General features: G+C 40.4%; 130 protein-coding genes and 4 tRNA genes (2 of these 134 only partly in view). 23 read left to right on the top strand and 111 right to left on the bottom strand.

Going from position 1 to position 115343, the window contains the following annotated elements; genetic code table 11:
- The 3 genes in view from NYR63_RS09845 to NYR63_RS09835 are tightly spaced (at most 15 nt apart) and all read right to left on the bottom strand, a layout consistent with a single transcriptional unit that may run on beyond the window.
- Window positions 1-719 carry the 5' portion of an ABC transporter ATP-binding protein gene (locus NYR63_RS09845; protein ID WP_279457345.1) on the bottom strand. Its footprint begins 49 nt before the window's first position, so 719 of the gene's 768 nt are visible here — the first part of the coding sequence; it begins with the start codon at window positions 717-719; the stop codon falls past the left edge of the window.
- Between the two features lie 15 nt (window positions 720-734).
- On the bottom strand, window positions 735-1772 hold the full coding sequence (locus NYR63_RS09840; RefSeq protein WP_279457344.1) for a FecCD family ABC transporter permease: 1038 nt from the start codon (window positions 1770-1772) through the stop codon (window positions 735-737).
- A 2-nt stretch (window positions 1773-1774) separates the two neighbouring features.
- Window positions 1775-2890, bottom strand: coding sequence for an ABC transporter substrate-binding protein (locus NYR63_RS09835; RefSeq protein WP_279457343.1), 1116 nt, complete (start codon window positions 2888-2890; stop codon window positions 1775-1777).
- Window positions 2891-3108: 218 nt separating this feature from the next.
- Here NYR63_RS09835 and NYR63_RS09830 point away from each other — a divergent pair, with 218 nt between their 5' ends.
- Entirely contained in the window at window positions 3109-4302 is a 1194-nt protein-coding gene (locus tag NYR63_RS09830; protein WP_279457342.1) for a cupin domain-containing protein, read from the top strand.
- Window positions 4303-4479: 177 nt separating this feature from the next.
- Here the strand turns inward: NYR63_RS09830 and rplS are convergent, their stop codons facing one another.
- The 32 genes from rplS to rpsJ all read right to left on the bottom strand — a co-directional run bounded on the left by rplS (window position 4480) and on the right by rpsJ (window position 20462).
- A complete protein-coding gene (rplS, locus tag NYR63_RS09825) occupies window positions 4480-4830 on the bottom strand; it encodes a 50S ribosomal protein L19 (protein ID WP_005599346.1) in 351 nt (116 codons plus the stop codon).
- Between the two features lie 25 nt (window positions 4831-4855).
- Window positions 4856-5611, bottom strand: a complete 756-nt coding sequence (gene trmD, locus NYR63_RS09820; RefSeq protein ID WP_279457340.1) for a tRNA (guanosine(37)-N1)-methyltransferase TrmD — start codon at window positions 5609-5611, stop codon at window positions 4856-4858.
- 56 nt (window positions 5612-5667) lie between these two features.
- Window positions 5668-6195 (bottom strand): ribosome maturation factor RimM, encoded by a 528-nt coding sequence (gene rimM / locus NYR63_RS09815; RefSeq protein ID WP_279457338.1) that lies wholly within the window; start codon window positions 6193-6195, stop codon window positions 5668-5670.
- Between the two features lie 29 nt (window positions 6196-6224).
- On the bottom strand, window positions 6225-6473 hold the full coding sequence (gene rpsP, locus NYR63_RS09810; protein WP_005625134.1) for a 30S ribosomal protein S16: 249 nt from the start codon (window positions 6471-6473) through the stop codon (window positions 6225-6227).
- 236 nt (window positions 6474-6709) lie between these two features.
- The gene (gene rplQ, locus NYR63_RS09805) at window positions 6710-7093 is read right to left on the bottom strand and encodes a 50S ribosomal protein L17 (protein ID WP_115587763.1); all 384 of its coding nucleotides are present in this window, start codon (window positions 7091-7093) and stop codon (window positions 6710-6712) included.
- Between the two features lie 35 nt (window positions 7094-7128).
- A complete protein-coding gene (locus NYR63_RS09800; protein WP_279457336.1) occupies window positions 7129-8118 on the bottom strand; it encodes a DNA-directed RNA polymerase subunit alpha in 990 nt (329 codons plus the stop codon).
- A gap of 64 nt (window positions 8119-8182) precedes the next feature.
- Complete coding sequence (gene rpsD / locus NYR63_RS09795; RefSeq protein WP_279457335.1) at window positions 8183-8809, bottom strand: 30S ribosomal protein S4; 627 nt, start codon at window positions 8807-8809, stop codon at window positions 8183-8185.
- Between the two features lie 28 nt (window positions 8810-8837).
- The gene (gene rpsK / locus NYR63_RS09790; RefSeq protein ID WP_005599323.1) at window positions 8838-9227 is read right to left on the bottom strand and encodes a 30S ribosomal protein S11; all 390 of its coding nucleotides are present in this window, start codon (window positions 9225-9227) and stop codon (window positions 8838-8840) included.
- Between the two features lie 16 nt (window positions 9228-9243).
- A complete protein-coding gene (rpsM, locus tag NYR63_RS09785; protein WP_005599322.1) occupies window positions 9244-9600 on the bottom strand; it encodes a 30S ribosomal protein S13 in 357 nt (118 codons plus the stop codon).
- A 136-nt stretch (window positions 9601-9736) separates the two neighbouring features.
- A complete protein-coding gene (rpmJ, locus tag NYR63_RS09780; protein WP_005599318.1) occupies window positions 9737-9850 on the bottom strand; it encodes a 50S ribosomal protein L36 in 114 nt (37 codons plus the stop codon).
- A gap of 25 nt (window positions 9851-9875) precedes the next feature.
- Window positions 9876-11198, bottom strand: coding sequence for a preprotein translocase subunit SecY (secY, locus tag NYR63_RS09775; RefSeq protein ID WP_279457334.1), 1323 nt, complete (start codon window positions 11196-11198; stop codon window positions 9876-9878).
- 3 nt (window positions 11199-11201) lie between these two features.
- A complete protein-coding gene (gene rplO / locus NYR63_RS09770; protein ID WP_279457333.1) occupies window positions 11202-11636 on the bottom strand; it encodes a 50S ribosomal protein L15 in 435 nt (144 codons plus the stop codon).
- Between the two features lie 4 nt (window positions 11637-11640).
- Window positions 11641-11820, bottom strand: coding sequence for a 50S ribosomal protein L30 (gene rpmD / locus NYR63_RS09765; RefSeq protein WP_005599315.1), 180 nt, complete (start codon window positions 11818-11820; stop codon window positions 11641-11643).
- Between the two features lie 6 nt (window positions 11821-11826).
- The gene (gene rpsE, locus NYR63_RS09760; RefSeq protein WP_005625147.1) at window positions 11827-12327 is read right to left on the bottom strand and encodes a 30S ribosomal protein S5; all 501 of its coding nucleotides are present in this window, start codon (window positions 12325-12327) and stop codon (window positions 11827-11829) included.
- A gap of 14 nt (window positions 12328-12341) precedes the next feature.
- Window positions 12342-12695, bottom strand: a complete 354-nt coding sequence (gene rplR, locus NYR63_RS09755) for a 50S ribosomal protein L18 (protein ID WP_005625149.1) — start codon at window positions 12693-12695, stop codon at window positions 12342-12344.
- Between the two features lie 9 nt (window positions 12696-12704).
- Window positions 12705-13244, bottom strand: a complete 540-nt coding sequence (gene rplF / locus NYR63_RS09750; RefSeq protein WP_279457332.1) for a 50S ribosomal protein L6 — start codon at window positions 13242-13244, stop codon at window positions 12705-12707.
- Between the two features lie 15 nt (window positions 13245-13259).
- Window positions 13260-13652: a 30S ribosomal protein S8 gene (gene rpsH, locus NYR63_RS09745; protein ID WP_005619408.1), complete on the bottom strand. Its 393-nt coding sequence runs from the start codon at window positions 13650-13652 to the stop codon at window positions 13260-13262.
- A gap of 35 nt (window positions 13653-13687) precedes the next feature.
- Window positions 13688-13993, bottom strand: coding sequence for a 30S ribosomal protein S14 (rpsN, locus tag NYR63_RS09740; RefSeq protein ID WP_005602614.1), 306 nt, complete (start codon window positions 13991-13993; stop codon window positions 13688-13690).
- A gap of 11 nt (window positions 13994-14004) precedes the next feature.
- A complete protein-coding gene (rplE, locus tag NYR63_RS09735) occupies window positions 14005-14544 on the bottom strand; it encodes a 50S ribosomal protein L5 (protein WP_279457331.1) in 540 nt (179 codons plus the stop codon).
- Window positions 14545-14561: 17 nt separating this feature from the next.
- Window positions 14562-14873, bottom strand: a complete 312-nt coding sequence (rplX, locus tag NYR63_RS09730; RefSeq protein ID WP_279457330.1) for a 50S ribosomal protein L24 — start codon at window positions 14871-14873, stop codon at window positions 14562-14564.
- Window positions 14874-14883: 10 nt separating this feature from the next.
- Window positions 14884-15255 carry a 50S ribosomal protein L14 gene (gene rplN / locus NYR63_RS09725; RefSeq protein ID WP_005619403.1) on the bottom strand — a complete coding sequence of 124 codons (372 nt, stop codon included), beginning with the start codon at window positions 15253-15255 and terminating at the stop codon, window positions 14884-14886.
- Window positions 15256-15495: 240 nt separating this feature from the next.
- Window positions 15496-15750: a 30S ribosomal protein S17 gene (rpsQ, locus tag NYR63_RS09720; protein WP_010945713.1), complete on the bottom strand. Its 255-nt coding sequence runs from the start codon at window positions 15748-15750 to the stop codon at window positions 15496-15498.
- Window positions 15750-15941, bottom strand: a complete 192-nt coding sequence (gene rpmC, locus NYR63_RS09715; RefSeq protein WP_005599295.1) for a 50S ribosomal protein L29 — start codon at window positions 15939-15941, stop codon at window positions 15750-15752. The genes rpsQ and rpmC overlap by 1 nt, the downstream gene beginning before the upstream one ends.
- Complete coding sequence (gene rplP / locus NYR63_RS09710; RefSeq protein WP_005599294.1) at window positions 15941-16351, bottom strand: 50S ribosomal protein L16; 411 nt, start codon at window positions 16349-16351, stop codon at window positions 15941-15943. Before rplP ends, rpmC begins: the two co-directional genes overlap by 1 nt.
- Window positions 16352-16364: 13 nt before the next feature.
- Window positions 16365-17072, bottom strand: coding sequence for a 30S ribosomal protein S3 (gene rpsC, locus NYR63_RS09705; protein ID WP_005599293.1), 708 nt, complete (start codon window positions 17070-17072; stop codon window positions 16365-16367).
- An 18-nt stretch (window positions 17073-17090) separates the two neighbouring features.
- A complete protein-coding gene (gene rplV, locus NYR63_RS09700; protein ID WP_010945717.1) occupies window positions 17091-17423 on the bottom strand; it encodes a 50S ribosomal protein L22 in 333 nt (110 codons plus the stop codon).
- Between the two features lie 10 nt (window positions 17424-17433).
- Window positions 17434-17709: a 30S ribosomal protein S19 gene (gene rpsS, locus NYR63_RS09695; RefSeq protein WP_005539416.1), complete on the bottom strand. Its 276-nt coding sequence runs from the start codon at window positions 17707-17709 to the stop codon at window positions 17434-17436.
- Between the two features lie 27 nt (window positions 17710-17736).
- Window positions 17737-18558, bottom strand: coding sequence for a 50S ribosomal protein L2 (gene rplB, locus NYR63_RS09690; RefSeq protein ID WP_014992368.1), 822 nt, complete (start codon window positions 18556-18558; stop codon window positions 17737-17739).
- Window positions 18559-18578: 20 nt separating this feature from the next.
- Complete coding sequence (gene rplW / locus NYR63_RS09685; RefSeq protein ID WP_005599290.1) at window positions 18579-18884, bottom strand: 50S ribosomal protein L23; 306 nt, start codon at window positions 18882-18884, stop codon at window positions 18579-18581.
- Entirely contained in the window at window positions 18881-19483 is a 603-nt protein-coding gene (rplD, locus tag NYR63_RS09680) for a 50S ribosomal protein L4 (RefSeq protein WP_005599282.1), read from the bottom strand. The genes rplW and rplD overlap by 4 nt, the downstream gene beginning before the upstream one ends.
- A 15-nt stretch (window positions 19484-19498) precedes the next feature.
- Window positions 19499-20125, bottom strand: a complete 627-nt coding sequence (gene rplC / locus NYR63_RS09675) for a 50S ribosomal protein L3 (protein ID WP_005599280.1) — start codon at window positions 20123-20125, stop codon at window positions 19499-19501.
- 25 nt (window positions 20126-20150) lie between these two features.
- Complete coding sequence (gene rpsJ, locus NYR63_RS09670; protein WP_001181005.1) at window positions 20151-20462, bottom strand: 30S ribosomal protein S10; 312 nt, start codon at window positions 20460-20462, stop codon at window positions 20151-20153.
- Window positions 20463-20874: 412 nt separating this feature from the next.
- Here rpsJ and NYR63_RS09665 point away from each other — a divergent pair, with 412 nt between their 5' ends.
- Together NYR63_RS09665 and fumC are read left to right on the top strand one after the other, a co-directional pair.
- Window positions 20875-21531 carry a TfoX/Sxy family DNA transformation protein gene (locus tag NYR63_RS09665; protein WP_279457328.1) on the top strand — a complete coding sequence of 219 codons (657 nt, stop codon included), beginning with the start codon at window positions 20875-20877 and terminating at the stop codon, window positions 21529-21531.
- A 155-nt stretch (window positions 21532-21686) separates the two neighbouring features.
- Window positions 21687-23081 (top strand): class II fumarate hydratase, encoded by a 1395-nt coding sequence (gene fumC / locus NYR63_RS09660; protein WP_012263385.1) that lies wholly within the window; start codon window positions 21687-21689, stop codon window positions 23079-23081.
- A gap of 128 nt (window positions 23082-23209) precedes the next feature.
- Here fumC and nagA read toward each other — a convergent pair whose 3' ends face one another.
- From nagA to NYR63_RS09630, 6 genes are read right to left on the bottom strand one after another with little or no spacing between them, the layout of a single operon-like run.
- Entirely contained in the window at window positions 23210-24361 is a 1152-nt protein-coding gene (nagA, locus tag NYR63_RS09655) for an N-acetylglucosamine-6-phosphate deacetylase (protein WP_279457327.1), read from the bottom strand.
- A gap of 51 nt (window positions 24362-24412) precedes the next feature.
- Entirely contained in the window at window positions 24413-25216 is an 804-nt protein-coding gene (nagB, locus tag NYR63_RS09650) for a glucosamine-6-phosphate deaminase (protein WP_279457326.1), read from the bottom strand.
- Window positions 25217-25261: 45 nt separating this feature from the next.
- Entirely contained in the window at window positions 25262-26140 is an 879-nt protein-coding gene (gene nanA / locus NYR63_RS09645; RefSeq protein ID WP_039198256.1) for an N-acetylneuraminate lyase, read from the bottom strand.
- 20 nt (window positions 26141-26160) lie between these two features.
- Window positions 26161-27033 carry an N-acetylmannosamine kinase gene (locus tag NYR63_RS09640; protein ID WP_279457325.1) on the bottom strand — a complete coding sequence of 291 codons (873 nt, stop codon included), beginning with the start codon at window positions 27031-27033 and terminating at the stop codon, window positions 26161-26163.
- A gap of 9 nt (window positions 27034-27042) precedes the next feature.
- Window positions 27043-27732 carry an N-acetylmannosamine-6-phosphate 2-epimerase gene (locus tag NYR63_RS09635; protein WP_279457324.1) on the bottom strand — a complete coding sequence of 230 codons (690 nt, stop codon included), beginning with the start codon at window positions 27730-27732 and terminating at the stop codon, window positions 27043-27045.
- A gap of 37 nt (window positions 27733-27769) precedes the next feature.
- Window positions 27770-28363, bottom strand: a complete 594-nt coding sequence (locus NYR63_RS09630; RefSeq protein ID WP_279457323.1) for an SGNH/GDSL hydrolase family protein — start codon at window positions 28361-28363, stop codon at window positions 27770-27772.
- Between the two features lie 252 nt (window positions 28364-28615).
- On the opposite strand from NYR63_RS09630, the gene menD reads away from it, so the two are divergent.
- Window positions 28616-30322: a 2-succinyl-5-enolpyruvyl-6-hydroxy-3-cyclohexene-1-carboxylic-acid synthase gene (menD, locus tag NYR63_RS09625; RefSeq protein ID WP_279457322.1), complete on the top strand. Its 1707-nt coding sequence runs from the start codon at window positions 28616-28618 to the stop codon at window positions 30320-30322.
- Window positions 30322-31086, top strand: a complete 765-nt coding sequence (gene menH, locus NYR63_RS09620; protein ID WP_279457321.1) for a 2-succinyl-6-hydroxy-2,4-cyclohexadiene-1-carboxylate synthase — start codon at window positions 30322-30324, stop codon at window positions 31084-31086. The genes menD and menH overlap by 1 nt, the downstream gene beginning before the upstream one ends.
- 45 nt (window positions 31087-31131) lie before the next feature.
- Here menH and NYR63_RS09615 read toward each other — a convergent pair whose 3' ends face one another.
- Together NYR63_RS09615 and NYR63_RS09610 are read right to left on the bottom strand one after the other, a co-directional pair.
- On the bottom strand, window positions 31132-32220 hold the full coding sequence (locus tag NYR63_RS09615) for a transferrin-binding protein-like solute binding protein (protein ID WP_279457320.1): 1089 nt from the start codon (window positions 32218-32220) through the stop codon (window positions 31132-31134).
- A 124-nt stretch (window positions 32221-32344) separates the two neighbouring features.
- Window positions 32345-33871: a YifB family Mg chelatase-like AAA ATPase gene (locus tag NYR63_RS09610; RefSeq protein ID WP_279457319.1), complete on the bottom strand. Its 1527-nt coding sequence runs from the start codon at window positions 33869-33871 to the stop codon at window positions 32345-32347.
- A 205-nt stretch (window positions 33872-34076) separates the two neighbouring features.
- On the opposite strand from NYR63_RS09610, the gene NYR63_RS09605 reads away from it, so the two are divergent.
- Both NYR63_RS09605 and NYR63_RS09600 read left to right on the top strand, forming a co-directional pair.
- Window positions 34077-35243: an FAD-dependent oxidoreductase gene (locus tag NYR63_RS09605; protein WP_279457318.1), complete on the top strand. Its 1167-nt coding sequence runs from the start codon at window positions 34077-34079 to the stop codon at window positions 35241-35243.
- Between the two features lie 192 nt (window positions 35244-35435).
- Window positions 35436-37100, top strand: a complete 1665-nt coding sequence (locus NYR63_RS09600) for a bifunctional metallophosphatase/5'-nucleotidase (protein WP_279457317.1) — start codon at window positions 35436-35438, stop codon at window positions 37098-37100.
- A gap of 77 nt (window positions 37101-37177) precedes the next feature.
- Here the strand turns inward: NYR63_RS09600 and brnA are convergent, their stop codons facing one another.
- From brnA to mutY, 10 genes are all read right to left on the bottom strand, one after another.
- A complete protein-coding gene (gene brnA / locus NYR63_RS09595) occupies window positions 37178-37420 on the bottom strand; it encodes a type II toxin-antitoxin system BrnA family antitoxin (RefSeq protein WP_279457316.1) in 243 nt (80 codons plus the stop codon).
- Window positions 37407-37667, bottom strand: a complete 261-nt coding sequence (locus NYR63_RS09590) for a BrnT family toxin (RefSeq protein ID WP_279457315.1) — start codon at window positions 37665-37667, stop codon at window positions 37407-37409. Before NYR63_RS09590 ends, brnA begins: the two co-directional genes overlap by 14 nt.
- Window positions 37668-37907: 240 nt before the next feature.
- Window positions 37908-39299, bottom strand: coding sequence for a signal recognition particle protein (gene ffh, locus NYR63_RS09585; RefSeq protein ID WP_005609177.1), 1392 nt, complete (start codon window positions 39297-39299; stop codon window positions 37908-37910).
- A 424-nt stretch (window positions 39300-39723) separates the two neighbouring features.
- A tRNA-Asn gene (locus tag NYR63_RS09580) sits at window positions 39724-39799 on the bottom strand.
- 5 nt (window positions 39800-39804) lie between these two features.
- Window positions 39805-39880: transfer RNA gene (locus NYR63_RS09575), tRNA-Phe, on the bottom strand.
- 137 nt (window positions 39881-40017) lie between these two features.
- Window positions 40018-40093: transfer RNA gene (locus NYR63_RS09570), tRNA-Asn, on the bottom strand.
- 5 nt (window positions 40094-40098) lie between these two features.
- Window positions 40099-40174, bottom strand: a tRNA-Phe gene (locus NYR63_RS09565).
- Between the two features lie 124 nt (window positions 40175-40298).
- The gene (gene mltC, locus NYR63_RS09560; RefSeq protein ID WP_279457314.1) at window positions 40299-41396 is read right to left on the bottom strand and encodes a membrane-bound lytic murein transglycosylase MltC; all 1098 of its coding nucleotides are present in this window, start codon (window positions 41394-41396) and stop codon (window positions 40299-40301) included.
- A 17-nt stretch (window positions 41397-41413) separates the two neighbouring features.
- On the bottom strand, window positions 41414-41689 hold the full coding sequence (locus NYR63_RS09555; protein WP_005599252.1) for an oxidative damage protection protein: 276 nt from the start codon (window positions 41687-41689) through the stop codon (window positions 41414-41416).
- A gap of 3 nt (window positions 41690-41692) precedes the next feature.
- A complete protein-coding gene (gene mutY / locus NYR63_RS09550) occupies window positions 41693-42838 on the bottom strand; it encodes an A/G-specific adenine glycosylase (RefSeq protein ID WP_279457313.1) in 1146 nt (381 codons plus the stop codon).
- Window positions 42839-42937: 99 nt separating this feature from the next.
- Here mutY and gloA2 point away from each other — a divergent pair, with 99 nt between their 5' ends.
- From gloA2 to NYR63_RS09525, 5 genes are all read left to right on the top strand, one after another.
- Window positions 42938-43330, top strand: coding sequence for an SMU1112c/YaeR family gloxylase I-like metalloprotein (gloA2, locus tag NYR63_RS09545; RefSeq protein WP_279457312.1), 393 nt, complete (start codon window positions 42938-42940; stop codon window positions 43328-43330).
- Window positions 43331-43633: 303 nt separating this feature from the next.
- Window positions 43634-44347, top strand: a complete 714-nt coding sequence (gene sfsA / locus NYR63_RS09540) for a DNA/RNA nuclease SfsA (protein WP_279457311.1) — start codon at window positions 43634-43636, stop codon at window positions 44345-44347.
- A 78-nt stretch (window positions 44348-44425) separates the two neighbouring features.
- Window positions 44426-44947, top strand: a complete 522-nt coding sequence (gene hslV, locus NYR63_RS09535; RefSeq protein WP_005618211.1) for an ATP-dependent protease subunit HslV — start codon at window positions 44426-44428, stop codon at window positions 44945-44947.
- A gap of 145 nt (window positions 44948-45092) precedes the next feature.
- Window positions 45093-46415 carry an HslU--HslV peptidase ATPase subunit gene (hslU, locus tag NYR63_RS09530; protein ID WP_018652450.1) on the top strand — a complete coding sequence of 441 codons (1323 nt, stop codon included), beginning with the start codon at window positions 45093-45095 and terminating at the stop codon, window positions 46413-46415.
- A 72-nt stretch (window positions 46416-46487) separates the two neighbouring features.
- Entirely contained in the window at window positions 46488-47267 is a 780-nt protein-coding gene (locus tag NYR63_RS09525) for a hypothetical protein (RefSeq protein WP_115587743.1), read from the top strand.
- A gap of 179 nt (window positions 47268-47446) precedes the next feature.
- Here the strand turns inward: NYR63_RS09525 and NYR63_RS09520 are convergent, their stop codons facing one another.
- Window positions 47447-48097, bottom strand: a complete 651-nt coding sequence (locus NYR63_RS09520) for a DUF2202 domain-containing protein (RefSeq protein WP_279457310.1) — start codon at window positions 48095-48097, stop codon at window positions 47447-47449.
- 245 nt (window positions 48098-48342) lie between these two features.
- On the opposite strand from NYR63_RS09520, the gene NYR63_RS09515 reads away from it, so the two are divergent.
- Both NYR63_RS09515 and NYR63_RS09510 read left to right on the top strand, forming a co-directional pair.
- The gene (locus tag NYR63_RS09515; protein ID WP_279457309.1) at window positions 48343-48759 is read left to right on the top strand and encodes a DUF417 family protein; all 417 of its coding nucleotides are present in this window, start codon (window positions 48343-48345) and stop codon (window positions 48757-48759) included.
- A gap of 281 nt (window positions 48760-49040) precedes the next feature.
- On the top strand, window positions 49041-50036 hold the full coding sequence (locus NYR63_RS09510) for a hypothetical protein (RefSeq protein ID WP_279457308.1): 996 nt from the start codon (window positions 49041-49043) through the stop codon (window positions 50034-50036).
- 81 nt (window positions 50037-50117) lie between these two features.
- Here the strand turns inward: NYR63_RS09510 and rpoC are convergent, their stop codons facing one another.
- The 51 genes from rpoC to secE all read right to left on the bottom strand — a co-directional run bounded on the left by rpoC (window position 50118) and on the right by secE (window position 99617).
- Window positions 50118-54389 carry a DNA-directed RNA polymerase subunit beta' gene (gene rpoC, locus NYR63_RS09505; RefSeq protein WP_279457307.1) on the bottom strand — a complete coding sequence of 1424 codons (4272 nt, stop codon included), beginning with the start codon at window positions 54387-54389 and terminating at the stop codon, window positions 50118-50120.
- 127 nt (window positions 54390-54516) lie between these two features.
- Window positions 54517-58545 (bottom strand): DNA-directed RNA polymerase subunit beta, encoded by a 4029-nt coding sequence (rpoB, locus tag NYR63_RS09500; protein WP_279457306.1) that lies wholly within the window; start codon window positions 58543-58545, stop codon window positions 54517-54519.
- Between the two features lie 300 nt (window positions 58546-58845).
- Window positions 58846-59178 (bottom strand): hypothetical protein, encoded by a 333-nt coding sequence (locus tag NYR63_RS09495; protein WP_279457305.1) that lies wholly within the window; start codon window positions 59176-59178, stop codon window positions 58846-58848.
- A gap of 111 nt (window positions 59179-59289) precedes the next feature.
- A complete protein-coding gene (locus tag NYR63_RS09490) occupies window positions 59290-59631 on the bottom strand; it encodes a hypothetical protein (RefSeq protein ID WP_279457304.1) in 342 nt (113 codons plus the stop codon).
- Between the two features lie 96 nt (window positions 59632-59727).
- Complete coding sequence (locus NYR63_RS09485) at window positions 59728-60042, bottom strand: hypothetical protein (RefSeq protein ID WP_279457303.1); 315 nt, start codon at window positions 60040-60042, stop codon at window positions 59728-59730.
- Between the two features lie 74 nt (window positions 60043-60116).
- On the bottom strand, window positions 60117-60608 hold the full coding sequence (locus tag NYR63_RS09480) for a hypothetical protein (protein ID WP_347710371.1): 492 nt from the start codon (window positions 60606-60608) through the stop codon (window positions 60117-60119).
- Window positions 60609-60666: 58 nt separating this feature from the next.
- Complete coding sequence (locus NYR63_RS09475; RefSeq protein WP_005599219.1) at window positions 60667-60885, bottom strand: hypothetical protein; 219 nt, start codon at window positions 60883-60885, stop codon at window positions 60667-60669.
- A gap of 158 nt (window positions 60886-61043) precedes the next feature.
- Window positions 61044-62300, bottom strand: a complete 1257-nt coding sequence (locus NYR63_RS09470) for a type II toxin-antitoxin system HipA family toxin (RefSeq protein ID WP_279457301.1) — start codon at window positions 62298-62300, stop codon at window positions 61044-61046.
- 4 nt (window positions 62301-62304) lie between these two features.
- Window positions 62305-62577, bottom strand: coding sequence for a helix-turn-helix domain-containing protein (locus NYR63_RS09465; protein WP_279457300.1), 273 nt, complete (start codon window positions 62575-62577; stop codon window positions 62305-62307).
- Between the two features lie 163 nt (window positions 62578-62740).
- A complete protein-coding gene (gene rplL / locus NYR63_RS09460) occupies window positions 62741-63106 on the bottom strand; it encodes a 50S ribosomal protein L7/L12 (RefSeq protein WP_279457299.1) in 366 nt (121 codons plus the stop codon).
- Window positions 63107-63166: 60 nt separating this feature from the next.
- Window positions 63167-63658, bottom strand: coding sequence for a 50S ribosomal protein L10 (gene rplJ, locus NYR63_RS09455; RefSeq protein ID WP_279457298.1), 492 nt, complete (start codon window positions 63656-63658; stop codon window positions 63167-63169).
- A gap of 303 nt (window positions 63659-63961) precedes the next feature.
- A complete protein-coding gene (locus NYR63_RS09450; protein ID WP_279457297.1) occupies window positions 63962-66226 on the bottom strand; it encodes an MMPL family transporter in 2265 nt (754 codons plus the stop codon).
- A 9-nt stretch (window positions 66227-66235) separates the two neighbouring features.
- On the bottom strand, window positions 66236-66820 hold the full coding sequence (locus NYR63_RS09445; protein WP_279457296.1) for a LolA family protein: 585 nt from the start codon (window positions 66818-66820) through the stop codon (window positions 66236-66238).
- The gene (locus NYR63_RS09440) at window positions 66820-67269 is read right to left on the bottom strand and encodes an acyl-CoA thioesterase (RefSeq protein ID WP_279458553.1); all 450 of its coding nucleotides are present in this window, start codon (window positions 67267-67269) and stop codon (window positions 66820-66822) included. Before NYR63_RS09440 ends, NYR63_RS09445 begins: the two co-directional genes overlap by 1 nt.
- A 48-nt stretch (window positions 67270-67317) precedes the next feature.
- Complete coding sequence (locus tag NYR63_RS09435; protein WP_279457295.1) at window positions 67318-67743, bottom strand: excinuclease ABC subunit A; 426 nt, start codon at window positions 67741-67743, stop codon at window positions 67318-67320.
- Window positions 67744-67776: 33 nt separating this feature from the next.
- A complete protein-coding gene (locus NYR63_RS09430; protein WP_279457294.1) occupies window positions 67777-68712 on the bottom strand; it encodes a glycosyl transferase family 2 in 936 nt (311 codons plus the stop codon).
- The gene (locus NYR63_RS09425) at window positions 68712-69440 is read right to left on the bottom strand and encodes a glycosyltransferase family 2 protein (RefSeq protein WP_279457293.1); all 729 of its coding nucleotides are present in this window, start codon (window positions 69438-69440) and stop codon (window positions 68712-68714) included. Before NYR63_RS09425 ends, NYR63_RS09430 begins: the two co-directional genes overlap by 1 nt.
- Window positions 69441-69442: 2 nt before the next feature.
- A complete protein-coding gene (locus NYR63_RS09420) occupies window positions 69443-71083 on the bottom strand; it encodes an AMP-binding protein (RefSeq protein WP_279457291.1) in 1641 nt (546 codons plus the stop codon).
- A gap of 4 nt (window positions 71084-71087) precedes the next feature.
- On the bottom strand, window positions 71088-71552 hold the full coding sequence (locus NYR63_RS09415; RefSeq protein WP_279457290.1) for a hypothetical protein: 465 nt from the start codon (window positions 71550-71552) through the stop codon (window positions 71088-71090).
- A 74-nt stretch (window positions 71553-71626) separates the two neighbouring features.
- Window positions 71627-72970, bottom strand: coding sequence for a class I adenylate-forming enzyme family protein (locus NYR63_RS09410; RefSeq protein WP_279457289.1), 1344 nt, complete (start codon window positions 72968-72970; stop codon window positions 71627-71629).
- A gap of 17 nt (window positions 72971-72987) precedes the next feature.
- Window positions 72988-73242, bottom strand: coding sequence for an acyl carrier protein (locus NYR63_RS09405; protein ID WP_015674240.1), 255 nt, complete (start codon window positions 73240-73242; stop codon window positions 72988-72990).
- Window positions 73243-73245: 3 nt separating this feature from the next.
- Window positions 73246-73503 carry a phosphopantetheine-binding protein gene (locus NYR63_RS09400; protein WP_015674239.1) on the bottom strand — a complete coding sequence of 86 codons (258 nt, stop codon included), beginning with the start codon at window positions 73501-73503 and terminating at the stop codon, window positions 73246-73248.
- Between the two features lie 9 nt (window positions 73504-73512).
- Window positions 73513-74277 carry a lysophospholipid acyltransferase family protein gene (locus NYR63_RS09395; RefSeq protein WP_279457288.1) on the bottom strand — a complete coding sequence of 255 codons (765 nt, stop codon included), beginning with the start codon at window positions 74275-74277 and terminating at the stop codon, window positions 73513-73515.
- Window positions 74262-75014, bottom strand: coding sequence for a beta-ketoacyl synthase chain length factor (locus NYR63_RS09390; RefSeq protein WP_279457286.1), 753 nt, complete (start codon window positions 75012-75014; stop codon window positions 74262-74264). Before NYR63_RS09390 ends, NYR63_RS09395 begins: the two co-directional genes overlap by 16 nt.
- Before the next feature lie 6 nt (window positions 75015-75020).
- Window positions 75021-75458, bottom strand: a complete 438-nt coding sequence (locus NYR63_RS09385; RefSeq protein WP_279457285.1) for a hypothetical protein — start codon at window positions 75456-75458, stop codon at window positions 75021-75023.
- 78 nt (window positions 75459-75536) lie between these two features.
- Complete coding sequence (locus NYR63_RS09380) at window positions 75537-76019, bottom strand: hypothetical protein (protein WP_279457284.1); 483 nt, start codon at window positions 76017-76019, stop codon at window positions 75537-75539.
- Entirely contained in the window at window positions 76010-76969 is a 960-nt protein-coding gene (locus NYR63_RS09375) for a beta-ketoacyl synthase N-terminal-like domain-containing protein (RefSeq protein ID WP_279457283.1), read from the bottom strand. Before NYR63_RS09375 ends, NYR63_RS09380 begins: the two co-directional genes overlap by 10 nt.
- Complete coding sequence (locus NYR63_RS09370) at window positions 76969-77253, bottom strand: acyl carrier protein (RefSeq protein ID WP_279457282.1); 285 nt, start codon at window positions 77251-77253, stop codon at window positions 76969-76971. The genes NYR63_RS09375 and NYR63_RS09370 overlap by 1 nt, the downstream gene beginning before the upstream one ends.
- Window positions 77254-77263: 10 nt before the next feature.
- Window positions 77264-78871 carry a type I restriction-modification system subunit M gene (locus NYR63_RS09365; protein ID WP_279457281.1) on the bottom strand — a complete coding sequence of 536 codons (1608 nt, stop codon included), beginning with the start codon at window positions 78869-78871 and terminating at the stop codon, window positions 77264-77266.
- A 160-nt stretch (window positions 78872-79031) separates the two neighbouring features.
- Window positions 79032-80159 (bottom strand): AAA family ATPase, encoded by a 1128-nt coding sequence (locus tag NYR63_RS09360; protein ID WP_279457280.1) that lies wholly within the window; start codon window positions 80157-80159, stop codon window positions 79032-79034.
- The gene (locus NYR63_RS09355) at window positions 80160-81422 is read right to left on the bottom strand and encodes a restriction endonuclease subunit S (protein WP_279457279.1); all 1263 of its coding nucleotides are present in this window, start codon (window positions 81420-81422) and stop codon (window positions 80160-80162) included.
- Between the two features lies 1 nt (window position 81423).
- Complete coding sequence (locus tag NYR63_RS09350) at window positions 81424-82191, bottom strand: DUF1829 domain-containing protein (RefSeq protein ID WP_279457278.1); 768 nt, start codon at window positions 82189-82191, stop codon at window positions 81424-81426.
- Window positions 82188-82628, bottom strand: coding sequence for a DUF6978 family protein (locus NYR63_RS09345; RefSeq protein ID WP_279457277.1), 441 nt, complete (start codon window positions 82626-82628; stop codon window positions 82188-82190). Before NYR63_RS09345 ends, NYR63_RS09350 begins: the two co-directional genes overlap by 4 nt.
- Before the next feature lie 18 nt (window positions 82629-82646).
- Window positions 82647-85631, bottom strand: coding sequence for a type I restriction endonuclease subunit R (locus tag NYR63_RS09340; protein WP_279457275.1), 2985 nt, complete (start codon window positions 85629-85631; stop codon window positions 82647-82649).
- 52 nt (window positions 85632-85683) lie between these two features.
- Window positions 85684-86928 (bottom strand): ABC transporter permease, encoded by a 1245-nt coding sequence (locus NYR63_RS09335; RefSeq protein ID WP_279457274.1) that lies wholly within the window; start codon window positions 86926-86928, stop codon window positions 85684-85686.
- Window positions 86922-87644 (bottom strand): ABC transporter ATP-binding protein, encoded by a 723-nt coding sequence (locus NYR63_RS09330; protein WP_279457273.1) that lies wholly within the window; start codon window positions 87642-87644, stop codon window positions 86922-86924. The genes NYR63_RS09335 and NYR63_RS09330 overlap by 7 nt, the downstream gene beginning before the upstream one ends.
- A 38-nt stretch (window positions 87645-87682) precedes the next feature.
- Window positions 87683-88189, bottom strand: coding sequence for a transposase (locus tag NYR63_RS09325; RefSeq protein WP_279457272.1), 507 nt, complete (start codon window positions 88187-88189; stop codon window positions 87683-87685).
- A 48-nt stretch (window positions 88190-88237) separates the two neighbouring features.
- Entirely contained in the window at window positions 88238-89224 is a 987-nt protein-coding gene (locus NYR63_RS09320; RefSeq protein ID WP_279457271.1) for a BtrH N-terminal domain-containing protein, read from the bottom strand.
- Complete coding sequence (locus tag NYR63_RS09315; protein WP_279457270.1) at window positions 89221-90282, bottom strand: ankyrin repeat domain-containing protein; 1062 nt, start codon at window positions 90280-90282, stop codon at window positions 89221-89223. Before NYR63_RS09315 ends, NYR63_RS09320 begins: the two co-directional genes overlap by 4 nt.
- Window positions 90283-90299: 17 nt before the next feature.
- Entirely contained in the window at window positions 90300-90677 is a 378-nt protein-coding gene (locus tag NYR63_RS09310) for a hypothetical protein (RefSeq protein WP_279457266.1), read from the bottom strand.
- An 86-nt stretch (window positions 90678-90763) separates the two neighbouring features.
- Window positions 90764-91918, bottom strand: a complete 1155-nt coding sequence (locus NYR63_RS09305; protein ID WP_279457264.1) for a beta-ketoacyl-ACP synthase III — start codon at window positions 91916-91918, stop codon at window positions 90764-90766.
- Between the two features lie 72 nt (window positions 91919-91990).
- The gene (locus NYR63_RS09300; RefSeq protein ID WP_279457263.1) at window positions 91991-92902 is read right to left on the bottom strand and encodes a dialkylrecorsinol condensing enzyme; all 912 of its coding nucleotides are present in this window, start codon (window positions 92900-92902) and stop codon (window positions 91991-91993) included.
- Complete coding sequence (locus NYR63_RS09295; RefSeq protein WP_279457260.1) at window positions 92902-94152, bottom strand: beta-ketoacyl-ACP synthase; 1251 nt, start codon at window positions 94150-94152, stop codon at window positions 92902-92904. Before NYR63_RS09295 ends, NYR63_RS09300 begins: the two co-directional genes overlap by 1 nt.
- Window positions 94153-94212: 60 nt before the next feature.
- A complete protein-coding gene (fabG, locus tag NYR63_RS09290; RefSeq protein WP_279457258.1) occupies window positions 94213-94944 on the bottom strand; it encodes a 3-oxoacyl-ACP reductase FabG in 732 nt (243 codons plus the stop codon).
- A 101-nt stretch (window positions 94945-95045) separates the two neighbouring features.
- Window positions 95046-95504: a dehydratase gene (locus NYR63_RS09285; RefSeq protein WP_279458552.1), complete on the bottom strand. Its 459-nt coding sequence runs from the start codon at window positions 95502-95504 to the stop codon at window positions 95046-95048.
- Window positions 95501-96721 carry a beta-ketoacyl-ACP synthase gene (locus tag NYR63_RS09280; protein WP_279457257.1) on the bottom strand — a complete coding sequence of 407 codons (1221 nt, stop codon included), beginning with the start codon at window positions 96719-96721 and terminating at the stop codon, window positions 95501-95503. The genes NYR63_RS09285 and NYR63_RS09280 overlap by 4 nt, the downstream gene beginning before the upstream one ends.
- 27 nt (window positions 96722-96748) lie before the next feature.
- Entirely contained in the window at window positions 96749-97162 is a 414-nt protein-coding gene (locus tag NYR63_RS09275) for a hypothetical protein (protein ID WP_279457256.1), read from the bottom strand.
- 68 nt (window positions 97163-97230) lie between these two features.
- On the bottom strand, window positions 97231-97920 hold the full coding sequence (rplA, locus tag NYR63_RS09270) for a 50S ribosomal protein L1 (RefSeq protein ID WP_005599212.1): 690 nt from the start codon (window positions 97918-97920) through the stop codon (window positions 97231-97233).
- A 4-nt stretch (window positions 97921-97924) separates the two neighbouring features.
- A complete protein-coding gene (rplK, locus tag NYR63_RS09265; RefSeq protein WP_005599211.1) occupies window positions 97925-98353 on the bottom strand; it encodes a 50S ribosomal protein L11 in 429 nt (142 codons plus the stop codon).
- 285 nt (window positions 98354-98638) lie between these two features.
- A complete protein-coding gene (gene nusG / locus NYR63_RS09260; protein ID WP_005599210.1) occupies window positions 98639-99202 on the bottom strand; it encodes a transcription termination/antitermination protein NusG in 564 nt (187 codons plus the stop codon).
- A 1-nt stretch (window position 99203) separates the two neighbouring features.
- A complete protein-coding gene (secE, locus tag NYR63_RS09255) occupies window positions 99204-99617 on the bottom strand; it encodes a preprotein translocase subunit SecE (protein ID WP_279457255.1) in 414 nt (137 codons plus the stop codon).
- Window positions 99618-99924: 307 nt separating this feature from the next.
- On the opposite strand from secE, the gene NYR63_RS09250 reads away from it, so the two are divergent.
- From NYR63_RS09250 to NYR63_RS09240, 3 genes are all read left to right on the top strand, one after another.
- Window positions 99925-100197 (top strand): PTS sugar transporter subunit IIB, encoded by a 273-nt coding sequence (locus NYR63_RS09250; RefSeq protein ID WP_279457254.1) that lies wholly within the window; start codon window positions 99925-99927, stop codon window positions 100195-100197.
- Between the two features lie 8 nt (window positions 100198-100205).
- A complete protein-coding gene (locus tag NYR63_RS09245; RefSeq protein ID WP_279457253.1) occupies window positions 100206-101561 on the top strand; it encodes a PTS ascorbate transporter subunit IIC in 1356 nt (451 codons plus the stop codon).
- Between the two features lie 219 nt (window positions 101562-101780).
- The gene (locus NYR63_RS09240; RefSeq protein ID WP_279457252.1) at window positions 101781-103787 is read left to right on the top strand and encodes an OPT family oligopeptide transporter; all 2007 of its coding nucleotides are present in this window, start codon (window positions 101781-101783) and stop codon (window positions 103785-103787) included.
- 44 nt (window positions 103788-103831) lie between these two features.
- On the opposite strand, the gene dprA is transcribed toward NYR63_RS09240, so the two are convergent.
- Window positions 103832-104986, bottom strand: coding sequence for a DNA-processing protein DprA (gene dprA / locus NYR63_RS09235; RefSeq protein ID WP_279457251.1), 1155 nt, complete (start codon window positions 104984-104986; stop codon window positions 103832-103834).
- A 185-nt stretch (window positions 104987-105171) separates the two neighbouring features.
- Between dprA and def the strand changes: the two genes are divergently transcribed.
- Window positions 105172-105684 carry a peptide deformylase gene (gene def, locus NYR63_RS09230; protein ID WP_039195517.1) on the top strand — a complete coding sequence of 171 codons (513 nt, stop codon included), beginning with the start codon at window positions 105172-105174 and terminating at the stop codon, window positions 105682-105684.
- Window positions 105685-105823: 139 nt separating this feature from the next.
- Entirely contained in the window at window positions 105824-106750 is a 927-nt protein-coding gene (gene rfaD, locus NYR63_RS09225; RefSeq protein ID WP_279457250.1) for an ADP-glyceromanno-heptose 6-epimerase, read from the top strand.
- A gap of 167 nt (window positions 106751-106917) precedes the next feature.
- Here the strand turns inward: rfaD and NYR63_RS09220 are convergent, their stop codons facing one another.
- Window positions 106918-107655 carry a hypothetical protein gene (locus NYR63_RS09220; protein ID WP_279457249.1) on the bottom strand — a complete coding sequence of 246 codons (738 nt, stop codon included), beginning with the start codon at window positions 107653-107655 and terminating at the stop codon, window positions 106918-106920.
- A gap of 326 nt (window positions 107656-107981) precedes the next feature.
- Here NYR63_RS09220 and NYR63_RS09215 point away from each other — a divergent pair, with 326 nt between their 5' ends.
- A complete protein-coding gene (locus NYR63_RS09215; protein ID WP_279457248.1) occupies window positions 107982-108611 on the top strand; it encodes an FKBP-type peptidyl-prolyl cis-trans isomerase in 630 nt (209 codons plus the stop codon).
- Between the two features lie 163 nt (window positions 108612-108774).
- Here NYR63_RS09215 and NYR63_RS09210 read toward each other — a convergent pair whose 3' ends face one another.
- The 4 genes from NYR63_RS09210 to ulaG form a co-directional block, all read right to left on the bottom strand.
- The gene (locus tag NYR63_RS09210; RefSeq protein WP_279457247.1) at window positions 108775-109488 is read right to left on the bottom strand and encodes an L-ribulose-5-phosphate 4-epimerase; all 714 of its coding nucleotides are present in this window, start codon (window positions 109486-109488) and stop codon (window positions 108775-108777) included.
- Window positions 109482-110342, bottom strand: a complete 861-nt coding sequence (locus NYR63_RS09205) for an L-ribulose-5-phosphate 3-epimerase (protein ID WP_279457246.1) — start codon at window positions 110340-110342, stop codon at window positions 109482-109484. The genes NYR63_RS09210 and NYR63_RS09205 overlap by 7 nt, the downstream gene beginning before the upstream one ends.
- A gap of 85 nt (window positions 110343-110427) precedes the next feature.
- Window positions 110428-111174, bottom strand: a complete 747-nt coding sequence (gene ulaR / locus NYR63_RS09200) for an HTH-type transcriptional regulator UlaR (protein ID WP_279457245.1) — start codon at window positions 111172-111174, stop codon at window positions 110428-110430.
- A 101-nt stretch (window positions 111175-111275) separates the two neighbouring features.
- Window positions 111276-112367 (bottom strand): L-ascorbate 6-phosphate lactonase, encoded by a 1092-nt coding sequence (ulaG, locus tag NYR63_RS09195; RefSeq protein ID WP_005599176.1) that lies wholly within the window; start codon window positions 112365-112367, stop codon window positions 111276-111278.
- Between the two features lie 473 nt (window positions 112368-112840).
- On the opposite strand from ulaG, the gene NYR63_RS09190 reads away from it, so the two are divergent.
- From NYR63_RS09190 to NYR63_RS09180, 3 genes are all read left to right on the top strand, one after another.
- On the top strand, window positions 112841-114649 hold the full coding sequence (locus NYR63_RS09190) for a PTS ascorbate-specific subunit IIBC (protein ID WP_279457244.1): 1809 nt from the start codon (window positions 112841-112843) through the stop codon (window positions 114647-114649).
- A gap of 77 nt (window positions 114650-114726) precedes the next feature.
- Window positions 114727-115194, top strand: coding sequence for a PTS sugar transporter subunit IIA (locus NYR63_RS09185; protein ID WP_279457243.1), 468 nt, complete (start codon window positions 114727-114729; stop codon window positions 115192-115194).
- 72 nt (window positions 115195-115266) lie between these two features.
- Window positions 115267-115343 carry the start of a 3-keto-L-gulonate-6-phosphate decarboxylase UlaD gene (locus NYR63_RS09180; protein WP_018651504.1) on the top strand. The gene runs 604 nt beyond the window's last position, so 77 of the gene's 681 nt are visible here — the first part of the coding sequence; its start codon is at window positions 115267-115269; its stop codon lies off the right edge, out of view.

The following is a 115343-nucleotide window of genomic DNA, read 5'->3' as shown; positions in this document are numbered from 1 at the left end:
TATAAAATTTCAATTTCAACGTTATAGAGTTGGCGAATAAGATCCGCTTGTAACACTTGTTTCGCATCTCCAAACGCTTGTAATTTACCGTCTCCTAATAAAATGACCTGATCGGAAAACTGGGCGGCAAGACTCAAATCGTGTAACACCATAATCGTAATCAGATTATTTTGTTGCGTATATTGGCAAACGTGTTCCAATAAATTGATTTGGTGGTGCATATCCAACGCACTAACCGGTTCGTCTAATAATAAGATTTCCGGCTGACGTAATAATACTTGGGCAAACATCACCATTTGTCGCTGTCCGCCACTGAGCTGCATTACGTCTTGGTGAGCCAAATGCGCAATACCCAATTTCTGCATAATCGTAGCGACCTCGGTTAATAATTCGTCGCTGACATGCATATTTAATGCTTCCATTCTACCAAGCAAAATCACTTCCAAAGCAGTCAGCGATGCATCGACTTGCGTATCTTGCGGCATATAACCGATACGTTTACGCCATGCTGAAATCGCCTGTTTATTCAGTGCCTGATCCGCATAATGAATTTGTCCTTTACAACCGATTTCACCGAAAATCGTTTTCAATAGTGAGGATTTGCCCGCACCGTTCGGTCCTAATACCGTATAAACTTTCCCTTTTTCTAATGACAAATCCAGTTGATCGGCAATCACTAGCGAACCGCGTTTAATATGAACATCTGCAAGTTTTAACATAAATCCTACCGCTTATTATTTCTTGGTCAGTACAATCCAAAAGAAGAAAGGTACGCCGACAAATGAAGTAATGATACCTACTGGGAACAATGCACCGGGAACAATCACTTTTGATAATACCGAAGCAACCGATAAAAATGCCGCACCGATTAACATTGCACCGGGCAGAAAAAAGCGTTGGTCTTCGCCCAATAACATCCGCGCCACGTGCGGTGCGACCAAACCGATAAAGCCGATAATGCCGACAAAGCTAATCGCGGTTGCAGTCATAATCGCCACTAAGACTAACGTTTTTAAACGTAAGCGTTGCAAGTTGATCCCTAGACTGAGCGCACGTGCTTCACCTAAGCGCAAAGCGGTCAATTTCCATAAATCTTTTGCAAGTAAGCTAACGCACACAATGATCACTACCGTTGCAATCGAGAGATTTTCCCAGGTCGCTTTGGTTAAACTGCCGAATAACCAAAACAGAATTTGTTGCGAAATTTCCGGTGCGGCAATAAATTGAATCAACGATAGCAGTGATTGGAATAAAAACAATAACGCAATACCGACTAACACCAACATCGCCGAACTAAAACGACGCATTGAGGCAAACACAAACAAAATACCGGATGCCAACATCGTCATCACAAAAGCACCTAACGGCACGGCAAACGCCGAAGGCAAACCAAAACCGCCAAATGCAATCACCGTTGAAGCACCTAACCCTGCCGCTGCGGCTAAACCTAAGGTATAAGGGCTTGCCATCGGGTTATTCAGTAAGGTTTGAATCTCCGCACCGCCAACACCTAATGCCGCCCCGACTACCAACGCCATTAATGCCATGGGTAAACGTAAGTCATAAACGATAACGTTGGTGGTGGTTTCCACATCTTCAAAACGTAATAACGCTTTGACCACTTCATCTAGCGGTAACATAGAAGGACCGGTGACAATATCGAATACCAAACCGATTAAACTAATCGCAAGGAAAATAAGAACGATAAACCAACGCTTGCGTTCCAGCTTGCGTTGGTTTTGAACGATCTTTTCAATCGTTAAATGACCCATGACTATTTACTCTCTGGATAGAGGTAGAAAGTCCCTTGCGGTACGAGAGGTAAGTTTTTACGGTAAAACTCTTGATAAGTTTTAGTCGGATCTAAATCTTTAAAGAGTTCCGGATAAACCGCTTTTGCCACAAATTGAATTGAAGCACTATCGGAAAGCGTACGAGAGTTGGCATGATATACACCGTATAAGCGATGATTTTTAATTGCCGGTAATTCAGACCAACCCGGGCGTTTCGCAAAGCCGGCTAAGCGTTTTTGCGCTTCTTGTTTATCAATATTAAAGCCCGCTACCATTGCTTCCGGATTTTTCTTCAGTTCGGTTTCGCGTCCGGAAATAATCACCACATCCGGTTTAGCCGCTACCACTAATTCAGGGTTAATCGGGCTATAAAATTCCACCGCATTTTTAGCAATATTTTCCGCACCGACCAAATCAATCATTGCGCCCCACATACTTTTACCGAACGTAAAACTATGCTCTGCCGGCCCTTTATTTCCAAATTCAACATACACTTTTGGTTTCGGTAAGTTAGCCTTTGCAACACGATCTTGAATCTCTTTCACAATTGCTTTGTATTCTTCGTTTAACTGTTTTGCTTTGGCTTCTTGTCCGGTTAATTGACCGATAATCTCGGTAGATTTCACGTGTTTATCAACCGTTTGCGCTAAATAATCCACTACAACAACCGGAATGCCTGCTGTTTCTAGCGGTTCTAAATCCGAATCTAACGCTTTAAATTGCCAATCCGCCATTAACACGAAGTCCGGTTTCAGCGCTAAAATTTTCTCGATTGAGAAAGTCCCAACCTCGACTTCGCCAATATCTTCCAATTGATTTAATTTCGGTACTGCTTTACTAAATTCCGCCCAACTTGCCGGTGCCCAATCAGACCAAACCGCTTTAGAAAAGCCCACCACATTATCTAATGCTTTTTCACCACCGACTGCCATATAGTCTTGATAGTTAAATGCGAGTACCACTCGTTTAGCAGGCAACTCAACCGTCACTTTACGTTCAAGTATATCGGTAATTTCCGTCGGCTTCGCATTAGCGAATCCGGATAATGCAAATAATGTCGCAAATGCAACCGCTGTTAATTTTGCTGCTCTTAACATAAATACACCTTCAAAATAAGCATAAGTACAATTTATTATTCATTTTAGTTTATTTTAATCAAATGAAAATCATTACTAGTTGCTTTTTATCAAATTTTGTGAACTTTATCAAAAAAAATCCATATTTAATGCTTAAATAAAACGACATAACGCAAGAAATCCAAACATTTATCAGGTAGAATAGTTTTTATCAAAGAGAAAAGATATGAGGAGCATCTATGAACATTCCATTCTGCTTACCTGAAAATATTAGCCCGGAAACTTTCTTGCGTGATTATTGGCAAAAACGACCGCTGTTAATCCGTAACGGCTTACCGCAAATTGTCGGATTATTCGAGCCGGAAGATATTATGGAGTTAGCGTTAGAAGAGGAAATCACTGCTCGCTTAATCAAATGTGAAAATGAGCAATGGTCGGTTAAAACCAGTCCGTTTACGGAAAGCGATTTACAAGACTTACCGGCTCAATTCTCAGTTATGGTACAAAACTTAGAACAATGGTCGCCGGAGCTCGGTGCCTTGTGGCAAGCGTTTAGTTTCTTACCGCAATGGCAACGTGACGACATTATGGTTTCTTGTTCGCCTCAAGGCGGTACCGTCGGTAAACATTATGATGAATACGATGTATTCCTTGTTCAAGGTTACGGACAACGTCGCTGGCAGCTTGGCAAATGGTGTGATCCTTCCACCGAATTTAAACCGAATCAGCCGATCCGTATTTTTGACGATATGGGCGAATTGGTGTTAGACGAAGTGATGAATCCGGGTGATGTGCTTTATGTGCCTTCGCGTATGGCTCACTACGGCGTATCGGAAACGGACGGTCTGACTTTCTCATTCGGTTTACGTTATCCAAATGCGGCGGATCTCCTCGAAAACTTCTGCAAAACCTTAGAACACCATTCGGAAGTGATTGCCGGTTCGGAATTTAATATCCCGTTCCGTCTTGCACCGCATGAACAACCGAATGCGTTACTTGATCCGAAAATGGTAAAAGTGCTAAAACATCAATTAATCGACTTATTACAAAACTCTGATCAATTTGATGAAATCTTTACGCATAGTGTTGCTACTGCGGTAAGTTCGCGTCGTTACGATCTACTACAAACGGATAACGAATACTATCCAGATGAAGTACAAGGTATTTTAGAAGAAGGCGGTTGGATTCAACAAGATGCGAATGTCAAAATGCTCTACACCGAAAATCCTCAACGTATCTATGTAAACGGTGAGTGGATTGACGAGCTAAACGAAGCGGAGCAAAACCTGTTAATCCGTATCGCAAACGGCGATGCAATTTCATGGAACAAACTGGCTTCTAAAGCGAAAGATCAGGAAGAACTCGAGTTATTACTAGATACCCTATGTGATTGGTTGGATAACGGCTGGGTTATTTTAGAAGAAGCGGAATAATTCAACCTCATTTTATAAAGGCAGGTATATTCCTGCCTTTTGTTTTTACAAGCGGTCTGATTTCCACAAATTTTTGCAAAAAATCAACCAAAAGTGACTGCTTATGGCATCGAGAATATAAAAGAAAAGGCTTGGGTTTCCCCAAGCCTTTTATCTTTCGCATTAAGCGCGTGCGAATTATTCGCCAAGACGCTCTTTGATACGTGCAGATTTACCTGAACGCTCACGTAAGTAGTAAAGTTTAGCTTTACGTACTGCACCTTTACGTTTAACAGAAATACTGTCCACTACAGGTGAGTGAGTTTGGAATACACGTTCAACGCCTACGCCGTTTGATACTTTACGTAGAGTGAATGCAGAATGCAAGCCACGGTTACGAATTGCAATAACCACGCCTTCGAACGCTTGCAAACGTCTTTTACTACCTTCTACTACCCATACCTTAACTTCTAATGTGTCACCCGGACGGAAGCTAGGTACGTTTTGTTTTAACTGTTCTTGTTCGATTTGTTTGATGATGTTACTCATTTTAAAAACCTTCTAAATCCTAGAATTAACTGATTTTGTGTTGTTTCTTAATTTTAGCCAACAACACGCGTTGTTCGTCAGTCAGAGCTAGGCTATCCAATAGCTCAGGGCGTCTTAACCACGTACGTTCAAGCGATTGTTCTAATCGCCATTTACGAATATTTTCGTGGTGACCCGACATCAGCACTTCGGGAACAGGAATACCGTCTAACATTTCCGGACGAGTGTAATGCGGACAATCCAATAAACCTGTCGCAAATGAATCTTCATCTGCAGAGGCCTGCTTGCCTAACACTCCGGGAACAAATCTCGCAACAGCGTCAATTAACGTCATTGCAGGCAATTCGCCCCCTGTAAGCACATAATCACCGATTGACCATTCTTCATCAACTTCGGTTTGAATCAATCGTTCATCAACCCCTTCATATCGTCCACAAATTAAAATTAATTTCCGATTTGAAGCCAGTGTTTTCACACCTTGTTGATCCAGCTTACGCCCTTGTGGTGAGAGATAAATAACTTTTGCCTCTACACCATCTTCTGCTCTTGCTGCTTGCTTCGCTGCATGAATCGCATCACGCAAAGGTTGCACCATCATTAACATTCCAGGCCCACCGCCATAAGGGCGATCATCAACCGTTTTATGTTTATCAAACGTGAAATCACGAGGATTCCAACATTGAATTTGCAGAAGATCTTGTTTTACCGCACGTCCTGTCACCCCAAAATCGGTAATTGCTTTAAACATTTCAGGGAACAGTGAAATGATACCAATCCACATAATTTATCCTCAAATGTCCTTACTACTTAAAGTCAAAGCGCACCGCATACCTGAGGTTAGAAACCAGCGTCCCAATCCACCGTAATTGTTTTAGTGGCGAGATCTACTCTTTTAACTACTTGTTCATATAAGAACGGAATTAATCGTTCTTGCTTACCGAAAGCATCTTTACTGTTAGCGCGTACAACCAAAACATCATTTGAACCCGTTTCCATCAATTCGGTTACAACACCCATGGTATATCCTTCAAGGTTTACAACTTGGCAACCGATTAAATCGTGCCAGTAATAATCCCCTTCCTCCAATTCAGGAAACACAGATAAATCTACGCCGATTTCGGCATTCGTCAATAACTGTGCGCTCTCACGGTCGTCGGTACCTTTTAATTTCACAATCAAATCATTGCTGTGGTAACGCCAACTTTCTAATTCGATCGGTTGCCATTGCCCCTTAATTTTTAAGAACCAAGGCTGATAATCGAAAATGCTTTCAGTTTCTTCAGTTGATGAATAGAGGCGTAACCAGCCACGAATCCCATAGGTTGCCCCTAGTTTTCCGACAACTTCAATTTTTTGTTCGCTCATACTACTCACCTACTTTGCAAAATAAGAAATTAAGCCGCTTTACGAGCTTCTTTCACTAAAGATGCAACACGATCTGAAAGTTCAGCACCTTTAGCAACCCAAGCATCAACTTTAGCCACGTCTAAACGTAAACGTTCAGCTTGACCTGCTGCTAATGGATTGAAGAAACCGATACGCTCGATGAAACGACCGTCACGTGGTGAACGGCTGTCTGCTACCACGATTTGATAGAATGGGCGTTTTTTAGCTCCGCCACGAGTTAAACGAATGGTTACCATAACCTTCCTCTAAAAATGTTGATAGTAAAAAATAAAACCCTCGTTCGAGGTGAGGGTACTAAACGTGCTTTATTATCTAAATTTAAGATAGAAAAAGCGGGTAAATTATACTGATTTTCTACGAAATTACAAGAAAAGATCTATGAGATGGGCGTTATTCACAATAAAATACTAACTTATCTGAGAAAAATAAAGCCCGAGATAAACTCGGGCTTTTAGATAAGCTATTTAAGCTATTATTCCGCAGCTGCTTCAGCAACTTCAGGACGATCAACTAATTCAATGTAAGCCATTGGCGCGTTGTCGCCTGCACGGAAACCACATTTTAAGATACGAGTATAACCACCCGCACGTTGTGCAAAACGTGGACCTAATTCATTGAATAATTTAGCAACTGTTTCTACGTTGCGTGTACGAGCAAAAGCTAAGCGACGATTTGCAACGCTATCTTCTTTTGCTAAAGTAATTAATGGTTCAACTACACGACGTAACTCTTTAGCTTTAGGTAAAGTTGTTTTAATGATCTCATGACCGATTAAAGCACTTGCCATATTACGGAACATCGCTTGGCGATGGCTGCTGTTACGGTTTAATTGACGTCCACTCTTACGATGGCGCATAACCTATTCCTTCTTAGAAAATCTAATACCTAAAATTAGTCTTCAGCAATACTTGCCGGAGGCCAATTCTCAAGGCGCATACCCAGTGATAAGCCGCGAGAAGCAAGCACATCCTTAATCTCAGTAAGTGATTTCTTACCAAGGTTAGGTGTTTTTAATAACTCAACTTCTGTACGCTGTACTAAATCACCGATATAGTGAATTGTCTCTGCTTTCAAACAGTTAGCAGAACGAACTGTCAGCTCTAAATCATCTACCGGACGGAGTAAAATCGGATCAAATTCCGGTTTCTCTTCCTTCACTTCAGGCTGACGGACATCACGTAAATCAACGAATGCATCTAACTGTTCTGCTAAAATTGTAGCAGCCCGACGAATGGCTTCTTCTGGATCGATTGTGCCATTTGTTTCCATCTCAATGATGAGTTTATCTAAGTCTGTGCGTTGTTCAACACGAGCAGCTTCCACATTGTAAGCAATGCGATCTACTGGGCTAAAACGAGCATCAACTAATAAACGACCGATTGGACGATCTTCATCTTGAGAATGTACACGAGCAGATGCTGGTACATAACCACGACCACGTTGAACACGAATACGCATACTAATCGCTGCGTCTTTATCTGTTAAATGACAGATAACATGGTGTGGATTTACAATTTCTACGTCACCATCATGCGTAATGTCGGCTGCAGTTACAGGGCCAATTCCAGACTTATTTAGTGTCAAGATAATATCATCTTTACCCGACACTTTTACCGCTAGACCTTTAAGGTTTAACAATACTTCAAGAATATCTTCTTGTACGCCTTCTTTGCTGCTGTATTCATGTAATACACCATCAATTTCAACTTCTGTAACGGCACAACCCGGCATAGACGAAAGTAAAATGCGACGAAGTGCGTTACCTAAGGTATGGCCAAAACCACGTTCTAACGGTTCTAAGGTCACTTTTGCGTGAGTAGAACTAATTTGTTCAATATTCACTAAGTGCGGCTTTAAAAATTCTGTCACAGAACCCTGCATTTTATCCTCTCTTTGTTTTTAAGCTTTATTTACTAATTTAATAATATAATTTAAAAATTAACTATTATTTAGAGTAAAGCTCAACGATCAGATGTTCGTTAATATCTGCTGATAAGTCAGAGCGTTCAGGAGTACGTTTAAATACACCTTCCATTTTAGTTGCATCAACTTCTAACCAAGTTGGTTTTTCACGTTGAGTTGCTAATTCTAATGATGCTTTGATACGTGCTTGTTTTTTAGATTTCTCACGAACAGCAACCACATCATCAACAGAAACTTGATAAGAAGGAATATTCACTACACGACCGTTTACCACGATAGATTTATGGCTTACGAGCTGACGTGCTTCAGCACGAGTCGCAGCAAAACCCATACGGTAAACTACGTTGTCTAAGCGACCTTCTAATAATACTAATAAGTTCTCACCGGTATTACCTTTTAAGCGGTTAGCTTCTGCATAGTAATTACGGAATTGACGTTCTAAGATACCATAGATACGGCGAACTTTTTGTTTTTCACGTAACTGACTACCATAGTCAGATAAACGCGGCTTACGTGCACCATGCTGACCAGGTGCTACATCAAGACGATTTCTACATTTTGATTCAATCGCACGAACGCCTGATTTAAGAAATAAATCAGTACCTTCACGACGGCTTAGCTTGAGCTTAGGACCCAAATATCTTGCCATTTTCTTTCTCCAATTATTCTAACGTCAATTAAACGCGACGTTTTTTCGGTGGACGACAACCGTTATGAGGAATCGGAGTCACATCAGTAATATTCGTGATACGGAAACCTGCTGCATTTAATGCACGGATTGTTGATTCACGACCTGGACCCGGACCTTTAACCATAACTTCCAAGTTCTTTAAGCCGAATTCTTTAACAGCTTCAGCACAACGTTCTGCAGCAACTTGTGCGGCAAACGGAGTTGATTTACGAGAACCACGGAAACCTGAACCACCCGCAGTTGCCCATGCAAGAGCATTACCCTGACGGTCAGTAATAGTCACGATTGTGTTATTGAAAGATGCGTGGATATGAGCTACGCCATCTGCAATCTGTTTTTTAACGCGCTTACGTGCGCGAACTGGTGTTTTAGCCATTATTTATCTACTCCGATTATTTTTTGATCGGTTTGCGTGGACCCTTACGAGTACGCGCATTAGTCTTAGTACGTTGACCACGTACCGGTAAACTACGACGATGACGTAAACCACGATAGCAACCTAAGTCTAAAAGACGTTTGATGCTTAATGTTACTTCACGACGTAAATCACCTTCGACAGTAAATTTACCAACTTCTTCACGCAGTTTTTCAATCTGCTCTTCAGACAATTCTCTGATCTTTACATCTTCAGCAATACCCGTTGCTGCACAGATAGCTTTAGCACGAGTCTTACCGATACCGTAAATTGCAGTTAATGCGATTACAGTGTGTTTTTGATCAGGAATGTTAATGCCTGCAATACGGGCCACTATGCACTCCTATTATTTAAGTTTATTGATATACTGATCTTGAAAAGCCCGTTTCAGGATACTCAAACAGTATATCAGGACGAATGAGCTGAGCAGTATACCTGCTCAGCGGGTTCTTTGCAAGAAAGAATACGAATTAACCTTGACGTTGTTTGTGTTTAGGATCGCTACAAATTACGCGAACAACACCTTCACGCTTAACAACTTTACAGTTACGGCATAATTTCTTAACTGAAGCACGAACTTTCATTGCTTATCCTTTTTGATCTAAGGGACTATTGCCCTAAGCCTTTCAAATTGGCTTTCTTCAACACAGAGTCATATTGTAATGACATTAAATGACTTTGAATCTGTGCGATGAAATCCATAATAACTACCACTACGATTAATAATGAAGTACCACCTAATTGGAATGGCACTTTCCACAAAGATGTAATGATATAAGGAACCAAACAAACAAAAGTAATATACAACGCACCGATTAAAGTTAAACGTGTCATTACTTTATCAATATAACGAGATGTTTGTTCGCCTGGTCGATAACCTGGTACAAACGCACCTGATTTCTTCAAATTATCCGCTGTATCACGAGGATTATATTGCATTCCCGTATAAAAGAATGCAAAGAAGATTACCGCCATTGTGAATAACACAATATATAAAGGTTGTCCCGGCTGTAATAATTGTGATAAATCAAATAACCATTCAAGCCCTTCGCTCTGACCAAACCACTGCGTAATACTTGCAGGGAATAAGATGATACTTGATGCGAAGATTGCAGGAATTACACCTGCCATATTAACTTTTAACGGTAAATGAGAAGATCTTGCAGGAGCCATCATTCTACCTTGTTGGCGACTTGCATAATTTACCACAATTCTTCTTTGTCCGCGTTCAACAAAGACAACAAAATATGTTACTGCAAATGCAATTACAGCTACTAATAATAAAACAAGTAAAGAAATCTCGCCTTGACGAGCTTGTTCAATTGTCTGCCCAATTGTCGCCGGTAAATCTGCAACGATACCTGCAAAGATAATCAGAGAGATACCGTTACCGATACCACGTTCAGTGATTTGTTCGCCTAACCACATTAGGAACATCGTTCCCGTTACTAGGCTGATTACAGACGTTACATAGAATAAGATACTCGGATTAGGGACTAATCCTTGTAACATATTCGGCAGGGCAATAGAAATACCAATAGACTGAATAAATGCTAATAACAAAGTAGCATAACGAGTATATTTGCTGATTTTTCGGCGTCCCGCTTCACCTTCCTTTTTCAATTCTGCTAAAGGAGGATGAATCGCAGTTAATAATTGAACAATAATAGACGCTGAAATATAAGGCATGATACCTAGCGCAAATATAGACGCTCGGCTTAAAGCACCACCAGAGAACATATTAAACATATCAATGATGGTGCCTTGCTGTTGTCGAACTAATTCGGATAATACAGAAGCATCAATGCCAGGAACAGGTATAAAAGAACCGATACGGAAAACGATTAACGCACCTAAAACAAATAATAATCTTGATTTAAGCTCGCCAGTCCCTTTTTGTGTACTACCTTGGTACCCTGGTTGCTTTGCCATCTATTATTCCTCGATAGAACCGCCAGCAGCTTCGATAGCAGCTTTAGCACCTTTAGTTACACGTAAGCCTTTAATCACTAAAGCTTTTTCTACTTTACCTGCAAGAATAACTTTAACAGATAAGATATCTTTAGTAATTACATTAGCAGCCTTGAGTGTTTCTAAAGTGACTTCATTACCATCTACTTTAGCTAAGTCGTTTAAACGAATTTCAGCAACACGGAATGATTTTAATGAAGTAAAACCAAATTTTGGTAAACGACGATATAAAGGCATTTGACCACCCTCGAAACCACGACGAACACCGCCGCCTGTACGAGATTTTTGACCTTTATGACCACGACCACCAGTTTTACCTAAACCAGAACCAATACCACGACCTAAACGTTTAGCACTGTGCTTAGCACCTTCAGCTGGAGAAAGAGAATTTAAACGCATTCTATTATTCCTCCACTTTAACCATATATGACACTTGATTAATCATACCACGCACTGCAGGAGTATCGATTAATTCAACTGTATGACGAATATGACGAAGACCTAAGCCTTTTAACGTTGCCTTATGTTTCGGTAAACGAGCGATAGAGCTACGAGTTTGAGTTACTTTAATTGTTTTTGCCATATTCAATTACCCCAAAATTTCTTCAACGGTTTTACCACGTTTAGCAGCAACCATTTCAGGTGATTTCATATTTGCAAGTGCATCAATTGTTGCACGAACAACGTTGATTGGGTTGGTTGAACCGTATGCTTTAGAAAGAACGTTGTGAACACCCGCTACTTCTAACACAGCACGCATTGCACCACCGGCGATGATACCAGTACCTTCGCTAGCCGGTTGCATGAATACACGTGAACCAGTGTGTGAACCTTTAACAGGGTGTTGTAATGTACCTTCGTTTAAAGCTACGTTAATCATATTGCGACGAGCTTTTTCCATCGCTTTTTGGATCGCTGCTGGAACTTCACGTGCTTTACCGTAACCAAAACCAACTCGACCGTTACCGTCGCCTACTACTGTTAAAGCAGTAAAGCTCATGATACGACCGCCTTTTACGGTTTTAGATACACGGTTAACCGCGATTAGCTTTTCCTGCAGTTCACCAGCTTGTTTTTCGATGTTTGACATCTCAAATTCCTCTATTAGAACTGTAGACCAGCTTCACGAGCAGCGTCTGCCAATACTTGCACACGACCATGGTATTTGAAACCAGAACGGTCAAATGCAACTGCTTGAATACCTTTAGCTAAAGCGCGTTCTGCAACTAATTTACCAACTACTGCAGCTGCGTCTTTATTACCAGTATATTTAACTTGCTCTTTAATTACTTTCTCAACAGTTGAAGCTGCTGCTAGTACTTCTGAGCCATTAGGTGCAATAACCTGCGCATAAATATGGCGAGGCGTGCGATGCACAACCAAACGGGTTGCACCTTGCTCTCTCATTAAATGACGTGCACGGCTTGCACGACGGATACGAGCTACTTTCTTATCCATAGTGTTACCTTACTTTACTTTTTTCTTCGCTTCTTTTGTACGAACTACTTCATCAGAGTAACGTACACCTTTGCCTTTATAAGGCTCTGGACGGCGATATGCACGAATATCAGCTGCTACTTGGCCAATTAACTGTTTGTCTGCACTCTTAAGAATAATTTCTGTTTGAGACGGACATTCACCAGTTACGCCAGCTGGCAACGTATGTTCAACCGGGTGTGAATAACCTAAGCTCAAAGCAACTACGTTACCTTTCATTTGAGCTCTGTAACCAACACCGACTAATTGCAATTTCTTCGTAAAGCCTTCAGTAACACCGATAACCATAGCATTAACAAGTGCACGAGCAGTACCTGCTTGAGCATCTGCATTAGCAACACCAGCACGTGGTGCGAAAGTTAATGCGTTAGCATCTTGATTTACTTCAACTGCATTATGAATTTCACGAGATAACTCGCCGTTTTTTCCTTTAACTGTTAATAGCTGACCGTTGAGTTTTACTTCAACACCGGCAGGAATATTAACAGGTGCTTTTGCAACACGAGACATTCTTCCTACCCTCTATTATGCTACGTAACAGATAATTTCACCGCCGAGACCCGCTTGACGCGCTGCACGGTCGGTCATTACACCTTTAGATGTAGAAACAACTGCGATACCTAAACCACCCATTACTTTTGGTAATTCGTCTTTACGTTTGTAAATACGAAGACCCGGACGGCTTACGCGTTGGATACTTTCTACAACTGGTTTATTTTGGAAATATTTTAAAGTGATTTCCAATTCAGGTTTTGAACCTTCAACAATTTTGAAGCTCTCAACATAACCTTCTTCAGCTAAAACGCTTGCAATAGCAACTTTTAACTTAGATGAAGGCATACTGATTGCAACTTTATTCGCAGCTTGACCGTTACGAATACGGGTCAGCATATCTGCGATTGGATCTTGCATGCTCATGTATTTACTCCCATGATTCCAAATTAAAAGAGGTATTACCAGCTTGCTTTCTTAAGGCCTGGAATTTCACCGCGCATTGCAGCTTCACGAACCTTAATACGGCTTAAGCCAAACTTACGAAGTACACCGTGTGGACGACCAGTTTGGCGGCAACGGTTACGCTGACGACTTGGACTTGAGTCACGCGGAAGTGTTTGTAATTTTAACACTGCCGCCCAACGATCTTCGTCTGAAGAATTTGCATCAGAAATAATTTTCTTTAATTCTTCACGTTTAGCGTAGAATTTATCAGCTAATTTAGCACGTTTAACATCACGTGCAATCATTGATTGTTTTGCCACGATAACCTACCTTATTTACGGAATGGGAAATTGAAAGCCGCTAATAAAGCTTGGCCTTCTTCATCACTTTTCGCAGTTGTGGTAATAGTAATATCTAAACCACGTACACGATCTACTTTATCATAGTCGATTTCTGGGAAAATGATTTGTTCACGAACACCCATACTGTAATTACCACGACCATCGAATGACTTCGCATTTAAACCGCGGAAGTCACGGATACGTGGAACAGCGATAGTAATCAATCTTTCAAAGAACTCCCACATACGTTCACCACGTAGGGTTACTTTGCATCCGATTGGATATCCCTGACGGATTTTAAAGCCTGCAACAGATTTGCGTGCTTTAGTAATTAAAGGTTTCTGACCGCTAATTGCTGTTAGATCCGCTACTGCGTTATCTAAAAGTTTTTTATCGGTCAATGCTTCACCCACACCCATATTCAGGGTTATCTTTTCGATTCGTGGGACTTGCATGACAGATGAGTAGTTGAATTTAGTTTTTAATTCATTAACTACTTGATCTCTGTAGTAATCATGCAGTTTCGCCATCGCATTACTCCAGTTAATTAAATAATTTCATTATTAGATTTGAAGAAACGTACTTTTTTACCATCTTCGAATCTAAAACCTACACGGTCAGCTTTATTTGTTTTCGGGTTGAAAATTGCAATATTTGACACATCAATTGCAGCTTCTTTTTTCACTAAGCCACCAGCTTTACCTAAAGCAGGTACTGGTTTTTCATGTTTAGTGATGATTTTAACACCTTCAACAATTACTTTACCGTTTGGTAACACTTGAGTTACCTTACCACGTTTGCCCTTATCTTTACCGGTAAGAACAATTACTTCATCATTTTGACGGATTTTAGCAGCCATTACATTCCCCTTACAGTACTTCTGGAGCTAATGAAATGATCTTCATAAACTTCTCAGAACGAAGTTCACGAGTCACAGGTCCAAAAATACGAGTACCGATTGGTTGCTCAGTGTTATTGTTTAAAATTACACAAGCGTTACCATCGAAACGAATAACTGAGCCATCTGGGCGACGAACACCCTTCTTGGTGCGCACAACAACTGCTTTTAACACATCACCTTTTTTAACTTTACCGCGTGGAATTGCTTCTTTTACAGTAACTTTGATGATATCGCCGATAGCAGCGTAACGACGGTGCGATCCACCTAGAACCTTGATACACATTACGCTACGAGCCCCTGAGTTATCAGCAACATCCAGCATAGTCTGTTCTTGGATCATATTAGTGCTCCGTTAAATTAAAAAACACCCTTTCGGGACGAAAATCTACTTGCCCTATGCAAGTAGGTGGCGAATTATACCCCAACACCCCATCATAAATCAAATAAAATTTTGCGGTATTAGCGGTAATCTTTCGCTTAAAAATTACAAATAAAAAAGCCCTAATCGTTTAGCTTTAGGGCTTAAAATTTGCAAAAAACAAGCGGTATTATACCGCTTGTTTATAAATGAATTCGTAGATTAAGCTACTGCTTTTTCTACAACACGAACTAATTTGTGTGATTTAGTTTTAGAAACAGGACGACATTCCTGAATTTCTACTACATCACCTAATTTAGCTTCGTTGTTTTCATCGTGTACGTGTAATTTAGTAGTACGACGAATGAATTTACCGTATAAAGGGTGTTTCACTGTACGTTCGATAGCAACTACAAATGATTTATCCATTTTGTCGCTAACTACTTTACCTTGTACTGTACGAATTTTATCAGTCATTACTCACCCGCCTTTTCGGTTAATACAGTTTTAACTTGTGCAATACTACGACGCACTTGTTTTAACTGATGGGTTTGTTGAAGCTGACCGGTGGCTGCTTGCATACGCAATTTGAATTGTTCACCTAAAAGGTTGATTAATTCAGCATTCAGCTCTTCAACATTTTTGTTACGTAGTTCTTGAGCTTTCATTACATCACCGTCTTAGTTACAAATGTGGTTTTAACTGGTAATTTCGCTGCCGCTAACGCAAATGCGTGACGTGCGATTTCTTCAGAAACACCATCCATTTCATATAAAACTTTACCCGGTTGGATTAAAGCTACCCAGTACTCAACGTTACCTTTACCTTTACCCATACGGACTTCTAATGGTTTTTCAGTAATTGGTTTGTCTGGGAACACACGGATCCAGATTTTACCTTGACGTTTAACTGCACGTGTCATTGCACGACGTGCCGCTTCGATTTGACGAGCTGTTAAACGGCAGCGACCAACTGCTTTTAAACCGAATGTACCGAAGCTCACTTCTGTACCGCCCGCGATACCACGGTTACGGCCTTTGTGTACTTTACGGAATTTTGTGCGTTTTGGTTGTAACATTCAGTGATTCTCCTTATTTACGACCTTTGCCACGTGGCGCCTTTTTAGGCTGTGCCGCTGGTTCTTTTTCAGATTCAATCACTGCAGCCATACCACCGAGGATTTCACCTTTGAAGATCCACACTTTAACGCCGATTACGCCGTAAGTTGTGTGAGCTTCCGCAGTGTTATAGTCGATGTCTGCACGAAGTGTATGTAATGGCACACGGCCTTCACGATACCACTCTGAGCGAGCAATTTCTGCACCACCTAAACGACCGCTAACTTCAACTTTGATACCTTTAGCACCTAAACGCATTGCGTTTTGTACCGCACGTTTCATTGCACGACGGAACATTACACGACGTTCAAGTTGAGAAGCGATGCTATCTGCTACTAATTTCGCATCTAGCTCAGGTTTTTTCACTTCAGCGATGTTGATTTGAGCCGGAACGCCAGCAATTTGAGATACTGCGTTACGTAATTTTTCAACATCTTCGCCTTTTTTACCGATAACGATACCAGGACGAGCTGTGTGGATAGTTACACGAATGCTTTTTGCAGGACGTTCAATAGTGATACGTGATACTGAAGCGTTCGCTAACTCTTTGTTTAAGAATTTACGTACTTTGAAATCGCCGTCTAAGTTATCAGCGAAATCTTGTGTATTCGCGAACCAAGTAGAGTTCCATGGTTTAACAATACCAAGGCGAATACCATTAGGATGTACTTTCTGACCCATTTGTTATTCTCCTACCGATTAACGATCTGACACAACCACAGTAATGTGGCTTGTACGTTTTAAGATACGATCTGCACGACCTTTTGCACGTGGCATTACACGTTTCATGCTTGGACCTTCATCTACGAAGATTTTAGCAACTTTAAGATCGTCTACATCTGCACCATCATTGTGCTCTGCGTTTGCAATAGCTGATTCTAATACTTTCTTAACTAAAGCTGATGCTTTTTTGTTAGTGAAAGTTAAAATTTCTAATGCTTGCGCAACTTTTTTACCGCGAATTAAGTCAGCAACTAAGCGAGCTTTTTGTGCAGAGGTACGAGCGTAACGATGTTTAGCAATAGTTTCCATCTTTTACCTCTTATTTCTTAGCTTTCTTATCTGCGGCATGACCGCGGTATGTACGAGTCGGTGCAAATTCACCTAATTTATGACCGATCATTTCGTCTGATACATAAACTGGAACGTGCTGACGACCATTATGGACTGCGATGGTCAAACCAATCATTGATGGAATGATCATTGAACGACGGGACCAAGTTTTAATTGGTTTTTTATCCCCGCTTTCCACCGCCTTCTCTACCTTCTTCAACAAGTGTAGGTCAAGGAAAGGACCTTTCTTGAGGGAACGTGGCATTGGACTATCCTATATTAATGAATAAAATTATTTGCCACGACGACGTACGATATATTTATCAGTACGTTTGTTGTGACGAGTTTTCTTACCTTTGGTTTGAACGCCCCAAGGTGTAACAGGGTGTTTACCGAAGTTACGACCTTCACCACCACCGTGCGGGTGGTCTACCGGGTTCATCGCAGTACCACGAACTGTAGGGCGAACGCCTCTCCAGCGGTTAGCACCTGCTTTACCAAGAACGCGAAGCATATGCTCTGAGTTACCTACTTCACCGATGGTTGCAGTACACTCAGCTAATACTTTACGCATTTCGCCTGAACGAAGACGTAAAGTTACATAGTTACCTTCACGAGCGATAATTTGTACGTAAGCACCAGCAGAACGTGCAATTTGACCACCTTTACCAGGTTTTAATTCAACGTTATGAACTGTAGTACCTACCGGGATATTACGCATTGGTAACGCATTACCAGCTTTAATCGGAGCTGAAGCACCCGCTTGAATCGTATCACCAACAGATAAACCTTTTGGTGCTAAGATATAACGGCGTTCACCATCTTTATAAAGCACTAATGCAATGTTCGCAGAACGGTTCGGATCGTATTCTAAACGCTCAACTACTGCAGGGATATCTAACTTGTTACGTTTGAAATCCACTAAACGGTAGTGTTGTTTGTGACCGCCACCGATGTGACGAGTTGTGATACGACCTAAATTGTTACGACCACCAGTTTTAGATTTGCTATCTAATAAAGGTGCATAAGGTTTACCCTTATGTAATTCTGCGTTAACAACTTTAACTACGTGACGACGACCAGCGGAGGTCGGCTTACATTTAACGATAGCCATTTATAAATTCTCCTCCGTAATTACTCTGCCGCACCTTCAACGAAGTCAAGTGATTGACCTTCTTGAAGAGTAACATAAGCTTTTTTCCAGTCACTACGACGACCTGATTTAGCACCGTGACGTTTAGTTTTACCTTTAACAACAACAGTACGTACAGAATCCACTTTCACTTCAAATAATTGTTCAACTGCGTTAGCAATTTCAACTTTATTAGCATCTAATGCTACTTTGAAAACGATAGTGTTGCCTTTTTCAGCATTATTCGTCGCTTTTTCAGAGATATGTGGTGCTTTAAGCACTTTTAGCAAACGTTCTTGTTGAATCATGCTAACATCTCCTCAATTTGTTTTACCGCATCAGCAGTGATAACCACTTTATCGAAAGCGATTAAACTTACTGGATCGATACCTTGAACATCACGAACGTCTACTTTGTATAAGTTACGTGCTGCTAAGAATAGATTCTCATCTAAGTTTGCAGTGATGATTAAAGCGTCGTTTAACGCTAAATCTTTTAATTTTTGTACTAATACTTTAGTTTTTGGTGCTTCGATTTCGAATTTCTCAACAACCACTAAACGTTCTTGACGAACTAATTCAGAAAGGATGCTTTTGATTGCACCACGGTACATTTTTTTGTTCACTTTTTGGCTGTGATCTTGTGGTTTCGCAGCGAATGTGATACCACCTGAACGCCAGATTGGTGATTTGATATCACCAGAACGTGCGCGACCTGTACCTTTTTGACGCCAAGGTTTTTTACCTGAACCAGACACTTCAGCACGAGTTTTTTGAGCGCGTGAACCTTGACGAGCACCTGCCGCATATGCAACAACTACTTGGTGGATTAACGCTTCGTTAAACTCACGTCCGAAGGTAGTTTCAGAAACAGTTAGTGCGTTTGCACCTACAACTTGTAATTCCATCTCTATCTCCTAGACTTATGCTTTAACTGCCGGTTTTACGATAACATCACTATTAGTTGCACCCGGAACGGCACCTTTAACTAATAATAATTTACGCTCAGCATCTACACGAACAACTTCAAGTGATTGAACAGTTACACGCTCAGCACCTAAGTGTCCTGCCATTTTTTTACCTTTAAACACACGACCCGGAGTTTGGTTTTGACCAATAGAACCAAGTACACGATGTGATAAAGAGTTACCATGGGTAGCATCTTGAGTACGGAAGTTCCAACGTTTAACACCGCCTTGGAAACCTTTACCTTTAGAAGTACCAGTAACATCTACTTTTTTAACATCTGTAAAGATGTCAACATTGATTTCTTGACCTAAAGTGAATTCTTCACCTTCAGTACGAAATTCCCATAAACCGCGACCAGCTTCAACACCTGCTTTCACGAAATGGCCTGCTTCTGGCTTAGTTACACGATTCGCTTTTTTCGAACCGGTAGTAACTTGAATTGCAGAATAGCCATCGTTTTCAAGGGTTTTAACTTGAGTAACACGGTTGGCTTCGATTTCGATAACGGTAACTGGAATTGACACGCCGTCTTCAGTGAAAACGCGGGTCATACCAACTTTACGACCGACTAAACCAATCATTGTAATAACCTCTTAAAATTCCCAATTAACCTAGACTAATCTGAACATCAACGCCAGCAGCTAGATCTAAACGCATTAATGCATCAACAGTTTTTTCTGTTGGCTCAACAATATCAACTAAACGTTTGTGAGTACGGATTTCATATTGGTCACGTGCATCTTTGTTCACGTGTGGAGAAATCAATACAGTAAAACGTTCTTTACGAGTTGGTAAAGGAATTGGACCACGAACTTGTGCACCAGTACGTTTAGCTGTTTCTACGATCTCCGCAGTAGATTGATCAATTAAACGATGATCAAATGCTTTTAAGCGGATACGGATTCTTTGGTTCTGCATTAGACCAGAGCTCCAATTAAAATTTAGCTAATAAAAAAACCGAACTACCACTTAAATCATAAAATATAAGGGAGCGCAGTTATACCTATATAGTTTCCAAATCGGAAACATTGTATGTACTACAATATCTGTAGTACCGCTTGATAAATGATTACACCAAGCGACTTTAAAATCTTCGTATCTACATCGTAAATACGATGAGCATCAAAGTGGCGATATTCTATTGTAAAAAATATTTAAAAGCAAGCTTTAATTTGCTTTTTACCGGAAATAACTGTACTGGCGTGTATTAAAGTTGTTTAAGCTAAAATATTTACATTATTGACAATAATAAATTTATTTTGCAAAATATACAAACAACCATCTACCAAATTAAAAACACAATAAACATAAGTTACAAAGGAGAAACACAATGGCAATATCCCCAAAAAAGTTCCAATATCTTAAGGAGATTTTTAGTCCGATTGGAGAAATCAACTTCAAAAGCTATTTTTCTTACTTAGGAATATTTAAAGACGATACTATGTTCGCCCTCTATGATCATAAAAATGATAAGTTATACTTAAGAAAATCAGACCGATTTTATTCAGATATAATACGCACGATACCGGTACATTTTCTTATCGACCGCCGTATCGGCAAACAGCAATCTCATATTTTTTATTTCATACCTTCTTCTATTATTCATAATCTTCATTCATATACGCACTGGATTCTGTCTTCTATCGAAGAATATCAAACGGCAAAAGCAAAGCTGATTTCTCAAAATAAAAATAAAATTCGTCTCCTTCCCAATTTAAATATTAATATCGAAAGATTACTGGCACGTGTTGAAATTTATACGGTAGACGACCTGAAAAACGTGGGGATTATAGACGCTTTCGTCAAACTGATACTGCTCGGTTTAGAAGTAACAGAATTACTGCTCTTCAAGCTTTACGGTGCTCTTGAACACAAATATATCTATATGTTATCTAAACGGGAAAAACAATCTTTACTGGTTGAAGCTGATTTGGCTCTTTATAATGCGGGTCTGCGTAAACGCTTCACTATCTCATCTAGCAACTAATTTGCTTTATTTATGATCCATATCACAAAACCAATAAAAAACTAGAAAGGAATACGCTAAGTTAGTTCCTTTCTTATTATCTCAATGCTACCATCCTACCTATAACTCGTTAGTTTATTTAAGTAAAATCTATTTTTATCCTATAGGAGAACACAATGGAATTCCGTATTGAAAAAGATACCATGGGCGAAGTTCAAGTACCAGCTAATCGTTATTGGGCGGCGCAAACAGAGCGTTCACGTAATAATTTTAAAATTGGTCCCGAAGCATCAATGCCAAAAGAAATCATTGAAGCATTCGGTTACTTGAAAAAAGCGGCTGCATTTGCAAATACAGATTTAGGTGTATTACCTGCGGAAAAACGCGATTTAATCGCACAAGCATGTGATGAAATCCTTGCCGGTAAATTAGATGAAGAATTCCCGCTTGTCATTTGGCAAACTGGTTCCGGTACGCAATCTAATATGAACTTAAATGAAGTTATTGCAAACCGTGCGCACGTTATTCACGGTGGTAAATTAGGTGAGAAATCGGTTATTCACCCGAATGATGACGTAAACAAATCACAATCGTCAAACGACACATATCCAACCGCAATGCATATCGCCGCTTATAAAAAAGTAGTTGAACAAACTATTCCTGCGGTAGAACGTTTACAAAAAACTTTCGCGGCAAAATCAGAAGCGTTTAAAGACGTGGTTAAAATCGGTCGTACTCACTTAATGGACGCAACACCGCTTACATTAGGTCAAGAATTCTCCGCTTATGCGGCACAATTACATTTCGGTTTAATCGCACTGAAAAATACCTTACCGCATTTACGTCAAATGGCATTGGGCGGTACGGCGGTAGGTACCGGCTTAAATACACCGAAAGGCTATGACGTGAAAGTAGCGGAATATATTGCGAAATTTACCGGTTTACCGTTTATCACGGCGGAAAATAAATTTGAAGCACTAGCAACCCACGATGCAATCGTTGAAACACACGGTGCATTAAAACAAATCGCTATGTCTTTATTCAAAATTGCGAACGACATTCGTTTATTAGCTTCCGGCCCTCGTTCAGGTATCGGTGAAATCTTAATTCCTGAAAATGAACCGGGTTCATCAATTATGCCGGGTAAAGTTAATCCGACTCAATGTGAAGCGATGACAATGGTTGCGGCACAAGTATTAGGTAACGATACCACCATTTCATTTGCCGGTAGCCAAGGTCACTTCCAATTAAACGTATTCAAACCGGTAATGGCGGCAAACTTCTTACAATCTGCGCAACTTTTAGCGGATGTATGTATTTCGTTTGACGAACACTGTGCAACAGGTATTGAACCGAACTATCAACGTATTAAACAACAACTTGACCAATCGTTAATGTTGGTGACCGCATTAAATACACATATCGGTTATGAAAATGCGGCGAAAATTGCGAAAACCGCACATAAAAACGGGACAACCTTAAAAGAAGAAGCGATTAACTTAGGTTTAGTTACCGCTGAACAATTCGATGAATGGGTTCGTCCGGAAGATATGGTAGGTAGCTTAAAATAAGCGGGATATCTTAAATATATTAAGGGCTATCGGATGATAGCCCTTTTTCTTCTAACAAGCGGTTAGATTTCAATATTTTTTTGCAAAACTTTCTTGAAATCTAACCGCTTGTTTCATTAATGCTTATTTCATTCTTGGCTAAAAGCGTTCCATTCACCGTTTACCACACAACCAATTACTTCGAAACGGTTGGTAAAGACGGTCAGATTCGCAATTTTACCCACTTCAATCGAACCTAAACGATCATCAACACCAATCGCTTTCGCCGGATAGTAATTACACATTCTCAACGTTTCATCTAACGGAATCCCAACTTCCTGCACCGCATTTTTAACCGATTCGATCATCGTAATGGATGCTCCGCCTAAAGTGCCGTTAGCGTCATAGCATTTACCGTCACGCACATACACCGTGGTACCGACAAAATCAAATTGTTCGATATCCGAACCTGCCGCTGCAGTGGCATCGGTGACGATACAAAGTTTGTCACCTTTAGCTCGTTTAGCGATTTTGACATTACCAAATTCGACGTGTAAACCGTCCACAATAATACCGGTATAAACCTCATCGCTGTCTAACACAGCGCCGACAACGCCCATTGCACGTCCGGAACTGATAGGCGACATAGCATTGTGTAAATGGGTAGCAAAGGTTGCACCATTGGCAAACGCTTGTTTTGCCACTTGATAAGTGGCGTTCGAGTGTCCGACCGACACAATAATGCCACTTTTCACAAATTCAGGAATTGCTTTTGCGGTCGGGTTCTCCGCCGCTAAAGTAATTTTGGTGATCACATCAGCGTTATCACATAGAAACTGTTGCATTTCAGGGCTGATTTCACGCACATATTCGGCACGATGTACACCTTTTTTCTCAAGGCTGAGATAAGGGCCTTCCAAATGCAAACCGAGTGCTTGATTTTGATATTTCTGCAAATAATCACGCATCGCTGCGACTACTTGTTTCATACCCTCATCAGGTGCAGTAATAAAGGTCGGTAAATAACTTGTTGTGCCTGAACGTAAATTGGTTTGCTGCATAATTTCAAAAGTGTGAACTGTCGGTTCGCTATTTACCATCACGCCGCCACAGCCGTTTAGCTGTAAGTCAATAAAACCGGCGGTGAGATTATGCCCCTGTAAATTAATACGTTGGATATCGTCCGCTAATTGTTCTTCACGTATGATCGCTTGGATTTTGTCATTTTCAATAACCACAGCGTGTCCATATAGCACCTCTTTGGCGGTATAAATCACGCTGTTGGTGAACGCATATTTCATTCTTGTTCTCCAAAGGAAAAGGTCTGTTCATAGTGTAACAGACCTTAAAACTTACAACACGCTTTGAATTGCTTGTGTTTCTAATTGGGTGAAATATTTCACGGTTTTGACTTTGAGTTCTTGAGTCGCAGGTTCGTCACACACTACAATTCCTCGTTTGTGCATTTGTAATGCGGTGACCGTCCACATATGATTTACCGCCCCTTCGACACAAGCCTGTAATGCCAATGCTTTATTATGGCCTGTGATCAGCAACATCACTTCTTCCGCATCTAACAAGGTCGCCACACCGATGGTTAAGGCATATTTCGGTACTTTGGCAACATCATTGTCAAAAAAACGAGAGTTCGCAATTAAGGTATCTTCGGTTAGCGTTTTAATCCGAGTACGTGAACTTAAAGAGGAAGCCGGTTCGTTAAACGCAATATGACCGTCCACACCGACACCGCCCATAAACAGATTGATCTTTCCGTATGACTGAATTTTCTCTTCATAGCGGCGACATTCCGCATCATGATCCTCGGTATTGCCGTTCAAAATATTGATATTTTGCGGTTGAATATCGATATGGTCAAAGAAGTTACGGTACATAAAAGTATGGTAACTTTGCGGATGTTCCTTAGGTAAGCCGACATATTCGTCCATATTAAACGTAACCACGTGCTGAAAGCTCACTTCGCCGGCTTGATATAAACGAATCAATTCCTTATAAGTCTGTAGCGGTGTACCGCCGGTCGGTAAACCTAACACAAAAGGACGATCCGCAGTCGGCTGAAATTGATTGATTCGTTCAACAATATGGCGAGCGGCCCAACGGCTCACTTGCTCGCTGGTTTGTAATGGGATAAGACGCATAATATTTCCTAATTATTGTTGTTATATATGACAAGCGGTCAAATTTTATAAAAATTTTGCATAAAGCGCTTTTGCCACTTCAAGTTGTTTATCGGTTGCTTTAGCGGTCATCGGCTCACGGCAATAACCGGCTTCCACACCTTGTAATTTAAGTAATTCTTTAATGGTGAGATATAAACCGTTCGCTAAAATGCCTTCAATCAAATCATTGGTCACGTGTTGTACCGCTAACGCTTCCGCCAATTTACCTTGTTTGGTCAATTCAAAAATTTGACGAGCGCGCGGTGCGTTCACGTTGAAGGTCGAACCGATTGCACCGTCCACGCCTAGTGCCACCGCAGGTAACATCATTTCATCAAAGCCCGCCCAAATTAAATGGTTCGGATAGGCTTTTTTCAAGCGTTCCAATAAATAGAAATCGCCGGCGGTAAATTTCACCCCTAAAATTTTCGGATTTTTATACAATTCGCCGAACTGCTCTACACCGATATTCACACCGGTTAAGAACGGAATCGAATAGACGATCATATTGTTGCCGGTTTCGGCAATAATGGTGTCGTAATAATGTTTGATTTCGGCAAAGCTGAATTTGTAATAGAACGGTGTCACCGCCGATAAACAGTCATAACCTAATTCGGTTGCATATTTACCTAATTCAACCGCCTCTTGTAAATTCACGCTACCCACTTGAGCAATCAGGGCAATTTGATCTTTCGCTTCGTCTTTTGCGATACGGAAAATTTCTTTTTTCTCTGCGGTGGAAAGCATAAAGTTTTCTCCGGTTGAACCGCCGACATATAAACCGTCCACTTTCATTTTGTCGATATTATGACGAATAATTTGGCGCAAGCCTTTTTCATTAATTGAGCCGTCTTCGTTAAATGCTACGAGTAACGCACTAAAAATACCGGTTAAATTTTTCATATTATGTTCCTTAAATTTAATTAAAAATGTTGTTCCGCCCATGCCGCTGCACCGATTAAACCGGCATCACCACCATATTTCGCCGCTTCCAATTCACAATGATAGAAATGCGGCATTTCGGCTAAATATTTTTGCACGAGCGGCAAATAACCTTCTGCCAAGCCGACACTACCGCCGATCACCACTTTTTGCGTATCTAAACCAATGGTTAAATCCGCCACTAAATTGGCGATCACTTTTGCAGATTTTTCGACTAATTCGACCGCTTGTACGTTGCCCGCTCGGAATTGCTCAAATACTTGTTTCGGGGTACAAGGTTCTGTCCATTGGCTTGAAACCGCTTCGATAGCTCGCCCGGAAGCAATCGCTTCCACACAACCTCGGCGACCACAGCCACAGACTGGTCCGTTCGGATCCGCTAAAGTATGTCCAATATGCCCTGCTACGCCATTTGGTTGGGTTAGCAATTTGCCGTTTTGGATAATGCCACCGCCAACGCCGGTTGAAACGGTAATAAATACAAAATTTTCGACCGCTTGTTTATCTTGATGTTGATATTCGGCACAAGCCGCCGCTTGCACGTCATTGAGTAAGAAAATCGGTTTATCGGTATGACGTGCAATACTTTCTTGCAATGGAAAAAAAGCTAACCCACCTAAATTTTTCGGGTTTAATGCGGTTAAAACACCGTTATTGATAATACCGGTTGAAGCCACTGACACCGCATCAAACTGCCCTTGGTAGTGTTGCAAAATGTCCGCTAAAGTATGGTGCATCGCTTCCGCCGCATCTTGTTGCGGTGTGCTGATTTGTCGGCGTTGGGAAATGACTCCGTTTTCGACTAATGCCGAGGCAATCTTAGTACCGCCGATATCTAATGCTAAACAACGCATACATTCCCCTTAAACTTTCGCAGTTTTTATCTCATCAGCAAACCAGCCGACAATATGCTCCAAACGCGTTAATGCCGAACCGACCGTGACGCAATCCGCACCGATTTCAATTGCGGTTTTTGCCAGTTGCGGTGAGTTATAACGCCCTTCCGCCATCACAAAACAACCCGCCGCTTTTAAATCTTTAACTAACTGATAATCCGGTTCATTCGGTACTTCCCCACCGGTATAACCCGACATCGTACTACCGACAATATCGAAACCGAGTTGCTGACAATATAACCCCTCTGCCAAAGTCGAGCAGTCCGCCATGGCCAAACAGCCTTGCTCGTGAATACGTTTTAACGCCGCTTCAATCGTAACCGGTCGAACACGATCCGTACCGTCCACCGCAATAATATCGGCACCGGCTGTAGCCAGATCATCAATATCTTGTAAAAACGGGGTAATACGTACCGGACTATCCGGTAAATCACGTTTTACAATCGCAATAATCGGCGCTTTCACCGTCGGACGAGTCGCTTTTAAATTATCGACCCCTTCAATACGTAATCCTGCCGCACCGCCGATAAGCGAGGCTTGCGCCATCGCCGCCACGATCTCCGGTTTGTCCATCGGGCCGTCATCAACCGGCTGACACGAAGCGATTAAACCGTTTCGAATCGTATTCAATACTTCCGTATGAGATAACTTTGACATATAAACTCCTTGAGTTCGTTATGCTTTCAAATAAAGCTTATACATAGCTTTCTAATAACTGACGCAAAACAGCATAACCTTGTAAATTAAAATGTAACCCATCCGTGGTGAAATCAGCGTTTAAATTACCTTCATGATCAGTAAAAGCATCAAATGTCCGAATAAAGGTAAGATAAGTCGGACAATGTTCCGCTAAATAAGCATTAAGCTGCTGAATTTGAACATTGGTTACCGTACTAATATGACGAACAGGTGTGGCTTCAAGTAAAAAATAGCGGGTATTTGGCATTGCAAGCGGTTGAATTTGCTGAATAATTTGCAATAACCACGCCATTACTTGGGCGGGAGAATAATCGGCTTCTTTAACAATATCGTTTACGCCGAGGAAAAAGAAAACGGATTGTCCCAACTTTTTAATATGTTGCGGTTTCGCTATAACATCTAAATATTGGCGGGTACTCACACCGGAAATAGCTAAATTAGCAACCGTTTGTCCTTTAAACTCGAGATTCGTTTGCCAATCACTCCACATATCAAACAGAGAATGTCCGATTAAACTAATTTCAGTATCCCGTTCAAACTCAATACGCTTAGTTTGATAACGTTGGAAAATATCCGCATCTGATAACATTTCTCCAAACTCCGTAAAACTTATGAATAAATACGCCATTTATTATAGCTTTAACGGAGTAATTTTCATTCATAAAGTTCAAAATCTGTGAAGTACTTCTCATTAATTTTGTAAATCTGCAAAAAACGATTTGATAAAAAGCGAAATAAAATGAATAACAAGCGGTAATTTTCCACCCATTTTTGCCAGATTTTGCTACAATCTTGCCATTTAGTGAAAATTAAACCAGTTATAGAGAAACAGGGAAGAGATATGACAGTCAGCACCTTTAACCGCACTTGGGCAAAAGTGATCGTAAACGCCTTATTACGTTACGGCGTGAAACATTTCTGTATCGCACCGGGTTCACGTTCAACACCTTTAACTCTCGAAGCCCTACAATTACAACAAGATCAACAGGCTCAATGCCATAGTCACTTCGATGAACGCGGACTGGGCTTTTTTGCTCTCGGTATTGCCAAAGCGACCAATGATCCGGTCGCGATTATCGTGACCTCAGGTACGGCTGTGGCAAACCTTTACCCTGCAGTTATCGAAGCCAGTCTGACACATCATAAATTAATCGTACTTTCCGCCGATCGCCCGCCGGAATTAATCGGTTGCGGCGCAAATCAAGCGATTCCCCAACAAGGTATTTTTGCCGATTATCCGATTACGAGTATTAACTTACCGAAACCGTCGGAACATTATACCGCAAGCTGGTTAGTCGCAACGATTGAACAAGCGTGCGTCACGCAAAGCCAACAAGGCGGTGTAGTTCATATCAATGCCCCTTTTGCCGAACCGTTATATGAAGCGGATGAAAATGCAATCGCGACTCATCCATGGTTAAAACCGGTTCAAAGTTGGTTAATCAATTCACAAACCAAATGGATTAACAGCCAAACGATTCAAAGCGAAGTGTCGATGCACGAGAATTGGGATTATTGGCGTACCAAACGCGGCGTAATCGTAGTCGGTAAATTACCGGTCGAACAAGGTATCGGCATCAAAGCCTGGGCGGAAACTCTCGGCTGGTGTTTAATCACCGACGTGCAATCTTGCGTCGATGCCAATTTGCCGTATGCGGATATTTGGCTGTCTAACAACACGGTTCATCAGCGTTTGTTACAAGCGGATATCGTGATTCAGTTCGGCGGCCAAATCGTCAGTAAAAGAGTGAATAAATTCCTTGAAGCCTTTAAAGGCGAATTTTGGCAAGTGGACGAATATAAAGATTATCTGAATCCGTTTGCACATCATCAAACCCGTTTTGTGGCGAAAGCGCACCATTTCTTACGCGTGCATCCGCCGCTTCGTCAAAAACCGTGGCTATTAGAGCCGCTTGCACTGTCACAATTCTGTGCCGGTTTTATCGAACAGCAAGTAGGCGGCAGTCTAAATGAAGCTTCATTAGCGCATCATATTGAAGAAGTGTTGGCGACCAGCGGTAATTTATTTATCGGTAACAGCTTATTTGTACGCTTAGTCGATGCGTTATGTAAATTACCGGAAGGTTATCCGGTTTATACCAACCGTGGTGCCAGCGGCATTGACGGTTTAATCGCAACGATGGCGGGTGTGGCAAAAGGTAGAGGTCAGCCGACAGTTGGCGTTATCGGTGATATTTCCGCTTTACATGATCTTAATTCGGTTTCATTACTGAATAAAATTAGCCACCCGTGTATTTTATTTGTAATTAATAATAGCGGCGGTGCGATTTTCGATATGTTACCGGTGGAAGCGCAAGCGAAAGAACAATTCTACCGTTTATCACACAACTACGAATTTGCTCCGATTGCAACCATGTTCGGCATTGAATATATCCGTCCGTTTACATGGGCGGATCTTAAAGCCAAACTAAAACTCGCTTACGGACGTAAAGGGGTGACCATCGTTGAAATCAAAGTAAATGATCAAGACGGTAGCAACCTTTATAAATCGTTAATCAAACAAATCTCGCAAGCGGAAATCGCCTAATGCTCCACGCAACATGGCACAGTGAAACGGGTACACCAGTGGTGTTTCTGCACGGTTTACTCGGTTCGCAACAAGATTGGCAGGCGGTGTTAGACCGCTTGCAAAATTTTCCGCAAATTCGACCGCTTACCATTGATCTCCCCTTACATGGCGCAAGCGAACATATTGCCTGCCACGGCTTTACTCATGCCAGAGAACTCATTCATCAAACCATTTTACAATATATCGGCAATCAGCCTTTTTATTTGGTCGGCTATTCGTTAGGTGGGCGTTTAGCGTTGGACTATACACTCAACACCAATAATCCTCAGCTAAAACACACGATTCTTGAAGGAACGAACATCGGCTTAGCAACGGATGCAGAACGCCAAGCTCGTTGGCAAAACGACCATCAATGGGCGGAACGTTTCCGTAACGAACCGATAGTGAAAGTATTAAATGATTGGTATCAACAAGCCGTTTTTACTAATTTAGGCCAACACAAGCGGTTAAATTTAATCGAAAAACGCCAAAACAATAACAGATCAGCCGTTGCGGCTATGCTTGAAGCGACTAGTCTTGCAAAACAAAACTATTTCTTACCATCGCTCTCTGAAACTAAGTCGAATATCACCTTTTTTATCGGTGAAGATGATCAGAAATTTAGAAAAATCGCCTCCGACAATAAACTCAATCATCAGCTTATCCCTAATGCCGGACATAACGCGCATTATGAAAACCCGGAATCTTTTACCGATGCGCTATTAGTACTGATTAAAAAGTAAAAAAGCTATCCCAAAGGATAGCTTTCAGATTAGTTAGAAACGAATTTATTTTTTATCTTCTTTTGTTGCAGTAGCACCGATTACGCCTTGCCATTTATCGCTAATAGCATTTCCAGCTAACACTTCTCCATTTTTACCAAAAAGACTGCCAGAGAAATTTGCGTCAGGTACAAATTTTGATGAGCTACTATCTTCTAAATATAAACGACCACTTATATCTCCATTCTCTGATACAGCAGTATTATGTAACTGATTTAGTGGCAATTTAACATTTGTTCTAGATGTATCTGCTAATCTCCAATGTTCTCCATCTTTTCCAAATATATCCATCGATAATTTTTTATCTGTATGACTATATGATGCCTGAACATCTGCTACTAAATTTTGGCTATCTACATTATAGCTATACAACATATTACCTATATATTTCATAGATTTATCCGGTATCGTTTTTGTTGATTCATCCATAGATAACAAATAATGTCCTACAAGATCTACATTATTAATACCATAACGTTCACCTTCTCTTACCTGATTTAGCTGCATATATCCATAGTAACCTAATAATCTACCTGTAGAATCTTTTAAGGTTCTGATGTCTTGATTTGGAATTGTATTTGTAATTTTTAAATCATTACGGACTATATCACTTTCACTTAATCTAATCTGAATATTTTCTTGTTCATCCAATGTTAAATTTAGTATTACATCTGGGCGAGTAATAATCCCTGTTTTAATATCCTTAACCCCTAATTCCTTAAGAATTTCCGCATTACTTTTATTCTTAGGTTCTTCTAACTTCTGATCATCTTTTTGTGGAGCACCTAATTTTGGATCTATTACTTGCGGTTCGTCTGCCTTTGGACTTTTCTCTTGTAGGTTATTGTCTTTCTGTTTCTCTACTTTTGGGCTTCCCATCAGTGGAGCCATACTTTTAGGTTCTTTCTCTTTCTGGCTATCCGCTTGCGGGGCTTCCTCTTTTTTTGGCTGCTCCGCTTTTGGTGCGGACATATCAACCTTAGGCGTAGATTCCGAATTTGGTTTAGGCGATGAATCCGATGAGCCGCCGCCACTACATGCGGTAAGCACTAAACCTGCGACTAAACCGGCTATTAATTTTGTTGCAATATTCATTAAAAAATTCCTTATACTTAAAACACAATAAATAAACACTTTAATTTACAATAAAAACTAAAAATAATAAATATAAGTAAATATAATATCATTAAACAAAATATAAAGCTCTAAAGTTTACAATTTAATCGTTCTGCAACCTCTGCAAAAGCCGATCCATCGCCCGATAGCCTAATGCTTCGGCAAGATGGATTTGTTGAATATGCGGTTCGTTAGCCAGATCGGCAATTGTGCGGGAAACTTTTAAAATCCGATGATAAGCACGCACCGAAAGTCCTAATTTTGTTAGTGCATTTTCTAGAAATAGCGCATCTTTTTCTGCAAGGCGACAATCATGTTCGATTTCTTTGGTGGTTAATTTAGCATTAATTTTACCGGCTCTCGCCATTTGTAATTCTCTTGCCGAAAGTACCCGCTTGCGTACTTGCTCGGTGGTTTCACCTCGGTTATCGCTACTTTGTAATGCGCCTTTTGGTAATAAAGGGACTTCAATTGATAAGTCAAAACGGTCTAAAAACGGGCCGGATAAACGATTTAAATAACGCATCACTTGTTGCGGAGAAGTACGATTGTGCGTGCCTTGATAATGTCCTGTTGGACTAGGATTCATTGCCGCAATTAATTGAAAACTGGCAGGAAATTGCACCTTAGCATTGGCTCTGGAAATAATAATCTCTCCGGCTTCCAACGGCTGACGTAATGCGTCTAACACTTTACGTTCAAACTCAGGCAATTCATCTAAGAAAAGCACGCCATTGTGCGCCAAACTGATTTCACCAGGTTTAGGAATGGAACCGCCACCGACTAATGCCACCATAGATGCACTGTGATGTGGTGCTCGAAACGGGCGTTCTTTCCAGTTATGAAAATTCAATTCATTTTGTACTAAGCTAGTGACCGAAGCAGTTTCAATCGCTTCGTCATCACTCATTGCCGGTAACAAATCCGCCAAACGGCTGGCGAGCATCGTTTTGCCGGTACCGGGAGGACCAAGGAAAAGTAAATTATGTTGTCCGGCAGCCGCAATCATCAACGCTCGTTTAGCGTGTTGTTGCCCGATAATATCGGTTAAATCACGTTTTACAAGCGGTTGAATTTCTTGTGTTTTTTGCGGAATCTGCTGAGCAATCGGCAAGCTATCCCGCTTATTCATAAAATTGACCACCTGCAATAAGGAACTGGCAAAATAGGTTTCGGCATTCGACACTAACGACGCTTCATTCACATTCGGGCGGGCAATAATCATCTGTCGTTTGGCTTTTTCGGCGGAAATTACCGCCGGAATCACACCATGAACCCCTCGTAACGCACCGGTTAAAGCCAGCTCCCCTAAAAACTCAAACTGTTTTAAGCGATCCGAATCCATCTGCCCTGAGGCAGCTAAGATCCCAATTGCGATCGGCAGATCAAAACGCCCACCCTCTTTAGGTAGGTCCGCCGGTGCAAGGTTAATCGTGATCCGTTGTGGAGGATACATAAAATTGGCATTCATTAATGCGCTACGCACCCGATCGCCCGCCTCTTTTACCGTGGTTTCCGGTAAGCCGACAATGGTTAGCCCCGGTTTCCCGTTACTCAAATGCACTTCAATCGTTACCAACGGTGCTTCTACACCAATCGATGCACGGCTATAAACAATGGCTAAAGACATCTTCCCTCCTAAAAATTGTTAGGAGGGTAAAAGATAAATGTTCTACGTCACAGCAACAAAATCGCTTTTCTCGATCAGGATCGCAAAAGTAAATTTCTTTTCTATTAAATCCAAGCTAAAAATCCTAAAAGCACTAAATATAGAGTTAGTTCCGGTGATTAAAACGTTATAATAGGACATCAATATTCAGCAAATGAGGGGCAAAATGAAAACACAGGATATTATCATTATCGGTGGCGGTATGGTCGGGGCAGCGGCGGCGCTCGGCTTGGCGAAACAAGGGTTAAATATCGCGTTAATCGAAAAAAATCCGCTTCCCTCATTTGATGCAAATGCCGCTTATGATTTACGCATTTCCGCTATCAGTATTACCTCGGTCAAACTGCTTGAAGAACTGGGCGCTTGGCAGGCGATTAGCCAAATGCGAGTTTGCCCGTATGACGGTTTGGAAACTTGGGAAATCGAAGGGTTTAATACCGCCTTTCATGCGGCGGAAATCGGCTTGGATAAGCTCGGCTTTATGGTGGAAAATAATGCGATTCAGCTCGGTTTATGGCAAGCCTTAAACCAGTATCCAAACTGCCGACAAGCGGTCGGCTTTTCGCAAATTTCTGCAAATTATCACGAACAATTGTGGACGGTAACCGTTGATGAGCAAACATTTACCGCCCCATTACTGATTGCGGCGGACGGCGCAAACTCACAAGTGCGTAGCTGGGCAGGTATTGGGCTAACCAGCTGGCAATATCGCCAACATTGTTTACTTGCCACTGTGAAAACCGAATTACCGCAACAATCTGTCACTTGGCAACACTTCTTCCCGAGCGGCCCTCGTGCATTTCTACCATTATCCGAACATAACGGTTGTGTCGTGTGGTATGACGCACCGCAACGCATTGCTCAGCTAAAACAACTGTCTTCAGAAAAACTCACCGCCGAAATTCAGCAACATTTCCCTGCCCGTTTAGGCAAAGTGGAAGTAGTAAATGCCGCCAGTTTTCCGCTGACTCGCCAACACGCTCAACATTATGTCAAAAACGGCGTGGTATTGATTGGTGATGCGGCACACACGATTAATCCGCTTGCCGGACAAGGCGTCAATCTAGGTTTTAAAGATGTGCAAGTGTTATTGGAAGTGATTGAACAAGCGGTCAAAAAAGGCGAAAACTTTGCAAATGAAGCGGTGCTTAAACGTTATGAACATAAACGTAAACCCGATAATTTATTGATGCAAACCGGTATGGACGTTTTTTATAAGGCATTCAAAACCGAGTTATTGCCGGTAAAAGTCGCCCGAAATTTAGGCTTGGTACTGGCGGAAAAAATCACACCACTCAAGAAAAAAGCATTGCGCTATGCGATAGGTTTATAGCTTTTCATTACAAGCGGTCAAGTTTTGCAAATTTTTTGCGAAATTCGACCGCTTGCTGTTTTCGCAAACACTCAATTTAAGTCAATAACGTTACCTTTTCTAAAAAACACTTTCAATTAAGTACAATATATAATCAAGCTAAGTTAAAATAGTTTGTAGTTTATTTCCTACTTATCTCATAAGGAGATCATCATGAAAAAAGTACTCGGTACTTTATTGGTATTATCTGCAGCGAGCGTTGCAGTCGCTAAAGAAGTGAATATTAAATTTTTAGGCACATCGGATGTTCACGGGCGTATCCTACCTTGGAACTATGGCGCGGATATTGAGGACAAATCCGGTTCTTACGCGCAAATTTCCACCTATGTAAAAGAGGTACGCCAAAATAATAAAAATGTAGTGTTAGTCGATATCGGTGATGCGATTCAAGACAACCAAGTGGAAGTTTTCGCTAAAACGAAAAAATACTACAAAGACAACCCGGTTCCTAAAGTATTAAACGAAATGAAATACGACTATTTTATTTTAGGTAACCACGAATTTAACTTCGGTATGACCGCTTTAGATGAAATCATTAAAGACATTAATGCCAAAGTATTAACCGCCAACTTCTACTACAAAAAAGATGGTAAACGTTACGTTACCGCCACCGATATTATTGAAAAAGACGGTGTAAAACTCGGTTTAATCGGTTTAACCACACCAATGTCGGCAACCTTCGAAAAAGATACCCATCACCTTGATGAGATGAAATTCAGCTCACCAAGCGAAGAAGCGAAGGCACAAATTGCCGAGTTAAAAGCGAAAGGAGTTGATGCGATTATCGTGTTAGCGCATATGGGGATTGAAAACGAAAATAATATCCCTGATACCGGCGTGGCGGATTTAGTCAATAACGTGGACGGCATTGATGTGATTATCGCCGGTCATATGCACAAAAACGTTTCAGCGGAAACGATTAAAAATACTCTGATTACCGAACCACACCGCTACGGTACGGTTGTTTCCGAAGTAGATTTAGCCTTTGATGTCGCAGATGACGGCAAAGTGAAATTACTTTCAAAAAATGCAAAAACCGTACCGGTTAAAGCATTGGCTTCAGATCCTGCAATCGAAAAAATTTACCAACCGTATCATGACGAATTACGCCGTTTGAACAATGTGAAAATCGGCGAAACAGCACAAACCATGATTCCGCAAGGTAAAAATCACGGTGTAGCGATTGCCTTCACGCAAGATACCGGTTTATCTTCATTGATTAATGACGTGCAACAACATTACAGTAAAGCGGACGTGGTGTCTTTTGCCTTCGACCACCAAACCGTACGTTTAGACAAAGGCGATATTAAGAAAAAAGATATTATCTATAACTATCGCTATGCGGGCGGTGATGTGAGCGTGTACGAAGTGACCGGCAAACAGCTCAAGGCGTATATGAACTGGTCGGCAGATTACTTCGATACAATTCAGCCGCAAGATAAAGACTACCGTATCAATGAAAAACGCGGCAAATCGAAATATGTCACATTTGATATTTTCGGCGGCGTAAAATTCAACATTGATTTACGCAAACCAAGTGGCGAAAAAATTGTTGATCTTAGCCTTGCAAACGGCACCGCAATCACTGATGACAGCAAAATCAAACTCGGTATGAACTCATATCGTTATGAGCAGCTCATCAAAAAAGGCGGCGTATGGGAAGGACAACAAATCCCGGTATTATGGGAATCTAAAGTCGCAATGGGCAGCGAAGCCGGCACCATTCAAAATATGATGATCGATTACATCTCTAACGTGAAAAAAGGCAAAGTAGAAGGCGTGTCTCACAACCGCTGGAAAATTGTCGGTTTAGAATAATTAATACAAAACAAGCGGTTAAATTCCTCAAGATTTTTGCAAGAAATTTTGGAAATTTAACCGCTTGTTTTTTAATATTAAGAGGCTATATGAGGCTTTGGAAGTTTTTCTGCAATCCAAAGTTTAATCAATGCTTGCCGCGGAACACCTAAATGTTGCGCTTCTTTATCAAGACTTTCAACCATCCATATCGGGAAATCAACATTGACACGTTTACTTTTTTGATTAGGGCGATTAGCACTTGTTAAATCAAGATATTCAACAATATCTTCCTCATTATCATCAAATTTCCGCTCAAATTCCAAACTATGTGTTTTCATAAAGCTCTACCTCTTTTTTTCTTGAACGTCTAACTGAAATTAAACGTACATTTTTACCTCTAACGGTAAAAATTGCAGACCAATGTTTTTTATTAATCTGTCCAATAGCTAATAGCCTATGCTCAGGATCGTTCATAACAGTAAAAGTTAGCAATTGCTCATCTTTCCATAATTGTTTTGCTTCTTCAAAGTCTATACCATGCTTTTCTTTATTTATTCGACTTTTATTAGGATCATATTCAAACATATTATTCCTTTAATATATCAATATCATACCTTTTATATACCGTATAGCATAATAGATCAAATTTCTGAACTCTTATACAAAAATTTTAAGAAATCAACTGCTTACAGCTGTAATTCAATTAACAAAGAATAGTATTAATACATATTAACTTATGCGGTACATGATATTCGAAAAAAATCCCTCTTTAGCAAAGAGGGATTTTAAAGAAATTAAGTAGTTAATATAAAAGTAACGCAAGGATTAACGCTTACCAAACATATTGCCTAAGCCGCCGAGTGCGCCCATACCGCCGCCCATCATACCTTTCATACCGCGCATCATTTTCGCCATACCGCCTTTACGCATTTTTTTCATCATACGTTGCATTTCATCGAATTGCTTGAGCAATTTGTTTACGTCTTGCACCTGTGTGCCGGAACCTAATGCAATACGACGACGGCGAGAACCTTTAATAATATCCGGATTGGCACGCTCTTTCAGAGTCATAGAGTTGATGATCGCTTCCATTTTTACGAACATTTTATCATCCACCTGATTTTTCACATGGTCAGGCAAATTCTTCGCGCCCGGCAGTTTATCCAACATCGACATCATACCGCCCATTTTCTTCATCTCGATCAGCTGTTCACGGAAATCCTCAAGGGTGAAGTCGTCACCTTTCTTAAATTTCTGTGCCATTTTCTCGGCTTTTTCTTGATCGACCGAGCGTTGTAAATCTTCGATTAACGATAACACATCGCCCATACCAAGAATACGTGAAGCGACACGATCCGGATGGAACGGTTCTAACGCATCGGTTTTCTCACCCACACCGAGGAATTTAATCGGTTTACCGGTGATTTGACGAATAGATAACGCCGCACCGCCACGTGCATCACCGTCCACTTTGGTTAAGATTACACCGGTAAGCGGTAGGGCTTCGTTGAAAGCTTTCGCCGTATTCGCCGCATCTTGACCGGTCATCGCATCCACTGTGAAAAGCGTTTCAATCGGGTTTAATACACGATGGATTTGCTGGATTTCTTCCATCATCTCGCCGTCCACGTGTAAACGACCTGCGGTATCCACAATCAAGACATCAAAGAAATTCAGTTTTGCGTGTTTTAGGGCAAGCTCGGCAATTTCAACCGGCTTTTGTGTGGTTTCCGTCGGGAAGAAATCGACTTTTAACGCTTCCGCTAAGGTTTGAAGCTGTTTAATCGCCGCCGGACGATAAACGTCGGCGGATACCACTAACACTTTTTTCTTATGACGTTCTTTAAGGAATTTCGCTAACTTACCGACCGAGGTGGTTTTACCCGCACCTTGTAAACCTGCCATTAAAATGACCGCCGGCGGTTGCGTTGCGAGATTTAATTCCTCATTCGCTTCGCCCATTGCGATTTCAAGTTCGCTTTGTACGATTTTGAGAAATTCTTGACCGGGCGTTAGGCTTTTATTGACTTCCGTACCTAATGCGCGTTCTTTTACTTTATTGATAAATTCACGTACTACAGGTAATGCAACATCAGCTTCAAGTAACGCCATACGTACTTCACGTAACGTATCTTTAATATTATCTTCGGTTAAGCGTCCTTTGCCCGTGATATTACGTAGCGTTTTCGACAATCTGTCGGATAGATTTTCAAACATAGTGTTCTCTTTTGCAAAATTTTTATGAAATTCGACCGCTTGTATGCGGAAAAATGGCTTTATTATACAAAAAATTTGCATTTCTTGTAGGAAAGAATCCGCTTAAAATGTTGATTCGATTTTCTTTTCTAAAACTTCAGGCTATTGGGAAAAAAATAATAGGGCAAGTATATAAAAAATGCGGCACTACTTGTTAAAAGTAATGCCGCAAAACAGACGATATTCGAGGAATCATTTTATTTATTATTTTCTATAATGATACTCTGACTAGTGATAATTTGCGAAGGAAAATTTCAGATATTTTCTAAGAATTGGAGAGAGATCACAAAATTTCGGCAATCTTTATTATTTAATATACAATTTTACTTTTTGCCGAGATAGAAAGAATAAAACCCCGATGATTTCTCATCGGGGTTTCCGAATATGGCTCCTCCTGCGGGACTCGAACCTGCGACATATGGATTAACAGTCCACCGTTCTACCGACTGAACTAAGGAGGAAAAGATGGTGCCTCGAGGCGGAATCGAACCACCGACACGGGGATTTTCAATCCCCTGCTCTACCGACTGAGCTATCGAGGCAACTTATCGTTAAGAGTGGGTATTATGCAATTATTTTTGTCTGCCGTCAAGCCGACCAAGATAATTTTCTGAAGAAATTTACATCCGATCCACTGATAAACCGAAGCCCCGATGAAAATCATCAGGGCTTCCGAATATGGCTCCTCCTGCGGGACTCGAACCTGCGACATATGGATTAACAGTCCACCGTTCTACCGACTGAACTAAGGAGGAATAGATGGTGCCTCGAGGCGGAATCGAACCACCGACACGGGGATTTTCAATCCCCTGCTCTACCGACTGAGCTATCGAGGCAACGTCTTGTTGCGGGGTGCATTATGCTGATTTAGCCCCACTTCGTCAAACATTTTTTTAAAAAATTTAAAAAAGTCTGTCCAAACGTGCTTTTTTTGTACTTTTTGCTTTAAAAAACAACAGATTATCGAATATGCAAATATTTCTCACGTGCTTTCGATACTTTCTTCAAGTAATTTCGAGCTTGGCTTGACGGGTGTGCAGTCGTCAAAATTCGATAAACCGCATCCGGCGAAAGCTCATTAATACGATCAATCGCATCATATTTATCATAATCGAATACTTTAAGCACCGAACCCGCCCCGCTGTTATAAGCGGAAATCATTGCATAACGTTTAGCGGTCGGATTGGTGATTCCTTCCAAATATTCATCACGCAAAATCGCTAAATACAACGTACCCGAATCGATATTTTGTGCAGGATTATATAAATAAGCGCGATCCGGTTGTCCGTCAAAACCTTTACGCGCAAAAATATCGCGTCCTGCGGTACGCGGTACGACTTGCATTAAGCCGATAGCGTTCGCATAACTGACCGCATACGGGTTGAATGCCGATTCGACTTCCATAATCCCTAAGATCAAGCTCGGCTCAATATTGTAGCGTTTTGCCATTTTACGTACTAACGGTAAATATTGGCGTGCACGCACTTCAATATGCCCTTCCACCATTTTAATCGCCACATAAGTTACCGTTCTGCCGTTTTGCAGACGGCGTGTTTGCATTTTATTTTGGATTAAATAAGTCGCAAAATCATTGGCAATCGCAATATTGTTAATATCACGTCCGAATTGATCGTTTACCTGACCGGCAAGGAACGGATTACTGCTAATCGGCGCATCGCCTGAAGCGAACAAGTCGATCCCTTTCGGGTCTGATCCCATCAACAAGGTGTGAATAATACTGTTACGTAAGTGATTTTGGTCACCTAAAGTTTCAATCGTGATTTGACCGTCTTCAAAGGAAATATGGCTACGCGTGTAAAACTTATCCGTATATTTTACGTAATCTTTTTTACTTGCAACTAATAGCTCGTTACTTCCCCAAATATCGTCAATATTATGCGAAAACTGCCCCGTTAAAATATCTAAACCGTTAGTATCTTTAGTGTTGTAGTCCACACGAGTTTTGGTTCTTTTACTCTTTTTAGGAGAACTACTGCCGCAAGCGGCTAAAAACGGAATAATCAACAGTAGCGGTAAATATTTAGTATATTTTTTCATTAGAAATTAATACCTTGTTACTTCTGTTCGACAGGAACATAACCTTCAATCTGAACCTCTTTACCTTCAAACAAAAAATTCACCATTTCCGTTTCAAGCAATTTACGGTGTTCAGCATTCATCATACTTAATTTTTTCTCGTTCACGAGCATCGTTTGTTTTTTGATCCATTCCGACCACGCTTGTTTACTAATAGAATCAAAAATACGCTTACCCAATTCGCCGGGATATAATTGAAAATCTAAGCCTTCGGCTTCTTGCTTTAAATATTCACAAAATACAGTACGAGCCATTTTTTATTCCTTATTAGTGCTAGTTAGCGTTAAACTGAGTTCGTCCAAAATACGTTTTACGGGCGTTGCCAAACCTATTTCGCTCGGTAATTGTAAATCATACCAATAATTAGCGGTTGAAGATACCGAAAGGCGATAATTTCCGCAATTTTCTTGTACGACAAGCGGTTGATTTTGTGCATTTTTTTGCAAATCCAGCTCTACCAAAATCGGGGTAATATCCAAATGAAAGTGGCTGAATGTGTGGCGAAATGCGATTAATTGCTGAGATATTTGCAAATTCTGTTCAGCAAGCGACCGCTTAAGCGTATCCAAATCTTCAAACTGCGGAAATACGTATAGCCCGCCCCAAAGCCCTTTGGCTTCACGCTGTTCCAATAAAATCTTGTTACCCTCTTTGATAATCAAAAAATACGCCTGACGTTCGGGCAAAATTTTCTTCGGTTTTTTTACCGGAAATTTATCCCATGCTTCAAACCGATTCGCTTCGCATAAATTCGCTAACGGACATAACGAGCATTTCGGTTTGCTGCGGGTACAGACCATTGCACCGAGATCCATCATCGCCTGATTAAAATCGGCAACTTGGCTATTCGGCGTAACGCTTGCAGTTAATTGCCACAATTTATGTTCTACACTCTTTTCACCGCTCCAGCCTTCCACCGCAAACGCACGGGAAAGCACCCGTTTTACATTGCCGTCTAAAATCGGATGCGGTGCATTTAACACGGACGATAAAATCGCCCCTGCCGTACTGCGCCCTACGCCGGAAAGTGCCAAAACATCATCAAAATCGGTTGGGAACTCACCATTAAATTGATCACGAATTTGCTGTGCCGCCTTATGCAAATTTCTGGCGCGTGCGTAATAACCTAAGCCCGTCCACAAATGCAACACTTCATCAATATGCGCATCGGCTAACTCCGTTACCGTCGGAAAACGTTCGATAAAACGCTCGAAATACGGAATAACGGTTGCGACTTGCGTTTGTTGTAACATCACTTCCGACAACCAAACCCCATATAAAGTTTTATTTTGTTGCCAAGGTAAATGTTTCCGCCCATACTGTGCGAACCAAGCTAATACCGCTTTGGCGAACGGCTGAGCCGGATCGGATTGAGCCGGCGGAAACTGCGATTTTGTTTTCACTCGAAACCTTTTAAAATAGAAAGTGTAATCAGACCGTGCATCATAACCTAAGCGGTCGTATTTAACAGTTTTTTTGCAAAACTTTTATAAGGAAAAATTATGCCAACCCCGATTCTCGGCTTCCATCACGTGGCAATTATTGCCGCTGATTACACAAAATCTAAACACTTTTATACGCAAATTCTCGGTGCGGAAATTATTGAAGAAACCTACCGTGCGGCACGTGAAAGCTATAAGCTCGATCTGCGTTTTGCCGACGGTTCGCAAATTGAATTATTTAGTTTTCCGAATCCGCCGCAACGCCCAAATAGCCCGGAAGCCTGCGGCTTGCGTCATTTAGCGTTTCGTGTGAAAGACGTGCAACAAGCGGTCGAATTTTTAGCAAAAAATGCGGTGGAATGTGAACCGATTCGAATTGATGATTTAACCGGTAAACGCTTCACTTTCTTTAAAGATCCGGACGGTTTACCGTTAGAGTTTTATGAAATTTAAGGGTTGAAAATTTAAGCAACTCGGCTTATAGTAAGAACACGGCAAGCAAATGCCTGCCGTGTAGTTGGTTTAGGTTATTACTGCGCTGGTGAGCAAACAAGTAATAACACTAAAAAGATAATGATAAGCCAAAATGCTTTCATTTCTCGTTCTCCTTTATCAGATTGTTAAACAAAGCTGATCGAGATTAAGTTATTACCTGACCCGCCAGTCAGGTAATAACAACCTGACCAACCGTTAATCAGTTTGCACAAAAACCGCTTTGCAAAAAGCGGTTTTTTTCTTTATAAATCAAAGACTATTATGCAATTTCCTTCTCTTTCTTGCGGTATATTGATCAAACGCTATAAACGTTTTTTAGCCGATATTCTGCTACCCAACGGTGAACAAATTACTCTCCATTGTCCGAATACCGGCGCAATGACCGGCTGTGCTACCGCCGGCGATACCGTTTGGTTTTCCACCTCCGATAATCCGAAACGCAAATATGCCCACACTTGGGAACTAACTCAAACCCAAACGGGCGATTTTATTTGTGTGAATACCCAACGAGCCAATCAGCTCGTGCAAGAAGCATTAGAAAAACAGTGGATTGCCGAACTTACCGATTACCAAACTATCTTGCCCGAACAAAAATACGGCACGGAAAACAGCCGCATTGATTTTCTGCTCAAAGCGGACAATCAGCCCGACTGTTTTGTGGAAGTAAAATCCACTACCTTACTTACTGAAAACGGTTTGGGGATGTTCCCCGATGCCAAAACGGAACGTGGGCAAAAACACCTACGAGAATTGGCTGCGATTGCCGAATCGGGGCAAAAAGCGGTCATATTTTTTGCGATTTTACACACCGGTATCCAACGTTTTGCCGTGGCAAAACAGATTGATCCGCAATATGCCGCCTTATTTGAACAAGCGAAAAACGCCGGAGTAAAAGTATTAGCCTATAAGGCTCAAATCGAATTAGCACAAGGTAAGCCGGTGGCGATGAATTTGCAATTTTCTTGTGAAATCTGACCGCTTGTCCTTGAAAAAGACAAATTTTCCCCCATTTAACACCACAGTTTTCCCTAAAAGAAAGGACAAGGATTTAATATGACAACGATCGTATGTGTTCGCAAAGACGGCAAAGTCGCTATCGGTGGCGACGGACAGGCAACACTTGGTAATTGTGTAGAAAAAGGCACGGTACGCAAAGTGCGCCGCATGTATAAAGATAAAGTGGTCACCGGTTTTGCAGGCTCAACCGCCGATGCGTTTATCTTACGTGATTTATTCGAGAAAAAATTGGAGTTGCACCAAGGTCACTTAATCAAATCTGCGGTGGAACTGGCAAAAGAATGGCGTACCGAACGTTCGCTTCGCAAATTAGAAGCGATGATGATTGTGGCGAACGAAAGCGAATTTTTACTTGTTTCGGGCTCTGGTGATGTGATTGAACCGGAACAAGACGTGTTAGCCATCGGCTCCGGCGGTAACTACGCCAAAGCTGCGGCACTTGCACTACTTCGCACTGAAAACAATTTATCCGCAAAAGAAATCGTGGCGGAAGCATTAAAAATCGCCGGTGATATTGATATTTACTCAAATCATAATCACGTAATCGAAGAAGTTTAAAAAAATGTCCCCCTCTTTAGAAAAGAGGGGTTAGGGGAGATTTGATGACAGGGTCAGATTTTCACATGAGCGTAATGCTATTCTGCCAAATCTCCCCCTGCCCCTCTTTGCTAAAGAGGGGAGTTATTTAGAAGGAACAAAAAATATGTCAATGACCCCTCGTGAAATTGTGTCGGAATTAGACGCGCATATTATCGGACAAAACGAAGCAAAACGTGCGGTGGCAATTGCGCTACGTAACCGTTGGAGAAGAATGCAATTACCGGAAGATCTCCGTCAAGAAGTTACCCCGAAAAACATTCTGATGATCGGTCCGACCGGTGTGGGTAAAACTGAAATTGCACGCCGCTTGGCAAAATTAGCTAATGCACCTTTTATCAAAGTTGAAGCGACTAAATTCACTGAAGTGGGTTACGTGGGTAAAGAAGTCGATTCAATTATCAAAGATCTGACTGATGTTGCAGTGAAATTAGTTAAATCACAAGCGGTCGAGAAAAACCGTATGCGTGCGCAAGATGCGGCGGAAGATCGTATTTTAGATGTGTTATTGCCGCCGGCAAAAGATCAATGGGGTAACGTACAAGAAAGCGATAACAGCTCAACCCGCCAAGTGTTCCGCAAAAAATTGCGCGAAGGTCAGCTTGATGACAAAGAAATCGAAATCGATGTAGCGGCACAAGTGAGCGTAGAAATTATGACGCCGCCGGGTATGGAAGAAATGACTTCGCAACTTCAATCGTTATTTGAAGGTATGTCGCCGAACAAAACCAAAAAACGCAAAATGAAAATCAAAGATGCGTTAAAAGTGATGGTGGACGAGGAAGCAGCAAAACTGGTGAATCCGGAAGAGTTGAAACAACAAGCGATTGAAGCGGTTGAGCAACACGGTATCGTATTTATTGATGAGATCGACAAAATCTGTAAAAAAGGCGAACATTCGGGCGGCGATGTTTCTCGTGAAGGTGTACAACGTGATTTACTGCCGATTATCGAAGGTTCTACGGTCAATACCAAACACGGTATGGTAAAAACCGACCATATTTTATTTATCTGTTCAGGTGCATTCCAAGTGGCTCGCCCGTCAGATTTATTACCGGAATTACAAGGTCGTTTACCGATTCGCGTCGAATTAAAATCACTGACCAAAGAAGATTTCGAACGTATCCTTACCGAACCTAACGCTTCATTAACGCTACAATATCGTGAGCTAATGAAAACCGAAGGTGTGGAAATTGAATTCACTAAAGACGGTATCAGTAAAATCGCCGAATCGGCATTCCGTGTAAACGAAAAAACCGAAAATATCGGTGCTCGTCGCTTACATACCGTATTAGAACGCCTGATGGACGGCATTTCCTTCGATGCAAGCGAACGCTCAGGCGAGAAAATCGTCATCGATGAGAAATACGTACAAGATGCGTTAAATGACGTAGTAGAGAATGAAGATTTAAGTCGTTTTATTCTTTAATTAACGGATAACAAGCGGTCAAAATTTGCGGATTTTTTGCGAACTTTGACCGCTTTTAATATACGAGAGAAAATGAAATACTTTTATATTTTATTAGTTCAATTTGTTTTTTTACTTTTATTCAATAACTCTCAAAAACAAGAATTTTATTTTGATGCTGCATTATGGTTAATACTAAACCTATTTGCACTATGCTATATTTTATACGATTTATTTTTAGATAAAAAACAAATAAAAAGCATAAAGAAATTATATTCCATTATAACATCATCCATTGTCGTTACATTATTTACCTTATACTATAATTATCTTATAGGCCTGCTTTATATAAATTACTTCGAAATAACAGGAATAAAGAACACTCTATTCATTAGTAATGGGTTCTTATCTAATACAATCATACTACTAACAACTATAATATTAATAAACATTTCCTTTTTATTATATATAATAATATCAATACTTATCCTATTTTTCCTACAAGCCAGTATTATTCAAAAAGAAGGTCAAAAATATAGAAAACCCATTATAACAGTTAGTTTAATTTTATCATTTATTTCTATATTTATATCCACCTTGCTCGTAGTAAAAAAATATGAGAATCCAGATAATATTGTTAAAGTAATAAAACATTACTTATATGAATACCAATACTTTGATAATGAAACAAGCAAAGGAATTTATATTTGTAGAAACTTTGCAGATGTTAAAGGAAGTATATATCTAGAGAATAACTTATCTTCACGAGAAGACGATCAGATTAAAGTTTATCCTTTATTTTCGGAAGACAAAGCATCTTATGTACTAAAATATAATCAACAATATTTTTTTAAGATAGATAGTTGTATGTAGTATAAAAGGATTTATCCCCTATGGTGAACTCACTTGATGAGGAGTTTTATTTGTACTTATATCTATCTTAATTGATTTAGCCTTACTCCCTAAGAAAGATTAATGACAACTTGAATTTTCGATTAAAATAGAAAAGGCTGAACCTTATTTTGATTCAGCCTTTCTTTCTGATTTATAGATTAAAATGATCTCCCTCGTTCCATTCTACTTGATACAATCTGATTAAAATAAGCTGAAGTAATATATTGCGGCTGATAATCTCCGCCTATTTGACGTAAATTTCGATAAAAACCACGTAGATGGTTACGCGAACCTTTTTCTAAGAATTGATAAATCATTTTAATATCGTTTTGTGTTACGCTTTGTTGAGCTTTCTGCAAGTCGGCAATATCCAAATATTCAATTAACATACCGACTTTGAGCGCTTCCATGAGGCTCTTTTCACCTTGCTGAGTCAGTTGGTCATATAATTTTTGTAACTCGGGATGATTGAATTTACCCGCTTCATTAGGGATCGAATCAGTTACTTGGTACTGATGCAATAAATTCGCTACCGCTTGAGTATGTATTTTCTCCGCATTGGCAATATTTAAGAAAACCGGCGTTTTCCAGCGGTTGTATAAATGGATATATATATCGTGCGCTAATTTTTCCTCTTCTCGCATATAACGTAAAGAGTCAATTTCCGTTTGGCTTAGTACGGATGCGGTGGTTTTAGCGGCTATATTTGTTGAACGATTGGGAAAAGGTGTTTCGACCGTTGCCCAGCTGAAAGAAGAAAAAGTCACGATACCGGCCATTAACATCGGCATAAGTTTTACGTTTTTCATAATAACCTCCTCAGATTCAATAGCATTATTTGCTATTGTGCTTAGGCTATACCCCAAATCTTAAGAAAAACTGAAGAAAAAATAATCTTTTCGGCTAATCGGGACATAAGCGGTCGAAATTACGAAAAATCTTGCAAATTCAACCGCTTGTTTACCGCTTAAGCTCTCCTTTCCATATTTCCTTGTAAGAGCTTACCTATTGTTACGTCCCTTATAAGTATCATAATTATTTATAAGGAGACATTATGCAAAACTTGCTAACTAAATTTAAAACATCGGAAGTAGATATTCTGATCCTGCGTTTATCAATTTTTATCGTCTTTGCCACATTCGGGATTTTTAAATGGTTTGATTTCGAGGTGGAAGCACTTAAACCGTTAATTTCTACTACTTGGCTTAATTTTCTCTACGATTGGTTCGGCTTTCACGGCGCAAGTTACCTACTGGGGGTAATTGAAGGTATCACTTATATCGGTTTATTTGTCGGTATTTTCTATCCTAAAGCCGGCATTATCGGCGCGTTAGGATTAATCGGCACCGGTTTAGTCACGCTTAGCCTACTAGCACAAATCGGATTTAATAGCTTTATCTTTAAGGATTTCTTACTTATCGGCGGGGCGATTGTACTGTTAAAACATGATTTAAATAGAGCGTTTCCGTAACATATCCATAAAACGATAAGCGGTTAAATTTCCCGAATTTTTTGCAAAATTATAGAGGAATCTAACCGCTTGTTTTTTTATTCTCTGCTATCTCTTCCTAGAAATGATAGAGCTCCTCTATGACGAGAGCTTATACAAACTTTCAGTAGGATTCAAACATAGCACCCGTCAAAGACGGGTGCTATCGGGGGTTTCAGCGAATTGGGGGGCTGGATTGGACGGACAGATTAAAATTAATTATTAAAACAATAATTTTACAGGTTTATATATAGAGGAAATATATGAATAGAGGATTATTCAATTTTTTAAATTCAAATACCACTTACCAAAATATAGATAAAAAATGGATCATCACTCTCGATAAATGCCATAAATTTTGGTACGACTTAATTGTATATCCAAACCAATTAAGTGAAAAGATTGATACCAATCGATTAATCCGCAATAAATTAAAGGAAATTGAAAAATCAGTTCAAAATCATTTAGATAAACGATTTGTTTATTTTATATGCTCTAGAACTAAAGTCCGTTTTAATACACGTAAAAAGATTTGGTTTAACCCTATCAATCAATATACCTACATCCCTATTATCATTGGTAAAAAAAACACAAAAAAATATATCAAAGTAAAGTTTATTGACTGTACTAATACTAAGAAACGTCCTAAAATTTCTTTACAAGATAAATTTATAAATATTTATTATCATAATGGTAACATTGAAACCTTTCCAATACACGAATTCCTTGATATTTGTAAATATAATTTAGGAATAAGTAATAAAGTAGAATATGTTGGATACACAAATGAACCAAGTAGAAGACCAACAAATGGTTCACATTCTGGACTAAGAGATATATTATATAAAGTTTCAAATGAAGATAATGACTTCTTGATTTACTTCAATACTTTTATTGTTAGAGCTCGTACAGAAGGAAACGTCCACGGATTAAATATTCTTTCTGCGAATGCCATGACTGATGAAATTGATGTAGATACTGAAGGTAAAATAATTGAAAAATGTTTCATCTCATACTTTAATTCAGAAAACCAAAATCGTAACCGTAAAAATGAAGATGCATATCTGAAAAACAATTTAGAGTTATTAATATCTAAATATAAAATCCATAGTATAGATATATTTTACGACCAAACGGAAGAAAGTGATTATACTCTATTCTCTTCTTCTACAATAACTGCAAAACACGATCATTATTTCTCAATATCATTAATTGATTCAGAAATTGCTGTAACACATGATATACCCCCTATTTTATAATGAAAAAAGCCCCCAGAACTCTCTAGCTCTGGGGGCTTTACTTTTCTATCTACGGTGAGCAGAGATGCTCACACTACGAATTTACTCTTCATCACCCGCATTTAATAACGCTGCTAGGCTTTGAGTTGCATCGTCTGCAACGAATTCGAATTCTGCTTCGATATCAGCATCGGTTGCGAATCCGTTAGCTTTTGCAACCGGCGCTTCAAAAGCGACCGCTTGTTCTGGCTGGTTACGTTTTTTCGCACGGTTTTGGTGATATGCGAAACCTGTACCAGCCGGGATTAAACGACCTACGATTACGTTCTCTTTCAAGCCACGTAATTCGTCACGTTTACCTGCCACTGCCGCTTCAGTAAGAACACGTGTGGTTTCTTGGAACGACGCTGCTGAGATAAATGACTCGGTTGCAAGCGACGCTTTGGTAATACCAAGTAATTCACGTTCGAACTCAACAAGTGGTTTGCCTTCTTCTGCACGTTTACGGTTAGCAATTTTCACGCGTGAAACCTCAACTTGTTCCCCTTCGAGGAATTCGCTGTCGTATGCGTTGGTGATAACCGCTTTACGTAACATTTGGCGAACGATAACTTCGATGTGTTTATCGTTAATTTTTACCCCTTGTAAGCGGTAAACTTCTTGTACTTCGTTTACGATGTAATCTGTTACAGCATGAACGCCACGTAAACGTAAGATGTCGTGCGGAGTTTCTGCACCATCAGAGATTACGTCACCACGTTGTACCATTTCGCCTTCGAATACGTTGAGCTGACGCCATTTTGGAATCATTTCTTCGAATGCTTCGCCTTCTGCCGGAGTAATCACTAAACGACGTTTACCTTTAGTTTCTTTACCGAATGATACGATACCTGAAATTTCAGCAAGGATTGCCGGCTCTTTCGGTTTACGTGCTTCGAATAAGTCTGCTACGCGTGGAAGACCACCGGTAATATCTTTCGTACCCACAGATTCTTGCGGAATACGTGCTAATGCTTCACCGACTTCGATTTCTGCACCGTCATCTAAGGTTACGATTGCTTTACCCGGTAAAAAGTATTGTGCTGCAACGTCTGTGCCTGGAATTAAGATATCGTTACCTTGTGCATCTACTAAACGTAATGCCGGACGTAAATCTTTACCTGCTGTTGCACGTTCACCCACATCTTGTACCACGATAGATGATAAACCGGTTAATTCGTCGGTTTGACGCGTAACGGTTAAGCCGTCTACGATGTCGCTGAATTGGATGCGACCGCTTACCTCTGAGATGACCGGCATTGTATGCGGATCCCAGTTAGCAACCACTTCACCTACTGCAACTTCTGCACCGTCGTTTTTAGAAAGCACCGCACCGTAAGGTACTTTATAGTTTTCTTTGGTACGACCGAATGTGTCGATAACAGTTAATTCTGTGTTACGTGAAGTTAATACGATTTTGCCTTCTTTGTTAGTTACAAATTTGGCGTTAGTTAATTTAATCGTACCTGCGTTTTTCACTTGGATGCTAGATTCTTTTGCTGCCGCAGAAGCCGCACCACCGATGTGGAACGTACGCATGGTTAGCTGTGTACCCGGTTCACCGATTGATTGCGCCGCGATAACACCCACTGCTTCACCTTGATTGATAAGGTGACCGCGAGCAAGGTCACGACCGTAACACTTCGCACACACACCGAAGTCTGTGTTACAAGTTACCACCGAACGTACTTTGATTACGTCCACAGATTCCGCATCAATCACATCACACCATTTCTCATCGATTAAGGTGTTACGTGGAATTAATACTTCTTCCGTACCCGGTTTTAATACGTCTTCCGCAACCACACGACCTAATACACGATCACGTAATGCTTCTTTAACGTCACCACCTTCGATTAACGGAGTCATCACGATACCTTCGTGTGTACCACAGTCATCTTCAGTGATTACTAAGTCTTGTGCTACGTCTACTAAACGACGTGTTAAGTAACCTGAGTTCGCTGTTTTTAATGCGGTATCCGCAAGACCTTTACGCGCACCGTGGGTTGAAATAAAGTACTGAAGAACGTTCAGACCTTCACGGAAGTTCGCGGTAATCGGTGTTTCGATGATTGAGCCGTCCGGACGAGCCATAAGACCACGCATACCGGCTAACTGACGAATCTGAGCTGCAGAACCACGCGCACCCGAGTCAGCCATCATAAAGATACTGTTGAATGACGCTTGTTTTTCCGGGTTACCTTCACGGTTGATAACTTCTTCCGTTGAAAGGTTTTCCATCATTGCTTTTGCAACACGTTCGTTTGCCGCCGCCCAAATATCGATTACTTTGTTATAACGTTCACCTGCAGTTACAAGACCTGAGTTAAACTGTTCTTGGATCTCTGCCACTTCCGCTTCCGCCGCACGAATAATTTCGTGTTTTTGCGCCGGAATAACCATATCATCGATACCAACCGACGCACCTGAACGCGCAGCGTATGCGAAACCGGTATACATAATTTGGTCGGCAAGAATTACAGATTCTTTTAAACCTAAACGACGGTAGCTTTCATTGATTAATTTTGAAATCGCTTTTTTACCTAACGTTTGGTTGAATACTTTAAACGGCATACCTTTCGGTGCGATCATCCATAAGATGGCACGACCGATTGTGGTATCTAATAATTTAGTTTCCGCAACTAATTCACCCGCTTCGTTTTTCACGTGTTCGGTAATACGAACTTTTACGCGAGCGTGTAATTCGGCTTGACCGGTACGGTATGCTTTTTCCGCTTCACGCGGGTCAAGGAAATACATTCCTTCGCCTTTCGCGTTCACTTTCTCACGGGTCATGTAGTAAAGACCTAATACAACGTCCTGAGAAGGAACGATAATCGGGTCACCACTTGCCGGTGAAAGTACGTTATTGGTAGACATCATTAACGCACGAGCTTCTAACTGAGCTTCAAGTGTTAATGGTACGTGTACCGCCATTTGGTCACCATCGAAGTCCGCATTGAACGCCGCACAAACAAGCGGGTGTAACTGGATTGCTTTACCTTCGATTAATAACGGTTCAAACGCTTGGATACCCAAACGGTGAAGTGTCGGCGCACGGTTTAATAAAATCGGGTGTTCACGAATAACTTCCGCAAGGATATCCCATACGATCGGTTCTTCACGTTCAACCATTTTCTTCGCAGCTTTGATTGTTGAAGCAATGCCGCGAGATTCTAATTTAGAATAAATAAACGGACGGAATAATTCCAATGCCATTTTTTTCGGTAAACCACATTGGTGTAGGTGTAAGTAAGGACCTACGGTAATTACCGAACGACCTGAATAGTCCACACGTTTACCTAATAAGTTCTGACGGAAACGACCTTGTTTACCCTTGATCATATCTGCAAGAGATTTTAACGGACGTTTGTTAGAACCTGTAATCGCACGACCACGACGACCGTTATCTAATAACGCATCAACAGACTCTTGTAACATACGTTTTTCGTTACGTACGATGATGTCCGGCGCTACTAAATCTAATAAGCGTTTTAAACGGTTATTACGGTTGATCACACGACGATATAAATCGTTCAGATCCGAAGTCGCAAAACGACCGCCGTCAAGCGGTACTAACGGACGAAGATCCGGTGGAAGCACCGGTAATACGGTCATTACCATCCACTCCGGTTTATTGCCGGATTGTTGGAATGCTTCTAATAATTTTAAGCGTTTTGTGATTTTTTTACGTTTAGTTTCAGAGTTAGTTTCTTGTAACTCTTCACGCATCATTTCACATTGGTGCTCTAAGTCCATATCGCGTAAAAGTGCTTGAATACCTTCCGCACCCATTTTCGCTTCAAACTCATCGCCCCAACGCTCTTCCGCATCTAAGAACTGTTCTTCGGTTAATAACTGATTTTTTTCTAAATCGGTCATACCCGGTTCGGTAACAACATAAGATTCGAAGTAAAGTACACGTTCGATATCACGTAACGGCATATCTAAGATTAAACCGATACGGGACGGAAGTGATTTTAAGAACCAAATGTGTGCCACCGGACAAGCAAGTTCGATATGACCCATACGGTCACGACGTACTTTAGTTTGGGTTACTTCAACGCCACATTTTTCACAGATTACGCCGCGGTGTTTTAAACGTTTATATTTACCGCATAAACATTCGTAATCTTTTACCGGCCCGAAGATACGTGCACAGAAAAGACCGTCACGCTCAGGTTTAAAGGTACGATAGTTAATTGTTTCCGGTTTTTTCACTTCACCGAAAGACCAAGAACGGATTTTATCCGGTGACGCTAAACCAATTTTAATTACATCAAAATCGTCGTTCGATTTCGATTGTGCTTTTAAAAACTTTACTAAGTCTTTCACTTTTTGCCCCTAGTGAGGAATTAAAGTTTTGCTTAGAACGCAAGGCTCTAAACGAGGAAATCTGAGTTTTACAAGCGGTCGAATTTTGCAAAAATTTTACCGAATCCGACCGCTTGAGGGCTGACGACTAGTCTTCGTCCAGCTCCATATCGATACCTAAGGCACGAATTTCTTTCAACAATACGTTGAATGATTCCGGCATACCCGGTTCCATTTGGTGTGTGCCGTCCACGATGTTTTTATACATCTTCGTACGACCGTTCACATCATCCGATTTAACCGTTAGCATTTCTTGTAAGGTGTAAGCGGCACCGTATGCTTCTAATGCCCAAACCTCCATCTCACCGAAACGCTGACCACCGAACTGCGCTTTACCACCAAGCGGTTGCTGAGTAACAAGACTATAAGAACCGGTTGAACGTGCGTGCATTTTGTCATCAACCAAGTGGTTCAATTTGAGCATATACATATAACCTACGGTTACAGGGCGCTCGAATTTCTCACCGGTACGGCCGTCAAATAAAGTAATTTGACCTGAAGTCGGCAAGCCGCCTAATTCTAATAAGCCTTTGATTTCGCTTTCGTGCGCACCGTCGAATACCGGGGTTGCAAGCGGTAAACCTTTACGTAAGTTTTCTGCTAAACGCAACACTTCTTCATCGGTAAAGGTGCTTAAATCTACCGATTGTGAACCGTGGCCTAAATCGTATGCTTTTTGGATATACTCACGCAATTTCGCAACAGATTGCTGTTGTTTAATCATTGCGTTAATTTGGTCACCGATACCTTTCGCAGCTAAACCTAAGTGCGTTTCTAAGATCTGACCGATGTTCATACGAGATGGTACGCCCAGCGGGTTCAATACGATCTCAACCGGTTGGCCGTTTTCATCGTACGGCATATCTTCAACCGGGTTGATTTTCGAGATAACACCTTTGTTACCGTGACGACCCGCCATTTTATCACCCGGTTGGATTTGACGACGAACCGCTAAGTAAACTTTAACCACTTTTAATACACCCGGTGCTAAATCGTCACCTTGGATGATCTTGTTGCGTTTAATTTCAAGTTTACGTTCAAACTCTTTACGTAATTCTTCGTGTTGTTCCGCGAGCTGTTCTAATTGATTTTGTTTCGCTTCGTCATCTAAGGTTTGTTCTAACCATTTCTCACGAGAAACTTTATCTAATTCAGCTTCAGATACGCCACCTTCGATTAATAAGTTGCGAACACGGGTAAATAAGCCTGCTTCTAAAATCTCTAACTCTTCAGTTAAATCTTTTTTCGCTTCTTTAAGTTGCATTTCCTCGATTTCTAACGCACGTTTATCTTTTTCAACGCCGTCACGAGTAAATACTTGAACGTCAATAACCGTACCTGAAGTACCGTTTGGCACACGTAATGAAGAATCTTTAACGTCAGATGCTTTCTCACCGAAAATTGCACGTAAAAGTTTTTCTTCCGGTGTTAATTGGGTTTCACCTTTAGGCGTTACTTTACCAACTAAGATATCACCGCCTTTAACTTCCGCACCCACGTAAACGATACCTGATTCATCAAGTTTGCTTAATGCCGATTCACCTACGTTTGGAATATCTGCAGTAATTTCTTCCGCACCAAGTTTGGTATCACGTGCCACACAAGATAATTCTTGGATGTGGATTGTTGTGAAACGGTCTTCTTGTACCACACGCTCAGAAACTAACATTGAGTCTTCGAAGTTATAACCGTTCCATGGCATGAACGCCACACGAATGTTTTGACCTAATGCTAATTCACCTAAATCTGTTGAAGGACCGTCTGCTAAGATCTCACCACGCGCTACCGGCTCGCCTAAATTCACACAAGGAATTTGGTTGATACAGGTATTTTGGTTTGAACGGGTATATTTAATTAAGTTATAGATGTCGATACCTGCTTCGCCCGGAATCGTTTCATCTTCATTTACTTTAACTACGATACGAGAAGCATCAACACGTTGTACGATACCACCACGTTTCGCCACAATCGCTACACCTGAGTCAAGTGCGATTGGTTTTTCCATACCGGTACCGACTAACGGTTTATCCGCACGTAATGTCGGAACAGCCTGACGTTGCATGTTCGCACCCATTAACGCACGGTTCGCATCGTCGTGCTCAAGGAACGGAATTAACGCTGCCGCAACAGAAACTACTTGTTGTGTTGAGATATCCATATAGTGAATATCTTCCGGTTTATATAAACCCGACTCACCGTGTTCACCACGACAAGTTACGTAAGTATCGGTAAAACGGAAATTCTCATCTAAGTTTGAGTTAGCCTGCGCGATAACATAGTTACCTTCTTCGATTGCCGATAAATACTCGATATCTTCGGTTACTTGACCGTTTACCACTTTACGGAATGGTGTTTCTAAGAAGCCGTAGTTATTAGTACGTGCATATACCGAAAGTGAGTTGATCAAACCGATGTTCGGACCTTCAGGGGTTTCGATCGGACATAAACGACCATAGTGAGTAGTATGTACGTCTCGAACCTCAAATCCTGCACGTTCACGGGTTAAACCGCCCGGACCTAATGCCGAAATACGACGTTTATGGGTAACCTCTGAAAGCGGGTTATTTTGGTCCATAAATTGCGAAAGTTGTGAAGAACCGAAGAACTCTTTCACTGCCGCAGAAATTGGTTTCGCATTGATTAAATCTTGCGGAGTAATGCCGTCTAAATCGCCTAATGATAAACGCTCACGCACAGCACGCTCTACACGCACTAAACCGATACGGAATTGGTTTTCAGCCATTTCGCCTACTGAACGAATACGACGGTTACCTAAGTGGTCAATATCGTCCACTTCGCCACGACCGTTACGGATTTCGATTAATTTCTTCATCACGCCGGTAATGTCGTCATTACTTAAAATGCCTGAACCTACGCCTTCTTCAAGATTTAACGAACGATTGAACTTCATACGACCAACCGCTGATAAATCATAACGATCTGCTGAGAAGAACATATTGTCGAATAACGCTTCCGCCGCTTCTTTTGTCGGTGGCTCGCCCGGACGCATCATACGGTAGATTTCTACTAATGCACTTAAGCGGTCATAAGTCGGATCAACACGTAAGGTTTCAGAAATATACGGACCGTGATCTAAGTCGTTAGTAAATAATACTTCGATCTCTTTGTAACCTGCTTGCGATAATTTCGCTAACATCTCCATTGAGATTTCCATATTCGCCGGACAAACTAATTCGCCGGTTGAAAGATCAACATAATCTTTCGCTGCAACTTTACCTACGATGTACTCTACCGGCACTTCGATTTGTTTAATTTCGTCTTTTTCTAATGTACGAATATGACGTGCGGTAATACGACGACCACGTTCAACATACACTTTACCGTTCGCTTCAATATCAAACGCAGCGGTTTCACCACGTAAGCGTTCCGGCACCAACGTCATTAATAATTTATTATCTTGGATTTCAAAGTTCACTTTATCGAAGAACATCGATAAGATTTCTTCGGTCGTGTAACCTAAAGCACGTAAAATAATCGTTGCCGGTAATTTACGGCGGCGGTCGATACGTGCATAAAGATTGTCTTTCGGGTCAAACTCGAAGTCTAACCAAGAACCACGGTAAGGAATAATACGTGCGTTATAAAGCACTTTACCTGATGAGTGGGTTTTACCTTTGTCAGAATCGAAGAATACGCCCGGACTACGGTGTAACTGAGATACGATTACACGCTCGGTACCGTTAATCACGAATGTACCGTTATCGGTCATTAATGGGATTTCGCCCATATACACGTTTTGTTCTTTAATGTCTTTTACCGTACCGGCTGCCGCTTCACGGTCAAAAGTCACTAAACGTAATTTTACGCGTAATGGTGCTGCATAGGTTGTACCACGAATTTGACATTCACGAACGTCAAATACCGGCTCGCCTAATTCGTAAGAAACGTATTGTAATTCAGTCGCACCATTGTTGCTCACAATTGGGAATACTGAACGGAATGCCGCTTCTAAACCTTGTTGTCCATCTGAATCTCTTTGAATGAATTTTTCGTAAGAATCAAGCTGAATTGTTAATAGATAAGGTACGTTAAGAACTTGTGGACGTTTACCAAAGCTCTTACGAATACGCTTTTTCTCGGAATATGAATATGCCATTGCTAGATAGCCTTCTGATTTTCTTATTTGGTTGAGGTTACACAATCCGACCGTCATTTGAACGGGCTGGAAGTGGCATTAAATTTGTACGAGGTGTCATTTTCCAATCGCCTTACTTGAGTCAAAAATCACTACTGCAAGCGGTCAAATTGGGTGGGATTTTTACAAATTTAGCTTATTAAAATGACAAAATAGGCTAATGCTTCCAAGCACAAAAGGCTAGAAGAAAATCATCTAGCCAATTTGCATAGTTTAAGGGAAAGGATTATATAAATGTTTAGCGAAAATGTAAAGTAAGTACTAATCTCTATAAGGATGCCAATCAACCGGCTGAGGAAGTGTGCTGAATGTTCCTTCGACCATTTTCTTATGAGAATCACAATACCTATTTGGGGCTTTAAAAAGACCGCATAATTCTTTCATTTGGCTAATTGCCTCCTCTTTATTATTTGATGGAACCCCCTCATATTTAACAAATCCTAGAGATGAAATATATCCTAATGCTGATTTTATTTCTTGTGCATCAACCTTAGCCCGATCTTTAAGTGCTTTTAATGCCCATTTATAAGCCAATTCATCAGTCTGTAGAGTATGCTTAAAATAATAAATTTGTGCTAAACGTGCACACGCCACGCCTCTTTCCTCCGTCCATATCTGATCATCAGGAAGATTTGCTATATCCTCATAATTCCATAAGATATTCAATTCTCTAGGCCTCACTCTAGACAGACTTTCACTATAGAACTAGTACATATCTGTAATTGCTAGTTTTGCCAGATTTCGAATAATATAACTAGAAGGATCATCTAGCCATTCTTTAGAACTATTCCAATAATTATAGGCTTTTAAATAGAATTCCAAAGCTTTATCATAATTGGGATTAAATCTAGAAAATTTTTCACAAAGTCCATATCTAAACCCATTTCCTACATCTAAGAAATTAACTACGTGACCTCTAGCTGCTCCCATGCTAGCTTCACGTTCTTTCCAATAGAATGCCTTTTCAATATTGCCATCTTTACAATATTCTATTGCAACAAACATCATTGAGCTGGGATCATTCCCATTCTCTGCCTTATCTAACATCTCTTGAGTTGGCGCAGCCCAAAGTTAAGAAATACTTACTCCTAATAATGCAATAAAACATAAGTGAGATTTTAATTTCATCCTTCTACCTCATCACTATCTCATACGCCAGTCAAAATTATAATCCTCCAAAGCCATTTTGAGATATTCCTCATAACTTGTAGGAGCTGGAGTAGTAGCAAAACTTTTCTCCAGAATATTAAGATAAATTGAAAGAAAACCATCTCGGTTTTCAATCGCCTCTATTAAAGAACAAAAATCTTGTTCTGTACGCTCTATGGGATTTTTAGTCAAATAAAGTCGGATTTTTGATTCCCAATCATTTAGAAAACCTAATAATTCAAACTTAAATGCTTCAATTTGTTGCAACTTCTCTTGAGCATCAAATTTGAGTTTTTCTAGTTCATTCATTTTTTACTCCATATAAAAGAATTTTATTTTTGACAAAGGGGATGTTTTAGCTAGAAATCTGAAAGACCTAGAATTTACTTTCTTAAATCTTCATATTCTTCTTTAATTTTTCTATATCGTTCCGATCGAGAAGAATCTTCACCAGAATATATTCGTTCTAACGTTTCTGCAGAATATACAAGCTGAGTATATGCCCAAACTATTTGTTCCTGAGAACCTTTATTAGCCGCTATAAATTCTTCTAAATCTTCTACTAACTCTTCTAATGTATTAATCGTTTTCTCTTTATTTAATACAGCTAAACATTTAGCTCTATTCTCATCACTAGGTTTGTAAAAATAAGGGAAGCCATTACTAAGCACATTCTCACCACACTTACCTTGATATAAATTATACAAAGTGCCTTTAAGTAAAATTTCTTGAATTTCTCCATCAGTATCTTTAATTACATCTTCCGCAATTTTAATAAATTGATTATAGTCCCCCCGTTCACTAGCATCTGTTAATTGCTTAGACATCTCTTCAATATACGCTTCCGATAATTTCTTAGCTTCTGTACTCCCCATAGTGACAATTGCTGATAATATAACAATTAATACATTTCTAAATTTCATGGTTGTTTTCCTATGTATTTACTTCTTCAGAATAAGATTTAATTTTAAATGGCTTTGAAGAAATTTGATGGCGATCAGATTTCTTAATTTTCATGGACAATGCCGTAGGAATATCAACTTCATTCTCTACTTCTACAAAACTGACAAAATGTGTTTGAGCATCGCTATTTTTCAAATAGTCTAGTAAACGCTCATCAAACGTAATATAAAAAGTCTCATTTTCCTCCATACAAAAGAATTTTAGTTTGGCAAAGGGGATTGCTTTAGCTGTAAAGCTAAAGCATCTAGGAGTATACTCCTAGAAAAATTGATTAATTAATGCGCAAACATTTATAGCTTTTTAACTTCTAAAAATGCAAAAACCCCGATGTTTCCATCGGGGTTTACTTAACTACAAAGCAGCTTATTTTCTTGCCAAGCTAAATCTAAATGTCGTTGAATTTTTGTTACCGTCTGCTGAGTGATCGGAAATGTTTTAGCGATTTCTGAAAAATCAGCGATACTCTCCACGACTTCTTGAATAGCTGTTTTCGCCTCATTCCAATGATTAAAGCCTGCCACTTCTGCTAGCTCTTGAATAATATTTAGTGGCGGAGCTTTACCATATTGCCTAAATCCCATCGAATGCTGACCGTGCCTAAGTGGACTATAGGTAATATCATACGCTAAAGACGGTTGCCATGCTCCCTGTTCATCTTGTACGAATGACCAGTTTTTTGAGTGATCATCTTGGTTCAAACTAAATAAATTAAACATTGCGCGACAAAATTGTAATTGGCTTGCCACTCGAGATTGACATAATACTTTCGTTGCTTTGATCAGTCCGAAATAATCAATCGAGGGCATTCGATAACTCGCATCAAGTAAACCGCATAATGTATGCGTATGTACTCTCCCAAAAGATCCGGAAACGTAATCAAAACGTTTTACCGCAAGCCAATAAAATTGCCCTTGTTCCAATAATTTCCATTTAACCGGTTTTAACCCAGCCTTTTGTGCCATTGAAAGGTATACCACCTCCAGTAATCCTTCTTCATGTTTGAGAGGTAAAGATTTCGCTGTAAATTTCACAATCCAAGCATCATCTTCGGGCAAGGCTTGAGTTCTACAAATTTGTGGGTTAGCCTCTGACATAAAAATCTGTGCCTTTGGTCTTGCTCCTCCGGAACTTCCCGCTTGTAAAAGTGTTTGTAATACCTCATCTGTTCGACCTTCAAAAATTTGCTGTGCATTTCTGCCTAGCTCAAACAAATTTGTTTCTTCTTCATATTGAGATTGATGATTGACCGGCTCAAAGGATAAAGCACCAATACCTGTATCACCAACAAAAGCAAGGCGATCAAGCGGTGATATTTGATACAAATTTAGCTGATTTGCTTCGAAAAAACGATCTTGTAATAGTAATCCCCAACCGTCAGGTAAACTATCTGCAAATACACCGTGCAAGCCATCGTGAGGTGAAACAGGGGCAAGTTGCAACGCTGTAGTTTTTTCTAATTTAAAAGGGGAAAGATTTGGATAGTTGGATAAATAATTCGTATCGTAAGCAAAAAAAATCCCTTGTTTATTTTCTGCAAGCTCACCTACTCGGATTTTCCTACCATCCATTAATGTTCGATAAACGGTAAGTTGTTTCGTTGGCATAATTTTAACCACGTAATACCTCCGCTATTGTTCTGGGTAACTGAGGATACTCTTTAGTTAATTCGACCAACCGATCCATTTTATCTAATACTAACCATAATGCTAAAAATTGGCGTAACGAGATTTGGTAAGTTGTTTCAAAATGGCGAATAGTTGCTTCCGGTACTGCTGATCTCTCTGCGAGTTTTTTACGAGATAATTTTGCTTGCTTACGTTTCTTTTTAAGATATTCCGCAAGTAACTTTTGCGTATCTACATCATCATAAAGTGACAACATTTTATCAAAAATAAACCTTTTAAATTAAAAATTGATAAAATCATATCAAATCATTACATACTTATCAATTTAAGTAATTAAACATATCTCTAAAACGCAAAAACCCCGATGTTTCCATCGGGGTTTTGTTGAACTTGAAGTTCTGGAAAAGTTAAATCAAAAATTATTTGATTTCTACTTTCGCGCCAGCTTCTTCTAATTCTTTTTTAAGTGCTTCAGCTTCTGGTTTAGAGATGCCTTCTTTTAATGCTGCTGGTGCAGATTCAACTAAGTCTTTAGCTTCTTTTAAGCCTAAACCTGTTGCACCACGTACTGCTTTGATTACTGCAACTTTGTTTGCGCCTGCTTCTGCAAGGATTACATCAAACTCAGTTTTTTCTTCTGCTGCCGCTGCTGCTGGAGCTGCTGCCGCTACTGCTGCTGCAGCTGAAACACCGAATTTTTCTTCCATCGCTGCGATTAATTCAACGATTTCTGATACTGATTTAGAAGCGATCGCTTCAATGATTTGTTCGTTAGTTAATGACATGACAATCAATTCCTAAAGTAAATAAGTTGTTAAACGAGTTAAGAAGTTTTCTGCAAAAAATTATGCAGCTTCTTGTAATTTGTCGCGTAATGCCGCAAGAGTGCGAACAAGTTTGCCTGCCGCAGCTTCTTTCATTGTGCCCATTAAACGTGCAATTGCTTCTTCGTAAGTTGGTAATGTAGCTAAGAATTCTACATCTTGTACTTTACCTTCAAAGGCTGCACCTTTAAGTTCAAACTCTTTGTTTGTTTTCGCAAATTCAGCGAATAAACGAGCTGCTGCGCCCGGGTGTTCGTGAGAGAATGCGATAAGAGTCGGACCGGTAAACGTATCTTTTAAGCACTCGAATTCTGTGCCTTCAACCGCACGACGTAATAAAGTATTACGTACAACACGCATTGTTACACCAGCTTCACGAGCAGATTTACGTAACTCAGTCATTTTCTCAACTGTTACGCCGCGAGAATCCGCAACAACAGCTGAAAGGGCACCTTTGGCAGCTTCGTTTACTTCAGCAACAATCGCTTGTTTGTCTTGAAGATTTAATGCCATTGGTTTTAGCTCCTGATACACTCCACTAAAGTGGAATTTACAAAAAACCTCAAAAAACTCACCGCTTGCATTGCAAGTAGCAATCTTCTGAGCCTAAGGTGTCCAGAAGCAGAAAAGTCTGTCTGTTCACCATCTACGTAGGCCAAATTAAGAGATGATTAACATCATTTCACCTACGGTCTTGGACGGGGCTTGATAGGCAAGCACCATCAATATTTGCGATAATGCAAAATAGGTTAGGAATTCTACGCTGATTTTTTAAACGTGTAAAGTGGAATTTATTTGGATTCACTAAAGTATACTTTATTTTTGCATAAAAATAATACCGACACATATACCAAGACCAATACTCACACTTAAGCCGAAACTTGCTACTGCAGGTGTGGTACTAAACGCCAACAGACAGAAAGAAATCATGGTTGTTGTCGCTGCTAACAAAATCGCAGTTATTTTTGTAGCTAAATTTTCAGCTGAATATTGCATATAAACCGTATAATCAATGCCAATTGCGGAAACCAACAATAAACCGAACATCGTAAATAACGTGATTGGTAAGGAGAGCCAACCGAATGTTGCAACCGTTACTATAACCGCTATGATAGGAGGTACTAATATTGTCACTGTCGATTTTCGTCCGAATAAACGCCACAACGCTACGCCTGCAAGTAAAAACGATATACCTTTTAATAAAGCGGCATCATTCCGTGTCTGCTGAAATGCCTGATTTAAGTAAGTACGTTTATCTTGCCAAAAGATATCTTTGTTATTTGCCAATGCAGATAAATTTTCAGCATTCTTTATCTGTTTAATTTTAATTAAAGTTGCAACTTGATTCGAATTCAATTTACCAAGATAGAGTGTTTTCCACCCTTGTCCCAAAGTTGTATTTAAGGCTTGCTGTAAAGAAACCGGCGATTGTCTTTGTAATTGATGAATAGATTGTATTATTTCCTCGCTCTCCACTCCCAATTCAATTAGCGGTTGATATGCAAGCGGTTGAATTTTTGCACTCAATTGCAACTGGAATTGTTGCTGTTCTTGCTCGGAATTAAGCCATTGACTCAATGCTTGATGAGACTGACCTAATGCAGTAAGTTGCCGTGATAGCACTTCTGCTTTACCTAATAATTGTTCATCGTTATCCGCAACAATAAGGAAATACTGGCTTCCTAAATCAATCCCAGTTAATTCACTAATTTGTTGTGCTTCTTGTAACATTTCATTTGGCATTGCAACCCATTGACGAATATCGTCCTGCCATTTAGAACGAAATACACCAACGATTATGAGTAAGCAGAGTAATATTTTTATACCTTTATGTTCCAATATTCTCGGCAATTTAATGTTATCAATCGGAAAACGAGGTCGGTGAGAAAAATCCACACTCGCAAACATGGGTGGTAAAAATAATATTGTTGCGATAATTGCCGCCACCAGTGCTACTGCAGAGAAAAGGGCCGTTTGTTTGAGGATTGGTAAATCAGTGAACCAAAGTAAACCATAACCAAATAAAGTAACCATTAAACTAATTAAGAAAGTCACTTTATGATCTTTCATCGCTTGTTCTGCTTGCCAATTGCGAACAGATAATGAAGAAGCTAACCAATGTAGCGGAAAGTCAATCAGTACGCCAACTAAGCTGGTACCGATGACAAGTGTTAGCAAATGAATTTTTCCTAACATAAAGACCGTAGCAACGACTCCTGTCGCCATACCAATCAAAATAGGCATAAAAAGTGATAACACCCGCCACGAACGAAAGACAGCGATTAATAAAATAAGGGTTAAGCTGACCCCAAGGCCACTCATTAATGTGCTTTCAGTTTCTGCCTGTTGTTTGGCTACTGCTGCAAATAGTGATGTACCTGTAACTTTTAATTCTGCTTGTAGTGCTATCGCAGTTTGACGATTCTCCGCTAATAACATTGGTAAGGATTGTTCAGCATTTAATAAATCGGACTGCTTTAGTTCAGCTCGCAATAGAACCCAGGTTTTGGACTGACTTTCCGTAAAAATCATGCCTGTTTCAGCATTCCAACGCATCTTAGACAGTTGCTGAGCTTGAGGTAAAACAAACCGCCCTACACCCAACCAATCTTGTTCGAACGGAACCAACTGGCTTTGCTTAAACGGATTAACGATTTGCTCAGCATACGTTTGAAAATAGGCTTGTGGCGATTCTAATAATTGCAATCTAATTTCTTTTGGCAATACCGCCCATTTCAATAATTGGATTTCTTCTTGAAGTTGATTAAGGCTAGGTTCTGTTTTAACAAAAACTTGCTGAAATAAACCGCTTTTTTGCCATTGTGAACTAATCTCCGTAGCAAGTAAAAATGCTTGTTTAGCGTCCTTATGTCCAATAAGCGCAATAACTTGCCTATTGAGTTGTTGCTCTTGCTGGCGATCCGCTTCCATTTGGATACTTGACCACTTCTGAGTTTGGGGCAAAAGTGATCGCAAATCAGTCTCAAACCATTCTGAGGTTAATTTTTGTATGCTAAATAATGTGAAAATCACGAATAAAAATACCGCATATGATATGCGGTAAGCGGTCATTTTTTGCATAAATTTTACTTATTGTAGGGCTGATAAAATACTTTCTGTGAGCGGCTGGTTCAGCTGATGTTTGCTAAACTGAATAACTGTTCGATCACCTTGTTTTTCTTTCAATTCGATCGAACTCACAACATTACCGCCTTCAAGAGTAATTTTTTCGAAAATTTGTTGCATCAATAAACTGTTTGGTTTGAGCGATAACTGCCAATTTGAAGCGGTTCCGGTAAGACTTAAATCAAATTGGCTTGATAATGCAGATATATCGCCGCTAAGCAACCCTAAAAATAATTGGATTTGCTCTACTTGTCCCACACTCGAATTAGCCACCCAAGTTGAACCGTTCCATTGAGAGATCCCTTGAGAGGTAACTTTCATTTGGCTCATAAAAGGTTTCTCCATTTGCCAGAGCAGTCCTTTTTGTGCCACTAAGGTAAATTTTCCTGTTGCGACTATCGGTTTAGCTAGAGATTTTAAAAAGCGCTGCTGGATAAAATCACCTTGTACAGATTGAGGTTTTTGTAATTGTCGAATCAGCTCAGTTTGAGAGAAACCCCATGAAAGCGGACTAAAGAAAAGTAAAAATAAAAGCAAATATTTTTTCATTAACATTCCCCTACAAGCGGTCGAAAACCCTCAAAATTTTGCACAGCACCTCGCCATGATAACGGTGTTTCAAATTGTGTTTCTCGACTCTCAATCTCTATTGCCATTTGTGTCGTTGAACCTTTCGTTAACTTTTCGCCCGTTAGCGCATCAACAATAATATAATCAAAACGAATACAACTTTCATATTCAATTAATGCAAGTTCCACTCTAATTTTTTGGCGAAAGAGTGCCGGTTTGACATATTTTAAATCCAGTGCCACGATCGGATAGGCAAAACCATTTTGACGCATAACATCATAGGTATAATTAATTTCTTCCAAAAAGGCACAACGAGCCATTTCCAGATATTTCACATAATGTCCATGCCACATAATGTTCATTGAATCTACATCAAAGAACTGAATCTCATACTCAGATTGATGCTTACAATAAATATGTTTTTTCATTCTCATAGATATAAAAAGTGCGGTCAATTGCCGCACATTTTACAAAATTTATTTCACAATGTCGCCTTTTAACGCTACGCCTGCAATACTACGTCCTGCATGACATTCAAATTGTGAGGTACTTTTATACTCATTCTTCTTGTAATAACTCACTAAATTACCCACTTTAGTCGCACCTTCTTTCTTTGCTCGTTCCTGGAATTTTTTAACTGCGGACAAGAACGCCCATTGGCAAGCTTCTAAATCGCTTTTATTAAGCGCGTTCGTTTTTGGATTTGTCGTGATCCCCTTACGAATAGCCTTCCCGGGAGCCGCTTTTCCGAAATAAAGTTTTACACTTGGATCAAGCACTTCTTTTGCTTGCGGTGAATTTAACGCTTCCTGAATAGAATAGTAATGTGTTGTATTACGAGGGGCACACGCTGCCATAATTAATGCGGTACTTACTACACCTGCTACTTTCACTAATTTCATGTTGTTCTCCTATATGAACCCATACTGCATACACTATTTTTGTTGCCAAAAATCATAAAAATTAAACCATAAATATGGATTTTTTGCACATTCATTCGCTAATAAATCTGCATAATCTTGCATAGCTCGTTGAATCTGCTGCTGACGGATCTTTCCTCTTCCTTTAATAGGCGAAGAAAAATGCCGAAGCTTCAAACAATATTTGCCATTTTCTTTTAAACTAAAAATCGTATTAATCGGTGCTTTCAACAAACTCGCTAATAACCATGCTCCTTCTGGAAATTCAGCCAACTTACCTAAAAAATTAACTGTTTGGGTCTTACCACCTCTTACAGGCACACGATCAGCTGCGATAGCGATCCATTCGCCACGCTCAATCCGCTCACTCAACTCCAACATTATGTGCGCATCTAAATCTTCTACCTGAATCAGAGGTAATTCATCTGCTCCTGCATCAACTAATGCTTGGTTAAACGCTTCAGCATGTTTGCTATGAACCAGTGCGTTGAGTTTAAAATTCGGATGATGGCCGTTATTAAGTAAAGCTCGACAAATTTCAATATTACCGAAATGAGAACAAATTAATATTTGCCCTCTTCCGCCGGCATCAATCTCTGCATAGAGATTTTCGCTATCATCAATCACTAAATCCGCATAATGTATTTGATGTTGCCAAACGGCAAATCGGTCTGTAATAGCCTCTCCAAAAGCAAGAAATTGACGAAAAATAGTCGCTCCTTTTAATCTCACTTGAGGGAAATAAGCAGTCAGATTTTGCTGATATTCTGCAATATATCGGCGAGTTTTACTTGAGGTTAAATAAAAATACAACACGACCCAAAAAGTAAAAAAGCGGATTAGCCAAAGTGGACAATATTGCACAATGAGGCGAGTTAGCATTAGAAAAAAATGGGTTCCTCGCTCTTGCTGATTTGCCCAGTGTCGCTGATTCTTTCGAGTAACCGTCATTAAAATTTCCCCGTAAACACTCGACCCAACATCCCGAAAAACAATCGGGCATGCATTTTACTAATCAGCCAATTATCAGCCCAACCTCTAAAATGAGATACGCCATCTTCATCATATTTTACGGGAGTTTCTACCCAAATCATTGGTATCTTACGCCACTGGCAATGTACAAGAATTTCAATATCAAAATCCATTCGATCACCTAGTTTTTCTTGAGTAAGAATAGGCGCAACTAACGCTAAAGGATACAAACGAAAACCGCACATTCCGTCTTCAATCTGAGTTGATAAGGTATTTATCGCAATCCAGAAATTAGTGATTTTACGTCCGTACAAACGTGCTCTAGGCGCATCAATACCATAAATCGGTTTACCACAAATAAGCGCTGTTGAATGTTGCTTAGATATTTCCACCATTGCTTCAATATCAGCTAAATTGTGTTGCCCGTCCGCATCGACTTGTATTGCATGCGTAAAACCTTGCTGATAAGCCCATTGTAACCCTGTTTTAACTGCCGCACCTTTTCCCCCATTCTGTGAGCGAAATACGACGGATACATTTGGCTGTTGAGTTATCTGTTTCAATATTTGTTGCTGAGCATCATTCGAACCGTCATCTACAACTAATACTGGCAAACCAAACCCTAGCAATTGCTCAATGACCTTCGCAATCGTATTAACGTGATTGTAATGAGGTATTAATGCAACAATGTTAGATTTCACTGCCATGGCTATGCTCCGCATTTTTTCTCGATAATTAGACCGCTTGCACAAATCTCACCGTTACCTTTCAACTGAAATTTTACCCGCTGTTTTACAACATCCCAATTAAGTGTTAAATGTAAGTCATCATGCGGACGTAAAAACTGTTGGAATTTCAAATTATCCACTCGCTCAATTTCAATTTCTCTCTGTAATAAGCGAGGGAGTTGTTCTATTACCCATTGCAACTCAATTACTCCCGGTACCAACGGAAAATTTGCAAAATGCCCTTTAAAATAATGCAAATCTAGTGGCACTTTTCCTATTAATTCAAGAGAATTGTCTTGTTCAATCGTATGCAACCAGATTGGATCACAGATATTGTTGTGACAAACAGACTCGAAATCTTGGCGCAAGATTTTAGATTGAGCATTGCGAGGTAACTTGTCAGTTAAACGCCAATAACGTGGCAAAGCAAATTTTTCTTGTGTCATAGCAAGCGCTTGTTTCAAATGATCCGTCAAATATTTACGGCCATTCTCACGTAAACAATCAATGCCCTCATCACTCAATGCCAACCATGCTACCGCTCGCTGTTTCTCAGGGTGTTGTGCGACATAAGCATCAGCAACCCATGAGTGCTTTAATAAATCCTGTTCAATTTTCACTAATGACACTCTTTTATCACCCAATTTAACAATGCGATCTAGACGTCCTAATAATTCAAATCCATCACCAAAAAATTCCACGGCATCTGCTGTTTGCTCTCTCCCTTGCGTACGTCTAGATTCAACCCATAACGCTTGCTGCTCATTTGTACCTAAATGCACATCTTGCAAAGGCTTCCAGTGCTGATAAGGCTGACGAAAAGCGATACAACCTGTTTCCGTACTGCCATAGCCCTCTAATACGGGACAACGCATTGCCGTCTGAACTTGTTCAGCAAGTTGCTCGTCTAACGCACCACCGGACGAAATAACGCCAACAACATGTTGTTCCGCTAAATGAGGTAATGCCAAATTTAAACGAGAAAGTAAAGCTGGGCTCGTGATCCATAAACACTGCGAACTCTGCTTACTTTCCGCCAATAAATATTCGGGATAAACTAATTGCTCACGACCTATTGTCCATGCTCGTCCTTCCAAGCAATGCCAAAGTGGAATCAAAACTCGATACGTCAAACCATAAAAATGCTGAATGCTTACACTACCGATTGTATGGGTACCACTTTGTTGGAAAGGTAAAAACTTGCCGACCTCAATTGCCTCTTGCCATAAAAGTGAAGCGGTTTTCTTTAAAATCTTTGCCTCACCGCTACTGCCTGAGGTTTTTAACCAAACTTCTGTCTGGCATTGCCAATCTACAAGCGGTAAAAAATCCACAACTTTTTGTAAATGCCCATAGCTTTGGAAACGAATGTCATCAAATAGGATATCGGCATTTTGTTGTAGCCAGATCTGATTTTCGTCCAACAAGTTAGGGGGCAATAACACCTTCACATCGGCACGGAAACAAGCTAATAAGACGCAAGCAAATTGGGCGGCATCTTCTAACCATAAGCCAACAGACCTCACATTATCTTGTTGGAATTGCTGTGAAATTTGTGTTACTCGCTGGAAGAAATCACCACTGAGCCAAATAGGATTTAATGCAATAGGATTTTTATTCATAAAATTAAAATGTTCTGTTATGTTTCGGACGAATCAGCCATTCTCCCACCATGACGATTGCCATAATAATATAGGCAATCACACCGGTATAAATCGCCCAAGCATCAACTCGCTTAAGACAAATCAGCAATACCGTTACCGTAATATTTAAGATAAACACCGCACACCAAACTTGGGTTACTTTGCGGGTATAAGCTATTGCCTCAGCAGGTAAATTAGGATCTTGTAAGCGAGCGAATTTTTCGATGACCGTCTGTTTTGCCCATAAACTACTACCAAAGATCATCAACATAAAAATATTAATCGCCACAGGATACCAATACATCCAATCTAAGCCTCGACTTATACCGACCACCCCCAACATGATAGACATAAAAAATGCAAAAAAACGCTGAAAACCGACCGCTTGCATCCCTTGAAAGAACCATAAGAATGCAAGGCTAAACGGCATATAAGTTAACCAATCCATCTCTGGTGATAACCACCATAATAGTGGATAAGCAATGCTAAATATGCTTAATAAACAATGAGTTACAATATTGACTACCCGCATAACACTCCAAACTGATCGAGCTGTTCTGCCGTACAAATTTGTTCAAACGCCATTTTGCTGATTTTTGATTGGCTATTACGTGGCAGTTTATCGGTAAATCGCCAAAAACGAGGCAAGGCAACTTTTTCTTGTGTTATTGATAAATGCTGCTTTAAAGTTGCAACCAATATTTTTCGGTTCTGCTTGTATAACTGTATCCCTTGCGAAGAAAGCGCTACCCAAGCGACTAAACGATTTTGCAAAGGATGTTTACCAATATAACAGTCCGAAACTGCCATATGTCGTTGTAAATTTTGCTCAATGCTTGCTAATGAAATTCGCTTGTCACCCAGCTTAATAATACGATCAATACGCCCTAAAATAGCAAATTGTTGATTTGAAAATTCAACTACATCCTCACACTGCTCACGCCCTTCTAACCAATCGGCTTCAATCCATAATGTAGAACGCTCATCAATCCCGACTTTTGCAGTTGGCATTGGCTGCCAAAGAGAAGAGTCTTTCTTAAACGCTATCGCTCCCGCTTCAGTAGTTCCATAGAAATCAGTGACATGAAAACCCGTTGAATTAAAAATCGTGTCTGCCACACCTGACGTCAGTACACCTCCCGCCGAGACAATTTCGCTAAGCGAGGGAAAAGATAAACGCAACCAATCAATGCTTGCCAACATTGTAGGGCTACTAATCAGCACTGTTTTTTCCGTTTGACGACAAGCTTGAGCCACGTTTTCAGGAAAGAACTGTTGTTTACGTCCAATCTGCCAACCTAATACCAACGGCATCATAATTTGACAAATTAACCCATATAGATGCTGAATACTCACGGTACAAACCGCAGTAATTTGATTACCGGATTCAAATTCAAATGCTTGTGCACAGACTTGAGCATTTTTCCATAGTTGTCCAGCCGTTTTTACAATCGTTTTAGGCTGACCGGTACTGCCAGAGGTTTTCAGCAAAAGTTGAGTATCAGCAATAAAGTCAGCAAGCGGTCGCTTTTTCTCACTTTTCAGCAACTCAAGTTGGTTAGCGAATTCATCAAAATGCCTCGCTTTTTCAAGCGTAATCGAAACATCGGTAAGCCAAATATCAACCAGCTGATTCGCCCAAGCTATACTAGCTTCAGTAAAATTAGGAAGGAATAAGGTACGAACATTTGCATGCCAGCATGCTAACAGCGTGCAAGCAAGTTTTGCTCCATCTTCAAACCAAAGTGCAACCGTATGAATTTGTTGCTTTTGAAGTGCTGTCGCAATTTGCCAAACACGCTGTTCAAAATCGGCATAATACCAAGTAGGATGTTGAGCAATAAGCTCTGTTGATGAGTAATTCATTCGTGAAGAGATAAATACTATTCTTCGCCTTTTTGGCTGATTTTCACAACCGCCTGCACCACATCGGCAACGGTACGAACATTACGAAAATCTTCGGCTTGTAATTTATGTCCTGTTTCACGTTTAATATGATCAATTAAGTCAATCGCATCAATACTATCGATTTCTAAATCTTCATATAAGTTTGTTTCCGGCGTAATGCTCTTCGGATCAACTTCAAACAAAGTTTCCAACGCATTTACCAATAATGTTTGAATTTCTTGTTCAGTCATTATTTACCCCTTAATCGAGCGAATAAATGTTGCTAATGTCGCAACACTTTCAAAGTGATTGCGTAAATTCTGCTTTTCGCTATCTAGTTGTAATCCAAAAGTTTTTTGTACCGCTAAACCAAGTTCAAGTGCGTCTACTGAATCTAAACCCAACCCATCATCACCGAAAAGTGGAGCATCCGTTTCAATATCCTCTACGCTCATATCTTCAAGACCAAGGCTATCGATAATTAATTGTTTTAATTGCAGTTCAAGTTCCATTTTCTGTCCTTAAATTGTATGAGTATGTGAATTAAATAAATCTTCTAATTGTTTTTTCAACCGACGAGAAGCGATAGGCAATGGTTTTTCCGCTAATAACGCTTTCGGATCAATATCTTCGGCAACCGTTAATTGATAACGAATTTTCTGCGAAGGAATCTTATACCAAGGTTGACCTTTTTTTAAATTCGGCGGAGACATTTTAATTATAATCGGAGTAATTACTTCTGCGCTACGTAAGCCGATAGATACGGCACCTCTATGCAAATTAACTACACCATCCCAACCTGTTCTAGTACCTTCAGGGAAAAGCAATAACGACTCTTCTTGTAAAATCTGATGGCTTTTTTCTAATACTTCTTCACTTTCGGAATTAGGCAAAAAACCACATGCAATAATAGGATCAACCATGACCGGATTATCAAGCAAATCTTTTTTTACGATACAGTTTAAACGGCTTTCTTTTGAAAAGATTAACACCACGTCCAATAGAGAAGGATGATTAGCAACAATTAATTGACCTTTACGTCCAAGTCGTTCGAAACCATGATATTCCACTTCAAGAACACCGACGGCAACTAGATATTTGACAAAGAATGCCCAAATTTTCCCCACTGAACAGCGAGCTTGCAAAACATGAGACAAATCACCGTTTTTCACGTATTTAACATAAGGAGAAAGAATAATTCTATAACTGATTCCTAATACGCCAAATAACACAAAACCCAACATCGTCCCTAAGAATCGACGCAGCCAGTCTAATTTTTTCGCCATTGCCATACCTTTCCATTTGTACTTTTAGTTTGCCATTGCACACTATTCGTATAATGGTTTTGAACCCACGTTAAAGCATTATCTTTTGCTAAACAAGCGGTCGTATTCACGCTATCTTTTGCAACCAAACTCAGCTGATATTGCTCACCTTTTGTGACTACCAATGCTAGTGCATATGCAAAAGGCTGACGTTCAATCGGCTGTGCATTATAGTTTTCTAATAATGGGCTTTCCGCCACAACAACGAGCACACGGTCTGCTCCGTCATTCAAGAGCAAATAAGCTTCTAACAAAGCGGACTCTAAGTTGTCTTGCGAAGCAGTAATAGATATGGTCTCAGCCGTCACTTGACGAAATTCAGACCATTGTCCGACTAATGCATTATGTACCGATAAACTAAATGAGGTAGGTGAAACATCACCATCTTGTAATAGCGTATGCCACAAACCAAAACTACGGTTAATTTCACTATTGTTTGAAGCATATACAACCGGAATATTTGCCTGTTCCGACGGTAATAGCTCCCAAGCAGCCTCAAAGAAAAGCCGAGCTGAATCACTTAAACGACGGCGTTTAATTGCCGGTAAAAACGCTAATTTAGGGATAAAATCTTCCCAATTTTTTGCATTTTTAACCCAATGCGCCTCACCTAGTTGCCAATCAGCAATGGAAAGTTGTTTATTAGCTACAACATTCCATGCTGAAATATTAAATGTAAATTCACAATGGTCTGTCATAGTAAATTAATAATGTTTGAACAGCTCAGCAACAATACGGTCTGTCTGACCTTGAACACCATTCGATTTTGATGCGGATTGTTCTTCTTTGCTACGTTGTTTATAAACAACCTCACCAATTTCATCATAATCCGAACCATCTAATTCGCTCACTCTTACTGTGGCGCGTAATACTAAATCACGGCGTTCATTTAACGCATAATTCAACATATATTTACACGACTCTTGTGGAATTGAATTGATATGAACTTCACTTTCAATACCTTTAGCCTTTAAGCTTTTTACAAGACTTGGTACAAAAGACGCTAAGCGAGGTTTTGCAGCTTCTTTAATACATAGTTTGTTTAAATCCGCACGCTTTTCTACCGCATCAGTTGTAGGGAAATTATTCGTACAAGCGGTTAAAACAAGTAGAGAAAATGCTGTTAATGCTAATTTTTTCATAAATAAACCCTCAATATAGTTCAATATTTATATTAGTTTACACGAAATTTAATTATCAACCAATATCACAAAGAGTGCTTATATGCCTCTCACCACCCACCAACAACTTTCATCTTGCTGATATTGTTGAGAATGTTCTAGTACCCAACCAATCAAGGCCGTTTGGTTTGGTGCAAGATCTAATTCCGCTAAATCGAATAATTTAGTAATTTCATGTTTTTCCAGTGCAAGAAAAATTCCTGCACCTTGTAAATCTAAACTTTGCACAATTTGAAAAACCGCGGCATTATTGATATTTGCCATAAAATCCAATGGGCTTGGTAAATGTTCTTGTAATAAATTATTGAACATTTTGTAGAATTTACTCGGTGAATTGAAATTCGATCCTAAATAAACCGCACTTTCTCCATTTACAAATTCACGTAAGTTTAAAGCACCGAGCAAAGCCAATTGTGTAAAGCGGCTTAAGCGACGAGCATCTACGCCCAATTCTTTCAAACGTTGACGCAAGGTTTTATCATCTAATTGTTCCGTTACTTGAAATTCTGCAATTACTTCCATTGCAATATCCACCCAATGTTACTGCCACCAAAACCAAGGAAATAATTCAACACGGTAAGCGGTCTATTTTCAGTATTTTTTTGCAACTGTTCTAACAGCCATGCAGTTTCCAATGCGCCACTTGCGCCTAGCGTATGCCCCAGCTCTTTTTTGGGGAGGAAGTACGGTCGATTCGGCACAATTTTTTGCAAAATCGCTTGCTCAATTTCATCAAAGTCTCCTCCGACAAAATGTGGTTTAATGGCATTGATTTCTGCTGGCAAGCGCTCGGATTTTTGTAACACTTTGTCAATTAAGCGTACTAAACTTTGCTCGCTATTATTGGTTAAGCTGAAATGATCAGTCAGGCTTGCAACAGCTAAAATTCGGCAGTCGGACTCCTGATTGCTCAAAGCCACACAGCCAATACCTTCGCCTAAAATAATGCCTTTTTCCACTGCACTTTGTGCCAGCAAACCCATCGACTGAAAATGCTCAAAGGTTAAACGATTAAACATTTCAAAACCTAATACCAGCACTTTCTGGCATTTGCCTTGTTCAATCATTTTTGCCGCATAACCAATCGCCTGCGCAGAAGAGGTGCAAGAGGTAGCAAAGTTAAAGACTTTTGCTCCATATTTTTGTTGGAGATAATCACCAATTATCGTGATGTTCGGTTCACTGGCTAACGCTTGATGAGTAGCAAAGCGATATTCGCAATCAGCAATCGTATAGGCTGTTGAACCTAGTAAAATTGGTATTTCAGCTAATTCAGAGATTGCCCAGCCTGCACTTGAAAGACATTGCTCTAATTGATGTTCAAGTAATGCATAAAGTGCCGGCAAGCTTAATAATGCAGAATCAAAAGCCGAAAAATAGGGCAATTCAATCGATTGCCCTAATTGTAGTGCGGTTCGATTTTTGCAATTTTTTGCAGAAATTCGACCGCTTGCATTGATATAAACCGCCATTATTGATGCGAATCCCGAATAAATTTAGCTAAATCGGCAACATTCATCATATGCTTACGCACCATTCTATCGCCCTGTAAACGAACTTTAAAATGCGCTTGCAACACCACTGCGATTTGCAAAGCATCGAGCGAATCTAACTGGATACGACTTTGCTCACCAAAAAGTGGCTCGTTATCCGCAATATCTTGCGGTTCAAACTCGTCTTTTTCGGATTCGTTTACGATTAATTTTTTCAGTTCTAATTCGAGTAAATTAGGTTCTAAGGTAAATGTATATTTCATATTTTTCTCATCAAAGAAGCAATGGCAACCCAAGTTCTTTCAAGAACTGATTGTGTTTTTCTGTTGCCTGTTCAATTTGTTTTTCTAGCTCAATCAATTCCTGATTCACTTTAAGCAAATCAATTTTCTCTTCTGGTTTCGCTGTACTGACGTATCTTGAAATATTCAAGTTATAGTCGTTTTTCTCAATTTCTTCCATTGAGACACAGCGGGAGTATCGCTCTTCTTCCTTACGAAATTGATACGTATCGACGATCTTATCAATATGTTCTTGAGTTAAACGATTTTGTCGCTTTCCTTTTTCAAAATATTCCGCTGCATTGATAAATAATACATCGTCAGGCTTTTTGCATTTTTTCAGCACTAAAATGCACACGGGAATGCCTGTTGAAAAGAATAAATTAGCGGGAAGCCCGATTACCGTATCAATATTACCGTCTTCCAACAGCTTTGTACGAATACGCTCTTCCGCGCCGCCACGGAATAGCACGCCGTGCGGCAGAATAATTGCCATAGTGCCTTGATCGCTTAAAAAATGGAAACCGTGCAATAAAAAAGCGAAATCTGCGGCTGACTTCGGTGCCAAGCCGTAGTTTTTAAAACGAAAATCTTCCGCCAGTGTTTCCGTCGGCTCCCAGCGATAACTAAAAGGTGGATTAGCGACAATCGCTTCGAATTCTAATTTCTTGGCAGGATTCTTTTCTTTCAAAATATCCCAATCGTTTAATAATGAATCGCCGTGATGGATTTCAAATTCGGAATCTTTCACGCCGTGTAACAGCATATTCATACGGGCTAAGTTGTAAGTGGTGATGTTTTTCTCTTGTCCGTAGATTTTGCCGATACCGTGTGTGCCGAGCTGTTTACGCACATTAAGTAACAGCGAACCTGAGCCGCAAGCAAAATCCAGCACTTTCTCCAGCTTTTTCTTTTTGCCGCTTGCCGGATCTTGCCCGTCTAAGGTCACAATCTCCGACAAAATAGTGGAAATCGGTTGTGGTGTATAAAATTCGCCCGCTTTTTTGCCCGAACCTGCGGCAAATTGTCCGATTAAATATTCATAAGCATCACCTAAAATATCGCTGTTAGTTGAAAATTTTGCAATGCCTTCGGCAATTTTGCTGATAATGCCGCATAATTTTGCATTTCGATCCAAATAATTTTTCCCCAGTTTTTCTGAATTCAGATTAATTTCAGAAAAAAGCCCTTGGAATGTACTGTCAAAAGATTCGTTTTCAATATATTTAAATCCACTTTCCAACGTTTCAAGCAATTCCTTATCTTGCGTGCGGGCAAGCTCCGCAATATGGCTCCATAAATACGACGGCTGAATGACATAATGGACTTTACGCCGCATTTGCTTTTCAAATGCTTCTATATCCTCTGCGTTTTCAGCATACCAAACAGAAAGCGGTGTGCGTTTATCTTCCGCTTCTGTTTTTGGATAATCGGCTCCCAGCTCTTTTTGTGCTGCGGCTTCATAATTATCGGAGAGATAACGCAAAAATAGGAATGAGAGCATATAGTCGCGGAAATCGTCGGCATTCATTGCCCCGCGCAGTTTATCGGCAATTTTCCAAAGCGTATCGCCAAGTTGGTTGAGTTGTTGTTCAGTCATTTTTTTACCGTTTTGTTAAGGAACTTAAAATAGGGAATGCCTTAATTTTAAGCTATCGTTTATTTAAAAGTTAGCATTCACTGTGTAAATACCCACTATCTTCGTGACGCCACGAAAATGATCGAAACTCAATAGATTTATCGTTTCTATTTTTAAATAATCACTTTATATTCGATTTCTCATTTTCTGTCGAAAACAATTCTGGGTTAAACCGATAATTGCGCATAAAATTCGTCAGTATCTGCTTGAAATACTGTTTGTTTTCTTCCAACATTTCCTGCGGTTCATACAATGAATAGTTGCCATGACTGAGCACATTCACTATTCGGGCATAAACCACGCCGTCAGGGTCGTCGTCTTGCTGTTGAATACAGGCGGAAAAATTCTTAAAGCCGTGGAAAGTTGCGGTTTTTTCTAAAATACTTCTCAATATATTGAAATGATAGGTAAACAACTTGCCCGTTTCAGCCGCTTCATACAGTTGTTTCAGCAAGGCAACATGATGGAAAAATGGGGTATCTCCAGTATAACGTAACACATAATTTTGCGTGCTTTTATTGCAACTGAGAAAATAGGGCTGTAAGTGCTTTTTCTTTTCGTTTAATTCATTCCAAACTACATTAAAAAATAAGGCATGATGCGAAGAAATGACCGTTTTTATTTTTCCCGTTTGGTTTTTCAGCAATTGTGCCAAATGACCGGCAACGGCAATGACATTATTATCATCTAAAGAGGAAATCGGATCATCTACATAAATATATTTTACCCATTGATAAGGCGAGCCGTCTTCTTGATCAATTGCCAGTTGTGCGACGGCAAGGAAAAAGCACCAAATAAAGATATTCTCCTCACCGCGCGAAATTTTAATATCTTCAAACCGTTCAGTCCCCTCCTCGGTTGGATTATCCCGAGAGAAGTGAATCGTCCAGTCCACCGTGTTGATCTGAAAATCAAAATCCGCATAACGTTGCAATAGCGGACGAATGCGGTTTTCCATTTCCAGTTCCCATAATCCATCAAAAAAACGGGAATTCTGATTAATGCACAACACCCGCTTTTCATCCCGCTCTAAATCGTTATTCCAAGAAAACAGATCCTCGGTAAACGCATTGAAATACAAGGTGTCACGCTCATCACCGTGACGCCCGAGATTTTTAAACGCCATGGATAACCGAGTTTTCCCTGTGCCGTTATAGGCAAACAACACAATGTATTTTTTCTCTTCTAATTTTTCACGTAAATGCTGTGCAACCTGATGTAAATCGGAAAAAGCCAATTCATTACTCATTTAATTTGCCTCATCAACGGCAGGAAATAATTTCTGCATTAATCCTTTCTTATGCGCTAAAAGAGCGGTCAATTTTTCATTATTTTTTGCAATTTGTTCATCTAGAGAAGATATGCAATCGGCAATTTTTTGTTGTTCTTTAAGAGATGGTAAATTCACTTGATAATCCTCAAAAAATTTCACAGGTACACGCTGTTGTCCTGCTGAACCCGTCATAGATAATTTTCCATCTCGTATTAACTTTTCACTATACAAATAGGAAAATAAAAAATTTGGAGAACAAATATTTTTATTCATACGAATTACATGAAATTCCGTACTACCAAATCCAACTCCATTTTTTAATCCGTAAAGAAGAGCTGCTTTACCATTTTCAAAACAAGGTGTAATTTTGGAAAAAATAATGTCTTCATTCTGGAAATATGTGAATCCTTTTTTGACTTCTTGGAAAGTTTTAACTTTATAATTTTCCAAATATCCATTTTCTGATACGGAAGCCATTGGTACGAAACTAACTAGCATATCATCATCAAATTTTTCTTTAGATGGATTTATAGTTGCAATCTGACTAAGTATTTTTTTCTCCCACTCTCCATCTCCCTCAAACTCCCTAAACCTCAACTTCGGCACACTTTCCCTTTCTTGCGGAAAAAGCTGTTGCATTAAGCCTTTTTTATAGGTTTGTAACGTGGTGATTTTTTCCGTTTGTGCTGTGATTAAATCATCAAGAGAAGAAAGACAATCGGCGATTTTTTGTTGTTCTAATGTATTTAAAGGTATAGGAAAATAAAATTTTTCTAGAGCAGAATGTCTTAGATTATTTATATTTCCACCGCTTATAGACATTTCTACAAAGTTTTTATAATTTTCTGTTTTGAAAATCAGCCTTGCATATTCAGATTTTGTTCTAAAAATTGAACAAAACGCACCAATAGTAAAAAGATCTGGATAGTCCCCTTTGTATTCTGCATTTTTTCCTACCAAAATCTTACTACCATTAGACATACAGATTACAACATCCCCTTTCTTTACAAGTAAATCTGAGGGAACTTCTTTGTTAATAAAAACCAAATCTTTATCTAATATCAAAGTCTCATTTTGTATATTACTAGAACGTAAAACCAACAATCCTTTTTGGCAAACATCATCTGATGAATACGTTATACCTCGAATAAATAAACCTATAGAACTTAATGATTTTATTTCCCAATCCCCTTGAAACTCAGGAAACCTCAACTCAGGCACATTTACTTTATTTTTCATATTAAGCTACTAATAACTCTCGAACTTCTTCACGCTGTGACCACAGCACAGGGGTTAAATCATAATTCTTAAAAGCATCAATCACAGAATGCGATACATCATTCGCACTGTCATTTAAAAAAGCAAACAGTTGCGCCTCGGCTGGTCTCACGTCTTTGGTATCCAACCATTTAAACACCATCGCTTCGGCAGCATCTTTTTTCGGACTATTGATGGCTTGAATAATGCGTTCCGGCTGTTTGCGGGATTTCGGCACAATAAAATCAAACATATGGTCATAACCGCTTTTGCCTGTAAATTTCACTTTCGGCGTATAACGAATATCCGCCAAATCAAGCCATTGTGTGACATCTTCATAAAACAGACTGGAAACGTAAGGCGACGCCAAAAAGAAAAGATCGTTTACCGCCAACATTGCCTGTAAAAAATTATGTTTCTTGAGGGAAAAATTGTCAGGTGTCGCTTTTAGTAATAATTCGTCGCCGTTGAGTTGTACACCAAAACCTGCCAATGTTGTTTTTAGTAGTTCTCTTCGCTTAGGGGTGTCCAATGCACAACCTGAGCTGATAAGATCGTTAATAATATAGCCGTCATCACTTAATACATAGCCGTTATTTTCTTTACGGATATAAAATTGCAAACAATCGTTGTGACGATCTAAATGCGGCGTTGTTATTTCGATCCAGTCTTCGTTAATTTCACGTAATACCGTTTTGTCTTTTAACCAAAGGGTATATTGATCAATCAATCTTTGAATTTCATTTATCACGTGAATAACCCTCTTTCAATCGTCGGCTTGCCGATAATATGGCAATAATCCATAAATTTGTCTAATAATTCATACATATCTCCAATACCTTTTAACTCATTAGGCAACGGATACGCCCATTTGTCGCCGAACCCTTCCCGATATAAATGAATATGCGGACATTCCACTTCTTCTCCATCAGGATTACGATGTGGAGGACCTAAAATATCTAATCTAACCAAAACAATGGCTTTTCTCGCTCTGGTTTGGAAGGTATTTTTCGCTAAAGAGATTTTCCCTCGGGTTATATCCAAATTAAATTCTTCCCGTTTATCCAACGAATGTAAAACTAATCTTAAAGTTCCACCTAAATCAGGGAATTGGAGAATATCCGTTTCAAAATAATATTTTTTCAATGTTAATAAAGCATCGGCTTCTTGTTGTGTTAAATCAATCATTGATGAGTCCTTAGGTTCTTACTCATATGCATTCAACCCTGAAATTTCGCGTCCTTCCGCCATTTTTTTCAGTAGCGGAACCAAATCTTCCATTAACGCTAATTCTTTTTGCGTACGTTCGCGCCATTTTAAATTGAGCGGTGCCAATAAATCACTGAGCTGTTCGCCGTCAAAAATCATTCGATTCAAGATACGGTCGATAAAGGCTTGTAAAGATGCCTGCTCAATGCCGTGCTTCACTGCGCAAGCGGTCAAATTTTCGTCCAATTTTGCAGATCGGAATCGGCGGTAACCGTCCCGCACTTCTTGCTCGCTTAACGGTACGCCCGCTTGCAGGTTGTCAATATAGCGAATAATGTCATCGCGTTCGTCTATCAGGTTGGCACTGGATGACACTAAATTCACCAATTGATCACGTGTCATCTGCTGTTTTTTCGTTTTCTGCGTACTACGGGCGATTAAACGCATGATGTAGTCGTAATCAATCAAAGCGGAGGCAAATAAAACAAACTCAAAGTCCAACTGTTCTACTTCTGACGGTAATTGTTGGGAAAGTTTATTATCCTCTTGCTGCGCTTTTAAACGAACCGCCAAATCCAAATAAGCCCCTTTAAATGCCCGCTGTTCGTCTTCCGGCATTACGGCTTCAATGGTTTCTTTTTGTGCTTCGGTTAAATCCGTATATTGCCCGAGTTGGGTTTTGAAACGTTGCACTTCTTTGAAATAGTTGATAAATGCACTCCGTGCTGAATCGCCTTTTAAGTTAGGCACTTCATGCGCTTCACAACTTAAACCTTGTGATTGCATAAAATCATTTAAATTTTCGACCGCACTTTTGAGCTTGTTAATGACAATTTCGGCAGGATCCACCAACCAAATTTCCTGTGCCTTTTCCTTATCAGAACCGGAGAACATTGCAATGGCTTCATCTACCGACGCTTCCTGTCCGCGAAAATCTAAAATATTACCATACGGCTTGGAACCGTTTAGTACGCGATTAGTGCGTGAAAAGGCTTGAATCAGTCCGTGATGTTTCAGGTTTTTATCGACATACAGCGTATTTAAATATTTAGAATCAAATCCCGTCAGTAACATATCCACCACAATCGTAATATCGATTTTGTTTTTATGCGGATAATCCTGATTATTATATTTCTGATCTTTTATTCGTTGTTGTACATCCTGATAATAACCGTCAAATTCGCCGATGCTGAAATTCGTGCCGTATTGTTGATTGTAATCGGCAATAATGGTTTTTAACGCGGCTTTCTTTTCATCAGGTGCTTCTTGATTGTCTTGTTGCTCCTGTGGCAAATCTTCTTGAATTTGCTGAATATCTTTATTGCCTTCGGCAGGTGGCGAAAATACACAGGCTATATTTAGCGGCTGATAATCATCACTTTCCGCCAATTTATTCTGTTGAAGCGTTTTAAACAGCTCGTAATATTCAATAGCATTATCAATGGAAGATGTGGCTAAAATGGCATTAAAACGACGCGAATCTGTTGCTACATCGTGCTTTTCCAAAATAGATTCCGCAACAGCCTGACGGGAAATGCTATCACCTGCTTTCGCTCTTTTACCTTCTTCAGGTTTAAAATAGTCTATATGGAATTTCAACACGTTCTCGTCATCAATGGCATTGGTGATCGTATAAGCGTGTAGTTGCTTTTCAAATACGGATTCCGTCGTTTTATAGCTTGCTTCCGTTCCGTCAATTTTTTTATAGGTTGCATTTTCGTCAAAAATCGGCGTACCGGTGAAGCCGAATAATTGTGCATTCGGGAAAAATTCTCGAATTGCCTTATGATTATCACCGAATTGAGAACGGTGACATTCGTCAAAAATGAACACAACCCGTTTATTGCGTAGAGATTCTAACTGTGCTTTATAAGAAGATTGCTTAGTTTTTTGCCCGTTCTTGCCGTTTAATGCCAACCCTAATTTCTGAATGGTGGTGACAATAACCTTATCGCTGTAATCGTCAGAAAGCAAACGTTGCACCAACGTTTCCGTATTGGTATTTTCTTCTACACACCCTTCCTGAAATTTATTAAATTCCTCACGGGTCTGGCGGTCAAGATCCTTGCGATCTACGACAAACAAACATTTATCAATATCTGGATTATCCTTTAACAACGTAGAGGCTTTAAAAGATGTTAATGTTTTACCACTGCCCGTCGTGTGCCAAATATAACCGTTACCACGATGTTGATGAATACAGTCCACTATGGCTTTTACCGCATAAATCTGATACGGACGCATTACAAGTAGCTTTTGCTCACTGGCTACCAACACCATATAACGGCTAATCATTCGACCTAAAGTACATTTTTCTAAAAAGGCTTCGGCAAAGCTGTGTAAATGAACAATTTTTTTATTGGATTCATCGGCAAGCTGATAAATTGGCAAGAAATTTTCATTGGCATTAAAATTAAAATGCTGCTGATGATTATTGGAAAAATAGTAGGTGTTTCGCTCATTGCTGACGATAAAAAGCTGCATAAAACAAAGCAAAGAATTGGTATAGCCGTTACCGACATCATTTTTATATTCAATAATTTGTTCCATCGCCTTACGCGGCGTAATTTGCAATGTTTTCAGCTCGATTTGCACTACAGGTACGCCGTTGATCAACAGAATCACATCATAACGATGGTAGCTGTTATTTGTATTGATACGCAGTTGGTTGATGACTTCAAAATCGTTTTTACACCAGTCTTTAATATTCACTAAGGTATACTGCAACGGCGTACTGTCTTCCCGCATAAACGTATTGCGCTCACGCAACGTTTTCGCCGCCGCAAAAACATCAGAAGTGATAATACCGTCCCGCAAACGCGCAAACTCCGAATCGGTCAGCTTCACCCGATTCAAGGCTTCGAATTTTTCACGGAAATTATCTTCTAACGTTTTTTTATCGCGAATGTCCTCGCGGTAAACGTATTTCAAATCTCGAAGTTTATTGATGAGATTTTGTTCGATTTGGGATTCGGTTTTCATAATAACAGCTCTGTATTAACTCCTTATTTCATATAATAACAGAAATTCAGTATTAAAATCTTACCTGCGTTCTTAATTGTCTCTGATAAATCAAGGCGGCAAGCCCGATCATCACAACACCAAAAGCGGTCAATTTTGTCAAATAATTTGCAATTTGCGGTAATTCATATTGGTTCAACAATAGATTTTGGAAACCGCTTAACGCCCAGCCCATTGGCGAAAACTCGGCGATAGTTTGCATAATTTCTGGCATGACATAAGTTGGCACCATAATGCCACCAATCGCCGCCATAATGATAATACCGCCACCACCTAACACCACAGCGTGTTCGGTAGTACGAGCCACTACACTAATAAATAGCCCATAACCAAGCGCAGACAAACTCACCGCCATCGCTAATACCGTATAGTGCCACCACTCGCCAATCAGTGAAAAAGCAGGCATTTCAAAGCGAGGCAAGACAAAATAGCCTAATGATACCATTCCGACAAATTGCAGTTGGTTAATCAAGAAATAAGGAATCAACTTCGCTACAATCAGTTTAAATGCGGAGGCTCTTGCCATTCGTAACCTAGTAATGGTATTGGTTTGTCGCTCCATCGCCATTACATTAGAAAGCGGAATCATAATAAAAAACATCCCGAAAATCAGCCACGCAGGCACACTATGTTGTACCGAGTTAGGTTTTGCAACTTCCTTACCTTGGCGGTTCAGATAGATTTCTTGCCACAAATCTTTCGCAAGATAGTCATTAATTTGAGCAAATTTTTTATCTAAATCCTGATTAACCTTTTTCTCTATCTCTTTGATTTGCTTCTGTTTATTATTTTTTAGCGTAATCTTATTGTCCGCCATATATTGATCTAAACGCAATTGGGTGTAATGTTTTTGTAACACACCTTTCACACCTAATAGCCAACCACGATCAACACTTGGATTAAGCCACAACGCTAACGTTTTTTCATCTGAAAGTGCGGTCGATTTTTGGTTGATATTTGCAATTAATAACTCAAATTCGCCCGCTTGTAATGCAGCTTGATACCTTGCCAGCTCTGCAATATCCGCCTGTTGAATATTAAGCTTTTCCGCTTTCAATTTCTGAAAAAATGCTTCATTTAACGGATTGTTCGGTTCAGCTAATAAGACTATCGGCGCATCTTGGCTGAGTTCATTCTCATTACTCAATGCCGCTGACATAATCAACATAAACAAAATCGGCATAATAAACAGCACTGCCACACCGTGTAAATCACGACTTAATAAGCGAAGTTCTTTAAAAATCGAAGCAATTAGCACCTTGTTCCTACCTGCTTATCTAAAAAATCCAAATAAAACTTCTCAAGCGGTTGATTACCGATAATTTCTTGCAAATCGCCTTGATAAATCAATTTCCCTTCATTTAGCAGCACTAACTGTGAACAAAGTTGCTCAATTTCTTGCAAGTAATGCGATGTATAAATCACCGTTACCCCTTGTTTAGTCAGCTCCGCCACGCTATTGAGAATAAACTGGCGAGATTGCGGATCAATCCCCACCGTGATTTCGTCCAAAAAAATCACTTTCGGGCGATTAATCAAACCAATGGCAAAATTTAAACGGCGTTTCAAACCACCCGAAAGGTGTTTTGCTAGTTTGGATTTATGAGTTGTCAGCCCCGTTTTTTCCAACAATTCAAACAGCCAATTTTTATCGGAAATGTCATAAAGTGCGGCGAAGAATTTCAGATTTTCCCATACCGTTAAAAGCGGATAAAAGGCAAAATCCTGCGGCACTAATGAAATCTGATGACGTTGCTGTTTCGACAATTTCTCAAACGGCACGCCTTCAAATAAAATCTCGCCTTGCTGTACCGACTGCAAGCCAGCGAGTAACGACATCAAGGTCGTTTTACCCGCCCCATTTGGACCGAGTAAACCAATGGCAGAGCCTTGGGGGATGTGTAAGTTCACATTGCGTAACGCCTGTGTTTGAGCGTTGGGGTATTGGTGGTTTAGGTTATTTATTTCAATCATTAATCTTCCGTAGGGGCGGGTCCTGTGCCCGCCCGAAATTATTCTGCTATATACAATTTATCCAACGCCCAATGTAACGGGTTATGCTCAATATATTCCGCAATTATCAAATAATCTTTTTCATCTCGCACAATATGTTCATAATAACTACGTTGCCATAACCTCTTATTAAAAGGCTGCCAATTCTTTTGTTTCACATTTTTAATATATTCAACATTCGTTCGAGATTTAAAACGTTGAATCACATCAAATAATGAATAACGAGGTAGATGTATAGCATTTTCAAGCTGAAGAATAAAATGGATATGATTAGGCATAATCACATAATCCAAACATTTTACTGTAGGAAAATATTGTTCCAATTCCAAATAACAAGTCTCAACCATTTTACCAGCAGGATTTAATTCCATTTTCTCATTCAGAATCTTGCCGAATAAACATAAACGATCTTGCACGCAAATAGTGATGAAATATAATCCATTTTCGGAATAATCATAATGTTGTAAACGGATAATTTTACGACGTGGTAAATGTTGTTTATTCATATCTGTTTCGGCAATTATTTCGGGCGGGCACAGGACCCGCCCCTACAATTATTTCAACATTCTCCATAATTCTTCTTCCCTCTCCGCAATCCCCCTTAAAAACTCCGCTACTTCTTTATATCCTTCCGCACTCGGCTTGCGGCATTGTTTTACGCACAGGGTGGCAAACTCTCGCCATTGGTCGCCGATTTCAGTCATTTGTTGGGAAGCTTGTTTAAATTTAGGTTCATTGCAAATTTCGGAGGCTTGTTCTAAGAAATAAGCATAGAGATAACGGAAACCCGCGCCACCTGTGCCGATTTCTTCTTGCATTCTCACGATATGCCCAAGATACAAGCGGTTATATTTTTCGCCTTTTTTGCAAACAGCGAGATTTTCGATAGATTTTGCCACAGTGCGAATGCCTTTCACGCCAACAAAAAACAGCGGCGCAAGCATTTGTTTCGCTTGTTTACGGATTGCCTTGCGAACCAACGTAGGCAAGTCAATTTGCGAAAAATCAGGTGTTTGCTCGAAATAATACATTAGCCCTTTTGCCGCCAATGCACCTTTAGCAAAACGGGCTTTTTGCAAATCTTGCACTGCACAGCGTTGCACGGTTTCAAACACGGGATCGCTAATTAAATACTCATCTTGCGCTTTGCCATACACCAATAAATTATGTGCATTAAAGTGGAAACGCATTTCAGGCGGAAAATAAGGCAACCAAAAAACCGATGTCTGCAAACCGACTAATTTTCCGTTCTGCAATGCCTGATCTAATGCCATTTGCCCTGCCATTTCATTAGAAAACTTCTGCATTTTCAACCGCACTTTCAGCAATTTCGACACTTTTTTGATAATGTGCTTCGGTGGCATACGGTAAGAAATCAACGGCATTCCGCTGACTTTGATAATCGGCAGATAGACAAACATCAGAGCCGAAGCCAGCCCGAAAACCATCGCTTCGTTAAAATCCACCCCGTGCGATTTCAACAGCGTGGACATCACACCACTTTCGCAATGGGCGGTGTGTTGGTGGGTAAATCTAGTCATCGAGAATATGTCACATTAGTTAATTGAATTAAGCTTGGGTTATTCATAACCCACATAACAGCCAATAAAGATAAATGTTCTAATTTATCTTGTTCACAATTTTTAGTTGCATTCAATTCTTTCTTAATTTCTCTACAAAATAGAATATCTTCTTTGTTTAAGCTATTTCCTGTTTTAAACGTTTTAATTAAAAAATCTAACATTTGCTTATAATGTTTATCCCAATTCATACCACCATTACAATTAATTTCATCACTAACTCTGCTGACAATCCTAATAATTTCACCTTGAACAGTGCTTGCAGCTCCTTTTTTAGGCACCAATAAATGCCACAACTCATTATATTTCTCCGAATGTGTTTTCCCATTAAGAACAATAACTTTGGGTAAGTTATTAAAATGTTTTGGGTCTAACACAGGAGTTACATCAAATAATTTACGTAATAAAAGAATACTTTTTTCGACATTTAACAAATCTTTTTCATCAAAATAGTTTTTATACCTTTCAGCATCTATACAAATTTCATTGGCTATATTTACCATATCCTCTGTTATAACGTTTTTATTTTGTATAAGAAGTTCAGATGATTCTGATAAATCACAGATAGCTGGATACCCTCCACAACGAGAAAAAATGGCTTCTAAAGGCATTTCTCCATATAAATTTTCTTGCGTAGGATTAGCACCGTGCTTTAGTAATAATTCTGCCTTTACTGGATTTAAAGCATAATGTAACGGTGTATTTTTATGGCGATCAAGAGCGTGAATATCAGCGCCATTAGCAATCAATAAATCTAATATATCTACATCAGATAGATACATCGTTTGATAGTGTAATGGTGTCATATCCTCATTAGTTGTTGCATTAACATCAGCGCCATTTTCAATGAGCCATTGTGCAAATAAAATAGGAATGTTGCGATATGACAATGCTGGTTTCCTTGTTATATAATCAGAAAAAGCATTAATATCACATTCCTGAAAAACATCTTGGAGTAAATTAATATCTCCCGTATTAATAATTTCCTGAAAATTTCTAGGTAAAATCTCATCCTTCATATCAACTCCTTAATTTTCTACTCATCCATATTCAATGGGAAAACCATTGAATATTTCTCCAACACTTTCTCATTCAACCTTGCAAAAACCTCCGGTCTAAAATGCCGTTTGATTTGCCATTGCCAGAAGCCGGTGGCTTGGGAGAGGGTTTGTAGGTCGTAGCGGTTTTTGTACATTAGGTAGTAAATAACCGATTTTTCGCCATTTTTGACTGCTTGTAGTGCCTGTTCAGTCAATTGGTTGAGTTCGTCCACGGCTTGTTCGGTGGCAAATTCTTCCGCTTGCCAGCCTGTGCTAGTGCCTGCTTCAAATTTGCCGTTGCGGGTGGCGTAAATCACTTTACGCTGTCCTTGGAAAATTTTGCTGTCGTCTTGGGGAATGTCTTTAATTTCCATATATTGCTCGTAGGGGCGGGTCCTGTGCCCGTCCGTAAACTCTCGTTGATATTCGGGCGGGCACAGGCCCCGCCCCTACAAATCATTTATTTCGTTATCACTTCTAACAACATAAAACAACTTGAAAAACGCCCACTTTCTGGCACATAACACAGCACTTTTTGCCCTGATTTGAGTGGGAAAGTGCGGACAAATTCTTCCAAAATAATGTAAATCGAAGCAGAACCTGTGTTGCCGCAATAAGTCAGGTTGGTGAACCATTTTTCTTGCGGAATTTCAAAATTGATATTACGTAAGCCATCTAACAAGCGGTCTCGGAAGAAACCTGATGAATAGTGCGGTAAGAAATAGTCAATATTTTCTGCTTGCAAATTATATTTTGAAATCAACCGCTTGAGAGCATTTTCCACAGTGCAACGTACGATGTTTTCGTTCAGTAATTTCACATCTTGCTTAATTGCCATAAAACTTTGTGCGTCACGCTCCGCTTGCGAGACGGATTTCCAGCTCACAAATTTACCATCTTGCACATCGCCACCTGCGTACATACACACAGGCATTTCATTGGCGAAAGAAACCAATTCAATCCAGTCAATTTTGAAACTCAAACCTTTCACATTCGGTTGATTGGAAAGTGCCACTGCCCCTGCACCGTCCGATAACATCCAACGCAAGAAATCTTTTTCAAAACCGATTTCTGGTCTCGCATTTTCAAGCAATTTGCTGTCGGCTTCCGCCTTGAAATTTTCACTACGCATAATCGCAGAGGCACATTCGGAGGCTACCGCTACCGCACATTGGTGTTCCCCTGTACGAACCGCATTGAAAGCGTGTTTCATCGCCGCCATACCCGCTGCACAGACACCAGACATTGACATCACTTCCATTGGCGGAGCATTTTCAAGCAAGCCGTGTACCATTACGCCTTGCCCTGGCAAAATTTGGTCTGGGTAAGACGTGCCTACCGCAAGACTGGTAAATTCACTTGCAGAAATCCCTAAGTTTTTGACCGCTTGCACCGCAAGTTCAGTGCTGGTATGTGTCGCTTGGCGAGTTTTTGGATCAATCGCATAATAACGTTGCTGAATACCGTTTGAACGTAGGATCATTTTACGCACTCGAGACGGTGTTTCCCCCACCATACCAAGTACCGCTTCCATTTCATCGTTTGAAACGGGAGCATTAGGTAAGAACGCAGAAATTTTATTGATATAGACGTTTTGCATTTTATTCGAATTCATTGTAGGGACAGGTCCTGTACCCGTCTGTTTTATCAAATATTCTCGGGCAGGCACAAGACCTGCCCCTACATATTATTCTCCAGAAAGTTGAGCATAATATTTTTTCTGCTCATCCAATTTCTTTTGTAACAACGGTTTAAGTAAACGTTTTATCACCGATGAAATCGGTACAACAGTTAAAATCATTGCCACTAGAAACACAATATAAAAACATAAAATGAACTTGCGTAAACTTGGGGAAATTTGACCGCACTTTATCAGCAATTTGCCCCAAATATGGAAACTTCTTGCCCCGACTTTTTCGCTCATCATCAATTTTTCATCAATTTTCACTGCGCCCATTCCTTGGAAAATGGTCTGATCAAGCGGTCGATTTTCATTAAAAGTTTGCAAAAGTTTTTCACCAAAGCGAGAAGCATCTTGGATTTCACTTTCCGCAATCCCTGCACTCGGTAAATTACCCACTTTTTTCTTGCCCGTCATCATCCAAAGTGGCGTGGTAATAAAGCTCGCCCAGTCGTTTGATTGATCCACTTTTACTACGTTGCCAATCAGGTTCGCTCTACAATCGGCAAGCAGTTTTTTCATTTTTTCTTGAGCTTGTAGCCACATATTACGGCAGCCAATCAGCGTGATCACAGGGGTGTCTTGCAGAATTTTTTTCGCCGAATCCGATTGCAAAAAAGCGGTAATCGGTTGGCTTGGCGAGAGAAACCAGACCGTGTAAGCGATGATGACTAAGTCGTACTTTTCACTGGCAAATTGTACTGGCTGAATGGGGGCTGGTTGTAAATGTACCGTTTCAGGAAAGGTATTAAAAAACGGCAGAAACCGCCACGGAAAGCCGTAAGCGGTTTGCGGTTGAAGTTGGCAATGTTCAACGGAAAAGTGCGGTTGATTTTGCAATGGTTTTACAAAACTTTCCGCCAAGCGAGTAAGTTGCCCTGTTTGTGAATAACTGACTAAAAGAATTTTTTTCGCCATTAGCACCCTGTCCAACGTTTAAAAATAAGGGAAGTATTCACGCCACCAAAAGCGAAGTTGTTATTCATCACATAATCGGTTTGAATAGCTTTACCATCGCCTCGAATATAATCTAAGTCTCCACAGCGTTCGTCCACATTTTCAAGATTGAGCGTTGGTGCAAACCAACCGTCTCGCATCATTTCAATGCTGAACCAACTTTCTAATGCACCGCACGCACCGAGCGTATGCCCAAGGTAACTTTTTTGTGAGCTAATCGCTACTCGGTTGCCAAACACGGCTGAGGTAGCTTGGGTTTCAGCAATGTCGCCTTTTTCCGTTGCTGTGCCGTGTCCATTCACATAACCAATTTGTGAAGGCTCAATACCTGCGTCTTTTAAGGCGATTTCCATACAGCATTGCATTGTGCTGGCTTGGGGTTGGGTAACGTGGCTGCCATCACTATTTGCACCGTAACCCACTATCTCTGCAATAATGTTTGCACCACGTGCTAGAGCGTGTTCTAGTTCTTCTAATACGAAAATGCCCGCCCCTTCGCCAATGACTAAACCATCACGCTCCTTATCATAAGGGCGAGGAGTACCTTTCGGATTATCGTTGTTACGACTTGCCGCATAAAGGCTGTCGAAAACATACACCTCAGACGGGCAAAATTCTTCGCCACCGCCAGCTAACATCATGGGGATCATACCGTATTTAATCGCCTCATAGGCATAACCAATGCCCTGTGAGCCTGATGAGCAAGCACTTGACGTGGGGATAATTCGCCCTTGCAAGCCGAAGAAAATACCGATATTTGCCGTAGTGGTGTGAGGCATCGCTCGAACATAGGTGCTGGCATTGAAGGTATCAGATTTACCTGTCATCAGTAATTCTGCCATATCTCGCACATCTACAGTCGAACCAGTGCTAGAACCACTTGCAACACCCATATTGCCATTAAGAACAAGCGGTGAAATTTCTCCATCTTTTAGCAAACCTGCATTTGTTAAAGCTTGCTCAGCAGCATCTACACATAACTGTGAAACACGCCCCATACTGCGAAGTTGCTTACGATTCCAATGACTTGGTGGTGCATAATTTGGCACAGGTGCACCTAATTGAGCTTCCAATTCAGGATATTTATCCTGCCAGCCCATATTTTGTACGGCATTTTCTTTGCGCTGAAAAGCCGCTTTGATTTCAGACCAGGTTCGCCCAAAAGCGGTTACGGCACCAATACCTGTGATAACTACTCGTTTTGTTTGCATAATATTTCCATTTTTTCGGACGGGCACAGGACCCATCCCTACAATTCATATATTTCGTTTCTAACACAATCCACCATTAACGCCAATCACTTGGCGGGTGATGTAAGACGCTTTTTCGTCCATTAGGAAATCTACAGCATGCGCAACTTCCTCTGGGTTGCCCATTCGCTCCATTGGGATCACTTTAAGAATTTGTTCAAGCGGTAGATTTTCATCTAAAATTTCCGTGTCGATCAAGCCTGGGGCTACGCAGTTTACGGTGATTTTGCGTTTCGCTAATTCCACGGCTAACGCTTTTGCCGCACCGATTAAACCAGCCTTTGAGGCACTGTAGTTTACTTGTCCACGGTTGCCGATAATACCAGACACAGAAGTAATACAAACAATTCGTCCCGCTTTACGACGGCGGATCATTGGCATCATCACAGGATGAAGTACATTATAAAAACCGTCTAAATTGGTGCGAAGTACGCTATCCCAATCATCATCACTTAATGCTGGGAACGCATTATCACGGGTTAAACCTGCATTTAATACCACACCGTAGTAAGCTCCGTTTGCTTCCACATCCGCTTCCAATTTTGCTCGGCATTCTTCACGATTACTCACATCGAATTGTAAAATTCGTGCATTTTGACCGCACTTTTGCACTGCCTCCGCCACAGCTTCTGCTTCCTCAATACGTGAACGACAATGCACCACAATATCAAAACCTGACTGTGCTAATTTCAATGCAATCGCTTTACCAATGCCACGGCTTGAACCAGTAATAAGGACTGTTTTATCTGACATTTCTATTTCCGTAGGGGCAGGTCCTGTGCCCGCCCATAAAATTCTGTTTCTATTCGAGCGGGCACAGGACCCACCCCTATGTTAAATTTATCGTATCAACTTTATTTCTGAATTTTGCCGTCTTTTGGGCTGAACACATTTAATGCGCCTGACAGTAATGTTTGGTGAGTTGCTTTGTCGATAAGCCGACAATCAAAGACACCAAAACCCGTTGCATCTTGAATAGACATTTTAATTTCAATCATTAATTGACTACCAACTGCAATCTCAGGTTGCGTAATATAAAGTTTTCTCGTGCCTAACAAGTAACCTAATCTTACCGGTTCGTTGCGTTTTCTCGCTTGAATTCCCGCCCACGCGGCAATCCCCTGTGCCATAATTTCAATGCCAGCAAAAGTTTGCAGTTTTCCCGCGTTGAGTAAGATATGGTTTGAGCGAATTTCTGCTTCGCCAGTTAAGAAGTCTTCACCAAAGTCGATAACACGATCGATGAGTACCATCTCACCACTTTGTGGCACTAATGGCGCAACATTTTCAATCGGCAGTGTAAAGTCCATTATTCACTTTCTCCTAAAATCAGCACTGCATTATTGCCGCCAAATGCGAAGGAACTGCTCGCACCAAGGCGTCTGCCTGGTAGCCAGCGGCTATGTTCATCGGTAATGAGAATTTCAGGCAAACTTTCATCTCGCATACCGTCCCAAAGTTGTGGAGGTAAAATACCTTGCGGATTATAAGTTCGGCTAATCACCGCCCATAAAATGGCAGCTTCTAATGCACCTGCCGCACCGAGCGTGTGTCCGGTGTAAGGCTTAGTTGTGGTACAAGCGGTCTGATTTCCAAAAACTTTTGCAACCGCAAGCGTTTCCATTTGATCATTATGTACCGTCCCCGTACCATGCAAGTTAATCCAGCCTATTTGATTTGCTGAAAGTGCGGCTGATTTTAACGCATTTTCAAAAGCAGAAATCGCGCCGATACCTTCAGGATGTGGGCTAGACATATGATAAGCATCGCTGCTTGCACCATAGCCAAGTAGCTCAATTCGATGTTCATCAATGGCTTCTCTGGTCATAATAAATGCCGTAGCCGCTTCACCGATATTAATGCCATTACGATTAGCAGAAAGCGGATTGGTGCGCTGATCCGAAAGGACTTCCAATGAGCTAAAACCGCTAATGGTCAATGGAGATAACGTATCTACGCCACCACAAATCACCGCATCACAAAGATTGGCTTTTAATAAGCGAGCCGCAGAAATCAATGCTCTTGCTCCTGAAGTACAGGCGGTTGAGATGCCATAACTAGCACTTTGCACACCATATTGGTAGGCAACAAAGTCTGCTGGAGCGGAAAAATATTGTTGCTGCTGCCAGAATGGTTTACCGGACCAATCGTTATGTTCCGCTGCATATTGGAAAACTGGAATATTCTCATCTACGCCGGTGGTTGAAGTTCCCATAACCACCGCAACACGTTGCTTACCGAAGCGAGCAATCACTTGCTCAATTTGCGGTTCGATTTGTGCCAATACATGCCATAACAGTTGATTATTGCGGCTGCGATGTTCTGCTGGTAACTCAGCAGGAAACTCACGTAGCGTCACTTTTACTTCGCCCAGCATTTTCTCTTGGCCAATAATGCCATGTACAGAATAAGGTATATCTGTGGCGGCAAGAGGCGATGGCTTATTGTTCAGCAACACATCTAAGTGAGTATTGAGATCATCTCCTAAGGCACTCATCACAGCAGGACGAGATAAGAATAATTTCATCATGTTCTTCTTTCTATCCGTATTTAATTATTATAGTTCATTCACTTTCCATTCCGAACCATCAGGAAGCATAATATTAAAATGCATACCATTTTGCTCAATCCGCCAGTTTTTATTTAGCTCAAAGGGCGGATTATTAGGATTAAGTGCAACTGCAATCGCCGTAAAAAGCTGTTTAGCTTGCTGATTCGGCATGATAAATCCATCATTTTTCCAGCCATTTTTATCTAATACTACTCTCGCTTTAGGCGAACCTAGCGGGTCGGTTTGTACCCAACGCCATTGGTTGGCTTCAAACTGTACTGATAATAAATTTGCTTGCCCCCTACTTTCTACTTTAAATAGCCGAATATTTTTCGTTTGAGTCGGTAATGTTTTAACTGAGGGCAGACTCGTACAAGCGGTCAAAAATAGTGTAAAGATTACAATCCAAAATTTTAGCATTATTTTCCTTAAAACGAAAAAAAGACCGCATAGATTTTACCCTATACGGTCTTTATTTTAATCAAAAATTAAAGTGATGCTTGATCAACAGCAACACCAGCACCCATTGTTGTAGAAATGCTTACTTTCTTGATGAAGATACCTTTAGCTGTTGTTGGTTTAGCTTTGTTTAACGCTGCTAATAACGCAACTAAGTTATCTTTTAATTGTTCAGGTGCGAAGTCTGCTTTACCGATCGTTGTATGGATAATACCATTTTTATCGTTACGGTAACGGATCTGACCTGATTTAGCATTTTTAACTGCTTCAGCAACGTTTGGAGTTACAGTACCAACTTTTGGGTTTGGCATTAAGCCGCGTGGACCTAATACTTGACCTAATTGACCTACAACACGCATTGCATCTGGAGAAGCGATAACAACGTCAAAGTTCATTTCGCCTTTCTTGATTTGCTCTGCTAAATCTTCCATACCTACTAAATCAGCGCCTGCTGCTTTAGCTGCTTCTGCGTTCGCGCCTTGTGTGAATACTGCTACGCGAGCTGTACGACCTGTACCGTGTGGTAATACTGTTGCACCACGTACGTTTTGGTCTGATTTACGAGGGTCGATACCTAAGTTCACCGCTACGTCTACGCTTTCAACGAATTTAGCTGTTGCGAATTGTTTTAAAACTGCGATCGCTTCGTTGATTTCGTAAGCTTTAGTAGAATCTACGCCAGCTTTAATTGCTTTCATTTTTTTAGTCAATTTAGCCATTGTATTATTCCTCTACGATTAAGCCCATTGAGCGAGCTGTACCAGCGATTGATTTCATTTTAGTTTCGATAGTAGCACCAGTCATATCTGCCGCTTTAGTTTCAGCGATTTGACGTAATTGCTCTTGAGTTACTGTACCCACTTTATCTTTGTTCGGTTTACCTGAACCAGATTTGATACCTACAGCTTTCTTAAGTAATACTGCCGCCGGTGGAGTTTTAGTTACGAAAGTGAATGAACGGTCTGCGTAAACTGTGATAACAACAGGAATCGGTAAACCTTTTTCTAAGCTCTCGGTACGAGCGTTGAATGCTTTACAGAATTCCATGATATTAACACCTTGCTGACCTAATGCAGGACCAACCGGTGGTGAAGGGTTAGCCATACCAGCTGCAACTTGCAACTTAACGTATGCTTGGACTTTTTTTGCCATTTTTAAGTTTCCTCTAAGTGGGTAATAACGCCGAAAATCGGCTCCCCTGTTACACAAAAAACGAGTTAGCAAGCCAACTCGTATAGGGCGGTTATTCTAAACAACTTGCGATCATTTTTCAAGCAAAACTATTTGAATAATGAAATTTAATTGCCCGAATATTAAATCGCCGATAAAAAACATTTTGTGGAATAAGAAAAGCGGTTATTTTTAAACTTATTTTTGCAAATATTCTTTGAAAATAAACCGCTTAATTTCAATCTTATTTTGTAAAATCACAAACCATTACGATTGTTTTTCTACTTGGCCGAATTCCAGTTCAACCGGTGTCGCACGTCCGAAAATAGATACGGATACTTTCAAGCGACCTTTTTCGTAATCTACTTCTTCCACCGTACCGGTAAAGTCTGCGAACGGACCTTCGGTTACACGTACATTTTCGCCCGGTTGGAATTCTTTTCTGTGACGTGGTTTTTCCGCCGTTTCTTGCACACGGTTCAAAATACGATCCGCTTCACGTTTAGAAATCGGAGCCGGTTTATCCGCCGTTCCACCGATAAAGCCCATTACACGCGGCACGCTTTTTACTAAATGCCAAGTATCGTCATTCATTTCCATTTGTACTAATACGTAACCCGGGAAGAATTTACGCTCGGTACGACGACGGCGACCACCGACACTTTCAACAACTTCTTCAGTCGGTACTAATACTTCACCAAATTGATCTTCCATTTGGTGTAATTTGATATATTCACGCAATGTTACCGCAACACGGTTTTCGAAACCGGAAAACGCTTGCAATACATACCAACGCATTTTTGTTGCTTCTGTATTTTCTACTTCGCTCATTTTAGAACCTTAAATTTGTTAAAAACGTAACCAATGTAACGATAATAGAGTCGATACCCCATAGTACTAATGACACAACCACACACATTGCGAGTACAATTAATGTTGTTTGGGTCGCTTCAGGGCGAGTCGGCCAAATAATTTTTCTAAGCTCTGTGCGAGATTCTTTGATAAAACCAATTGCTTTTTGACCTTGGTTAGTCATTGCTGCAAGCACTACCGCACCAACCGCTAATACGACAAGTAATAATACGCGTACGACAAGCGAAAAACTCGATGCAAAATATGCATTACCAATCGCCGCCACGGCAAGTAATAAGATAGCTAAACACCATAACGCGCTGTTTACGCCCTTACTTTTAACGCCCTTTTCTTCGACTTGTTCAGGGGTTTTCTTTTTAATCTCAGTAGCCATATAAAACCTAAAATTTTGTAAAAAAAGAACAATTATTTCTAAAAGCGTTGGATTCTAACATTTTTAACTTCACTTGCCACGATCTTTTATGAAAATTTATCCGATTTTTCTCTAAAACAGCTTTTTCAAGCAATGAATCCTAAAAGCCTACCCTCATTAAATTCCGACTCAAATAATAAATGTTAGCTGCATCACATTTTTCGTTTCTGCTCATTGCGGTCAGCGATTGTTCTATTTTATAGTCAATCCAACTTCGAATTTTCCGAAGTCGTGAATTTATTTTTTCTTTATTTAAACGGAGGCGTATATGAAAATTATGGCGGTTTGTGGTCACGGTATCGGCAGTAGCTTTATGATGGAAATGAACATCAAAAAGGCATTAGCCAAAATCGGCGTTGATGCGGAAGTCGGTCATACCGATTTAGCCTCCGTAACACCGGCTGATGCGGATGTCTTTGTCATGGCAAAAGATATTGCCGGTAGCAGTACCATCGATCCGGATAAAATCATTGTTGTTAAGAACATCATTAGCGTAGGTGAATTTGAAGAAAAATTGACCGCTTATTTTAATCGTGCGTGAGGTGAGTTATGGACTCTATTCTCTTTTTCATTCTGGATATTCTCAAAGTACCGTCCGTCTTAGTCGGTTTAATCGCATTTGCCGGATTAGTGGCACAGAAAAAGGCATTAACCGATATTATCAAAGGTACCATTAAAACCATTCTCGGCTTCTTGGTACTTAGCGGCGGTGCAACCGTGCTGCTTAGTTCTTTAACACCGTTAGGCGGTATGTTTGAACATGCGTTTAACGTACAAGGTATTATTCCGAATAACGAAGCGATCGTATCAATGGCGATTGAGAAATACGGTACCGCTACCGCACTGATTATGGCGTTCGGTATGGTTGCCAATATTATCGTTGCCCGTTTTACCCGTTTGAAATTTATCTTTTTAACCGGTCATCATACCTTTTATATGGCCTGTATGATCGGTGTGATTCTTACCGTAGCCGGTTTTGAAGACGTACAACTGGTGTTTGTCGGTTCATTAACCTTAGGTTTAATTATGGCGTTTTTCCCGGCAATCGCTCACCGTTATATGCGTAAGATTACCGATAGTAATGATGTCGGTTTCGGTCACTTCGGTACGTTAGGCTATGTCTTATCCGGTGCGATCGGACAAGCAGTCGGAAAAGGCTCAAAATCTACCGAAGAAATGGATTTACCGAAAAACCTCAGTTTCTTACGCGATAGTTCGATTTCAATCTCACTCACTATGATGGTGATCTACTATGTATTAGCGATTGCCTCCGGTAGCGACTATGTTTCAACCCTCAGCGGCGGGCAACATTATTTAGTCTATGCAACGATCCAAGCGATTACTTTCGCTGCCGGTGTCTATGTGATTCTACAAGGGGTACGTTTAATTTTAGCGGAAATCGTACCGGCATTTACCGGTTTCTCCGAAAAATTGGTACCGGATGCTAAACCGGCACTAGATTGTCCGATTGTGTTCCCTTATGCACCGAATGCGGTATTAATCGGTTTCTTAGCCAGCTTTGCCGGCGGGGTCATTAGTTTAGCCGTATTAGGACAATTAAATTGGGTCTTAATCTTACCGGGCGTAGTACCGCATTTCTTCTGCGGTGCAACCGCCGGTGTGTTCGGTAATGCAACCGGCGGTCGTCGCGGTGCGATTATCGGTGCATTTGCACACGGTATATTAATTACTTTCTTACCGGTGTTCTTATTGCCTGTTCTCGGCTCGTTAGGTTTTGCTAACACGACTTTCTCTGACGCTGACTTCGGCGGTGTCGGTATCGTTTTAGGCTATATGGCGCAAGTATTCAATAAAGATATGATTACTGCGATTATCGTCGGTTTATTCGCTCTGTTAGTCGCTTACAACTATTTAGCTAAAAAACCTACGCTAGAAACCAAATAGCAAGCGATTAAATTTTCATAAAAAATTGCAAAAACTGCATTTTAATGCAATTAAACATCCCCTCACTTAAAGCCGATTTGAATAAAATCGGCTTTATTTTTGCTTAATATCACTTTTTTACGTAAATATTCGATTAAATAGCGATAAAACAAGCTGAATAATTATGTAAATCGGCTGATTTTCCTATAATATGTAGCTTTATTTATTTTTGGAGGAATTATGAATAATTCTACGGCTCTACGTGAGCTTACCCTAAGGGGGATGATTTTAGGGGCATTGATCACGGTAGTATTTACCGCCTCTAATGTTTATTTAGGTCTAAAAGTCGGGATGACGTTTGCTTCATCCATTCCGGCAGCCGTTATTTCCATGGCTGTGTTAAAAATGTTTCAAGGCTCAAACATTCTTGAAAACAATATGGTACAAACACAAGCCTCTTCGGCAGGAACACTATCTTCAGTTATTTTTGTGATCCCGGCATTATTAATGATGGGTTACTGGCAATCTTTTCCTTTCTGGCAAACTTTATTAATCTGTATTTCCGGCGGTATTTTAGGGGTTATTTTTACTATTCCGTTACGAAACGTAATGGTAGTAAAAAGCGATTTGCCTTATCCGGAAGGTGTTGCAGCGGCAGAAATTTTAAAAGCCGGTGATGAAAGCGATAACAAAGACAGCGGTATTAAAGAAATTGTTTCCGGCGGTCTGTTAGCCGCATCAGTCAGTTTCCTAACCAACGGTTTACGTGTAGTTGCCGACGGTGCGAGTTACTGGTTTAAAGGCGGTAATGCGATATTCCAATTACCGATGGGTTTCTCTTTTGCCTTACTCGGTGCCGGCTATTTAGTCGGTATGATGGGCGGTATTGCGATGTTAGTCGGCACAATTTTTACTTGGGGTGTTGCCGTACCTTATTTCACCGCAACCACGCCGATGCCTGCCGATGCGGATATGGTAAGTTTCGCAACCGGTTTATGGAAAAGCAACGTACGCTTTATCGGGGTAGGTACAATCGGTATTGCAGCGATTTGGACATTATTAGTACTCTTTAAACCGATGGTACAAGGTATGTCTCAAGCGTTTCGTGCGTTAAAAGATCCGTCAATGCAAAGTCTTGAACGTACCGCACAAGACCTTTCGCCGAAAACGATGATTTATACGATTTTAGCCAGTATCGCATTAATTATCGTGGCATTAGTCAGCTTCTTACAACCGGTCGGTTTATCAATGGAATTAGCTTTCTTATTGGTGGTGGTTTGTACCATTCTTGCGGTTGTAGTCGGCTTTTTAGTCGCTGCAGCGTCCGGTTATATGGCAGGCTTAGTCGGTTCGTCATCAAGCCCGATTTCAGGTATCGGTATCATCTCTATCGTGATTATTTCCGTAATCCTGATGATGGTAGGCAATGCCGCAGGCTTAATGGAGAATGCGGACGGACAACGTTTCTTAACCGCATTAACTATTTTCACCGCGTCAATCGTGTTCTGTGTTTCGACGATTTCAAACGATAACTTACAAGATTTAAAAACCGGTTATTTAGTGAAAGCAACACCATGGCGTCAGCAATTTGCATTAATTATCGGTTGTATCGTCGGTGCGTTAATTATCACACCGGTATTAGAAATTCTGTACCACGCATACGGTTTTGCCGGTGCAATGCCACGTGAGGGAATGGATGCGACACAAGCACTTTCCGCGCCGCAAGCGACTATTATGATGACCATTTCTAACGGTATTTTCTCAAACAGCCTTGAATGGACTTATATCTTAGTCGGGGTTGCTTTCGGTATCTGCTTAATTATCATTGATACCTTACTGAAAAAAGCCAGCGCAGGTCGTTTAGGTTTACCGACTTTAGCGGTCGGTATCGGTATTTACTTACCGCCGGTGGTAAACGTACCGTTAATTATCGGTGCAACGCTTTCTTGGTTAGTCAATCGTCATATTAAACGCCACGCTAAACGTAACGGTAAAGATGTCGAAGCGGCAAGTAAAAAAGCGGAACGTTTCGGTACTTTATTTGCAGCCGGTTTAATCGTGGGCGAAAGTTTAGTCGGAGTTATCTTAGCTTTCATTATCGCAGGTTCGGTAACATCCGGCGGTTCTGATGCGCCGTTAGCCTTAAATCTCGAAAACTGGGGCGGAATGGCGGAATTACTCGGCTTAACGCTATTTGTGATCGGTTGTATTATTTTCGCTCGCCGTGTACTGCAAGCGAAAAAATAAATTTCCCTTCTTTGCATTAAACGGCATCTTCGGATGCCGTTTTTTTATTGCCTGACATAACCGCCGCTCACTTGCTTAATCACACTTAATAATTCCAAACCCAATAACTCGACTAATAGCATTTCCACTTCCAATGCGGTCGCTTTCGCCAAATCGTCAATCGAAATCGGTTCAAGACTGATATGTTCCACAATTTGTTGCTGACAAGCGGTCATTTCCGGCAATTTTTTTGCAAGATGATTGACCTTATTCGGCACATCAGCTTTTGCAAAAAATGGGGCTTTTTCGACCGCTTGTTGCGGCTCAAACAGCACCTGTTGCTGAGGCTGATCCGGCAGTTGATATTGAATCGCTTGTAAAATATCCTCTATCGTTTCAGTTAAGACCGCCCCTTCTTTGATCAGTTTATGACAGCCTTGTGCATACGGATTTTGTACCGAATTCGGTAACGCAAAAACTTCTCGTCCTTGCTCCAACGCATAACGGGCGGTAATCAGCGAGCCGCTATTTAATGTGGCTTCCACCACTAATGTACCGAGTGACAAACCGCTGATAATGCGATTACGACGCGGGAAATTCTCGGCAAGCGGCGGTTGATTCGGGAAAAATTCCGACACTAACGACCCACCGCTTTCAACAATCTGTTCCGCCAGTTTTTTATGTCTTGCCGGATACACTTGCTCTAAACCGCTACCCAAAACGGCAATGGTGATGCCCTGTTCCGCTACCGCTCGCTGATGACAAAAACCGTCTATACCGATTGCTAATCCGCTGGTTACAGCCAAATGATGTTTAATCAGTTGTTCGGTAAAATAGCCCGCCCAGTATTCACCGTAAGCGGAAAAATCTCGGCTACCGACAATCGCAATTTGCGGCAAGCTCAAACTGCTTAGCGAACCTCGCACAAATAACACTGGCGGTGCGGTGCTGATTTGCCGTAATAAAAACGGATATTCCTCATCAAATAAGGTCAATAAATGTTGATTCGGTTGCTCCGCCCACGCCAATGCACTCTCAATCCAACGCATTTCCGGATTAAACCAGCGTTGAATCTGTTTCTCATTCCAACCGATTTGTTGTAATTGGCGTTTGTCATATTGGCAAAATTGGGCAAAATCCACTTCGGATAACAGACGAGCAATGCGCTGCGCGCCCAGTTGCGGAATCTGCAATAATTTCAGTAAATCAGTCTGAGACATTAATAAGTTCCCCAAATTAATTATGGATTATTGAAAGGAAACATAGACAAACCGCGATTAAAAAGGTAATTTATTTAAACGTTCGTCTTATTTGGCTATGCTCTTTCACAAAATAGCCAATCATAAGAAAACGAGTTAATTAACCAATTTATAATTTTTTATTTTTCGATTGAGATCACAAAAAAATGTCAGTTTTAGAAGTTGTACTTTACCCGGATGAAGGGTTAGCAAAAGTGTGTGAGCCTGTTGCACAGGTGGACGATGAATTAAATCAGTTCATCGATGATATGTTTGACACAATGTACGAACACGAAGGTATCGGCCTTGCCGCACCGCAAGTGGGCGTATTAAAACGTGTTATTACGATTGATATTGAAGGCGATAAAACTAACCAAGTGGTACTGATTAACCCGGAGATTTTAGAATCATGCGGCGAAACCGGTATCGAAGAAGGCTGTTTATCGATCCCCGGTCATCGTGCGTTAGTGCCACGCAAAGAAAAAGTGAAGGTAAAAGCGTTAAACCGTAAAGGCGAAGAAGTGATTTACGATGCGGACGGCTTATTCGCTATCTGTATTCAACACGAAATCGACCACCTCAACGGTGTGCTGTTCGTGGATCACATCTCTGCACTTAAACGCCAACGCATTAAAGAAAAAATGCAAAAACTCAAAAAACAAATTGAGCGTGCGAAGTAATCCTACTCATTAAGCAAAGCGAGCATTGTCTCGCTTTTTCTTTCTTCGCTAACAAGCGGTCTAATTTGCGGCAAAATTTGCAAATCCGCCCCAATCCACCGATAATATCCCCGTTTTTAATTTCAAAAAGGAAAAAGCTATGATTATCGTAACAGGCGGCTTTGGTATGATCGGTAGCAATATCGTCAAAGCATTAAATGAAATCGGCAGAAAAGATATTCTGGTTGTAGATAACTTAAAAAACGGCGAAAAATTCGTAAATTTAGTAGATTTAGATATTGCGGATTATTGTGATAAAGAAGATTTTATCGCTTCGATCATTGCCGGCGATGATTTCGGCGAGATTGATGCGGTATTCCACGAAGGTGCTTGCTCGGCAACTACCGAATGGGACGGCAAATACTTAATGCACAATAACTACGAATATTCAAAAGAGTTATTACATTTCTGTTTAGATCGCCGAATTCCGTTCTTCTACGCATCAAGTGCGGCAACTTACGGTGGCCGTTCGGATAACTTTATTGAAGAGCGTAAATTTGAACAACCGCTCAATGCTTACGGTTACTCAAAATTCCTATTTGACGAATATGTACGCCAAATTTTACCGGAAGCGGATTCGCCGGTATGCGGTTTTAAATATTTCAACGTGTACGGCCCGCGTGAACAACACAAAGGATCAATGGCAAGCGTGGCGTTCCACTTAAACAATCAAATGCTGAAAGGCGAAAACCCGAAATTATTCGAAGGTTCAGAAACCTTCTTACGTGATTTCGTGTATGTGGAAGATGTGGCGAAAGTAAATATTTGGGCGTGGCAAAACAGTATTTCCGGTATTTACAACCTCGGTACCGGCAAAGCGGAATCGTTCCAAGCGGTCGCACAAGCGGTGATAGACTTCCATGGCAAAGGCGAAATCGAAAAAATCCCATTCCCGGATCATTTAAAATCTCGCTACCAAACCTTCACCCAAGCGGATCTAACCAAACTCCGTGCGGCAGGCTACACCGGTACATTTAAAACCGTAGCCGAAGGTACGAAAGAATATATGGCGTGGTTAAATCGCTAATAACTAACAAAAGCGGTCAAAATTAGCGAATTTTTTGCAAATTATTGCCTCATATAAAAGCCCCTACTTAGTTTTATAAGTAAGGGCTTTTTCTATAATGATATAAGTATTGTTTTCTTCTTCTCTTTCGGCTTATTTGCCGGTCAGATTATATCCGTAGCGCAAGATCACTGTAACCCAAACGGATGATGCGCATCGACGATTTGGATATGACCAAGCTGATTCGGATTTAGTTCATACAGATAAAATTCATCATTATCTATTTTTAGTTCTTTCGACAAGATAAAGGTTTTGTTGTATTTGGCGAGAACATAATACATTTGGGCATTAATTTCGATCATATCGAAGCGTGTTTTGAAATGCGGACGTAAATAACCGACCATAAAGGCAAAGATCACGAAATACGCATAAGTAAAGATCAGTACGTTACTTTTATGACTTTGGAAAAATTGAATTGCCGAATAAATATTGATATTGCTGATATGGCGATTAATCACGTTACGTAATGCGATAATAAATAAGAGTACCGCACAGAAATAAGAAATAACCGCTTGTTGATAAATTTTACCGTTAAGTAACGTGCTGATAATCAAAATAGGTAAAGTGGCAAGCGCACATAAGATAGTGGCGCGAACAAGTTTGATACAGGACTCGCTTAGAAACGGTTTGGCTTTGGTTAATAACAATAAGCCGATTAAGTAAGTGGTACAAAGTACGGCTGTGACGTAAAACACGTAACCGAGGCTACGAGCGACATTTCCGGCTCCGACATCTACATACCATAAAGGAAACCCGTAGAAGCAAGCCTGTCCCCAGCCGTAAGAATAGGCGGCAGACCAACTAAGTACACCTAAAAAAGCCATAGAAAGAGAAGAAGATACAATTTTATTGATAACCCCAAGCATCTAATTCAGAACCTCAAATCTATCAAAAAAAGAGATTGCGGATTATATTTTAACTTTTCAAACAGCTCAATTGTCAATCAATCACTTAATTATACTTACAATCCACTCAAATACCGCTATCTTATTGTTTTAATGTAAAAACTTAGTCAATTAGAGTAAGTAACACAAACTCATCCGCTCTTCCGTTTGGTTGTTTTTTATACACAAAAGACGAGACATTCACGTTTTCTATCTTAACGCTATTTTCTGAGCCGTTTAGGGTTGTATTCTTAAAATTCATCCCCATAAATGGAAACGTCTTTACACCATCATAAAAGGAAACAAAAATGGCATTAGATTTCAATGCGGTAGCTTTAGAAACAACGGAAGCAAAGGGCGGTTACGGTATCGGTTTACAAATCGGTCAGCAGTTATTAAGTAGCGGTATGGAAGTGGATGCGGAAGCGGTTGCACGCGGTATCAATGATGTATTAAATCAAAACCCACCGGCAATTGACCTTAACGAAGTCACTCAAGCGTTACAAGAGTTAGGCGCACGTGCGGAAGCAGCACAAGCGGAAGCATTTAAAGCGATTGAAGCGGACAACAAAGCGTTCTTAGAAGAAAACAAGAAAGCAAAAGGCGTGGTGGTTACCGAATCGGGTTTACAATATGAAGTCTTAACCGAAGGTACGGGCGCAAAACCGACAGCGGCAAGTTCCGTTCGTGTACACTATACCGGTTCTTTAATTGACGGTACGGTATTCGATAGCTCGGTAAAACGCGGTACGCCGGCGGAATTCCCGGTCGGCGGCGTGATTAAAGGCTGGACTGAAGCGTTACAGTTGATGACGGTCGGTTCAAAATGGCGTTTAACCATTCCGCAAGAGTTAGCTTACGGTGAACGTGGTGCAGGCGCATCAATTCCTCCGTTTGCTACCTTAATTTTTGAAGTGGAATTATTAGATATTCTATAATTTTTAGTTCAAACCATATTTTTAGCCTCCTTATCGGAGGCTTTTTTATGTTCTAAAGCAATATTCGTTGCGTAAAAAACGATTTTCAATACATAAAAAAGCGGTCGAGTTTGCAAAAAATTCTGCAATTTGACCGCTTCAACACACACAATCTCAGAAAAGTTTATTGACCGTAATAGGCATTAGCACCGTGTTTGCGTAGGTAATGTTTATCAAGTAATTCTTGTTGCATTGAGCCGATATTAGGGCGAATTTGGTGACTAACGAAATTCATATACGCCACTTCTTCCAACACTACGGAATTATGCACCGCATCGTGCGCATCTTTACCCCAAGTGAAAGGCCCGTGCGAGTGAACTAATACGCCCGGCACCATATCCGGATCAATACCGCGTTTACGGAAGGTTTCCACCACTACTTTACCGGTTTCTAATTCGTATTCGCCGGCAATTTCTTCCGGTGTCATTCGGCGTGTGCAAGGTACCGAACCGTAGAAGTAGTCCCCTTGTGTTGTGCCTAAAGCAAGAATATCTTCACCGGCTTGCGCCCATGCGGTTGCGTGACGTGAATGGGTATGCACTACGCCACCGATATTCGGGAATTGACGGTAAAATTCTAAATGGGTTGCCGTATCGGAAGACGGTTTTTTATCACCGAATACTCGGTTGCCTTGTAAATCGACAAATACGATATCTTCCGGTTTCATTGTTTCATATTCTACACCGGAAGGTTTAATCGCCACATAACCGGTTTCACGGTCGATTTCACTCACGTTACCCCAAGTAAAGGTGACTAATTTATATTTTGGTAATTCAAGATTCGCTTTAAATACGCGATCACGCATCGCAAGTAATTTTGGAGATAATTCTGTTAGCATTGGAAACCACCCTCTTTCATTTTTTGTTCAATCCAACGGCGGGCATTAATAATTTCCGCAATTGGTTCTTCCGCTTTTTCCGTCCACATTTCAATTAAGAATGCACCACGATAATTTAATTTTGCCAAGATCTCGAAGAAACCTTTGAAGTCCACACAACCGTCACCGAACGGTACGTCACGGAATTGTCCTTTGCAAGTTTCGGTAACTTTATAGGTATCTTTTAAATGAATTGCTGAGATTTTATCAATACCTAAGGCAAATTCCGCTTCAATATCATCATTCCAAGCCGAAACGTTGCCGATATCCGGATAAACGGTAAACCATGGAGACTTGATAATTTCGTCCCATTTTTTCCAACGTTTAATCGAACTCATAAACTTGGTATCCATAATCTCTACCGCAAGGGTCACTTGATTACTTGCCGCCAATTCCGTCGCCCATTCTAAGCCTTGTTGGAAACGTTCAATCGTGCCTTCGTCTTGTTCTTCGTAATACACGTCGTAACCGGCTAATTGAATGGTACGAATACCTAAATCCACCGCAAGTTGGATTGCCTTTTCCATGATTTCATAGGCTTTTTGACGAGTGGCCTCATCACGAGAACCGAACGGGAAACGGCGATGACCGGATAAACATATTGACGGAATAGTCACGCCGGTATTGATGATCGCTTTGACTAATTCGATTCGTTGTTCTTTAGTCCAATCTAAGCGAGCTAAACGTTCATCCGTTTCATCTACGGACATTTCGACAAAATCAAAACCGCACGCTTTAGCAATCGAAAGTCTGTCTTGCCAAGAAATATTTTTAGGTAATGCTTTTTCGTAAATTCCCAACTTATGTTTTCTCATATTCATCCCCCGGTTTGAATAATATTTTTAGTAAAAAAACAAAACTTTTTAACCGCTTGTTTATATATTCCGATATATCGTTAAGCTAGGCAAGAATGATTTCTACACCTTTATCTCTAATCGATTGAACAATGTTAGGATCGGCCTCTTTACCGGTAATTAACAGATCGACGTTATTGATATCTCTAAATAACATACCGATTTCTTTACCGAGTTTGGTACTATCCAGCAAAACGACATATTTGCTTGCTTTTGATGACATTTGCGCTTCGGAATTGGCAATGATCATATCGGTTTTAAATAAACCTTCCGGCGTAAATCCTTTACCGCTGGTAAACATAATATTCGCGGCATACATAAATTCATTCTGTTGGTTGAGCGAAAGCGTAACTTTTTTATTTTTATTATACTGCCCGCCCATAATCACAACGTCATCATGTTGTTGCTCAATCAGGTAATTGGCAAGCGGTAGGAAATTGGTAATAATTTGCAATTTTTGACCGCATAATGCTTGTCCCAATAATTGCATGGTTGAACCGCAGGTCAGGATAACGCTGTCCCCTTCTCGACAAAGTCTGCTCGCCGCCTCGGCGATACGACGTTTTTCATCGAAATTATTAATCGGTTTATCTTGTTCGATAGATTTTTGTACGTTGATCGCTTCCGCACCGTTACGTACTTTGCGCAATTTTTTCTGTTCGCTTAATTTATTAATATCGCGTCTCGCAGTTGCCGGCGAAACATTAAGTAAATGCATAATCTCTAGCGTTGAGAGCATTTGCTTTGCTTCTAACGTAGATAATAACTTCTTATGTCTAAAAATTTCGTTCATTACCATGTCCTTGCTTATATAAGTAATCCATTTTAAACCATGAACAATGAACTGAAAAATAAGCCACTCTTAAAATTCAGTTAAGAGTGGCTCGCCTTCAATTAAAGCATTGATTTAAATTGAATATTCGGCTCTTGCTCGAAGCAATCATCAAAACCACGCGGGTGGTGATATTCAATTAAGTCTTTATCGCGCGGATAAACGTATTTGCCACCGACTTCCCAAATAAATGGGTGGAACTTATATTGTAATCTATCTTTACGCATACGCCATAGATCAATAATTTCTTGCGTACTTGCCATAAAGTTCGTCCAAATATCATGGTGTACCGGAATAATCACGTTGGTACGTAAACATTCCGCCATACGGAGTAAATCGATAGAGGTCATTTTATCCGCAATACCGACCGGGTTTTCACCGTAGTTATTTAATGCCACGTCAATATCGAATTCTTTACCGTGTTTCGCAAATTGGATTGAGTAGTGAGAGTCCGCACCATGATAAATATTACCGCCCGGTGTTTTAAACACGTAGTTTACCGCTTTACGTCCCATTTCCTCATCTGACGGACATAGACCTTTTAATTCACCGCCTTGTTCTTCCGCACCCTCAACCGGTAGAGTGACTAAACAAGTACGGTCAAACGAATCTAATGCGTGAATTTCAACATCTTTAATTTTTACGACATCACCCGGTTTGACTACAATAATACGATCTTCCGGCACGCCCCATTTTTTCCATAATTCACCGCAGTGCCACGGGCCGACAAATTTCACGTGATTTAAATTAGGGTTGTTTACAATAGCCGCCGCCACATTCACATCAATATGGTCGCTATGATAGTGAGAAGCAAGGATAAAATCGACTTCATTAATCGCAAACGGATCTAATACCATCGGTTGAGCACGTAAGTTCGGTTGTAATTTACGCACGCCCGCCATATTCGCCATTTGGTGACCGCGTACCATATCTTTTACTTTTTTAGTGGATTTACCACGACTACACCATAAATCCATACAAATATTTGCACCGGCAGGCGTTTTAATCCACACGCCGACACAACCCAGCCACCACATTGCGAAGTTACCTTCCGGTACAACTTCTTGCTCAATTTCTTCGTTTAGCCAAGTGCCCCATTCAGGGAAGGTAGAAAGAATCCAACTTTCACGTGTGATTTCATTAACTTTAGCCATAGTAAACTCCTAATTTTTGGAAGGAAGAGATGAATATTTTAATCAAGAGTAATCATAAGTAATCATTCAGTATTGGTAAAATGATTTTTGTGAAAAATGTGATCTACTTCTAATTTTTTCTGACTAACTCTTCCGTTTTAGGTCATTTCCCTTTTTTATTAAGAAAATATTTTCTTTATAAAACAAATAGATAATCATATCCATATGAAATATAAGCATAATTTTCCCAGTTATAGAGAAAGACGATACATTTTATTAACATATGAACATAAAAATCATATAAATGAAAAATAAAATGTGATCTCGCTCACAAATAATCAAAAATAATCTTTTTAGTTCTATTGTAACTGTTTATCATTTACACGGTAGGCACAGATGTCTATGCCATTTTGTATTTAACTTAACCAATCTAAAAACACTGAGATCTTCCAAATCTCATCATTCTTACTCAACATAGAACAGAGAGGCTCACTATGGATACATTAATGAGTATCTTTATGGCAATTAATGACCAAATACTATCGAAAGCACCGCTATTGCTCGGTCTTGTCGCTTGTATCGGTTATATATTCCTCAAAAAAGATTCAACCACCATTTTAAAAGGTACGATTAAAACGATTGTCGGCTTTATGTTAGTACAAGTCGGTTCGGGTACGCTTGTACAAAACTTTAAACCGGTTATCGAAGGTTTATCCAAATACCATAATCTTAAAGGTGCGGTAATTGACCCTTACACAAGCTGGCAGGCGACCATCAGTACCATGGGTGACGCTTATGCGTATGTCGGTTATGCGGTAATCTTGGCATTATTCCTCAACATCTTGTTAGTTCTGTTCAGACACTTTACCGGTATTCGTACCATTATGCTTACCGGTCATATTATGTTCCAACAAGCGGGCTTAATTGCGGTGGTATTCTGGCTACTCGGTTCAAAACCTTGGGAAGTGGTCGTTTATACCGCAATTATTATGGCGTTATATTGGGGTATCTTCTCTAATATGATGTACCAAGCAACGCAACAAATTACCGGCGGTGCGGGTTTCTCTATCGGTCACCAACAACAATTCGCCTCTTGGTTAGCGGCAAAAGTCGCGCCGAAACTAGGTAAAAAAGAAGAAAGCGTGGACAAACTCGACTTACCGAAATGGTTACATATTTTCCACGACAGTATCTCTGCAACCGCAATCGTGATGACCGTGTTCTTCGGTATTATCTTAATGTCATTCGGTTTAGATAACTTACAACAAATGGCGGGTAAAACCCATTGGACGATTTACATCTTTGAAACCGGTTTAAAATTTGCGGTGGCAATCCAAGTTATCGTACTTGGCGTACGTATGTTCGTGGCGGAATTATCCGAATCGTTCAAAGGGATTTCCGAACGTTTAATTCCGAATGCGGTATTAGCGATTGACTGTGCGGCAACTTATGCATTCTCGCCAAATGCGGTGGTATTCGGTTTTATGTGGGGTGCCATCGGTCAATTCGTTGCGGTCGGCTTATTAATCGCTTATCAACAATTCGGCGGCGACGCTTCGGCTGCGGTGTTAATTATCCCGGGCTTTATCCCGATGTTCTTCTCTAACGCGACAATCGGCGTATTCGCAAACCACTTCGGCGGCTGGAAAGCGGTGATGAAAATCTGTTTCGTGATGGGTATCATCGAGGTACTCGGTTCCGCATGGGTAGTAAGCTTAATTACCAGTACGGAAGGCGGTGCGGGCTTTAACGGCTGGATGGGTATGGCGGACTGGGCGTTATTATTCCCACCGATTATCCAAGGTATGTTCTTTAGCCCTGCCGGTGCAACCTTCGTATGTATCGCATTAGCCCTTGTTTATATGGCGTTTGCAGGTAAACAATTACGTGCCGATGAAGCAAGAGCGAAAGCGGAAGGCAAAACCGTAGACCAATTATACGGCTTCGGCGAACCGATTGAAGAAGAAGCTCCGGCACAAGCGGAAAATACCAATACCGCCGAAAGCGAAACCAAAGCGGTACGTATCTTAGCGGTGTGCGGCTCAGGTCAAGGTTCATCAATGATGATGAAAATGAAAATTAAACAATATCTTGATAAACGCGGTGTACCGAATATTATGGACTCTTGCGCAGTAACCGATCATAAAGGTAAAGTAGGTTCGGTAGATATTATTGTATGTTCTAAACACTTACAAAATGAGATTGTGGCAAACGAACATATCTCGGTCTTAGGCGTACAAAATATGTTAAATCCGAATACTTTCGGTGAAGAGTTATTGGCTCTTATCAAAAAATATCAATAATCTGACATCCGCCTCTTAATGGAGGCGGGTTTATTTCCGATTAAATTAAACTTATCCAACTTAAAGGAAGCAAAGCTATGTTAAAAGAATCGCTTATCGAAAATAATTCAATCCTTTTAAATCAACGTGCGGCGGACTGGAAAGCGGCGATCAAACTAGGTACGGATTTATTAGAAAAATCAGGTGCGATTGAACCTCGTTATTACACCAGTATTATTGAAAATATCGAAAAAATGGGGCCTTATATCATTCTTGCACCGGGTTTGGCGATGCCTCACTCACGTCCGGAAGAAGGAGTAATTAAAACATCGTTCGCTTTAGTTACTTTAGCGGAACCGATTACCTTCGACGGCGAAGACGAACCGGTTTCGGTATTGGTTACCCTTGCTGGCAGCGATTCGGATAAACATATGGAAGGTTTAATGGAAATTACCCAAGTCTTGGATGATCCGGACAGCGATACCGGAGTAGATTTAGCCAAAATCTTACGTTGTCAAACCAAAGAAGATATTTATGCGGTGATTGATCAGGCATTAGCTGGCTAGAAATTCTCCCACTCTCTGCTTGCGGGAGAGAGGAATAAAGTACCATTTAAAAATTCGTAAAAGGAACAAAATATGTCAAAACCATTACTCCAAATTGCATTAGATTCATTAAGTTTAGAAAAAGCGGTTGCGGATGCGAAACAAGCGGA

Source organism: Actinobacillus genomosp. 1 (assembly GCF_029774175.1).
GTDB lineage: Bacteria > Pseudomonadota > Gammaproteobacteria > Enterobacterales > Pasteurellaceae > Actinobacillus.
The sequence above is the reverse complement of the archived record's forward strand: the minus strand, read 5'-3'. Positions and strand labels throughout refer to the sequence as shown.

Coding starts and splice junctions, on each gene's coding strand:
- NYR63_RS09840 (WP_279457344.1), bottom strand. CDS start 1,772: ATGGGTCATTTAACGATTGAAAAGATCGTTCAAAACCAACGCAAGCTG.
- NYR63_RS09835 (WP_279457343.1), bottom strand. CDS start 2,890: ATGTTAAGAGCAGCAAAATTAACAGCGGTTGCATTTGCGACATTATTT.
- NYR63_RS09830 (WP_279457342.1), top strand. CDS start 3,109: ATGAACATTCCATTCTGCTTACCTGAAAATATTAGCCCGGAAACTTTC.
- rplS (WP_005599346.1), bottom strand. CDS start 4,830: ATGAGTAACATCATCAAACAAATCGAACAAGAACAGTTAAAACAAAAC.
- trmD (WP_279457340.1), bottom strand. CDS start 5,611: ATGTGGATTGGTATCATTTCACTGTTCCCTGAAATGTTTAAAGCAATT.
- rimM (WP_279457338.1), bottom strand. CDS start 6,195: ATGAGCGAACAAAAAATTGAAGTTGTCGGAAAACTAGGGGCAACCTAT.
- rpsP (WP_005625134.1), bottom strand. CDS start 6,473: ATGGTAACCATTCGTTTAACTCGTGGCGGAGCTAAAAAACGCCCATTC.
- rplQ (WP_115587763.1), bottom strand. CDS start 7,093: ATGCGCCATCGTAAGAGTGGACGTCAATTAAACCGTAACAGCAGCCAT.
- NYR63_RS09800 (WP_279457336.1), bottom strand. CDS start 8,118: ATGCAGGGTTCTGTGACAGAATTTTTAAAGCCGCACTTAGTGAATATT.
- rpsD (WP_279457335.1), bottom strand. CDS start 8,809: ATGGCAAGATATTTGGGTCCTAAGCTCAAGCTAAGCCGTCGTGAAGGT.
- rpsK (WP_005599323.1), bottom strand. CDS start 9,227: ATGGCTAAAACACCAGTTCGCGCACGTAAGCGCGTTAAAAAACAGATT.
- rpmJ (WP_005599318.1), bottom strand. CDS start 9,850: ATGAAAGTTCGTGCTTCAGTTAAGAAATTATGCCGTAACTGTAAAGTT.
- secY (WP_279457334.1), bottom strand. CDS start 11,198: ATGGCAAAGCAACCAGGGTACCAAGGTAGTACACAAAAAGGGACTGGC.
- rplO (WP_279457333.1), bottom strand. CDS start 11,636: ATGCGTTTAAATTCTCTTTCTCCAGCTGAAGGTGCTAAGCACAGTGCT.
- rpmD (WP_005599315.1), bottom strand. CDS start 11,820: ATGGCAAAAACAATTAAAGTAACTCAAACTCGTAGCTCTATCGCTCGT.
- rpsE (WP_005625147.1), bottom strand. CDS start 12,327: ATGTCAAACATCGAAAAACAAGCTGGTGAACTGCAGGAAAAGCTAATC.
- rplR (WP_005625149.1), bottom strand. CDS start 12,695: ATGGATAAGAAAGTAGCTCGTATCCGTCGTGCAAGCCGTGCACGTCAT.
- rplF (WP_279457332.1), bottom strand. CDS start 13,244: ATGTCTCGTGTTGCAAAAGCACCTGTTAATATTCCTGCCGGTGTTGAA.
- rpsH (WP_005619408.1), bottom strand. CDS start 13,652: ATGAGCATGCAAGATCCAATCGCAGATATGCTGACCCGTATTCGTAAC.
- rplE (WP_279457331.1), bottom strand. CDS start 14,544: ATGGCGAAACTGCATGATTACTACAGAGATCAAGTAGTTAATGAATTA.
- rplX (WP_279457330.1), bottom strand. CDS start 14,873: ATGGCTGCTAAAATCCGTCAAAATGATGAAGTAATTGTTCTTACCGGT.
- rplN (WP_005619403.1), bottom strand. CDS start 15,255: ATGATCCAAGAACAGACTATGCTGGATGTTGCTGATAACTCAGGGGCT.
- rpsQ (WP_010945713.1), bottom strand. CDS start 15,750: ATGACTGATAAAATTCGTACAGTACAAGGTAAAGTAGTTAGCGACAAA.
- rpmC (WP_005599295.1), bottom strand. CDS start 15,941: ATGAAAGCTCAAGAACTACGTAACAAAAATGTTGAAGAGCTGAATGCT.
- rplP (WP_005599294.1), bottom strand. CDS start 16,351: ATGTTACAACCAAAACGCACAAAATTCCGTAAAGTACACAAAGGCCGT.
- rpsC (WP_005599293.1), bottom strand. CDS start 17,072: ATGGGTCAGAAAGTACATCCTAATGGTATTCGCCTTGGTATTGTTAAA.
- rplV (WP_010945717.1), bottom strand. CDS start 17,423: ATGGAAACTATTGCTAAACATCGTTACGCTCGTACCTCTGCACAAAAA.
- rpsS (WP_005539416.1), bottom strand. CDS start 17,709: ATGCCACGTTCCCTCAAGAAAGGTCCTTTCCTTGACCTACACTTGTTG.
- rplB (WP_014992368.1), bottom strand. CDS start 18,558: ATGGCTATCGTTAAATGTAAGCCGACCTCCGCTGGTCGTCGTCACGTA.
- rplW (WP_005599290.1), bottom strand. CDS start 18,884: ATGATTCAACAAGAACGTTTGCTAAAAGTGCTTAAAGCACCACATATC.
- rplD (WP_005599282.1), bottom strand. CDS start 19,483: ATGGAATTACAAGTTGTAGGTGCAAACGCACTAACTGTTTCTGAAACT.
- rplC (WP_005599280.1), bottom strand. CDS start 20,125: ATGATTGGTTTAGTCGGTCGTAAAGTTGGTATGACCCGCGTTTTCACT.
- rpsJ (WP_001181005.1), bottom strand. CDS start 20,462: ATGCAGAACCAAAGAATCCGTATCCGCTTAAAAGCATTTGATCATCGT.
- NYR63_RS09665 (WP_279457328.1), top strand. CDS start 20,875: ATGGCAATATCCCCAAAAAAGTTCCAATATCTTAAGGAGATTTTTAGT.
- fumC (WP_012263385.1), top strand. CDS start 21,687: ATGGAATTCCGTATTGAAAAAGATACCATGGGCGAAGTTCAAGTACCA.
- nagA (WP_279457327.1), bottom strand. CDS start 24,361: ATGAAATATGCGTTCACCAACAGCGTGATTTATACCGCCAAAGAGGTG.
- nagB (WP_279457326.1), bottom strand. CDS start 25,216: ATGCGTCTTATCCCATTACAAACCAGCGAGCAAGTGAGCCGTTGGGCC.
- nanA (WP_039198256.1), bottom strand. CDS start 26,140: ATGAAAAATTTAACCGGTATTTTTAGTGCGTTACTCGTAGCATTTAAC.
- NYR63_RS09640 (WP_279457325.1), bottom strand. CDS start 27,033: ATGCGTTGTTTAGCATTAGATATCGGCGGTACTAAGATTGCCTCGGCA.
- NYR63_RS09635 (WP_279457324.1), bottom strand. CDS start 27,732: ATGTCAAAGTTATCTCATACGGAAGTATTGAATACGATTCGAAACGGT.
- NYR63_RS09630 (WP_279457323.1), bottom strand. CDS start 28,363: ATGTTATCAGATGCGGATATTTTCCAACGTTATCAAACTAAGCGTATT.
- menD (WP_279457322.1), top strand. CDS start 28,616: ATGACAGTCAGCACCTTTAACCGCACTTGGGCAAAAGTGATCGTAAAC.
- menH (WP_279457321.1), top strand. CDS start 30,322: ATGCTCCACGCAACATGGCACAGTGAAACGGGTACACCAGTGGTGTTT.
- NYR63_RS09615 (WP_279457320.1), bottom strand. CDS start 32,220: ATGAATATTGCAACAAAATTAATAGCCGGTTTAGTCGCAGGTTTAGTG.
- NYR63_RS09610 (WP_279457319.1), bottom strand. CDS start 33,871: ATGTCTTTAGCCATTGTTTATAGCCGTGCATCGATTGGTGTAGAAGCA.
- NYR63_RS09605 (WP_279457318.1), top strand. CDS start 34,077: ATGAAAACACAGGATATTATCATTATCGGTGGCGGTATGGTCGGGGCA.
- NYR63_RS09600 (WP_279457317.1), top strand. CDS start 35,436: ATGAAAAAAGTACTCGGTACTTTATTGGTATTATCTGCAGCGAGCGTT.
- brnA (WP_279457316.1), bottom strand. CDS start 37,420: ATGAAAACACATAGTTTGGAATTTGAGCGGAAATTTGATGATAATGAG.
- NYR63_RS09590 (WP_279457315.1), bottom strand. CDS start 37,667: ATGTTTGAATATGATCCTAATAAAAGTCGAATAAATAAAGAAAAGCAT.
- ffh (WP_005609177.1), bottom strand. CDS start 39,299: ATGTTTGAAAATCTATCCGACAGATTGTCGAAAACGCTACGTAATATC.
- mltC (WP_279457314.1), bottom strand. CDS start 41,396: ATGAAAAAATATACTAAATATTTACCGCTACTGTTGATTATTCCGTTT.
- NYR63_RS09555 (WP_005599252.1), bottom strand. CDS start 41,689: ATGGCTCGTACTGTATTTTGTGAATATTTAAAGCAAGAAGCCGAAGGC.
- gloA2 (WP_279457312.1), top strand. CDS start 42,938: ATGCCAACCCCGATTCTCGGCTTCCATCACGTGGCAATTATTGCCGCT.
- sfsA (WP_279457311.1), top strand. CDS start 43,634: ATGCAATTTCCTTCTCTTTCTTGCGGTATATTGATCAAACGCTATAAA.
- hslV (WP_005618211.1), top strand. CDS start 44,426: ATGACAACGATCGTATGTGTTCGCAAAGACGGCAAAGTCGCTATCGGT.
- hslU (WP_018652450.1), top strand. CDS start 45,093: ATGTCAATGACCCCTCGTGAAATTGTGTCGGAATTAGACGCGCATATT.
- NYR63_RS09525 (WP_115587743.1), top strand. CDS start 46,488: ATGAAATACTTTTATATTTTATTAGTTCAATTTGTTTTTTTACTTTTA.
- NYR63_RS09520 (WP_279457310.1), bottom strand. CDS start 48,097: ATGAAAAACGTAAAACTTATGCCGATGTTAATGGCCGGTATCGTGACT.
- NYR63_RS09515 (WP_279457309.1), top strand. CDS start 48,343: ATGCAAAACTTGCTAACTAAATTTAAAACATCGGAAGTAGATATTCTG.
- NYR63_RS09510 (WP_279457308.1), top strand. CDS start 49,041: ATGAATAGAGGATTATTCAATTTTTTAAATTCAAATACCACTTACCAA.
- rpoB (WP_279457306.1), bottom strand. CDS start 58,545: ATGGCATATTCATATTCCGAGAAAAAGCGTATTCGTAAGAGCTTTGGT.
- NYR63_RS09490 (WP_279457304.1), bottom strand. CDS start 59,631: ATGTTAGATAAGGCAGAGAATGGGAATGATCCCAGCTCAATGATGTTT.
- NYR63_RS09485 (WP_279457303.1), bottom strand. CDS start 60,042: ATGAATGAACTAGAAAAACTCAAATTTGATGCTCAAGAGAAGTTGCAA.
- NYR63_RS09480 (WP_347710371.1), bottom strand. CDS start 60,608: ATGGGGAGTACAGAAGCTAAGAAATTATCGGAAGCGTATATTGAAGAG.
- NYR63_RS09475 (WP_005599219.1), bottom strand. CDS start 60,885: ATGGAGGAAAATGAGACTTTTTATATTACGTTTGATGAGCGTTTACTA.
- NYR63_RS09470 (WP_279457301.1), bottom strand. CDS start 62,300: ATGCCAACGAAACAACTTACCGTTTATCGAACATTAATGGATGGTAGG.
- NYR63_RS09465 (WP_279457300.1), bottom strand. CDS start 62,577: ATGTTGTCACTTTATGATGATGTAGATACGCAAAAGTTACTTGCGGAA.
- rplL (WP_279457299.1), bottom strand. CDS start 63,106: ATGTCATTAACTAACGAACAAATCATTGAAGCGATCGCTTCTAAATCA.
- rplJ (WP_279457298.1), bottom strand. CDS start 63,658: ATGGCATTAAATCTTCAAGACAAACAAGCGATTGTTGCTGAAGTAAAC.
- NYR63_RS09450 (WP_279457297.1), bottom strand. CDS start 66,226: ATGCAAAAAATGACCGCTTACCGCATATCATATGCGGTATTTTTATTC.
- NYR63_RS09445 (WP_279457296.1), bottom strand. CDS start 66,820: ATGAAAAAATATTTGCTTTTATTTTTACTTTTCTTTAGTCCGCTTTCA.
- NYR63_RS09440 (WP_279458553.1), bottom strand. CDS start 67,269: ATGAAAAAACATATTTATTGTAAGCATCAATCTGAGTATGAGATTCAG.
- NYR63_RS09435 (WP_279457295.1), bottom strand. CDS start 67,743: ATGAAATTAGTGAAAGTAGCAGGTGTAGTAAGTACCGCATTAATTATG.
- NYR63_RS09430 (WP_279457294.1), bottom strand. CDS start 68,712: ATGACGGTTACTCGAAAGAATCAGCGACACTGGGCAAATCAGCAAGAG.
- NYR63_RS09425 (WP_279457293.1), bottom strand. CDS start 69,440: ATGGCAGTGAAATCTAACATTGTTGCATTAATACCTCATTACAATCAC.
- NYR63_RS09420 (WP_279457291.1), bottom strand. CDS start 71,083: ATGAATAAAAATCCTATTGCATTAAATCCTATTTGGCTCAGTGGTGAT.
- NYR63_RS09415 (WP_279457290.1), bottom strand. CDS start 71,552: ATGGATTGGTTAACTTATATGCCGTTTAGCCTTGCATTCTTATGGTTC.
- NYR63_RS09410 (WP_279457289.1), bottom strand. CDS start 72,970: ATGAATTACTCATCAACAGAGCTTATTGCTCAACATCCTACTTGGTAT.
- NYR63_RS09405 (WP_015674240.1), bottom strand. CDS start 73,242: ATGACTGAACAAGAAATTCAAACATTATTGGTAAATGCGTTGGAAACT.
- NYR63_RS09400 (WP_015674239.1), bottom strand. CDS start 73,503: ATGGAACTTGAACTGCAATTAAAACAATTAATTATCGATAGCCTTGGT.
- NYR63_RS09395 (WP_279457288.1), bottom strand. CDS start 74,277: ATGGCGAAAAAATTAGACTGGCTGCGTCGATTCTTAGGGACGATGTTG.
- NYR63_RS09390 (WP_279457286.1), bottom strand. CDS start 75,014: ATGACAGACCATTGTGAATTTACATTTAATATTTCAGCATGGAATGTT.
- NYR63_RS09385 (WP_279457285.1), bottom strand. CDS start 75,458: ATGAAAAAATTAGCATTAACAGCATTTTCTCTACTTGTTTTAACCGCT.
- NYR63_RS09380 (WP_279457284.1), bottom strand. CDS start 76,019: ATGGAAGTAATTGCAGAATTTCAAGTAACGGAACAATTAGATGATAAA.
- NYR63_RS09375 (WP_279457283.1), bottom strand. CDS start 76,969: ATGGCGGTTTATATCAATGCAAGCGGTCGAATTTCTGCAAAAAATTGC.
- NYR63_RS09370 (WP_279457282.1), bottom strand. CDS start 77,253: ATGAAATATACATTTACCTTAGAACCTAATTTACTCGAATTAGAACTG.
- NYR63_RS09365 (WP_279457281.1), bottom strand. CDS start 78,871: ATGACTGAACAACAACTCAACCAACTTGGCGATACGCTTTGGAAAATT.
- NYR63_RS09360 (WP_279457280.1), bottom strand. CDS start 80,159: ATGAGTAATGAATTGGCTTTTTCCGATTTACATCAGGTTGCACAGCAT.
- NYR63_RS09355 (WP_279457279.1), bottom strand. CDS start 81,422: ATGAAAAATAAAGTAAATGTGCCTGAGTTGAGGTTTCCTGAGTTTCAA.
- NYR63_RS09345 (WP_279457277.1), bottom strand. CDS start 82,628: ATGATTGATTTAACACAACAAGAAGCCGATGCTTTATTAACATTGAAA.
- NYR63_RS09340 (WP_279457275.1), bottom strand. CDS start 85,631: ATGAAAACCGAATCCCAAATCGAACAAAATCTCATCAATAAACTTCGA.
- NYR63_RS09330 (WP_279457273.1), bottom strand. CDS start 87,644: ATGATTGAAATAAATAACCTAAACCACCAATACCCCAACGCTCAAACA.
- NYR63_RS09325 (WP_279457272.1), bottom strand. CDS start 88,189: ATGAATAAACAACATTTACCACGTCGTAAAATTATCCGTTTACAACAT.
- NYR63_RS09320 (WP_279457271.1), bottom strand. CDS start 89,224: ATGACTAGATTTACCCACCAACACACCGCCCATTGCGAAAGTGGTGTG.
- NYR63_RS09315 (WP_279457270.1), bottom strand. CDS start 90,282: ATGAAGGATGAGATTTTACCTAGAAATTTTCAGGAAATTATTAATACG.
- NYR63_RS09310 (WP_279457266.1), bottom strand. CDS start 90,677: ATGGAAATTAAAGACATTCCCCAAGACGACAGCAAAATTTTCCAAGGA.
- NYR63_RS09305 (WP_279457264.1), bottom strand. CDS start 91,918: ATGAATTCGAATAAAATGCAAAACGTCTATATCAATAAAATTTCTGCG.
- NYR63_RS09300 (WP_279457263.1), bottom strand. CDS start 92,902: ATGGCGAAAAAAATTCTTTTAGTCAGTTATTCACAAACAGGGCAACTT.
- NYR63_RS09295 (WP_279457260.1), bottom strand. CDS start 94,152: ATGCAAACAAAACGAGTAGTTATCACAGGTATTGGTGCCGTAACCGCT.
- fabG (WP_279457258.1), bottom strand. CDS start 94,944: ATGTCAGATAAAACAGTCCTTATTACTGGTTCAAGCCGTGGCATTGGT.
- NYR63_RS09280 (WP_279457257.1), bottom strand. CDS start 96,721: ATGATGAAATTATTCTTATCTCGTCCTGCTGTGATGAGTGCCTTAGGA.
- NYR63_RS09275 (WP_279457256.1), bottom strand. CDS start 97,162: ATGCTAAAATTTTGGATTGTAATCTTTACACTATTTTTGACCGCTTGT.
- rplA (WP_005599212.1), bottom strand. CDS start 97,920: ATGGCTAAATTGACTAAAAAAATGAAAGCAATTAAAGCTGGCGTAGAT.
- rplK (WP_005599211.1), bottom strand. CDS start 98,353: ATGGCAAAAAAAGTCCAAGCATACGTTAAGTTGCAAGTTGCAGCTGGT.
- nusG (WP_005599210.1), bottom strand. CDS start 99,202: ATGAGCGAAGTAGAAAATACAGAAGCAACAAAAATGCGTTGGTATGTA.
- secE (WP_279457255.1), bottom strand. CDS start 99,617: ATGGCTACTGAGATTAAAAAGAAAACCCCTGAACAAGTCGAAGAAAAG.
- NYR63_RS09250 (WP_279457254.1), top strand. CDS start 99,925: ATGAAAATTATGGCGGTTTGTGGTCACGGTATCGGCAGTAGCTTTATG.
- NYR63_RS09245 (WP_279457253.1), top strand. CDS start 100,206: ATGGACTCTATTCTCTTTTTCATTCTGGATATTCTCAAAGTACCGTCC.
- NYR63_RS09240 (WP_279457252.1), top strand. CDS start 101,781: ATGAATAATTCTACGGCTCTACGTGAGCTTACCCTAAGGGGGATGATT.
- dprA (WP_279457251.1), bottom strand. CDS start 104,986: ATGTCTCAGACTGATTTACTGAAATTATTGCAGATTCCGCAACTGGGC.
- def (WP_039195517.1), top strand. CDS start 105,172: ATGTCAGTTTTAGAAGTTGTACTTTACCCGGATGAAGGGTTAGCAAAA.
- rfaD (WP_279457250.1), top strand. CDS start 105,824: ATGATTATCGTAACAGGCGGCTTTGGTATGATCGGTAGCAATATCGTC.
- NYR63_RS09220 (WP_279457249.1), bottom strand. CDS start 107,655: ATGCTTGGGGTTATCAATAAAATTGTATCTTCTTCTCTTTCTATGGCT.
- NYR63_RS09215 (WP_279457248.1), top strand. CDS start 107,982: ATGGCATTAGATTTCAATGCGGTAGCTTTAGAAACAACGGAAGCAAAG.
- NYR63_RS09210 (WP_279457247.1), bottom strand. CDS start 109,488: ATGCTAACAGAATTATCTCCAAAATTACTTGCGATGCGTGATCGCGTA.
- NYR63_RS09205 (WP_279457246.1), bottom strand. CDS start 110,342: ATGAGAAAACATAAGTTGGGAATTTACGAAAAAGCATTACCTAAAAAT.
- ulaR (WP_279457245.1), bottom strand. CDS start 111,174: ATGAACGAAATTTTTAGACATAAGAAGTTATTATCTACGTTAGAAGCA.
- ulaG (WP_005599176.1), bottom strand. CDS start 112,367: ATGGCTAAAGTTAATGAAATCACACGTGAAAGTTGGATTCTTTCTACC.
- NYR63_RS09190 (WP_279457244.1), top strand. CDS start 112,841: ATGGATACATTAATGAGTATCTTTATGGCAATTAATGACCAAATACTA.
- NYR63_RS09185 (WP_279457243.1), top strand. CDS start 114,727: ATGTTAAAAGAATCGCTTATCGAAAATAATTCAATCCTTTTAAATCAA.